General features: G+C 70.2%; 98 protein-coding genes and 9 pseudogenes (1 of these 107 cut by a window edge). 45 read left to right on the forward strand and 62 right to left on the reverse strand.

What is annotated here, in order from left to right:
- The first annotated feature begins 104 nt into the window (after positions 1 to 104).
- The 3 genes from J7E91_RS13690 (at position 105) to J7E91_RS13700 (ending at position 1,654) form a co-directional block, all read left to right on the forward strand.
- A complete protein-coding gene (locus J7E91_RS13690) occupies positions 105 to 521 on the forward strand; it encodes an SRPBCC family protein (RefSeq protein WP_214902926.1) in 417 nt (138 codons plus the stop codon).
- A gap of 510 nt (positions 522 to 1,031) precedes the next feature.
- The gene (locus tag J7E91_RS13695) at positions 1,032 to 1,358 is read left to right on the forward strand and encodes a MerR family transcriptional regulator (RefSeq protein WP_214902931.1); all 327 of its coding nucleotides are present in this window, start codon (positions 1,032 to 1,034) and stop codon (positions 1,356 to 1,358) included.
- 152 nt (positions 1,359 to 1,510) lie between these two features.
- Positions 1,511 to 1,654, forward strand: coding sequence for a hypothetical protein (locus tag J7E91_RS13700; RefSeq protein WP_214902934.1), 144 nt, complete (start codon positions 1,511 to 1,513; stop codon positions 1,652 to 1,654).
- Between the two features lie 141 nt (positions 1,655 to 1,795).
- Here J7E91_RS13700 and J7E91_RS13705 read toward each other — a convergent pair whose 3' ends face one another.
- Positions 1,796 to 2,200 carry a YidB family protein gene (locus tag J7E91_RS13705; RefSeq protein WP_214902937.1) on the reverse strand — a complete coding sequence of 135 codons (405 nt, stop codon included), beginning with the start codon at positions 2,198 to 2,200 and terminating at the stop codon, positions 1,796 to 1,798.
- A 186-nt stretch (positions 2,201 to 2,386) separates the two neighbouring features.
- Here J7E91_RS13705 and J7E91_RS13710 point away from each other — a divergent pair, with 186 nt between their 5' ends.
- A complete protein-coding gene (locus J7E91_RS13710) occupies positions 2,387 to 3,289 on the forward strand; it encodes a hypothetical protein (protein WP_251015610.1) in 903 nt (300 codons plus the stop codon).
- Between the two features lie 26 nt (positions 3,290 to 3,315).
- Here J7E91_RS13710 and J7E91_RS13715 read toward each other — a convergent pair whose 3' ends face one another.
- From J7E91_RS13715 to J7E91_RS13770, 12 genes and pseudogenes are all read right to left on the reverse strand, one after another.
- Complete coding sequence (locus J7E91_RS13715; RefSeq protein WP_028812684.1) at positions 3,316 to 3,711, reverse strand: hypothetical protein; 396 nt, start codon at positions 3,709 to 3,711, stop codon at positions 3,316 to 3,318.
- Positions 3,708 to 3,980 (reverse strand): ribbon-helix-helix protein, CopG family, encoded by a 273-nt coding sequence (locus tag J7E91_RS13720; RefSeq protein ID WP_214902940.1) that lies wholly within the window; start codon positions 3,978 to 3,980, stop codon positions 3,708 to 3,710. Before J7E91_RS13720 ends, J7E91_RS13715 begins: the two co-directional genes overlap by 4 nt.
- 72 nt (positions 3,981 to 4,052) lie before the next feature.
- On the reverse strand, positions 4,053 to 4,454 hold the full coding sequence (locus J7E91_RS13725) for a DUF2267 domain-containing protein (protein WP_214902943.1): 402 nt from the start codon (positions 4,452 to 4,454) through the stop codon (positions 4,053 to 4,055).
- Between the two features lie 229 nt (positions 4,455 to 4,683).
- A pseudogene (locus tag J7E91_RS13730) lies at positions 4,684 to 5,069 on the reverse strand (DUF2267 domain-containing protein).
- 123 nt (positions 5,070 to 5,192) lie between these two features.
- Positions 5,193 to 5,618 carry an Hsp20/alpha crystallin family protein gene (locus J7E91_RS13735; protein WP_285439082.1) on the reverse strand — a complete coding sequence of 142 codons (426 nt, stop codon included), beginning with the start codon at positions 5,616 to 5,618 and terminating at the stop codon, positions 5,193 to 5,195.
- A gap of 183 nt (positions 5,619 to 5,801) precedes the next feature.
- A complete protein-coding gene (locus J7E91_RS13740) occupies positions 5,802 to 6,260 on the reverse strand; it encodes an SRPBCC family protein (protein WP_214903443.1) in 459 nt (152 codons plus the stop codon).
- 85 nt (positions 6,261 to 6,345) lie between these two features.
- A complete protein-coding gene (locus J7E91_RS13745; RefSeq protein WP_214902946.1) occupies positions 6,346 to 7,578 on the reverse strand; it encodes an aromatic acid exporter family protein in 1,233 nt (410 codons plus the stop codon).
- A 96-nt stretch (positions 7,579 to 7,674) separates the two neighbouring features.
- Positions 7,675 to 8,178, reverse strand: coding sequence for a hypothetical protein (locus J7E91_RS13750; protein WP_214902949.1), 504 nt, complete (start codon positions 8,176 to 8,178; stop codon positions 7,675 to 7,677).
- A 167-nt stretch (positions 8,179 to 8,345) separates the two neighbouring features.
- Positions 8,346 to 9,188, reverse strand: a complete 843-nt coding sequence (locus tag J7E91_RS13755; RefSeq protein ID WP_214902952.1) for a sugar phosphate isomerase/epimerase — start codon at positions 9,186 to 9,188, stop codon at positions 8,346 to 8,348.
- A gap of 33 nt (positions 9,189 to 9,221) precedes the next feature.
- Positions 9,222 to 10,058 carry a carbohydrate ABC transporter permease gene (locus tag J7E91_RS13760; protein ID WP_214902957.1) on the reverse strand — a complete coding sequence of 279 codons (837 nt, stop codon included), beginning with the start codon at positions 10,056 to 10,058 and terminating at the stop codon, positions 9,222 to 9,224.
- A complete protein-coding gene (locus J7E91_RS13765) occupies positions 10,052 to 10,945 on the reverse strand; it encodes a carbohydrate ABC transporter permease (RefSeq protein WP_251015611.1) in 894 nt (297 codons plus the stop codon). The genes J7E91_RS13760 and J7E91_RS13765 overlap by 7 nt, the downstream gene beginning before the upstream one ends.
- Positions 10,946 to 10,966: 21 nt before the next feature.
- A complete protein-coding gene (locus J7E91_RS13770) occupies positions 10,967 to 12,298 on the reverse strand; it encodes an ABC transporter substrate-binding protein (protein ID WP_214902960.1) in 1,332 nt (443 codons plus the stop codon).
- A gap of 303 nt (positions 12,299 to 12,601) precedes the next feature.
- On the opposite strand from J7E91_RS13770, the gene J7E91_RS13775 reads away from it, so the two are divergent.
- The 5 genes from J7E91_RS13775 (at position 12,602) to J7E91_RS13795 (ending at position 17,031) form a co-directional block, all read left to right on the forward strand.
- Positions 12,602 to 13,603, forward strand: coding sequence for an SIS domain-containing protein (locus J7E91_RS13775; RefSeq protein ID WP_214902962.1), 1,002 nt, complete (start codon positions 12,602 to 12,604; stop codon positions 13,601 to 13,603).
- An 89-nt stretch (positions 13,604 to 13,692) separates the two neighbouring features.
- Positions 13,693 to 14,604: a PfkB family carbohydrate kinase gene (locus J7E91_RS13780; protein WP_214902965.1), complete on the forward strand. Its 912-nt coding sequence runs from the start codon at positions 13,693 to 13,695 to the stop codon at positions 14,602 to 14,604.
- 11 nt (positions 14,605 to 14,615) lie between these two features.
- Positions 14,616 to 15,713 (forward strand): LacI family DNA-binding transcriptional regulator, encoded by a 1,098-nt coding sequence (locus J7E91_RS13785; protein ID WP_214902968.1) that lies wholly within the window; start codon positions 14,616 to 14,618, stop codon positions 15,711 to 15,713.
- A gap of 113 nt (positions 15,714 to 15,826) precedes the next feature.
- A complete protein-coding gene (locus tag J7E91_RS13790) occupies positions 15,827 to 16,537 on the forward strand; it encodes a VOC family protein (protein WP_308376497.1) in 711 nt (236 codons plus the stop codon).
- 53 nt (positions 16,538 to 16,590) lie between these two features.
- Positions 16,591 to 17,031, forward strand: coding sequence for a protein-tyrosine phosphatase family protein (locus J7E91_RS13795; RefSeq protein WP_214902974.1), 441 nt, complete (start codon positions 16,591 to 16,593; stop codon positions 17,029 to 17,031).
- A 42-nt stretch (positions 17,032 to 17,073) separates the two neighbouring features.
- Here the strand turns inward: J7E91_RS13795 and J7E91_RS13800 are convergent, their stop codons facing one another.
- Positions 17,074 to 18,849, reverse strand: a complete 1,776-nt coding sequence (locus tag J7E91_RS13800; RefSeq protein ID WP_308376498.1) for a PP2C family protein-serine/threonine phosphatase — start codon at positions 18,847 to 18,849, stop codon at positions 17,074 to 17,076.
- A gap of 292 nt (positions 18,850 to 19,141) precedes the next feature.
- On the opposite strand from J7E91_RS13800, the gene J7E91_RS13805 reads away from it, so the two are divergent.
- The 5 genes from J7E91_RS13805 to J7E91_RS13825 all read left to right on the forward strand — a co-directional run bounded on the left by J7E91_RS13805 (position 19,142) and on the right by J7E91_RS13825 (position 23,303).
- Complete coding sequence (locus J7E91_RS13805; RefSeq protein ID WP_214902977.1) at positions 19,142 to 19,561, forward strand: hypothetical protein; 420 nt, start codon at positions 19,142 to 19,144, stop codon at positions 19,559 to 19,561.
- A gap of 13 nt (positions 19,562 to 19,574) precedes the next feature.
- The gene (locus J7E91_RS13810) at positions 19,575 to 20,267 is read left to right on the forward strand and encodes a pyridoxamine 5'-phosphate oxidase family protein (RefSeq protein ID WP_251015612.1); all 693 of its coding nucleotides are present in this window, start codon (positions 19,575 to 19,577) and stop codon (positions 20,265 to 20,267) included.
- Positions 20,264 to 20,596, forward strand: coding sequence for an ANTAR domain-containing protein (locus tag J7E91_RS13815; RefSeq protein ID WP_308376499.1), 333 nt, complete (start codon positions 20,264 to 20,266; stop codon positions 20,594 to 20,596). The genes J7E91_RS13810 and J7E91_RS13815 overlap by 4 nt, the downstream gene beginning before the upstream one ends.
- Before the next feature lie 587 nt (positions 20,597 to 21,183).
- Positions 21,184 to 22,245 carry a tetratricopeptide repeat protein gene (locus J7E91_RS13820; RefSeq protein WP_214902979.1) on the forward strand — a complete coding sequence of 354 codons (1,062 nt, stop codon included), beginning with the start codon at positions 21,184 to 21,186 and terminating at the stop codon, positions 22,243 to 22,245.
- Complete coding sequence (locus tag J7E91_RS13825) at positions 22,242 to 23,303, forward strand: polyprenyl synthetase family protein (RefSeq protein ID WP_214902981.1); 1,062 nt, start codon at positions 22,242 to 22,244, stop codon at positions 23,301 to 23,303. Before J7E91_RS13820 ends, J7E91_RS13825 begins: the two co-directional genes overlap by 4 nt.
- 69 nt (positions 23,304 to 23,372) lie before the next feature.
- Here the strand turns inward: J7E91_RS13825 and J7E91_RS13830 are convergent, their stop codons facing one another.
- A complete protein-coding gene (locus J7E91_RS13830) occupies positions 23,373 to 23,960 on the reverse strand; it encodes a TetR/AcrR family transcriptional regulator (protein WP_214902983.1) in 588 nt (195 codons plus the stop codon).
- A 91-nt stretch (positions 23,961 to 24,051) separates the two neighbouring features.
- Between J7E91_RS13830 and J7E91_RS13835 the strand changes: the two are divergent.
- Positions 24,052 to 24,471 (forward strand): annotated as a pseudogene (locus tag J7E91_RS13835) (DUF1348 family protein).
- A gap of 46 nt (positions 24,472 to 24,517) precedes the next feature.
- Here J7E91_RS13835 and J7E91_RS13840 read toward each other — a convergent pair.
- The 13 genes and pseudogenes from J7E91_RS13840 to J7E91_RS13900 form a co-directional block, all read right to left on the reverse strand.
- A complete protein-coding gene (locus J7E91_RS13840; protein ID WP_214902985.1) occupies positions 24,518 to 24,784 on the reverse strand; it encodes a DUF4235 domain-containing protein in 267 nt (88 codons plus the stop codon).
- Positions 24,784 to 25,221: a DUF3618 domain-containing protein gene (locus tag J7E91_RS13845; protein ID WP_214902987.1), complete on the reverse strand. Its 438-nt coding sequence runs from the start codon at positions 25,219 to 25,221 to the stop codon at positions 24,784 to 24,786. Before J7E91_RS13845 ends, J7E91_RS13840 begins: the two co-directional genes overlap by 1 nt.
- The gene (locus J7E91_RS13850; RefSeq protein ID WP_214902989.1) at positions 25,218 to 25,637 is read right to left on the reverse strand and encodes a phage holin family protein; all 420 of its coding nucleotides are present in this window, start codon (positions 25,635 to 25,637) and stop codon (positions 25,218 to 25,220) included. The genes J7E91_RS13845 and J7E91_RS13850 overlap by 4 nt, the downstream gene beginning before the upstream one ends.
- A 194-nt stretch (positions 25,638 to 25,831) precedes the next feature.
- The gene (locus tag J7E91_RS13855; protein WP_308376500.1) at positions 25,832 to 26,449 is read right to left on the reverse strand and encodes a phosphatase PAP2 family protein; all 618 of its coding nucleotides are present in this window, start codon (positions 26,447 to 26,449) and stop codon (positions 25,832 to 25,834) included.
- Entirely contained in the window at positions 26,446 to 27,525 is a 1,080-nt protein-coding gene (locus tag J7E91_RS13860; protein WP_214902992.1) for a YihY/virulence factor BrkB family protein, read from the reverse strand. Before J7E91_RS13860 ends, J7E91_RS13855 begins: the two co-directional genes overlap by 4 nt.
- Before the next feature lie 424 nt (positions 27,526 to 27,949).
- Positions 27,950 to 28,327: pseudogene (locus J7E91_RS37025) on the reverse strand (GNAT family N-acetyltransferase); the annotation flags it as partial.
- A 47-nt stretch (positions 28,328 to 28,374) separates the two neighbouring features.
- The gene (locus J7E91_RS13870; protein ID WP_251015613.1) at positions 28,375 to 28,890 is read right to left on the reverse strand and encodes a GNAT family N-acetyltransferase; all 516 of its coding nucleotides are present in this window, start codon (positions 28,888 to 28,890) and stop codon (positions 28,375 to 28,377) included.
- Between the two features lie 37 nt (positions 28,891 to 28,927).
- A complete protein-coding gene (locus J7E91_RS13875) occupies positions 28,928 to 29,404 on the reverse strand; it encodes a hypothetical protein (RefSeq protein ID WP_214902998.1) in 477 nt (158 codons plus the stop codon).
- Between the two features lie 89 nt (positions 29,405 to 29,493).
- Positions 29,494 to 30,054 carry an XRE family transcriptional regulator gene (locus tag J7E91_RS13880; protein WP_214903001.1) on the reverse strand — a complete coding sequence of 187 codons (561 nt, stop codon included), beginning with the start codon at positions 30,052 to 30,054 and terminating at the stop codon, positions 29,494 to 29,496.
- 9 nt (positions 30,055 to 30,063) lie between these two features.
- On the reverse strand, positions 30,064 to 32,223 hold the full coding sequence (locus J7E91_RS13885) for a helix-turn-helix transcriptional regulator (protein ID WP_214903004.1): 2,160 nt from the start codon (positions 32,221 to 32,223) through the stop codon (positions 30,064 to 30,066).
- Between the two features lie 21 nt (positions 32,224 to 32,244).
- Positions 32,245 to 32,586 (reverse strand): hypothetical protein, encoded by a 342-nt coding sequence (locus tag J7E91_RS13890; protein ID WP_308376501.1) that lies wholly within the window; start codon positions 32,584 to 32,586, stop codon positions 32,245 to 32,247.
- 142 nt (positions 32,587 to 32,728) lie between these two features.
- Positions 32,729 to 33,619 (reverse strand): DUF6397 family protein, encoded by an 891-nt coding sequence (locus J7E91_RS13895; RefSeq protein WP_251015614.1) that lies wholly within the window; start codon positions 33,617 to 33,619, stop codon positions 32,729 to 32,731.
- Between the two features lie 108 nt (positions 33,620 to 33,727).
- A complete protein-coding gene (locus J7E91_RS13900; RefSeq protein WP_214903010.1) occupies positions 33,728 to 34,141 on the reverse strand; it encodes a roadblock/LC7 domain-containing protein in 414 nt (137 codons plus the stop codon).
- 160 nt (positions 34,142 to 34,301) lie between these two features.
- On the opposite strand from J7E91_RS13900, the gene J7E91_RS13905 reads away from it, so the two are divergent.
- Positions 34,302 to 34,916, forward strand: a complete 615-nt coding sequence (locus J7E91_RS13905) for a class I SAM-dependent methyltransferase (protein WP_214903013.1) — start codon at positions 34,302 to 34,304, stop codon at positions 34,914 to 34,916.
- Positions 34,917 to 34,959: 43 nt separating this feature from the next.
- Here J7E91_RS13905 and J7E91_RS13910 read toward each other — a convergent pair whose 3' ends face one another.
- The gene (locus tag J7E91_RS13910) at positions 34,960 to 35,859 is read right to left on the reverse strand and encodes an oxygenase MpaB family protein (RefSeq protein WP_214903016.1); all 900 of its coding nucleotides are present in this window, start codon (positions 35,857 to 35,859) and stop codon (positions 34,960 to 34,962) included.
- Between the two features lie 97 nt (positions 35,860 to 35,956).
- Between J7E91_RS13910 and J7E91_RS13915 the strand changes: the two genes are divergently transcribed.
- Positions 35,957 to 36,268, forward strand: coding sequence for a hypothetical protein (locus J7E91_RS13915; RefSeq protein ID WP_214903019.1), 312 nt, complete (start codon positions 35,957 to 35,959; stop codon positions 36,266 to 36,268).
- A gap of 83 nt (positions 36,269 to 36,351) precedes the next feature.
- Positions 36,352 to 37,185 carry a hypothetical protein gene (locus tag J7E91_RS13920; protein WP_214903022.1) on the forward strand — a complete coding sequence of 278 codons (834 nt, stop codon included), beginning with the start codon at positions 36,352 to 36,354 and terminating at the stop codon, positions 37,183 to 37,185.
- A 19-nt stretch (positions 37,186 to 37,204) separates the two neighbouring features.
- On the opposite strand, the gene J7E91_RS13925 is transcribed toward J7E91_RS13920, so the two are convergent.
- Complete coding sequence (locus J7E91_RS13925; protein ID WP_214903039.1) at positions 37,205 to 38,530, reverse strand: hypothetical protein; 1,326 nt, start codon at positions 38,528 to 38,530, stop codon at positions 37,205 to 37,207.
- A 946-nt stretch (positions 38,531 to 39,476) separates the two neighbouring features.
- Positions 39,477 to 40,403 (reverse strand): hypothetical protein, encoded by a 927-nt coding sequence (locus J7E91_RS13930; RefSeq protein ID WP_214903042.1) that lies wholly within the window; start codon positions 40,401 to 40,403, stop codon positions 39,477 to 39,479.
- Positions 40,404 to 40,612: 209 nt separating this feature from the next.
- Between J7E91_RS13930 and J7E91_RS13935 the strand changes: the two genes are divergently transcribed.
- Positions 40,613 to 41,986 (forward strand): tannase/feruloyl esterase family alpha/beta hydrolase, encoded by a 1,374-nt coding sequence (locus J7E91_RS13935; RefSeq protein WP_214903045.1) that lies wholly within the window; start codon positions 40,613 to 40,615, stop codon positions 41,984 to 41,986.
- 6 nt (positions 41,987 to 41,992) lie between these two features.
- On the opposite strand, the gene J7E91_RS13940 is transcribed toward J7E91_RS13935, so the two are convergent.
- From J7E91_RS13940 to J7E91_RS13950, 3 genes and pseudogenes are all read right to left on the reverse strand, one after another.
- Positions 41,993 to 42,535 (reverse strand): MOSC domain-containing protein, encoded by a 543-nt coding sequence (locus J7E91_RS13940; protein WP_214903048.1) that lies wholly within the window; start codon positions 42,533 to 42,535, stop codon positions 41,993 to 41,995.
- A gap of 73 nt (positions 42,536 to 42,608) precedes the next feature.
- A complete protein-coding gene (locus J7E91_RS13945) occupies positions 42,609 to 42,827 on the reverse strand; it encodes a hypothetical protein (protein ID WP_251015615.1) in 219 nt (72 codons plus the stop codon).
- Between the two features lie 46 nt (positions 42,828 to 42,873).
- Positions 42,874 to 43,643 (reverse strand): annotated as a pseudogene (locus J7E91_RS13950) (acyl-CoA desaturase).
- A gap of 238 nt (positions 43,644 to 43,881) precedes the next feature.
- Between J7E91_RS13950 and J7E91_RS13955 the strand changes: the two are divergent.
- From J7E91_RS13955 to J7E91_RS13965, 3 genes are read left to right on the forward strand one after another with little or no spacing between them, the layout of a single operon-like run.
- Positions 43,882 to 45,351 (forward strand): aldehyde dehydrogenase family protein, encoded by a 1,470-nt coding sequence (locus J7E91_RS13955; RefSeq protein ID WP_214903051.1) that lies wholly within the window; start codon positions 43,882 to 43,884, stop codon positions 45,349 to 45,351.
- Positions 45,348 to 46,943 carry an APC family permease gene (locus J7E91_RS13960; RefSeq protein WP_374224694.1) on the forward strand — a complete coding sequence of 532 codons (1,596 nt, stop codon included), beginning with the start codon at positions 45,348 to 45,350 and terminating at the stop codon, positions 46,941 to 46,943. Before J7E91_RS13955 ends, J7E91_RS13960 begins: the two co-directional genes overlap by 4 nt.
- A 44-nt stretch (positions 46,944 to 46,987) precedes the next feature.
- Positions 46,988 to 48,586, forward strand: coding sequence for a GMC family oxidoreductase (locus J7E91_RS13965; RefSeq protein WP_214903057.1), 1,599 nt, complete (start codon positions 46,988 to 46,990; stop codon positions 48,584 to 48,586).
- A 12-nt stretch (positions 48,587 to 48,598) separates the two neighbouring features.
- Here J7E91_RS13965 and J7E91_RS13970 read toward each other — a convergent pair whose 3' ends face one another.
- Both J7E91_RS13970 and J7E91_RS13975 read right to left on the reverse strand, forming a co-directional pair.
- Positions 48,599 to 49,309, reverse strand: coding sequence for a hypothetical protein (locus J7E91_RS13970; RefSeq protein WP_214903060.1), 711 nt, complete (start codon positions 49,307 to 49,309; stop codon positions 48,599 to 48,601).
- Positions 49,309 to 49,839 carry a SigE family RNA polymerase sigma factor gene (locus J7E91_RS13975; protein WP_214903063.1) on the reverse strand — a complete coding sequence of 177 codons (531 nt, stop codon included), beginning with the start codon at positions 49,837 to 49,839 and terminating at the stop codon, positions 49,309 to 49,311. Before J7E91_RS13975 ends, J7E91_RS13970 begins: the two co-directional genes overlap by 1 nt.
- A 187-nt stretch (positions 49,840 to 50,026) precedes the next feature.
- Here J7E91_RS13975 and yicI point away from each other — a divergent pair.
- Positions 50,027 to 52,293, forward strand: a pseudogene (gene yicI / locus J7E91_RS13980) (alpha-xylosidase).
- Positions 52,294 to 52,433: 140 nt separating this feature from the next.
- Here yicI and J7E91_RS13985 read toward each other — a convergent pair.
- Positions 52,434 to 55,240: pseudogene (locus tag J7E91_RS13985) on the reverse strand (glycoside hydrolase family 3 C-terminal domain-containing protein).
- A 96-nt stretch (positions 55,241 to 55,336) separates the two neighbouring features.
- Between J7E91_RS13985 and J7E91_RS13990 the strand changes: the two are divergent.
- The 4 genes and pseudogenes from J7E91_RS13990 to J7E91_RS14005 all read left to right on the forward strand — a co-directional run.
- Positions 55,337 to 57,001, forward strand: coding sequence for an extracellular solute-binding protein (locus tag J7E91_RS13990; protein ID WP_214903069.1), 1,665 nt, complete (start codon positions 55,337 to 55,339; stop codon positions 56,999 to 57,001).
- Complete coding sequence (locus J7E91_RS13995) at positions 56,998 to 57,936, forward strand: ABC transporter permease subunit (protein ID WP_308376505.1); 939 nt, start codon at positions 56,998 to 57,000, stop codon at positions 57,934 to 57,936. The genes J7E91_RS13990 and J7E91_RS13995 overlap by 4 nt, the downstream gene beginning before the upstream one ends.
- Positions 57,933 to 58,902, forward strand: a pseudogene (locus J7E91_RS14000) (carbohydrate ABC transporter permease). Before J7E91_RS13995 ends, J7E91_RS14000 begins: the two are co-directional and overlap by 4 nt.
- Before the next feature lie 34 nt (positions 58,903 to 58,936).
- A pseudogene (locus J7E91_RS14005) lies at positions 58,937 to 59,248 on the forward strand (hypothetical protein); the annotation flags it as partial.
- Positions 59,249 to 59,276: 28 nt separating this feature from the next.
- Here the strand turns inward: J7E91_RS14005 and J7E91_RS14010 are convergent.
- Positions 59,277 to 60,281, reverse strand: coding sequence for a LacI family DNA-binding transcriptional regulator (locus J7E91_RS14010; protein WP_214903074.1), 1,005 nt, complete (start codon positions 60,279 to 60,281; stop codon positions 59,277 to 59,279).
- 362 nt (positions 60,282 to 60,643) lie between these two features.
- On the opposite strand from J7E91_RS14010, the gene J7E91_RS14015 reads away from it, so the two are divergent.
- The 3 genes from J7E91_RS14015 (at position 60,644) to J7E91_RS14025 (ending at position 64,477) form a co-directional block, all read left to right on the forward strand.
- Positions 60,644 to 61,600: a polysaccharide lyase family 1 protein gene (locus tag J7E91_RS14015; RefSeq protein WP_214903077.1), complete on the forward strand. Its 957-nt coding sequence runs from the start codon at positions 60,644 to 60,646 to the stop codon at positions 61,598 to 61,600.
- A gap of 151 nt (positions 61,601 to 61,751) precedes the next feature.
- On the forward strand, positions 61,752 to 63,650 hold the full coding sequence (locus J7E91_RS14020; RefSeq protein WP_214903080.1) for a rhamnogalacturonan lyase: 1,899 nt from the start codon (positions 61,752 to 61,754) through the stop codon (positions 63,648 to 63,650).
- A 38-nt stretch (positions 63,651 to 63,688) separates the two neighbouring features.
- Positions 63,689 to 64,477 (forward strand): pectate lyase, encoded by a 789-nt coding sequence (locus J7E91_RS14025; RefSeq protein WP_214903083.1) that lies wholly within the window; start codon positions 63,689 to 63,691, stop codon positions 64,475 to 64,477.
- A gap of 61 nt (positions 64,478 to 64,538) precedes the next feature.
- On the opposite strand, the gene J7E91_RS14030 is transcribed toward J7E91_RS14025, so the two are convergent.
- From J7E91_RS14030 to J7E91_RS14060, 7 genes are all read right to left on the reverse strand, one after another.
- Positions 64,539 to 67,283, reverse strand: coding sequence for a Tat pathway signal sequence domain protein (locus J7E91_RS14030; protein WP_214903085.1), 2,745 nt, complete (start codon positions 67,281 to 67,283; stop codon positions 64,539 to 64,541).
- Positions 67,284 to 67,345: 62 nt separating this feature from the next.
- The gene (locus tag J7E91_RS14035; protein ID WP_214903101.1) at positions 67,346 to 67,912 is read right to left on the reverse strand and encodes a hypothetical protein; all 567 of its coding nucleotides are present in this window, start codon (positions 67,910 to 67,912) and stop codon (positions 67,346 to 67,348) included.
- 3 nt (positions 67,913 to 67,915) lie between these two features.
- Entirely contained in the window at positions 67,916 to 68,797 is an 882-nt protein-coding gene (locus tag J7E91_RS14040; protein ID WP_308376506.1) for a carbohydrate ABC transporter permease, read from the reverse strand.
- Positions 68,794 to 69,786, reverse strand: coding sequence for a sugar ABC transporter permease (locus J7E91_RS14045; protein ID WP_308376507.1), 993 nt, complete (start codon positions 69,784 to 69,786; stop codon positions 68,794 to 68,796). The genes J7E91_RS14040 and J7E91_RS14045 overlap by 4 nt, the downstream gene beginning before the upstream one ends.
- An 11-nt stretch (positions 69,787 to 69,797) precedes the next feature.
- Positions 69,798 to 71,090 (reverse strand): ABC transporter substrate-binding protein, encoded by a 1,293-nt coding sequence (locus J7E91_RS14050; protein ID WP_214903105.1) that lies wholly within the window; start codon positions 71,088 to 71,090, stop codon positions 69,798 to 69,800.
- Positions 71,091 to 71,229: 139 nt separating this feature from the next.
- On the reverse strand, positions 71,230 to 72,246 hold the full coding sequence (locus J7E91_RS14055) for a rhamnogalacturonan acetylesterase (RefSeq protein WP_214903108.1): 1,017 nt from the start codon (positions 72,244 to 72,246) through the stop codon (positions 71,230 to 71,232).
- On the reverse strand, positions 72,246 to 73,283 hold the full coding sequence (locus tag J7E91_RS14060) for a family 43 glycosylhydrolase (RefSeq protein ID WP_214903470.1): 1,038 nt from the start codon (positions 73,281 to 73,283) through the stop codon (positions 72,246 to 72,248). The genes J7E91_RS14055 and J7E91_RS14060 overlap by 1 nt, the downstream gene beginning before the upstream one ends.
- Before the next feature lie 859 nt (positions 73,284 to 74,142).
- Here J7E91_RS14060 and J7E91_RS14065 point away from each other — a divergent pair.
- From J7E91_RS14065 to J7E91_RS14125, 13 genes and pseudogenes are all read left to right on the forward strand, one after another.
- Positions 74,143 to 75,381: pseudogene (locus tag J7E91_RS14065) on the forward strand (immunoglobulin-like domain-containing protein); the annotation flags it as partial.
- Between the two features lie 137 nt (positions 75,382 to 75,518).
- The gene (locus J7E91_RS14070; RefSeq protein ID WP_214903111.1) at positions 75,519 to 76,163 is read left to right on the forward strand and encodes a GntR family transcriptional regulator; all 645 of its coding nucleotides are present in this window, start codon (positions 75,519 to 75,521) and stop codon (positions 76,161 to 76,163) included.
- On the forward strand, positions 76,160 to 77,071 hold the full coding sequence (locus tag J7E91_RS14075) for a dihydrodipicolinate synthase family protein (RefSeq protein ID WP_214903114.1): 912 nt from the start codon (positions 76,160 to 76,162) through the stop codon (positions 77,069 to 77,071). Before J7E91_RS14070 ends, J7E91_RS14075 begins: the two co-directional genes overlap by 4 nt.
- Positions 77,072 to 77,091: 20 nt before the next feature.
- A complete protein-coding gene (gene araD, locus J7E91_RS14080) occupies positions 77,092 to 78,810 on the forward strand; it encodes an L-arabinonate dehydratase (protein WP_214903117.1) in 1,719 nt (572 codons plus the stop codon).
- Positions 78,811 to 78,895: 85 nt separating this feature from the next.
- Positions 78,896 to 79,822 carry a carbohydrate ABC transporter permease gene (locus J7E91_RS14085; protein WP_214903120.1) on the forward strand — a complete coding sequence of 309 codons (927 nt, stop codon included), beginning with the start codon at positions 78,896 to 78,898 and terminating at the stop codon, positions 79,820 to 79,822.
- The gene (locus J7E91_RS14090) at positions 79,819 to 80,745 is read left to right on the forward strand and encodes a carbohydrate ABC transporter permease (protein ID WP_214903123.1); all 927 of its coding nucleotides are present in this window, start codon (positions 79,819 to 79,821) and stop codon (positions 80,743 to 80,745) included. The genes J7E91_RS14085 and J7E91_RS14090 overlap by 4 nt, the downstream gene beginning before the upstream one ends.
- Positions 80,742 to 81,893 (forward strand): Gfo/Idh/MocA family protein, encoded by a 1,152-nt coding sequence (locus tag J7E91_RS14095; protein WP_214903125.1) that lies wholly within the window; start codon positions 80,742 to 80,744, stop codon positions 81,891 to 81,893. The genes J7E91_RS14090 and J7E91_RS14095 overlap by 4 nt, the downstream gene beginning before the upstream one ends.
- On the forward strand, positions 81,890 to 82,738 hold the full coding sequence (locus tag J7E91_RS14100; protein ID WP_214903128.1) for a PmoA family protein: 849 nt from the start codon (positions 81,890 to 81,892) through the stop codon (positions 82,736 to 82,738). Before J7E91_RS14095 ends, J7E91_RS14100 begins: the two co-directional genes overlap by 4 nt.
- Positions 82,735 to 84,267: a glycoside hydrolase 43 family protein gene (locus J7E91_RS14105; RefSeq protein ID WP_214903131.1), complete on the forward strand. Its 1,533-nt coding sequence runs from the start codon at positions 82,735 to 82,737 to the stop codon at positions 84,265 to 84,267. The genes J7E91_RS14100 and J7E91_RS14105 overlap by 4 nt, the downstream gene beginning before the upstream one ends.
- 82 nt (positions 84,268 to 84,349) lie before the next feature.
- The gene (locus tag J7E91_RS14110; protein WP_214903134.1) at positions 84,350 to 85,687 is read left to right on the forward strand and encodes a sugar ABC transporter substrate-binding protein; all 1,338 of its coding nucleotides are present in this window, start codon (positions 84,350 to 84,352) and stop codon (positions 85,685 to 85,687) included.
- Between the two features lie 116 nt (positions 85,688 to 85,803).
- Complete coding sequence (locus J7E91_RS14115) at positions 85,804 to 86,529, forward strand: rhamnogalacturonan acetylesterase (protein WP_374224695.1); 726 nt, start codon at positions 85,804 to 85,806, stop codon at positions 86,527 to 86,529.
- Positions 86,530 to 87,828: a pectate lyase gene (locus J7E91_RS14120; protein WP_214903137.1), complete on the forward strand. Its 1,299-nt coding sequence runs from the start codon at positions 86,530 to 86,532 to the stop codon at positions 87,826 to 87,828.
- Positions 87,829 to 87,874: 46 nt separating this feature from the next.
- Complete coding sequence (locus J7E91_RS14125) at positions 87,875 to 88,993, forward strand: pectinesterase family protein (RefSeq protein ID WP_214903140.1); 1,119 nt, start codon at positions 87,875 to 87,877, stop codon at positions 88,991 to 88,993.
- Positions 88,994 to 89,091: 98 nt separating this feature from the next.
- Here J7E91_RS14125 and J7E91_RS14130 read toward each other — a convergent pair whose 3' ends face one another.
- Together J7E91_RS14130 and J7E91_RS14135 are read right to left on the reverse strand one after the other, a co-directional pair.
- Complete coding sequence (locus J7E91_RS14130) at positions 89,092 to 90,819, reverse strand: glycoside hydrolase family 6 protein (RefSeq protein ID WP_214903143.1); 1,728 nt, start codon at positions 90,817 to 90,819, stop codon at positions 89,092 to 89,094.
- A gap of 572 nt (positions 90,820 to 91,391) precedes the next feature.
- The gene (locus J7E91_RS14135) at positions 91,392 to 93,257 is read right to left on the reverse strand and encodes an RICIN domain-containing protein (RefSeq protein ID WP_308376512.1); all 1,866 of its coding nucleotides are present in this window, start codon (positions 93,255 to 93,257) and stop codon (positions 91,392 to 91,394) included.
- Between the two features lie 560 nt (positions 93,258 to 93,817).
- Here J7E91_RS14135 and J7E91_RS14140 point away from each other — a divergent pair.
- Positions 93,818 to 96,523, forward strand: a complete 2,706-nt coding sequence (locus J7E91_RS14140) for a SpoIIE family protein phosphatase/ATP-binding protein (protein WP_214903149.1) — start codon at positions 93,818 to 93,820, stop codon at positions 96,521 to 96,523.
- Between the two features lie 33 nt (positions 96,524 to 96,556).
- On the opposite strand, the gene J7E91_RS14145 is transcribed toward J7E91_RS14140, so the two are convergent.
- The 3 genes from J7E91_RS14145 to J7E91_RS14155 form a co-directional block, all read right to left on the reverse strand.
- On the reverse strand, positions 96,557 to 96,751 hold the full coding sequence (locus J7E91_RS14145) for a hypothetical protein (protein WP_028812621.1): 195 nt from the start codon (positions 96,749 to 96,751) through the stop codon (positions 96,557 to 96,559).
- A gap of 120 nt (positions 96,752 to 96,871) precedes the next feature.
- On the reverse strand, positions 96,872 to 97,753 hold the full coding sequence (locus J7E91_RS14150; RefSeq protein WP_214903163.1) for a phosphatidylinositol-specific phospholipase C/glycerophosphodiester phosphodiesterase family protein: 882 nt from the start codon (positions 97,751 to 97,753) through the stop codon (positions 96,872 to 96,874).
- Between the two features lie 127 nt (positions 97,754 to 97,880).
- The gene (locus tag J7E91_RS14155; protein ID WP_214903166.1) at positions 97,881 to 98,822 is read right to left on the reverse strand and encodes a LysR family transcriptional regulator; all 942 of its coding nucleotides are present in this window, start codon (positions 98,820 to 98,822) and stop codon (positions 97,881 to 97,883) included.
- 61 nt (positions 98,823 to 98,883) lie between these two features.
- Here J7E91_RS14155 and J7E91_RS14160 point away from each other — a divergent pair, with 61 nt between their 5' ends.
- Positions 98,884 to 99,234: a DoxX family protein gene (locus J7E91_RS14160; protein ID WP_214903174.1), complete on the forward strand. Its 351-nt coding sequence runs from the start codon at positions 98,884 to 98,886 to the stop codon at positions 99,232 to 99,234.
- 12 nt (positions 99,235 to 99,246) lie between these two features.
- On the opposite strand, the gene J7E91_RS14165 is transcribed toward J7E91_RS14160, so the two are convergent.
- From J7E91_RS14165 to J7E91_RS14220, 12 genes are all read right to left on the reverse strand, one after another.
- Positions 99,247 to 99,906 carry an ABC transporter ATP-binding protein gene (locus tag J7E91_RS14165; protein ID WP_214903177.1) on the reverse strand — a complete coding sequence of 220 codons (660 nt, stop codon included), beginning with the start codon at positions 99,904 to 99,906 and terminating at the stop codon, positions 99,247 to 99,249.
- Entirely contained in the window at positions 99,899 to 100,804 is a 906-nt protein-coding gene (locus J7E91_RS14170; RefSeq protein WP_214903480.1) for an ABC transporter ATP-binding protein, read from the reverse strand. Before J7E91_RS14170 ends, J7E91_RS14165 begins: the two co-directional genes overlap by 8 nt.
- Before the next feature lie 236 nt (positions 100,805 to 101,040).
- Positions 101,041 to 101,946, reverse strand: coding sequence for an ABC transporter permease (locus J7E91_RS14175; protein ID WP_214903180.1), 906 nt, complete (start codon positions 101,944 to 101,946; stop codon positions 101,041 to 101,043).
- Positions 101,939 to 102,904, reverse strand: coding sequence for an ABC transporter permease (locus J7E91_RS14180; protein WP_214903183.1), 966 nt, complete (start codon positions 102,902 to 102,904; stop codon positions 101,939 to 101,941). The genes J7E91_RS14175 and J7E91_RS14180 overlap by 8 nt, the downstream gene beginning before the upstream one ends.
- Before the next feature lie 32 nt (positions 102,905 to 102,936).
- A complete protein-coding gene (locus J7E91_RS14185; RefSeq protein WP_214903186.1) occupies positions 102,937 to 104,535 on the reverse strand; it encodes an ABC transporter substrate-binding protein in 1,599 nt (532 codons plus the stop codon).
- Between the two features lie 89 nt (positions 104,536 to 104,624).
- A complete protein-coding gene (locus J7E91_RS14190) occupies positions 104,625 to 105,737 on the reverse strand; it encodes an acyl-CoA dehydrogenase family protein (RefSeq protein ID WP_214903189.1) in 1,113 nt (370 codons plus the stop codon).
- On the reverse strand, positions 105,734 to 106,915 hold the full coding sequence (locus J7E91_RS14195; RefSeq protein WP_214903192.1) for an acyl-CoA dehydrogenase family protein: 1,182 nt from the start codon (positions 106,913 to 106,915) through the stop codon (positions 105,734 to 105,736). Before J7E91_RS14195 ends, J7E91_RS14190 begins: the two co-directional genes overlap by 4 nt.
- Positions 106,912 to 107,880 (reverse strand): NADPH:quinone oxidoreductase family protein, encoded by a 969-nt coding sequence (locus J7E91_RS14200; protein WP_214903195.1) that lies wholly within the window; start codon positions 107,878 to 107,880, stop codon positions 106,912 to 106,914. Before J7E91_RS14200 ends, J7E91_RS14195 begins: the two co-directional genes overlap by 4 nt.
- A gap of 87 nt (positions 107,881 to 107,967) precedes the next feature.
- On the reverse strand, positions 107,968 to 108,552 hold the full coding sequence (locus J7E91_RS14205) for a helix-turn-helix domain-containing protein (RefSeq protein WP_214903198.1): 585 nt from the start codon (positions 108,550 to 108,552) through the stop codon (positions 107,968 to 107,970).
- A gap of 48 nt (positions 108,553 to 108,600) precedes the next feature.
- Positions 108,601 to 109,632 carry a hemolysin family protein gene (locus tag J7E91_RS14210; RefSeq protein ID WP_214903200.1) on the reverse strand — a complete coding sequence of 344 codons (1,032 nt, stop codon included), beginning with the start codon at positions 109,630 to 109,632 and terminating at the stop codon, positions 108,601 to 108,603.
- A complete protein-coding gene (locus J7E91_RS14215) occupies positions 109,629 to 110,987 on the reverse strand; it encodes a hemolysin family protein (RefSeq protein ID WP_214903202.1) in 1,359 nt (452 codons plus the stop codon). The genes J7E91_RS14210 and J7E91_RS14215 overlap by 4 nt, the downstream gene beginning before the upstream one ends.
- Positions 110,988 to 111,231: 244 nt before the next feature.
- Positions 111,232 to 113,573, reverse strand: the 3' portion of a protein-coding gene (locus J7E91_RS14220; RefSeq protein WP_214903498.1) for a beta-N-acetylglucosaminidase domain-containing protein. 310 nt of this gene lie beyond the right edge of the window; the window shows 2,342 of its 2,652 coding nt (coding positions 311-2,652); its start codon lies beyond the right edge, outside the window — the gene reads right to left on this strand; it ends in the stop codon at positions 111,232 to 111,234.

Consider the following 113,573-nt stretch of genomic DNA (forward strand, 5'->3'; position numbering starts at 1 on the left):
CGGCTACCTCCGGCGAACGGGTGGTTGTACGGCCGCACGGCTTCACGTCCGGCAGGCCGGGCATGCGTTCGTCGAACGGTTTCGAGCCGAGGAATGGTGTGGTGATGACCGAATACGAGCGTTCACGCACAATGCCCGCACTGCCGGAGCATGTCTTCGACCAGGCGGCCAATGTCGACCAACTGGACCAGTGGCTGCCGGAAGCGCTCCATGTGCGCCCCGGGGAACTGCCCGCCGTCACCGTCCACGAGGACCGCACCGACGAGGACACCTCGGCTCTCCTGCGCACACAGAAGGACCAGATGCGGCTGGAGTGGGGCACCAGGGACTCGGGAAGTTACACCGGGTGGCTCCAGGTGGCCGGCATGGGCAGCGGGGCCACGGAGGTGACGGTGCATCTCTCCTTCTTCGACGAGGACCACGACCCGGGCGAGGAGGCAGCGAACGCCGCCCTCGACCACAGTCTCCAGCGCCTGGAGGAACAGGTGCGGCTGCGCGTCGACGGCGGCGGCGCCGGCTGAGCCCTTCCGCGACGCACCTGAATATCTGTCCTGGCGGCGATAGACATACGAGCCCCGTGTGAGTAGGGTTCCTGACGTAGCCGAAGAAGTCAGCGATACGCGGCAGAGACGAACTGGCGCGAGCAGTACACGGCACGGCGACGGAGCGGTGAGGCCAGGAAGTGCAGGAAGGTCTCACGGCTGGTTGCCGGGCCGGGCGGCCCCCAGGGGCGCCGCAGAACCGCATGACCGCATGAACAAGCAGTACCCGTACCAAGAAGAAGCGAGAGAGGAGCAGACGCCATCAGGATCGCCCGAGCGAGGATCCAGTTCGCTCGGGTACCGCAGGCCCCGGATTGGAAGGTGGTCCCCGGTCACGCATTCACGATCCCCGCATTTCCGGCCATCCAGGCGGATACGCGGAAACAGAAAGCCGGCGCAGCCCAGAGCCGGTAGATGGTGTTGAAACCCCTCGGGGCCCCGGTGCCGTAAGGCATCGGGGCCCCTCGACGCGTCCCAGAAGAGGTGCAAATGACGCCAGAAACCCATCCGCACACCACCACCGACCGGCTCGACGACGACGACTACCCCGCCTACACCATGGGCCGCGCCGCAGAGATGATCGGCGCCACGCCCGGTTTCCTGCGGGCCATCGGCGATGCCCGGCTCATCACGCCCCTGCGGTCCGACGGCGGCCACCGCCGCTACTCGCGCTACCAGTTGCGCATCGCGGCGCGCGCACGCGAGCTCGTGGACGCCGGAACGCCGATCGAAGCCGCCTGCCGCATCGTCATCCTGGAAGACCAGCTCGAAGAAGCTCTGCGTCTCAACGAGGAACTGCGCAAGCCCACTGGGTGAGACCGTCCCGGTAGACCGATTGCCGCCGCCTCAACCACCGGGAGGGGCCTGCCGGATCGCAGGAAAGGTGCCGAGCGCCGAAAATGGCGTGTGAACGGCCGCGCGCTTCGACGGCTACCAGGCAGAGACTCCCAGCAGTGAGGACCACACCGATGAGCGAGCAGTCCCCTTCCCAGGCAGAGGGCGAGCGCGAAGGCGAGACGCACGAGGACCTGCGGCAGACGACCCCTTCCCAGGCGGAGGGGGAACGGGACGACAACGACGAGCAGAAGTCGGAGGAGCCCGGTCCGCAGTAGTCACCTCGGGCCGCCTCGCTGCCGCGGCCAAGGAGGCCGGGAATGTTCGACGGTCGCCCGGCGTGGGCGCACGAGGTCCGGCGAGACCGGACCTCGTGAGCAGGACAGCAGGCACTGCTACGACACTTCCTGGGCCACCCGTCAGGGGGTGTGCGACCTGATCAGGTCTTCCATTGACGTGTCCTGCGGGAGCTGGCCTCCCGGTGTCAGTTTGTCCACCGCCTGTGGCAGAACCTGAGCGAGCTGGTCGGCAGCCTCGTCCGGTGACAGCCCCGCTTGCTGGGCCACTTCCTGGAGTGTGTCCGGCGGCAGCGCCTCCGCGAGTTGTGCTCCGTCGATCGGCTCGTTGGCGCCGGCTCCGACCCATGAGTGGGCCTGATGGCCGAGGCCTCCCTCACCGAGCGCCGCCAGCAGTCCGTCCAGCGGGTTGCCGCTCCCTGCCGTACTGCCGCCCAGTGAGTCCAGCAGCGAGCCGAGGAGGTTCGCCTTTCCCTCGTCTCCTCCCAGCATCCCTCCGAGCAGACGTCCCAGATCCTCTCCCGCCACGGTCAACCCCTTTCTCGTCGGTAAGCCGGTAAGTCAGTAAGCCGGTGGACGCGTGCGACGGCCCCGGCCGATCGTGCCACCCGTGTACCCACGCGGCCTGCTGCTACCCGGAAAGTCACCCGTATACCGGCGTGCGCTACGCCGATCGCTGACCGCCGTAGCGCCGCATCCCGCCTGGCGGGACGGATGATGGAGGCTGCTGAGAAGCTGCCGGACTGGAGAGCCGTGGACCTGGAGAGCATCACCGATGAGCTGTACGGGCTGGCCCCGGCCGACTTCACCGCGGCCAGGAATGAGCGCGCGGCGGCGGCCCGTACAGCGGGCGACCGCGAGTTGGCCGGGCGGATTCAGGCGCTGCGGCGCCCGACACTGTCGGCCTGGGCGAGCAATCTGCTCGTACGTCGGCAGCCCGAGCAGGTCCAGCCGCTGATCAGCCTCGGCGAAGGCATGCGCCGGGCCCACCGTGATCTCGACGGCGAGCAGCTGCGCGAACTCGGCCGGCGGCAGCACGACCTGGTCGGCGCGCTGGCCCGGCAGGCGAAGCAACTGGCCGCCGACGCCGGCCATCCGGTCAGCGAGGACGTACAGCACGAGGTCGAGAGCACGCTGCACGCCGTCCTGGCCGACCCCGACGCCGCTCGGGAGTGGGCCGCGGGCCGCCTCACCAAACCGCTCAGCCCGCCGGTCGGGTTCACCGCTGCCACCACGCCGACCGCCGTGCCGCACAAGGCTTCCCGCCCCGCTACCTCTGCTGCCGGGGCCAAGGAGAAGGAACGGGAGGAGGAGAAGGAGAGGGCGCGCGAGGAACAGCGTGCTGCTCGGCTCGCCCGGGCCGAGAAGGACGCCACGACAGCCGAGCAGCAGGCACGGGACTCCGAGGAGGAACTCGCGCGGGCCGAGAACCGGTTGCGGGAAGCGGAGAACGAGGTCACGGCGCTGGCCGAGCAGTTGAAGGAGGCCAAGGAGCGGCAGAAAGCCGCCCGGGGAGCGGTCGCGACGGCGCGGGACCGTGCCCGGGAAGCCGGCGCCGCGGCCCGCAAAGCCCGCAGGCGTGCCGAGGACGCGGCCGCGCAAGCCGACGGCCGGTGACCGACGGGTGGCAGGCGGCCGTTCGGCTACGGCAGTTCGACGGTCTCGATGCCGGGGTTCATCTTGTGCAGCTCGCCCGGCCGGTCGGTGATGACCGGCCAGCCCGGGCGCCGCAGCGCCAAGTGGCCCACATGGGCGGTGGCGAGGTCGACCTGGGCCATGGTGGCGAGTTCGGCGACCGCCAGGGCGGCCGGGCGGTCGAGGCCGTGGAACTCGAAAACCGGTGCGGCCAGCGCCAGGTCGACCTGCTCGCGGCGCCGGGGCGAGATGTCGTGGCCGATCAGGCCGGCGGCGAGGGCCGTGGTGGGGACGTAGAGGACCTGGATCTGTTCGACCGACACGACTACCCGCGCCACCATGAAAGGGCGGCCGAGGGCGAGTTGCCGTATCGCGCCGGCATCGAGGATGTACCCGCCGATCACGCGGCCGCGCCCCCCGCGTCGTCTCCCCGCCGGTCGGAGGCCCGCGCCCACTCCACGGCCTGGGCCCACTCTTCGGTACTGGTCCGCTCGACCTCCGCGGCCCAGCCTTCGATGATGCGCTGGGCGCGCTCTTCGCGACCGAGGCGCTCCTCGACCGCCTCGGTCACGTACGCCGACACGGACTCGATGCGCTTCTCCTTGGCCAGCCGCTTCAGCGCGGCGGCGCTCTCCGCCGGGATCGTGATCGTCACGCGTTCCTTGTCCGTCATACGGCCAGCGTACGACCGTATGCGTCGGCGCGGCAGGGGGACCGCTCACCCCGCCCTACGGCCGGTCCCGGCTCAGGCGGCCGCCGGTGCCAGTTCCGCGCGGCCGAAGAGCAGGGCGTACCCCCTCGGCAGGACCGCGGTGATGCGCCGCGTGAGGTCTTCGCCCGCACAGTCCGCCAGGACGCCGAGCACCGAACTCACTCCCCAGCGCGCGGCGGGGGGCGTGAGTCCCCCGAGTCTCGCGGCGACGGTCTCGACGAACTCCGGCGCGGTCAGGGGCCTGGTGGCCGGCTTCTGGCGGGCGAGGATGACGGCCGCTTCCACAGGCAGCAGGCGCACCAGTTCGCGGCGCTCGTCACCAGTGGTATGCGTGCCCAGCACAGTCAGTACGGTGCGCAGGACGCGCTCCGCCTCGGCGTCGGTGGCGTACTGCCCTGAGGCGCGTACCTGCTGTACGAGTTCGTTCCACCGCATCACTGTGGCTACCTGCCTCTCTGCTGTTCTCTGCCTAGTGCCCACGGAGTTCGAGTGGTGTCCGAAGGCTGCCCGGAGGGTGTCCGGAGGGTGTCCGGAGGGTAATCGCGTGGTGACTGAGTGGTGACTGAGTAGTGTCCGAATTCAGCATGCCCCCTCTGCAGGGCGGCAGCACCTTATGCGGGAGCCCGCCCCGCCGCCGCCCCGACTCGGCCGAACGCCCCACAGCTCAGGTCGCCTGGGGGCGGCCGAAGAGGAGGTCGTAAGCGGCAGCTGGAGCAGGACGCGGCGCATCAATGCGTCGTCGGCCGCATCGGCGACCACGCTGAGGACGGCACTGACGTCCCACTTCGCGGTCTCTTCCGTGGCGCCCTCGATCCACGCCGCTGTCGCCCGTACGAATCGCTGCGGCCCGAGCGGCTCAGCGGCCGGCAGCGGGTTGAGCAGCAGGAGCGCGCACGTTTCCGGCAGCCGGGCGGCCAGCTCGGACCGCTCGGAGCCCACGACATGCGCGCCCAGGAGGGCGATCACCACGCGAGTCGCCCGCTCGGCTTCCTGCCGTGAGGAGTACTGACCCCGTTCCTGGACGGTAGTCAGGAACGCGTCCCACTTCATCACCATGCCGCCAGGCCCTTTCCTCGTACGTGCTCGCATCTGTTCCGCTCGCGCCCCGCCCGTGGCGGGGCGCAGGGGGCGGCGGGACCCGGAGCGCGGCCCGCGGTCCGGGTCCCGCCGGAGTCAGCCGCTGATCTCCTTCTGCGCGGTTCCACCGGTGATGGAGATCTTGCGTGGCTTGGCCTGCTCCGCGACCGGGATCATCAGGCGGAGCACTCCGGCGTCGTACGACGCGTCGATGCGCTCGGTGTCCAGGGTCTCCCCCAAGAACATCTGACGGCTGAAGGAACCCGTCGGCCGTTCAACGATCAGGACTTCCGCGCCTTCGCCGGCGTCGGAGCGGCGCTCGGCCTTCACGGTCAGCACGTTCCGCTCGACGTCCAGGTCGATCGACTCGGGGTCCACACCGGGCAGATCCAGTTCGACGACGAACGTGTCGCCCTGCCGGAAGGCGTCCATCGGCATGGCCGCCGGCCTCGCGGTGGTGCCCATCAGCTGCTGGGTGAGCCGGTCGAGTTCACGGAAGGGGTCGGTACGCATGAGCATCATTGGTCACTCCTTTCCCGGATACGGGATGCACATGGCGACACCACCTATATAGCTCGCAGCAGCAAACTTGACAAGCTCCCGCTCAATCTCGAACGCCGTGATTTCCGGTGGCTCCGCGGGCAGCGGCGACGGCCCTGACGCCGGGGGCGGGCGTCAGGGCCGTCCAGGCGCGGACTGCCGCGGTCATCCAGGCTTGATGCGACCGCGCCACGATCCGGATTCGCCGCCGCGATGCTCGATGAACTCCTTGAATCGCCGCATGTCACCCTTCACGCGCCGGTCGATCATGCCGGTCATGTCGGCGGTCTTCTCCGCCGCGCCGCTCGTTTCGATGTCCATCACGAGCTCAACCCGTGTGTGCGTGTCGTCGAGCGGCTGGAACCGGACCATGCCCTTCTGGTTCGTGTCACCACTGGTGGTACGCCAGGTGATCCGCTCGTCGGGGAGCTGGTCGACGATCTCGGTGTCGAACTCGCGCTTCACTCCCCCGATCTTCGTGGTCCAGTGGTTGTGGCGGTCGTCGATCTGCCTGACTTCCTCCACCCCCTCCATGAAGTTCGGGAACTCCTCGAACTGTGTCCACTGGTTGTAGGCGGTACGGACGGGGACCTCGACCTCTACCGTCTCCTTCACCGTGCTCATCTGCGCCTCCTCCTGGGTGACGCACGGCAGCGTGCCTGCCGTGCGGATCTTGGCACGTGGCATCGGGTACCCGATCATCGCGCCCCTAGTCGGGGGTTTCGTGGGGCAGCTCCCGCGACCGGCCGACGCGCAGCCGGCCCCTGAGTTTGGCCACCAGCGGGTACTTCTCCCGCTGCTCGCGGGACTGCCGGTCCAGCTCCTCCACCAGCCGCATGGAACGTTTCTCCACGTCCAGCTCGTCCAGGATCCGGTCGACCTCGGCCAGCAGCGCTCCGTGCAGCTGCCACTGGCGCGGGTGCTCCTGTACGCCGTCGAGGAGCAGGTGCGCCAGGATCTCGCGGCTGTCGCGGCTGGCGGCGAGCTCCCTGACCAGCCGTTCCTCCGCCTCCTCCGCGTTGACGCTGACCTGCGTGGTGATCAGCACGGCGAAGCTCTCGACCGCACGGGCCATATGGATGAACAGCTCCCGCAGGGCGGTGGCGATCTCCGTGGAGAAGAGCGGTTCGTCCGTCCGTGCCTTGGCGAGGTCGGTAAGGGTCCGGCATGCCGTACGGAGCACCACGGCGCAGATCTCCAGGGTGTCCAGGCCGGTGCGCAGTACGACCCGGAAGAGCAGTCCCTCCTTGACCCGGGGGTTCATCCGGAGGCTGTCCTCCGCCTGCCGCAGGGACGCGTCCACCTCCACGATGTCGTGGTCGAGGCGACGCGCCTCGTGCAGCGCCTCGGCGGCCTCCGCCACCGAGGTGTGACCGCGCACTTCGTCGCCGAGACTCAGCAGCAGATCCCGCATACGGCGCGCGAGCCCCTCGATGGCCGCACTCGCGGGCTGCACCCAGACCGGTGGCGCGAACAGCACGTTGAACAGCAGTCCGACGACCGCCCCGATCAGTGTCTCCAGCACCCGGTCCCAGGCCGTCGCGGCCACCCGGGTCACCCCGAGCACGAGCATGGCGCTGATCGCGACCTCGGGTACGAACTCACCGGCCCGTACGAAGCGTCCGAGCACCAGCGAGGCGAGGATGATCAGTCCCAGGCTCCACCAGGTCAGGCCCACCAGGGAACTGAAGCCGATGGCGATGACCACCCCCGCCACCACCGCGTTCACCCGGCGCATGCTGGTGGTGAGAGTCGCGTACAGGGTGACCTGAACGACGAGCAGCGCGGTCAGCGGCGCGGTCAGCGGCGCCGGTTCACTGCTCAGCATGAGGGCGACGACGTAGGAGATCACTGCGGCAACGGTGGACCTGACGGTCTGTACGACCACGGGTTCCTTGTGCCGCCGGACGAGGTTCAGCAGAGGGTCGGTAACTTCAGGCACCCTTAGCTTGTTCCCCCTCTTCCCTCACACAGGCACCATCCGCTGTCAATCACCCGTGCGCTCGTCCCAGGTGAGGGGCTGTCGGGCGACGTGTGCTCAGTCGTCGAGCTTGACGCGCAGCTTGGCGTAGTCGCCGTGGAAGACGGCCTCGACCTGTCCCTCCGCGTCCTCGTACTTGCCGGTGCCGCCAGTGATCGCCGCGTCGCCGCCGTACGTGTCGGAGCGGCGGTGGTCGATGGTGCCGCTCAGGGTGATGCTGCCGTCGTCGGTGCGCAGCACGCTCTGGCACTGCGCGACGACACTGTGAGGCGTCACCTCGACAGCGCTGCAGTGGGCCGTGGCGTCACCGATCTTCTTGCCGGGCTTGCCCTTCTTGAGGTCGTACAGGTATGCGTACGAGGTCCAGTCGCTGCCCTTGCGCAGCACACGCGGCATGGTGTCCGAGTGCTTGTGCGCCAGCCAGTTGAGCACCTTGGCCTTGGACTCGGCCTTGGGCACGGGGGCGGCCTGAGCGGTGAACGCGAGGGCGCCCGTGACGGTCATCGCCATGGCGGCGGTGGTCACAGCGGCGGACAGCTGTCGGGCACGGATGCGGAGCATGGAACCTCCAGTAGATGAGAGTGGGATCGCCCGGCTCCGTGGAGACGTCGGGCGAAAGCGCGAGCCCATTCCAACGCCCGCAGGCGGCTTCGGGTGACTGCCACGAGCGCGGATCACCCGCCTGGTTGCGCGCTGTCACCTCTTCAGCCCTCAGGAGAGGTTCGGCCTCAGGGGCGCGGCGGTGCGGCCGCCTCGGCCGCGGCCAGGCACCGCTCGACCGCCGACCGCGGATCACGGGCGTAACTGCCGTCCCCGAAGAGCTCGAAGGTCAGGTGGCCGTCGTACTGCCGGCGGTCGAGGGCGGCCAGGTACGCGGCCAGCGGCAGTTCCCCGTCGCCCCACGCCAGGTGTCCCGCGGGGCGGCCGTCGATGAGGTGCACGTGACGGATCCGGGCGCCGAGCGCGTCGAAGGCGTCGTCGACGGTCTCTCCGGCGACGGCCATGGCCACCGTGTCGAGTACGGCGCCGAGATTCGCCGCACCGATCTCGTCGGTCATGGTCGCGAGGGTGCGGTAGTCGTTGACGAGGTTCGACTCCACTCGCTGGAGCGGTTCGAGCACGCACGTCACCCCGAGGGTGGCGGCGTACCCGGCGATGTCGCCGATCGCGTCGACGGACCGGCGCCACGCGGCCCGCACTGGTTCGTTCTCGTAACCGCGCCCGGGGGTGACGAGGAGCAGCTGTGCGCCGAGCTCGGCGCACAGCTCGGCCGCGCGGCGGAACATGGCGATGCTTTCGGTGCGCAGCCAGGTGACCGGTGAGGCCACGTTGACCGGGTACATCACCTGCTCGGGGGTGAGGCAGTGCGTCTGGAGGCCGCGCGCCGCGACGCTGCCTCGGATGCGGCGCGCGTCGGCGTTGCTCAGCCGCGGGATGTGGAGATGGGGCGCGACGCCCCACAGTTCGAGCTTCTGCCGGCCGAGGCCGGCCATGTCGTCGAGGAAGGTCTCGAACGGCAGGTGCTGGTAGGCGAAGTTGGATCCGGTGATCTGCCGGGCGGAGAGGGCCATCGGGGCTGGGCTCCTGTCGTGGGTGGCGCGCGGTCACTTTCCGATTCCGTCGGCGAGGCCCTTGACGATGTAGCGCTGTCCGAAGAAGAAGAGCAGCACCACCGGTACCGCCGCGATCACCATGCCGGCGAAGACGACGGGGAAGTCGGTGCCGTGCTTGCTCATCAGGCTCGTCAGGCCCACCGGGAGGGTCTGTACGTCGCTGCCGTTGGTGAACACCATGGCGAAGAGGTACTCGTTCCAGGCGAAGAGGACGTGCAGCAGCACCGTGGAGGTGATGATCGGCTTGCACATCGGCAGGATGATCCGCCAGAAGGCGGTCCAGCGACTGGCGCCGTCGATCTCGGCCGCCTCGTCGACCTCGCGGGGCAGGTCGATCATGTAGGCGCGGATGAGGAAGGTGGTGAAGGGGACGCGGAACGCCGTGTACAGGATGAGCAGGGCCCAGAAGCTGTTGTAGAGGCCCATCGTCTGGAACATCCGCACCAGCGGTACGAGCGCCACGGTCGGCGTGAGCATCAGCCCGCCGAGGATGACGGCGGTGAGCACCTTGTTGAGCGGGATGTTCACGCGCGTGAGTCCGTACGCGGCCCAGGCACTGATGAACACGGTCGCGATCGTCGACGTCACCGTGACCAGCACACTGGCCATCAGATAGTCGCTCACCCCGCGGTTCCACGCCTTCTGGTAGTTGGCGAAACTCCAGTCGACGGGAAGCGCGAAGGGGTTGTCGAAGAGTTCCGCGTTGGTCTTGAACCCGTTGAGCACCATCCACAGCAGCGGGTAAACGACGACCACCGCGAGGCCGAGCAGGAAGGCCCACATGAAGACGCGCGCGATCGCGCCGATGAAGCCGAGGCGGCTCACCATTCCACCCTTCTCCTACGGGTGATCCACAGCTGCGCCACGGCGATGGTGAGGGTGATCACGAAGATCACTGTGCCGATCGCCGCGGCATAGCCGAAGTCATTGCGTACGAAACCGTTGCGGTACAGCCAGGTGCCCAGCACCTGGGTCGAGTTGTTGGGGCCGCCGCTGGTCATCACCATGACCTCGTTGAACACCTGGAACGCGCCCGAGACGGTCACCATCATCATGAGACCGGTCATCTCACGCACCAGCGGCAGCGTGACGTGGAAGAAGCGGCGTACGGGCCCGACGCCGTCCAGGGACGCCGCCTCGTACAGCTCGGAGGGAATCCGCTGGATCGCGACGGCGAACAGCAGGGTGCAGTACCCGAAACCCTGCCATTGGCTCATCGCGATGACCGCGAACATCGCGGTGCTCTCCTGGCCGAGCCACGCCTGGCCGAACTGCCCGAGCCCCACCGCGTCGAGCGCGTGGTTGAGCAGGCCCAGGTTCGGCTCGTAGACGAAGTAGAAGAGCAGGCCCGCCACGGTCAGGGAGATCGCCGAGGGGATGAAGTAGACCGCGCGCAGAGCGCGCCCCCAGCGCTCGCTGCCGACGGATTCGACGAGTGCGGCGAGCAGCAGGGCGCCGAACACCTGGAATACGATGGAAATCACCGCGTACCAGAGGTTGTTGGCGAACGACGACCAGAAGACCGGGTCGTCGAACAGCTCGCGGTAGTTCTCCAGGCCGACGTACTCCTGGCTTCCGCTGTAGATGTCCCACGTGAGCGTGGAGAACCCGAAGTTCTGCACGAGCGGCAGGTAGACGAACACGGAGAGCAGGGCGAGGGCCGGAATGACCCAGGCCAGGCCGAGTGCTCTTCGGCACATGGTGCGCACCGGCATGTTTCCCTTCTGCCGTGCGGACTACTTGGCCGACTTCGAGGCCCGGCGCACGCTCTCAAGCACTTCCCCGGGAGACATGCCGCCGCTGATCAGCGCCTCACCGCCGGCCAGCCAGGCGTCGGCCACCTCGGGCGCTGTCACCATGTCCAGCCAGCCGGCCAGGCGGGGCGCCTTGTTGACGGTCTCGATGCCCTGGAAGACGGCCTTGCTGGAGGTTTCGGGCGTGACGGCGCCGACGACCGTGCTGGGCTGCCCGTAGGGAGGTGAGGAAAGCTTCTTCGCGCTCGCACGCTCCGTCACGAACTTCATGAAGTCGACGGCGAGCGCCGCGCGCGGCGACCTGGCGTTGACGAGGTATCCCTCCGGCGCTCCCTCGATCGCCTTCGGGTCACCCTTCGCGCCTTCGGGGACGGGCAGGGGCTGGATGACCAGATTCTCGGGCGTGAGGGCCCCGGCCGCGGACCGGGCCGCGGTGGTGGTGTCGAACTCCAGGATCTCCTGGTAGTACATGGCCGCCTTGCCTCGGGAGAACGCTTCCTGCGCCGACGTGTAGAGCACGCCGTTGGTGCCGCCGCGGGTGTCGGTACAGGTGCTGACCAGCATTTTGAACTGCTTGAGCGCGGCGAGGTAGCCGGGGTGGTCGAGGGTGGCCGACGCGGGGTGGTAGTCGGCTTCGCGGGTCTTGGCCGGCACGTGGTAGGCGAAGAGCTGCTGCAGGTAGTGCAGGGCGGGCCAGCCGTCCTTGTTGCCGAAGGCGATGGGCTCGTATCCGGCGTCGCGCAGTACCGGGCAGGCGGCGAGGAGTTCCTCGAAGCTGGTGGGCACGTCGACGCCCGCCTTGGCGAAGGCGGCCTTGTTGTAGCCCATGAACTTGCCGTTGTTGTAGAGGGGTATCCCGTAGTACCGGCCGTCGTAGGCGAAGGCGGACAGGGATGCCTTGCTGAACGTCCGGCCCCACGCGGTGTCCGGTCCGATCACCTCGGTGAGGTCCGACGCCCGGCCGCCGCGGACGAAGTTCTCGGCCCAGTTGCCCGTCCAGGTGAAGTAGATGTCGGGCAGGGCGTCGGAGGCGGTGAGGGTCTTGGTCTTGTCCTTGATGCTCTGGTCGGTCTCCTGGATGAGTTCGACCTTCACTCCGGGGTGCTTGCGCTCGTACGCCGCCGCGAGGTCCTCGAAGTAGGGACTGAGCGGATCACCCGCGAACTTGGTGAGGATGCTGAGGGTGCCGGAGTACTCCGGCTTCGCGGTGACGTCGGCCGCCGGCTTGTTCGCCGGCCCGGCGAAACAGCCGGTGAGGGCGAGCACCGAGGCCCCGAAGAGTGCCGCGTACGTCGTCAGTGCACGAGCGCGCATGGGCTTCCTTTCTGACACGGACCGCTGATGTGCGGCGACTGTACAGAGATTCTGATACCGGTACCAGGGTGCACCGAAGATCTTCTTTTCAGTCAGTCGGGGGCGATCCTCGGCTGGAGGCCGGACGGTGACAAATTTCCGAATCGACGCAGGCAGCAGGCGACTTGGCGCGTGCTCAGCGACACGAGCAGCGCCTCTCGGTATTGACGCCGCACGTCCACTGTGCCAGCGTGAGCCCCGCGTGATACCGGTATCAGGTCGCTCAGCGCCGCCGGCCGCACCCTTTCCTGAAAGGACGCGAAGATGCTCGGATTCAACGAGCCGGAATTCCTCTCCCAGCTGACGAGCACGGTGGCGTTGCGCCCCCGGATCGAGGAGCTCGCCGACCGCCTCGTGGACGAGGGGTTCGACAACCTCTTCCTCGTGGGCGCCGGCGGCACCTACGCCCAGATGTGGCCGTACGAGCACCTCGCCCGGCGCAGCTCGACGCTCCCCGTACGCGCCGTCATCGCCGCGGAGTTGGCCGCCTCGGGTGACGCCACCCTCGGCGAACGCTCGGCGGCCGTTTTCACGTCCGTATCGGGCACGACCGAGGACAGCCTCCGCGCCATCGAGTTCTGCAAGTCCAAGGGCGTCCACACGATCGGCTTCACCGGGTACGCCGATTCCCCCGTCGCCCGGAGCGTCGACACCGCACTCGTCTCGGAGCCCAAGGCCTGGCCGTTCGACCCGCAGATGCTGCTGTTCATGGGCCGGCTCCTGGACCGCCGGGGCGAGTTCGAGGGTTACGAAAAGCTCGCCGACGAGCTCGCGGACCTCCCGCGCGTTCTCGCCGGTGTGGCCAAGCAGGCGGAGGCTCCGGCAGCGGCCTTCGCCGAGGCCCACAAGGACACCGACTACCACTTCCTCGTCGGTGGCGGAAACCTGTGGGGATTCACGTACCTCTACTCCATGTGCATCCTCGAAGAGATGCAGTGGCTGCGCACCACCCGCGTGCACAGCGCCGAGTTCTTCCACGGCTCCCTCGAACTGCTGGAGCAGGACACCAGCGTCGTCATCTTCCAGGGCGAGGACGAGACGCGCGCCCTCACCGACCGCGTCGAGGCGTTCGCCAGGCGCGTCTCCCGTGACGTCACCGTCTTCGACACCCGTGACTACGCGCTGGAGGGAATCAGCCCGGAGTTCCGCGGCCTCCTCGCGCCGCTCGTGCTCGACACCGTGATGGGCCGTGTGAGCAAGCACCTGGAGCGCGTACGGGACCACTCGCTGGACCTGCGCCGCTACTACCGGGTCATGGAGTACTGAGCCGACGGTCCTGCCGCCCTCGCCCCCAGGACAACGGGCGGGGGCGGCGGCTCCGTACCCCCCCCTCGGACAGGAGAAACAGAGACCCTATGAGAGTCCTCGGCTTCGGCGACAACAGCGTCGACCGGTTCGTCGACCGCGGCATCGACTACCCGGGCGGCAACAGCGTGAACGTGGCCGTCTACGCCCGGCGCCTCGGCCTGGAGGCCGCCTACCTCGGGGTCTTCGGCGACGACGGCCTCGGCCGCTTCCTGCGCGACTCCATCACTGCGCAGGACGTGGTGGTGGACCACTGTGTCGTACGGACCGGCGAGACCGGCCTTTCCACCCTGCGCGTCGACGACGGCGACCGCGTCTTCCTCGGCTGGAACGGCGGCGGCGTAACCGTGCGGGAGCCGCTCACGCTCGACGGCGAACTGCTCGCGTACGTCGCGTCCTTCGACCTGGTGCACTCCAGCGTGTACTCCCGCAGCGAGAGCGAACTGCCCAAACTCGCCGGGCCCGGCCCGCTCGTGACCTTCGACCTGTCGAGCGACGACGAGTTCCGCACCCCCTCCTACCTCGACCGCGTCTGCCCGTACGCCGACCTGGTCCTTCTCTCCTGCTCACACCTCGACGAAGCCGCCACGTGCTCGCTCCTGGCCGAGGCCGTGGACCGGGGGGCCCGGCTCGCGCTCGCCACCCGCGGCGTGGACGGTGCGATCGCCTACGACGGCCGTACGGTCCACACGGCGCCGGCACGCCGCGTGGACGCGGCCAGGCCCCTCGTCGACACGATGGGCTGCGGCGACGCCTTCCTCACCGGCTTCGCCGTCTCCCTGCTGCGGGGCGGATGGTCCCGGGACACGCCGCCCCACCGGGACCTGACCGAGCGCGCCCTCCACGACGGAGCCGCGGCCGCCCACGAGCAGTGCTTCGTCGAAGGCGCCTTCGGCCACGGACGGCCCACCGGGCAACCGGCCGTGTCTAGCATGTGGCGAGCCTTCGACCAAGAGAATTGAGGTACGGATCCATGCCAGCAGACCGGGGCCGCACGTCGGGGCCACCGACGATCTCCGAGGTGGCCGCCGAGGCCGGTGTCGGCAGGGCGACCGCGGCCCGGACGCTCGGCGGGTACGGATACGTCAGCCCCGAGTTGAAGGAACGCGTCCTCGCGGCGGCCGAGAAGCTCGGGTACCGCGCGAACGCGCTGGCGCGCAGCATGTCGACCGGTGTCAGCCACACCCTCGGAGTCATCGTCGCGGACATCGGCAACCCGTTCTTCGCCGGTGTGGTGCGCGGCATCTGCGACACCTCCCGGGCCCGGGGCTTCGACACCATCGTGCTGAGTACGTACGAGAACCTCGACGAGGAGGTCGCGGCGACCAACGTGCTCATCGACAAGCGGGTCGACGGCGTCGTCATCGCTTCCGCCGCTGTCGGTCGCGGTGAAGTGGCCCATATCCGGACGGCGTTGGACCGGGGCATCCCCGTCGTGCTCGTCGACCGGGCGATCGGGGCGCTCGATCTCGACGCCGTCGTCATCAACAACCGGGACGCGGCGCGCGAGGCGGTGGAAGTGCTCATCGCGGCCGGGCACCGCCGCATCGGATTCGTATGGGGGCCGCCCGTGACGAAGGTGCCCCGGACCCGGCGTGATCTGCTCGCCGCGGCGTCGCGCAATCTGTGGACCGACGGGGAGCGGTTGCGCGGATACCTCGACGCGCTCGACGACGCGCACATCCCCTTCGATCCGGAGCTGGTGATGGTCGGGCCCAAGACCGAGGAACGGGCGACCGAGGAGGTCGTACGCATGCTGCGACTCCCCCGGCGCATCACCGCGCTGTTCTGTACGGAGACCGACGCGGTGACGGGAGCCCTGCGCGCCGTCCGGCAGGAGAAGCTGTCCTACCCGCGCGACCTGTCCCTGATCGGCTTCGACGACAGCGCATGGGCGGCGGTCATGGACCCGCCGCTGACGATGATCGAGCAGCCCGTGCACCAACTCGGCGCGAAGGCGGCCGAGGTGCTCCTCGATCCCCTGGAAGGCGCTGAACCCCGCCGCGAGATGCACACGCTGCGCACCCGCCTCATCCTGCGCTCTTCGGTCGCACCGCCACAGCCTTCCTGAGGACAGCGGCGTCGCGACGCGCGGGGCGGCGGATGACTGGATGCCGTAACAAACCGGACCAATCATCGAGCAGGAGAGAGCGAAACGATGGCCGCACAACCAGAGGGCGTTCCGTGCTGGGCTGGACCTTCGGCGAGGGCTCGTCGGAGTACGGCAACTACACGCAGGCCTACTCCGACGGCAAGGCGGTGGCCGCCGTCGTCCCGCCGATGCCCGGCCAGGAGACCCCGTCGGCCTGGTGTCTGTACTTCGCGTCGCCGGATGTCGCCGCCACCGCCCGGAAGATCACCGACAACGGCGGTGAGGTGCTGATGGAGCCGATGCAGGTCGGCGACTTCGGTTCCATGCTGATCGCGAAGGACCCCAGCGGTGCCACGTTCGGCGTCTGGCAGGCGGGCAAGCACGAGGGCTTCGAGAAGCGCGGCGAGCCGGGCGCGTACGCCTGGGCCGAGGTCTTCACGCGCGCCCCCGAGAAGTCGGACGCCTTCTTCCCCGCCGTCTTCCCGTACACCGTGCAGCGGATGGAGGACGACGCGATCAACTTCAAGGTCTTCAACGTCGGGGACGACACCGTCCTGGGGCGGATGACGATGACGGACGAGTTCCCGCCGGGGATCCCGCCGTACATCCAGGTGTACTTCACCGTCGAGGACTGCGACGCTGCGGTGTCGAGGGCGACCGAGCGCGGCGGCGAGCTGCAGTTCGGGCCGATGGACAGCCCGTTCGGCCGGTTCGCGGCGCTGACCGACCCGCAGGGCGCGGCGTTCGCGGTGATCGACATGCGGACGACGAAGGGCGAGATGCCGAAGATGACGGCTGCCTGACGCATCGCACTCGGGGCCCGCCTGCTGCGTACCGCCGCCCATAGGGTGGGCGCATGAGCGATAAGTGGTCCTCGGCCGGCGCCGGAGTCATGAGGTTGCCCTCCGGCCTGCTGGTGCGCGGCCGGGGTCTGCGTCATCCGCTGCCCGCAGGGCTGACGCCGTCCTTCGCCGTCTACCTGCTGGGCAAGGAACCGCCGCCGGTGGCGTGGGAGGCCCGATGGCTGCGCTGGCCGGATTTCCGGCTTCCGCAGGATCGCCGTCAGGCCCGGAACGTACTCCGGGAAGCGCTGGAGCGGGCGGCCGACGCGCGCGTGGAGATCGCCTGTGGTGGCGGTCGCGGGCGTACGGGGACGGCGCTGGCGTGCATGGCCGTCCTGGACGGGGTCCCGGCGGGCGAGGCCGTGGCGTACACCCGTCGGCACTACCACCCGCGCGCCGTGGAGACTCCCTGGCAGAAACGCTTCGTGCTGCGATTCGGCGACGACGGCACGTAACCCTGTGTGCCGCGTCACGAGCGCGAGGTGGGCTCCGCGTGCTCAGTCCACCTGGATGGCGAGGAGACAGGCGTCGTCGTCGTGGGCCGTGCGCGTGTAATCGGCGGTGATGCGGTCGAGCGTCGCCCGGGCCGAAAGCCCCGCGTTTCCCGACAGGCTCCGGCTGAGGTTGTTGATGCCCACGGTGATGTCCTCGCCCCGGCGCTCGACCACACCGTCGGTGTAGAGGAGCAGCAGGTCACCGCTGCGCAGCGGGACCGGCGCGGTCTCGTACGCGTACCCGGGCATCAGGCCCAGGAGCGGGCCGAGATGGTCCGAGGGGAGAGGGGACACTTCCTTGCCACGCCGCAGCAGCGGAGGCGGATGGCCCGCGCACGCCCAGCGCAGGACACGGTCGTGGTCGATACGCCCGGTGATCATGGTCGCGGTCAGCGCAGAGGGATCACTGCACACCAGCTCGTTCAGCCATGTCGTCATCTCGCCGGCCGTCGCGCCCGTCTGGGCGAGGCCGGCGAGGGCGTGGCGCTGCTGGGCCATCCGGGCCACGGCGTCCAGCCCGTGGCCGACGGCGTCTCCGATGGCGACCAGGACCCGCCCGTCCGGCAGGCGCCTGCACTTGTACCAGTCGCCGCCCACGGCTGCGTCGGGCTCGGCCGGCAGGTAGGCGGCGGCCACCGTCAGCCCCAGCTCGGCGAGTTCCGCGGAGTGGGTCGGCAGGAGCGCCTCGCGCAGGACGGAGGCGATGCGCCGTTCCGCCTCGGCCTGCTGGCGCAGTCCCTCCGTCTCGCGCTGGGTCTCCGCGAGACGGCGGCGGCTGCGCATCTGGGGCGTCAGGTCGCGTGCGGCCAGGTGCACGGCCCACGGACGTCCGTCGGTTCCTGCGACGGGTCTGCCGAGCAGGTCGAGGGTGCGTACCTCACCGAAGACACGGAAGCGGATGCGTGTCCAGGAGGGCTCCTCACCGGCGAGGACGGCGGTGATCAGCTCGGCGAGCGCCGGCACCTCGCCGGGCAGGACCGCGTCGCAGAGCTCCGTGAGGGACCACGGCATGCCCGGGTCGGTACGGAAGATGCGGTGCAGCCCCTCCGACCAGTTGACGGCGCCGGAGAGAAGGTCCCAGTGGCCCCATCCCAGCGAGGCGATGTGCTGAGCGTCGAGGGTCAGGCTCTCGGCCTGGCTGCGGGCGGGGAGCCAGGTGGTCAGCAGGTGGTCGCCGCAGGCGGCGGCGTAGTACAGGAGCGGGGCGCGATGCAGTCGGCCGTACCGCTCCTCCGTGTAGTCCACGGTCAGCCCGTTGAGGGCGCGCCCGGATTTGAACACCGAGGTCAGCGCCGCCAGCAGTCCGCTCGTCGCGGCTCCGGGGCGGGCCTCCAGGAACCGCTGCCCCACCTGGGTGTCCGGCGGTTCGAGCCATTCGGACGAGCGGACGTGGTTGCCGGCCCGGATGACGAAGTCCGTGATCTCACCGGTCTCGTCCTCGACAGGGGTCAGGAGCGCCGCCGAGACGGGGATGGCCGCCATGCTGGAGCACAGGCAGGCCCACGGGTCGTGACCGGCCGCGCCGTCCGGGCCGCCACCGCCGGTTTCTCGCTGCCCGGCCGGGAGGTCGTCCGCCGGTTCGGCTCTTCCGGAGGTGAAGGTCTCCAGGGACTGGCTGCTCATGGGCGAGGCGTGGCTGATGGCGGTCGCGAGCGGCAGGCGCGTTTCCGCCTTGCGGCGTGCATCCGCGCGCAATGCGGCGACCTCACGCTCGATGAGCGACTTCAGGCCCTCCACGTCGTGGGGCAGGTCCGGCAGGCCCGGCAGTGAGAAGCTCACCAGATCGTCACAGCCCTGCCGTAGAGGACATTCACGGTGATGGCCTCCCGGCGTCGCGCGTCAAGATCCGTCCACCTCGATCGTAGGTTCCGCCCCGGAGGCACGCGAGCGCTCACCGCCGGGCTGCCGTAACCGGGCGGTGGTGGCGAAGGTCCCTGCCGGACGGGACTTTAGTCCCGTGTTGGGCGCTTTGTGGGCGGAAACACCCAAATCAGGAAGACGAGGACCCGCACCCGCGCCGGGCGGTCCGCCACAGCCGCCACCGCCGCGGGAGCGACACGGAAGGAAGAGAATGCGCTGGATCGCGCTGGCCAAAGCTCAACTGAAGCGAGCGACCGACGGGTTGTTCCCACCCCGGACCGCCTCCCCCGAACCGGTCCCGGACGCGTTGCTCGTACGGGCGCCCACCGGAGGGGAGTGCTGGACCTGCGTCGAGCGACGGCAGATCAGCTGGCGGATCACGGGGTGCCTGGGATACCCGTGCAGCGTCCTGCTGGAGCGCAGGACGGAACAGGGGAAGTGGTCCGAGGCCGCGGTACTGGCCTCACAGGTGGATCCGCGCGCGCTCCGGGCGTCCGTCGTGGTGCCGGAGCTGCCTGAGGGGCCGTACCGCATACGCATCACCTCCCCCGAGCTGCCGCACGGCGCCTGCAGTCCGCCTCTGACCATCAGCCGCAACGGCACCGTCCGCCTCCCCGCGACCACAGGGTGAAGGAAACACATTCATGATCTCTGCCACCGCTGCCGGGCAGCACACCGACCCGCACAGCGCTGTCAGCGCTGTGGGCCGCCGCATCGCCCACTGCCGTACGGAGGCCGGTCTGAGCGTCGTACAGCTCGCTCACGCGGTGGGCGCCGACCCCGCGTATCTGCGCGACGTGGAGCAGCGGGACCTCTCGCCCGGCAGCGCGCTGCTGACGCGGATCGCTTCCGCCCTCGGCATGTCGCTGAGTGACCTGCGCGGCCGGCACACACACCTGCCCGAAGGCCGGAGCGCGGCGGCCCCGTTCCCCCGGATGGAAACGGTCGGCCAGGACGAGTGCTGGACCATGCTGGCGGGGCACGGCGTCGGGCGCGTCGCCGTACCCGGGCCACCCCTCGGGCCGCCCGCGGGCCCGCTGATCCTGCCGGTGAACTACTCCGTGGTGGAGGGCCGGATCGCGTACCGCACGAGTCCGGGCACCGTGACCGCTTCGGTCGCGGGCGGGGAGGTGGCCTTCGAGGCGGACCGCATCGACGAAGTCACGAGTGCGGGATGGAACGTGGTCGCCGTGGGGCCGGCCCGTCTGGTGACGGACGCGGGAGAGGCGGCCGTACTGGACGAGCACGCCTTCTCCCTGCCGTGGCCCGATCCGACACGCGGTACGTGGATCGTCATACGGCCGACCCGGCTGAGCGGGCGGCGGATCCGGACGTGACGGCGGAACTGCGCGGGGCGCCGCCGCACGCACACCGCCTGAAGGTGGAGACGGAGGCGGAGACGCAGATGCGGGCGGAGATCGCCCAGCTGCGTCAGGCATTGTCCAGCCGTACGGTCATCGGCCAGGCACAGGGCATGCTGATGGCGTTCGGCGCCTGCTCCGCCGATGAGGCCTGGCACGTACTGGTGGAGGTGTCCCAGCGCACCAACATCAAACTGCGGGAGGTGGCGACGGCTCTGGTCGCCGCCGCCCGGGGCATCGAACGGCCCGCGTCCGTCCGGGTACCACTGCGGCAGGCGGTCAGACGGGTACGCAACACCGGCTGATCCCGGCCGGCCTCGGGCGGACCGGCTTCGGCGGCCGGTCCGCCCGCGTCGCCGGCCGAGCGCGCGGAAGCGGTTCTATGCGCAGTACGGACTCAACTCGCCGGTCCACACTGAGGCATGGACGGTTCTGTCTCCGGGCCCTCAGCCGCCGCGCGCACGCTCCTGTCGAGTGAACTGCCCGGCCGCGGATCGGGTTCGGCATCCACCTCACGCTGGTCTGCTACACGACCGGCTACCGGTGGGGGCCGCTGTCCGCGAAGGACGCGGTGCCCTCACTGAGGGCATCGTGGTGACCGACTGCCGGGCTGTCGAGCGGCTCTGGGCCGGGGGACAACAGCTCCAGCCTGCCGCCGTCGCCGCCCCAGCCTCGGTCACCGGATGTCGCGCCGGATAAAACACATCGGGCGCGAGCAACCCCGGGCGGGCGGCAGTCGTCTTGATCCACAGCAGGACGGCCGGCCCCCGGTGGCTGGCACCCTCCCGGTCCCCCAAGCGCCCGGGTTCGGAACCAGGTGACTATACGCCGCGCGTATACACGCAGTGCATAGTCGTCGCACCGCTGCCCCGGCCACGCACGAAAGGCACCCATGCACAGCAAGGCATTCGCGCCGGAGTACCAAGGCGCCCTCACCGCGCTGTCGGTGAACTCCTCCCTGACGGACGTACTGGAAAAGGGCACCCAGAACCTGAGAGCGGCCGAAGCCTCCGGTTCGCAGCAGGAGGTGGCACGGTCCGGGCTCGCCGTCGCCGAGGCGCACCGCAGGCTGGGCAACGTCGAGGAAGCCGACCGGGCGTGGAAGGCCAGTTACCGCGCCGCCCGTGCGGCCGGTGACCTCGGGGCCATGGCGTGGGCGTTGTGGAGCGGCGGGACGCTCGCCCGGCAGCGGGGCGCGCTGGCGCTGGCGTTCCGGTTGCTGGGCCTCGCCGCCGACATGGCAAAACGGGGCGGGGACGTCGTAGCCCGTGGCTACTCTCTCGCCGGTCTGGCGGAGACCGGACGCATACAGGGGGACTACGAGGCGGTCGCCGTACTGCACGAGCAACTGCTGGCCGAGGCACGCAAACGCGGCGAGGCCCGCCACACCGTATGGGCGCTGGAGGGCATCGCTCAGATTCACCGCAACACCGGCTCGTACGACACGGCGCTGGCGATGTTCGAGGAGGCGGCCCAGATCGCCGGGAACGCGGAGGACCGGCGCGGCAGGGCATGGGCCCTGCGGGGCATGGCCGACATCGTTTCCCTGCGGGACGACCCGGACCGCGCTCTGGCCCTGCTCGCCGAGGCGGAAGTGACCTGCCGCGAGATGAAGTTGTCCAGCGCCCTCGCCTACAACCACAAGATGCGCGCCAACGTGTTCTACCGAGCCCGTCGTTACGACGAAGCCCGTCAGGTGTACGAGCAGGCTCTCGCGGAGTTCCGTGCCATGAGTGAGCCGCGCGGCGAGGCGCTGGCACGGCTCGGGCTGGTCAAGGCACGCGCCCGGCTCGGCCGGGACCAGGCCGAGACCGCCGCCGAGTTGAGCGAGTTGCGCCGCACGCTCGACCGGATCGGCCTGCGCCACGCCCGGGACATGGTCGACAAGGCCCATGCCGAACTCGGCGTACTCCCCCTTGCCACCGTGGCGGACGAGGAAGACGACCGACGATGACGCTGCCGGTAACAGCCCAGGCCACCGCCCCGCAGATCCTCGGCCGCTGCCGCGACCTCGTACGGCCGGCGCTCACGCAGGCGGTGCGGCGCCTTCATCCGTGGCCGGCCGAGATGGCCGCCTTCTCGCTCGGCTGGAGCGAGGTGGGCGGCAGGCCCGTGCCCGGCCCCCGCGCCGGTTCGCACGGCAAGGGAGTACGCCAGGCTCTCACCGTGCTGTCCGCCGAGGCCGCGGGCGGGTCCGCCGAGGACGCGGTCGTCGGTGCGGTCGCCGTGGAACTGATCCACACGTTCTCGCTCCTGCACGACGACATCATGGACGGCGACGAGACCCGCCGGCAGCGCCCGAGCGTGTGGAAGGCGTACGGCACGGGCCCCGCGGTGCTGACGGGAGACGCGCTCTTCGCCCTGGCCGTGGAGACGCTGGCCGACTCCGGCAACGTACACAGCGGGGCGGCGGTGCGGCACTTGGCGGGGACGCTGAACGACCTGGTGCGCGGTCAGGCCGAAGACCTGCTCTTCGAGGCCCGGCCCTGGACGGGGCCCGAGGCCGTGTCCCCGCAGGAGTACCGGTCCATGGCCGACCACAAGACCGGCGCGCTGCTGGGCTGCGCCGCGGGGCTGGGCGCCGTACTGGCCGGGGCACCGCCCGCCACGGTCGACGCCCTCGCACGGGCGGGCCGGCAGCTCGGGGTGGCCTTCCAGGCGGTGGACGACCTGCTGGGGATCTGGGGCGATCCGCAGGTCACGGGGAAGCCGGTTCACAGCGATCTGCGCCGGCTGAAGAAGACGTACCCCGTCCTAGCGGCCGTGTCTGCGGACGGCCCGGCCGCCCGGCGCCTGGTCGCGCTCCTCACCTCGGGCGATCCCCTCGACGACACCGCCGCCCGCCGGGCCGCCGAGCTCATCGAGGAAGCCGGCGGGCGCTCCGCCACGCTGGCCGAAGCGCGTCACCATCTGGAGAGCGCCCGCGACAGCCTGGGGAGTGTCCCGTTGGCCCCGGCGGCGGTCGGCGACATCCTCACGCTTCTGCCGTTCCTCGTCGACCGCAGCACGTGACGGGTTGGGGGTGACGGGTCAAGGGCACGCGGGCGCGAGCCACGCCGGTGGGTCAGCCGCGGCCGTGGGTCAACCGCGGCCGGGAGCGCTGCTGCTGGAGTTTGCCGAGTCCAGTTCCAGCAGCTTGCGCGCCGTCTCCCGGGCGTGGTCCGCTGCGGCACTGTCGCCGCTGACGGCGGCTGTGGTGATCGCGCCCTCCACCAGCAGAAGGAGCGACTGCGCCAGCCAGGCGGAGTGGCCCGCCTCGCTCACCAGGCCCGCCAGGTAGTCCTTCAGGGCGTTGACGTGGTCGCGGGCGGCGCTCGCGACCGGATCGGATGTGGCGCCCAGTTCCCCGAAGGAGTTGACGAAGGCGCAGCCACGGAATCCCGGTTCCCGGAACCACGACCCCAGCCACTCGAAGACGGCCAGGATCCGGTCCTCGCCCGGAGGCTGATCCTCGACGTGGCCGGCCAGTGACGCGCGCCATCGCACGTCGCGCCGGCGCAGATAGGCCTCCACCAGGTGGTCCTTGGAGGGGAAGAGCTGATAGAGGCGCTTGAGGGACGCCCCGGACGCGTCGCGGATCTCCGCCATGCCGACCGCCTGCAGGCCGCGCCCGTAGAAGAGCGTCTCGGCGGCGTCGAGGATGCGGGTCTCTTGTGCCGCGGCTTCCATGCCGACCTTCCCTTGCGTGAGAATCACCGTTCTCTTAGGCTACCGCGAGCAGGGGAGAATGCTGGTTCTCCCCTGGGGGAAGGGGAGAACCATGACCGACAAGAGGCCGCCGTTCCCGCCGTTCACCGCCGGGACCGCCCGGGAGAAAGTCCAGGCTGCCGAGGACGCGTGGAACAGCCGGGACCCCGAGCGGGTGGTCCTCGCCTATACCGAGGACTCCGAGTGGCGCAACCGCGACACGTTCCTGCGCGGTCGCGCGCAGATCGTGGAGTTCCTGCGCGACAAGTGGCGGCGCGAGCTGGACTAACGCCTGCGCAAGGAGTTGTGGGCCTTTACGGACAACCGGATAGCCGTCCGCTTCGAGTACGAGTGGCACGACGAAGCGGACCAGTGGTTCCGCAGTTACGGCAACGAGAACTGGGAGTTCGACGAGAACGGCCTGATGCGACGCCGTTACGCGAGCATCAACGACCTCACCATTTCGGTGGACGAGCGGCGCATAGCGCTCTGACGGCCTAGCGGGTCTGGCGGCCTGCGAACGCGCAGTCAACGCCCAGTCAGCCGGGCCAGGTTCCGGTCAGGCGGTGTACGGCGGTGGCGCCGCCGCGGTCGACCGCCGCCTTGACCGCCGCGAAGATGGCGCCCTGCACGGCCGCGGCGATCACGATCTCCCGCCATCCGCGCTCCTGGTCGGTGGCGTCCGGGGCGTCTTCGTCGTGACCGATGACCTTCCACACCTGCTTGAACAGCGCGCCGGCCAGGGCGCCGCTCACGGCGCCCAGCACCAGACCGACCGGCTTGTAGGCAACCTTGGACGCTTTCATCAGCACCTCCCGCTGCGTCGTGTGGCGACGACGACGACGGCGATCGCCGCCGCCAGACCGGCGAACACGAGCAGATTGCGGTTGGTGTGTGCGCCCCCGCCGCCGGGCCGGACTTCGCCCATGCCGGACGCCGCGTCCTTGTTGTGCCTCTTTCGTCCCAGGCCGTGAGCGGTCTCCGTCAGTTGGTCGCCGGCCGATGCGACCTTTTCCCGTACCGGCGCAGGTGTCTTGTCGTGCGCGGTGTGGAGGGCGCGTGCCGCCTTGTCCTGCACCATGCCCTTGACCTTCGCCGCCTTCTGCTGTGCCTGCGCTTTTACGTCGGCCTTGGCGGCCAGCGCTTCGACCGTCCGGCCGAGCTCCTCACGGGTCCTGGCCACCTGGGCCCGCAGCTCCTCGGGGGTGGGCGAGGAACCGTCGTCCTTTGCCTTGTCCGTCATCGCCGTGCCCTCTCCTTGATCTCGGCCACGTCGGCCTTGACGCTGTGGATGGCCTGCTGGGGGGCGGCCGGCGTGGCGCGGCTGACCTGCTTCTTGCCCACGAGGGCGAGCACCGCCGCCACAACGAGCAGCGCGCCTGTGACGACCAGCGCGGAGAGCCACAACGGCCAGACCAGGTCCAGGGCCACGATCGCGGTGGCCACAGCGGCCTGCAGAGCGACGATGCCCACCACGCCGGCTCCGCCCAGCAGACCGCCGCCGAGCCCGAACCGTTTGCCCTTCTGCTGCATCTCGGCCTGCGCCAGGCGCAGCTCCTGCCGCATCAGCTGGGAAATCTGTTCCGAGGCGTGCTTGACAAGGTCGCCCACCGACTCCTCGGCGTCCCTGCCGGGCGGTTGGCCCACTGACGTGCTCATCGTCGTGACCTTCCTTTCCTTGCTGCATCTCGCGGCATCTCGATCTCGCTGCATCTCGGTCTGCGCCAGGCGCGACGGTGTGGCGGCCTGCCCGCTGGTGGCTGTCATCTCAAGTCGTAGCCCCTACTGCGGATGCCCGCCAGCGGACAGCCCACGCGTCGCGGACGAACAGATCCGCCCCCGTCCTCGACTCCCTACGTCAGGAGGCGCAACAGCAGGCGCGGTGCGTGATGCACCAGCAGGGCACTGCCCACACCAATGGCGGCGCCGGCCACGACATCACTGGGGTAATGCGCTCCGGCATGGACACGCTCCACGGCCACCAGCACGGTGGGAACCGCGGCTGCCGCCCCCACCCACGGTGAGGTGAGGGACACCGCGACAGTGAAGCCCACGGCGGCAGCGGTGTGCCCGGAGGGGAAGGACGAGGTGTCCGGCCGGTCCTCGACATCGTCGTGCGGGATCATGTCCGCGGGGGGTCTGCGCCGCTCGTACAGCTGCTTGCACAGCGCGTTCGCGATCAGCTGTGCGCAGAGCATGCCCGCCACTCCCCCTGCGGCGGCCTTGCGTTGCGTGGCACCTCCCACGGCGGCCATCGTGATGGCGGCGCCCCACCAGAGTTTGGTTCTCTCGGCCGCCGACTCCACGGCCGGCAGCATCTTCCGGGCCCACGGCGAGTCCCAGGAGGCGGCCCGGCGGGTGAGCCGCCGGTCGAGGCGGCGTACGTCATCGAGGAGGCGCGTCACGGCCTCCTTCGGCCGCGCGGTGTCGAACCCGTCGACACCCCGGCCCAGGTGCTCCAGCACAGTCACTCGTTGCCCATCTGCTTGCGGTCCTGGTCACTCCACTTGCGTGTGTCACGCGGTTCGACGTACGGCTCCTCGTCGCTGGGATGGCCGCCGACGATGGCGCGTTCACGGGTCATCTCCGCGTCGAACTCCAGCCCCAGGAGGATCGCCAGGTTCGTGATCCACAGCCACACCAGGAAAATGATCACTCCGGCCAGGGTTCCGTACGTCTTGTTGTACGAGCCGAAGTTCGCCACGTACAGCGCGAAGCCCGCCGAGGCGATCAACCAGATCACCAGGGCCAGGAAGCTGCCGGGGGTGACCCACTTGAAGCCGCGGCCCCTGGCGTTCGGCGACGCCCAGTACAGAAGCGCGATCATGATGGTGACCAGCACCACCAGAACCGGCCACTTCACGATCGACCAGACGTTCAGGGCGCTGTCTCCGATCCCCAGCGTCGTACCCAACTGCTTGGCGAGGCCGCCGGAGAACACCACGATCAGCGCGCTGACGCACGCCAGGATCATCAGCACCAGCGTCAGGACCAGCCGCAACGGCGTGAGCTTCCAGACCGGCCGGCCCTCGGGGACGTCATAGACGGCGTTGGAGGTGCGGATGAACGCGGCCACGTAGCCGGACCCCGACCACAGGGCACCCAGAAGGCCGACGATCGCCAGGACCGATCCCGTACCGCTGCCACTGGCCTGCAGCTGCTCGACCGCACCGGTGATGATGTTGCGGGCGGAGCCGGGCGTCAGCTTCGCGATGTTGTCCAGGATGCTCTTGGTCGCCGACGCACCCGCGATGCCCAGGATCGACACGAGCACCAGCAGTGCGGGGAACAGCGCCAGGATCCCGTAGTACGTCAGCGCCGCGGCCCGGTCGGTCAGCTCGTCGTCCTTGAACTCCGCCGCCGTGCGCTTCAGCACCGCCCCCCAGGACTTCTTGCCCAGCTGGGTGGGCGAGCCGGGAGCGTCCCGTTCCACCTGGGGGTCCGGCCCCGCACGGCTGCCGGACTCCGCGTCCGCTCCGGCAGCCGCCGGGCGGTGCTCGCGCCCGTGCTCGTCGTCTCCGTGTTCCTGCTGCCACTTCGATGCCATGACCTACGAGTAACCGCAAAGCGCGGGTTATGCACGTGGAGCCGGACTTTGAATCATGGCGATGTCGCCGGAACTCTGCGCCATTGGAGTGCATTCTCGCTCTTCCGCCGATGGCCAGGGCGCCGAAGCTGCCAGCGAACACCCGCGTGTACGCCCCTGAGGCACCGCCCCTCGTGCGAGATCCCCCGCGAGCGCTCACCCGGCCGGGGCGGTCAACCCGCTGGTCTGACGTGCAGGTGCCCCTCGGCCGGGAAGGCCGGCGGACGGGCGGGCAGCACCCTGACGAACTCGTATCCCGTCTTGGCCGCGACGCGGCATGAAGCGGGGTTGTCGACCTGGTGGAGCAGTTCCAGACGCTGGAGACCGTGGCGGCGAAGGTCTCGAAGGCCCAGGTCGTGAGGACCCCCAGGGCCCGGGGGGCTGCTCCGCGGCCGCGGGCACGGGTTGCGGTCCAGTAACCGACTTCGGCGGTGGGACCGGTAGGTGCGGCTGTCTTGAGCACGACATGCGCCACCAGCCGACCGCCGGTACCGAAGCCTCCCTCTTCGTCCGGCTCAAGAACAGCGAAGCTGAAGCGGTCACCGGCCTCCCAGCCCCGCTGTTGGGCCTTCAGCCACCGTACGGCGTCATCGTTGTCGCGTAAGGCCAGTCCCGTCCCGCGGCGGAAAGCGGCGTCGCGGCATTCCGCCGTCAGCGCGGGAATGTCCTGTTCGGCCCAAGGCCGCAGATACATGGCCGGCATGGAGTCCGTGGCTTCGACTCGAAGAGCAAAGGTCATGACGTCCCCGTGAAGCAGTCGCATACGGTTGTTCACCAGGCTGCCGTGACGGCGCCTCAGTGGAAGGCGCCTCAGTGGAAGGCGTACAGCACCTGCGGTTCCTGCCACTCGACGAAACTGTCGACCAAGGTAGCGCCAAGCGCTTCAAGCAGATGCCGGGAACGGCCGTTGGCCTCCTGGGTCACCGCAACCACGCCCGGAAATTGTGAAGGCACCTCCGCCGAGGCCCAGTCGACGGCGGCGGCCACCGCTTCACGGGCATAGCCGCAGCCCCAGTACTCCGGCAGGAACTGGTACGACACCTCCGTACGCCCGTCCCGGCCACCTCGCTCCACGGTCACCAGCCCGACGACCACGCCGTCCTCCTGCCGTACGACGCTGAGCGCTCCGGGAGCGCCCACACATGCGTTTCTGCGCTCGCGCACTGTCTGCTGGGCCACCGGCCCGCCGAGGTAGCGACGTACCTCTGGGTCCGTCCACAGGCGTGCGATCTCCGGTACGTCCGAAGACTCAATGGGCCGCAAGGCGAGTCGCGATGTGGTGAGCGAGGCCGGCCACCAGTAGGCGGCAGCGGAGTCGTGGGGCATGCCGGCAATCATGGCAAGCCAGCCCGAACCGTGTCGTCTACCTGCCGAATACTCCCGCGCTGTAGAGGTAGAGAGCGACAACACCTGCCACGCAGACCAGGACGACCCAGGAGCTGAAGCTCGTGTGTCTCCCCCGGCGTCTCAACCGCCCTGCGCGGCTGGGCCGGTTGGAGCCTCTGGAGCGGCCGGTGCCTGACGACGGGCCGGGAAATCGCGGGGTCGCGTCGACCGCTGCCTCGGCGAGCAGGCGGCGGCAGGTCGCGGCGAGCTCGCCCGTACCGGCGGCGAGCGGGACTATCGCCTCCGAACGCGCCGGGGCCGTAGTACCGCCGTCGAGGATGCGGCCGGCGCGGACGAGGATCTCGCCCCGGCCACCCGCGGGAGCGAGACTGATCCAGCGCTGCACATGCTCACCCCGGATGACGACACCTCCGGCCCGGTCCCGGTACACGGTGTGCTCCCGCCACAGCACTTCGGCCAACTCGCTAGCCGTGTCCCTCAGTTGCCCACTCATGCGTCCCCCTCTGCCGTAAGGCGCGTCGATCAAGCAACGCACTCTAGCGGCAGGTACACACCAACTCGCCACGGGGGCTGGTGGAGCGTTCAGCGGTAGTCGAGTTCGACGTAGTCGATGTCGGTCAGCTCCACGTGGAGGCCGGGCGCCCGGCGCCCGCGGTCCTTGAAGTACTCCTCCTGGAGGCCTTCGGCGGCGATGCGCTGCAGTTGCTGTTCGGTCGCGCCCTCGGCCTGTGCGTCGAAGAGGCGGCTCGCGTAGGCGGGCGGCAAGTGCTGCGTGATGAGCCGCAGCCGACTGTCGTCCGTCGTCCCCGGCGCCGCGGTAAAGCCGAACCGCGCGCGGGTCTCGATCACGATGCCCGTGGTACTGGCCGCCTGCTGCTTGGCGCGCTCGCGGACCTTCGGCTGCCAGCTCTTGCCCACCTCGGCGACCAGGCGGGCGGCGAGATCCTTGCGCGGCCGCTTGAACTGCCCCTTGAGGTAGCGCTCGACCGTGCGCTGGGTGGTGCCCAGCCGCTCGGCCACGGCCTTGGTGGAGCCCTTTTCGCTCTTCACCAGGAACCGCATCTGCGCCTGCGCGGACTTCGGAAGGGGCCGGGTGAACGTGTTCGCCTCGGCCTTTTCGAGGCTGTCGCCCAGGATGCCCATCGTTGACCCCTATTCTCCGTCGGCCGACGCGTCGCCGCCCTTGATGTGCCGGGCGGGGTTGTGGCCTTGATCGAGCATGTGCACGGCCCACATCATCGGTTGACTGCCCTCGCACTTGACCATCCCCGGTGAGACACCGAGGCGGAACCCGCCGGGAAGCGGCTTGTCGTCGGGCGTGCGGGGCAGGAAGTCCAGCGGCGAGGGGCCGTCGGACAGATACACGGCGCAGTCGGAGAGGACCGCGATCGGGAACAGTCCGACGCCTGCGAGCTTGAGCATCTTGCGGTGCATGTTGATGCGGGCGGCGGAGATCACGGCGGCGCGGATGTCCGGGCGCCAGGTCGGACGTTCCAGGGCCGGCCAGCGTTCGCCGGGGCGGTATCCGGCGCCCTGCGGGCGCTCGCGGAGCTTGCCGATGCCGCCCTTGACCGTGGCCTTGATGGCGGACAGGACGGCGGCCTGGCCGGCGTCGGCCTTCTTGTGCTGATCCATCGCCTCGAGGAAGTCCGCCTCGCGCATCCCGGAGACGACGCCGAGCTGCTCCATGGTGGCCATGTACGCGTCGCGCAGCCGCGTGTACCAGGCGTCCAGGTACGCGGCGTGCTCCCGGCGGACGTACGCCTCGGCCGGCTGCACCTGGTGCCCGAGCTCCACGGCGTAGGCGACGGTCGGTGTCGCGTACCAGGCCGGGCCGGCCGGCCGTACGCCGTGCGGGGTGAACGGGTTCGGAAGGCGCGGGTCGATCTCGATGTGGGACAGGTCGACGAGCCAGCTGCCGGGCAGCTTCGGGTCGAACGCCGGGTGGTGAAGGTGCGCCGCGGGGCCGAGGCCGACGTTCAGCCGGTTCGCGGCGGCGGCGAACGCCATGTTGACGTCGATGCCGACGGCGTAGGGCTTCGCGCACTCCTCATCGGTGAGCAGCTCGGGATCGCGAATCCACTCGTACGCCTCTTCGTCGAGGACCTCGGCGGGGGTGCGCCGGTGACCGCGCGGGTACAGGGCGGCGACGACGGGGTGTTCGTCCGGGGCTTCCGGGGGCGCGGGGTCCACCGGGGCGGTGAGGGAACCGGGGTTCGGGCCGGACGACCATGCGCCGGTCGTCTCGTCCTTGACCGCCCGGGTGGGCGGGCGCAGCGCGGTCATCAGCTCCAGGCCGGAGACGGCACAGGAACCGCGCGGGGTGATGACCTTCGTGGCGTACGCGCCCAGCACCTGTGCGAGTTCCGCCGCCGGAAGGTCCACCGCGTCGCCCCAGGCGCGGGCATCGAGCGCGCCCCAGGGCACGATCGCGAACTGGACGCACTGGCGCCGGCCTGCATGTGCGGGGCGGTAGACCCTGGCCCACGGGCCGAAGCCGCGCTTTGTGGTCTTCCAGTTCGCCCTCGCGATCTGCTTGTTGACCTTGTGGTCCTCGGGGAGGCGCAGGCCTCGCCGGTCCTCCAGGACTGCCGGGAGGCCGAGCCGCTCGGCGGCCGCGGCCATGATGACGACCAGCGGGTCGGCGTCCTTGCCGTTGCGGTTCAGCCGGGGCGCCCCCAGGTGCGCCTCGGTGAGGGCCCAGTCGACCAGGGCGGGGACGGTCGTGGCCGGGCAGTCGAGCACCAGGCCGCCGACGCAGTACGCCGATCCGTCACCGTCAAGCACCGCGAGCGGGCCGTTGGCGAAGCGCGGATCGACCGCTGCCCCGGCGGGAGCGGGCTCTCTCGTCGCGGGAGGCCTCTTCGCGGGTGGGCGGCGCGACAACGACGAGCTGCGGGCCGGCGGCGCGGCGCGCGGCTCCGGCGGGGCGGGAGCGGTCTGTGGTTCCGGCGGGGCGGGAGCGGTCTGTGGTTCCGGCGGGGCGGGAGCGGTCTGTGGTTCCCGCGGGGCGGGAGCGGTCTGTGGTTCCCGCCCCGCGTAAGGGGTTTGCGGTTCGGGTGCGGCTGCCAGCTGGGTGGCGATGCCTTCCAGCAGCTTGGCGTAGGCGGCTCGGGTGGCGCCCTGTGGTTCGCTGCGGCCCGCTTCCCATCCGGCCACGGTGGTCCGGGTGACGTCCAGTGCGGCGGCGATCTCGCTCTGGGTCAGGCCGTAATCCGTGCGCAGGCGGGCGCGCTCGGCGGGCTCGGGCAGGTGAGTGCGGCGCGGCCCGGCCTTCAGGAGGGCGTCGACGGGGTCGGGCTTGCTCGCCATGCGGCGCTCGCTCCTTCGGTGTCAGTCGTTGTCTGTCGCGGATGTGCCGTGCGGGGCGGCGTCCAGGAACTCGCGCAAGTGCCGGCCGGTGAGAATGCGGGCGGGATTGCGGCCCGGGGGCAGCGGAAGCCGGTGGCCCAGGGCCCACTGGAAGCGGGAGGCGGGGGCGAGGTCGAAGGCGTACTTACCGCCTGCGGTGAGGTCCGGCTCAGAGCCGACGATCCGGAAGGCACCGACGCAGACCCCGCCGTCGACGAAGGCCAGCAGGAAGTCGCCGTGCTTCCCGATGGTCTGCGTGGAAAAGCGCCACCCTCGGGCCGCTCCTTCCGCGACGGTCTGGCCATTGCGAAGCGACTGCCTCACGTCCACCGCGAGCATCCGTCCCCGTCCCCATCCAATGCTTCGTTCCCCACAACGATTCGATCTTAGCTCAGAGCAATGCCTTTTATCGGCCGATAAAAAACGGTGTCGATGTTGAGCTGTCGACTCCAGAATCCCGTGGGTGTCACGACGGTGCCGGATCGCCGGGAGCCTTCCTGCGGCGCAGCCAGGCGCGCAGCCCGCGGGGCGTTTCGGGGAGAGGGGGCGGCAGAGACCGGCTGGTCTCCGGGCGTGGTGCGGTGCGGTGCTCGCGCGCCTCGTCCAGGAGCAGCGCAAGGCTCACCCGCTGCCAGAGGATCTCGTCCGGGTCGTCGGCCAGCAGCAGCCGGTCCATGGCCTCGCGCGTGGGGGGCGATTCGCCGTGGCGCCCCACGAGTGCCGGCCGGAGCTTGCTGAGGTACGCGCGCTCGTAGGGGTCGTCGACGACCTCCGCGAGCTGGACGGGGTCGAGGACGGAGCTGGTGATTGCCGCCTGCTCCCAGGGGTCTTCGGTCTGCCGCGTCAGCAGAGCCAGGCGTCGGCTCCGCCAGTTGCGGGCGCGGCGGTCCTCCCCCGCGTCGAGTACGGCGCGCATCTTCTGCGGGGACCTGCCGGTGAGCAGACCGGGCTCGCGGGTGGCCAACTCCGCCAGTTCTTCGGCGAGATACAGCCAGACCACGGCCCGGTAGCGGTTCAAATAAAATTTGACGGGCGTGATGTATCCGGCGCGGGCGAGCTTGCCGAACCGGACGGGGCTGATGTCCATCAGCTGCGCGCCCTCGGTGGTGCCTACCGTCCGTACCCGCTCACTCAGCGTCTCCTGTTTCCGGTCCGCCGCCTGGAGCCGGTCGAGCTCCTCGCGGGCGACCCGGCGGTGGCTGCCATCGCCGTCGACTGTGGTGCGGATGTGGCCCAGCAGGACGGCGAGGTCGAACTCGCTTCGTTTCAGGCCGAGTTCGTGGGCAGCCCTGGCTGCGGACAGCGGCTTGCCGGCCTGTGCCGCGACGGCGGTGAGGTGTGCTTCTTGTACGGCCATGGTCTTCTCCCCGTGAGATCCGAATACTCTCGGTGACGACCGTAGCCTGGATGGCGCGATGCCCGCCCGGCCTGTGGACAACTTTCGGGCCGGGCGAGTACGCGCAGGTCAGATGTCGGTTCCCGCGGCGGTCCCCGGCTGCCTCGCCGCCACGCCGAGGTGCTCGCCGACACGGTTGACGAGCAGTGTCATCTCGTAGGCGATCTGCCCGATGTCGGCCTCGGCGGCGCTCAGCACGCACAGACAGCTGCCGTCGCCGGCCGCGGTGACGAAGAGAACCCCTTCGTCGAACTCGACCATCGTCTGGCGGACCTTTCCGAGCCGGAAATGCCGGCCCGATCCCTTGGCGAGGCTGTGCAGTCCCGACGACACGGCCGCCAGATGCTCGGCGTCCTCCCTTGCGAGCCCCGTACTCGCCCCGGTCACCAGGCCGTCGTTGGACAGCACCAGTGCGTGCCGCACGTGCTCGACCCGGTCGGTCAGGTCGTCCAGAAGCCAGTCGAGCCCTTTGTCCAGCGCCATGTTGCGGCCTCCCCGTTGATTTGTTCCCCGTTGCCCTGATCGATGACAAGCCTTCCCCACTGACGCCGTCGCGGCAACCACGTGTTTCCGCCGGTGCTTGAGGGACCCCCGGTACTCCGCCGGCGAGTTCGGTTCCGGGAACCTGGGGGACGATATGCGTATGGCCGATGACCACACGCACGATGACCCCACGCACGTTCAGGCGTTCTTCACGGCCCGCGCCGCGGACTGGGACACCCGTTTCCCGGACGACGGACCGGCCTACGCCGCCGCGGTGGCCGACCTCGGGCTGCGGGCCGGTGACGCCGTCCTCGACGCGGGCTGCGGCACAGGGCGCGCGCTGCCGTTCCTCCGTGACGCCGTGGGCCCCGGCGGCTCGGTGCTGGGAGCCGACATCACGCCGGCGATGCTGGAGGCCGCCGTACAGGCGGGACGTCACCGCGCCGCGCAGCTGCTGATCGCCGATGTCGCCCGGCTGCCGGTACGGACGGGCGCCCTGGACGCCGTCTTCGCGGCCGGCCTGATCTCGCATCTCCCCCGGCCCGCGGAAAATCTGCGCGAGCTGGCCAGGACCGTGCGGCCCGGTGGCCTGCTGGCGTTGTTCCATCCCATCGGCCGTGCGGCCCTCGCGGCTCGCCAGGGCCGGCAGATCACCCCGGACGACCTGCGGGCCGAGCCCAGGCTCCGGCCGCTGCTGGCCGGTTCCGGGTGGCGGATGACGTCGTACACCGACGAGAACGACCGGTTCCTGGCGCTCGCAGTTCGCGAGGACTGAGCCAGGAACCGGGCCAGCGGGGCTCGGCCGGGCCGCCGGGGAGTCACTCGGCGGCGGCCGAGCGCTCGGTGTGCGGAACCGGGCAGCCTCCCGTCCCCGGAGTCGGGAACGTCCCCAGGTTCGCGACCGTGTAGCCGCCGGGGTAACCCTTGATCTCGCGGTTCTGCCGGGCGTAGTGCGGCGCGCCGCGCGGCGGCAGCAGTCGCACGGCGCGGGCACGCAACCGGAGGGCGCCCCTGACCACCGCTCGGGCAGCGGGCGCCGGAGGGTCGTAGCGGAAGGCGCGCAGGAGCGCGTCGTCGAGGAGAGCGAGGCTGGCGCCGCGCACCAGCGGAGCGAGGGGGCGCGGATACCAGGACGCCATGAGCGCGAGCGTCGCGTCCGAGACCTCGCGCGCCCCCTCGTCCCAGCCGAAGTGCTCCGTCTCGTACGTGTCGAGGCAGCGCTCGAACTCCTCGAAGGACTGCGGAATGTCCTTGATGCCCATGTGCTTGCCGAGCGTGCGGTAGTAGGCGGCGGAGGCCCGCAGTTCGTGGTCGGACAGCCGTCGCCAGCCGTACGAGTCGATCCAGCGCTTCGGCATGACGACGAACGTGCACAGCACATAGCGCATGTCGTCGTTGCTGATGGCGTAGCTGCGGTGCATCTGGTTGATACGGCGGATGGCGGTGCGGCCGTCCTCCGTGTCGAAGCCGTGCTCCACGACGGTGTCCAGGAGCAGCGCGGTGTCGTCGTAGCGCTTCTGGGAACGGTCGGTCAGCTCTGCCGTCACAGCGAGGAGGCGGCCGATGCTGGGCACCGCGTACGTGCGGTAGAGGGCCAGCTCCAGAGCACGCGTGTAGTCCCAGGGGAACTCGTACGTCGCGGTGAGCCGGTAGATCGTCAGGAAGTCCTTCTCCGGATCGAGCCGCTGGATCTCCTTCAGCCGGTCGTAACGCTTCAACGCACCGCCTCCTTCTGTCGCCCGGGGTCCAACTCTACGTTGGAGGAGCACACTTGAAGTGCCGGTGATCCAGCCACTCAGGAGGAAGGCGGTCCGCGTGTTCGACAACGTACGGAACAGACTCGGGAAGCTCTTCGGGCCGCGTCCGGGCGGCGCGACGCGGGCGCAGGCTGCGGCGCATCCGGGAACGCGTCAGCACAACATCTTCGAGGCGGCCGCAGCCTACGTGTCCGCCTGCGCGGAGGACGACGAGCCGCGTATCGAGGAGGCGTCCGGCTGGGTCTCTCCGGAGGCGCTCTCCTTCGGCGTCAACGAACTGGCCTGCCGGGCGGTCATCGCGCTCGCGCGGGAGCGCGGCGAGTCACCGCACAGCGTGGCCCGTACGCTCCTCGGGCTCCCGGCTGCCTGACCCGGTTCTTTCGCCGGTGGACCTCGACGGCGGGGTTACTCACTGGTTAGGGTTCGCCGACGACCGATCCGAAGGAGCGTGCCGTGACCGGACCGGACACCGACACCGCCGGGAGTGCCGAGGACGCCGAGGACGCGCTGTTCGTGCTGACCGCGGTGCTGCTGACCCCCGCGCAGTTCCCGAGCGTGCTCGGCGACGACTATCCGCAGGCCTGTGCGGCGCTCGGTCTCGAGCCGTACGCCGACGGGTACGGCCTGGTCCTGGGCCAGGACGGCACGGGTGCGCGGTGGACCGTAGTGATCGACGACGTGTCGCTGGTGGCGGTCGCCATCGCCTCCTGGGACTGCGGTATGGAGTACGACCTGTCGCCGGACGAGCGTACGGTCGTCGCCGGCCTGCCCGGCTGGCCGCTGCCGCTCGCGGTGGCCGCTCCCGGCCTGCCGGGCCCGCACGACCCCGTTCCCGGGAACGGACCTGACGGGCAGCGTGAGCCGTCCCCTCTCGCACCGCCCGACACGGACGAATGGGGTCCCGCCCAGCGGCGGCTCGGCGCCGACGAGATCGCGCTCCAGTGGGCGGCCTGGCGCGAGCAGATCGACGACGAGGAGACGTTCGTCGCCCCCGGTGGCCATCCGCACGCCGGCAATCCGCACGCCGGTGTGCGGCGTGTGATCGAGGAGCTGCACGGCTACGTGAACGCCCCGCCACCGCCGGGGCGGGTGCGTTCGACGTTCGCGTCCGGCGAGGCCCGCACGCTGCGGGCCGACGGTCCTGGCTGGTCCGTGGTCGCCAGGACCGACGACATCGCTTTTGTGCTGCTGGACGACGAGCCGGGTGAGGTTCTGCCGGTCGGCCGGGGGCCCGAATTGCCCGGTCTGCTGGAGGCGCTCGACAAGATCGCTGTACGGCCCGCCTGACAGCCGCTGCCCCCGCCGGTCAGCCGGCGTCCCCCGGATCGACGAGGAGCGCTTCCACCGACGTGTCGGGGTCCGGGTGCTCGCACAGGGCCGCCAGTTCGTCCGGCCACGGATCCTTCCAGGCCGTCGTGCGCCCCGCTGTGCGCACCAGGGCGAGGGCGAGCCGTCCGGCGGCTCCCGAGCCGTGTCCGCGCAGGAGACGCACGGCTTCGAGGGCGGCTGTCGCGATGCCGCGATCGTCTGCGTCGAAGTGGAGGGAGCCCGTCGGCGACAGCCGTTCGGGGCGTTCCCCGATCAGCTCCAGCAGCCTCTCCCAGGGCGCGGGCGCCGGGTCTCCTCGCCGTACCGCACGCAGAGCAGCCTCCTGGGCAAGGCGGACCGCCTGCGGGAACAGCCCCGCCCCTTCGAGGGCGTCGATCGCCGCCGTGACGGCCTGGTGGCCGTCGACGGACTGCCGGTTGCCGATCGCGGTGACGCAGGCGTCCAGGCGGCGCAGTGCGCCGGCCCTGATGTGCGGATCGTCCGAACGCGCCCTGAGCAGCAGCGTGCGCAACGCGCTCGCCATCACGGACGGTGCGCTCGCCTCGGGAGACATGGACGCGAGCTGTTGGACCGCCGTCTGCCACACGTCCCGGCTCCTGGTGGGGTCGACGGAGAGCTCCGCGAGGAGGCGGACAGCGTCGGTGGAGCCGTCGGCGCCGAGGTGGGTGGGGAGGGCGCGGCAGGTGGCCACCACCGTGTCGTCGTCGCCGTCGCGGAGGAGGCCGATGAGGAAGGCGGTGTACGAGGTGCGGTGCCCGCGTGGCACCGACGGGGTTCGCGGCTGGAGCACGGCTTCCCTGACTGCCTGTTCCCGCATCCCTGCGGACAGCCGGTCCGCGATGTCCGCGCGGTCGACGGCGCGCAGCAGATACGGCGCGATGACGGCCCGTACGTCCCGGTGCTGGGCCGGTTCGTCCCAGGCCGCGAGGAACGCTTCGACAACAGCCGGCCCGGTGAGCGCTCCGAGCGCTCTGGCGGCCTCCTTCCTGGTGCCGACCGGGTTGGCCGGGTTCCGCAGGAGGGACGCCGGCAGGGCGACGGCCTCAGTGTCCGGTACGGCGTCCAGCAGGCGGCGTACGGCGGACATGGCGGCGCGCCCACGGACACCGCCGGCGCCCGCGTGCCGGAGCACGGTGTTCAGCAGCTCGGCCGTGACGGGCCCCGTCGTGCCGAGCGCGCCGAGTGCGGCCGCCGCCACTGGCTGGGGCGCGTTCGCGGCCAGGGCCGTGAGCTCTTCCCGGGAGCCCACGAGCGCTGCGGCGTCGGCTCGCTCGCGCGACGGCGCCCGCTCGTCGGACGCCACCGCCGCAAGGTACGCCGCCCACTTGCCGCGTTGGTACGGCAGCCAGCGGCCGGTGTCGGCGGGGGGCGCAGCCGCGGTGCCCAGGGCGTGGCCCTGGGCCGGACGCGGCCGCGCAGCCCGTCGCGCACGGCGGCTTCCAGTACGTCGTCGAGCAGGTCGGTGCGGCGGGTGGCGAGCGTACGCAGCACTTCCGGGACTGCGGCGAAGGACGGATCGAGGCGCACGAGTTCCGCGCAGCGCCGTTCTCTGGTCGCGGGTGGTCGTATCCAGAGCGCCGCCGCGCGGGCGGCGACTTCGGGGTCGTCGTGCTGTTCGGCGGTACGTCGCATCAGGTCTTCCAGGGCGGGGAGTTCCGCCAAGTGGGATGCGAGGAGTCCGGCGAGGGTGGCGAGCGTGTCCGGGTGCGCGCCCGGGGGCGTGTCCGGGGGCGCACCCTGACCGGCTGCCACCGTGGACCAGACGGAGCGTGCCGTACGCGCGTCCAGGCGCAACGGTTCGCGCGGTCCTGCCCGGCGTGGGTCGTCGATGACGTGGCACAGCAACCGGGCGGCGAACGCGGCCCGTCGGGTGTCCCCGCGCGCTGCGGCACTTTCCGCGGTGCGGCGCAGCCACCTTTCGGCGGCCGGGAGGGTGGCGGCGGTGGAGTCCCGTGACTGGACGGCGGTCATGACCGCGTCGCGCAGCACGCGTTCCCCGACCGCCATGAGCAGGTGTGGTGGTGCGTCGGCCAGTTGGGCGAGAGCGAGGTGGCGTACGTCGTTCCGGTCGTGCCAGGCACGTTCGCAGGACGCCGCGATCCGGGCGTACTCCTGTGGGTCGCCGTCGAGTTCGGCGCAGGCGAGCAGAGCCGGCCAGGCGAACAGCCGGCGGTGCGTCCGGTGGTCCGAGGCCTGCTCGCGCAGGGCCGGTTCGGCGAGGGCGAGCGGGATGCCGCCCGCACCCCGCCTCATCGCTCTGCCGCTGTGCATCGGCGATCCATCCAGGGGACGAGAAGGGCAGCCCTGTCGTCGGGTTCGAGCGCGGCGACGGCAGCGAGGTCGGACAGGAACGTGCGCTCCCCGACGGCGCCTCCCGTGCGCTCCTGGACGGCCCGTAGCCGGTCGGCGGGTGGCAGAAGCCTGAGCAGTGCGTCGGGGGTCACCTGGCCCTGCCACCATCCGCGCTTCCTGACGGGTGCGGCCCGGCAGAAGCGCACGAGTTCCGCCAGTTCCTGGCGCGGCAGCGCCAGGACTGCACGCCTCACCGAGGGAGGGAGCGGGCCCGGCGCGAACCTCAGCACGGGCGCTCTGCCGCCGGGTTCCGGAGGCACGGCCCGGACGATCTTCAGAACCGCGGCGGGGTGGCGCAGGAGGGCCACCGCTGCCCGTTCCCCGACCAGGGCGGGAGCTCTGCGGAGCAGCAGCAGGCCGGCTTCCGCGTCACGTTCGGCGACCGTGGTGGCGACGATCCGGTGGCCGCGTACGTAGCGTTGCTGCTCCTGGCCGGTGCGGGCGGCGTACTCGTCGGCGAGCCGGGCGGCGACGGCGGCGGGGGCTGTGCGTGCCAGGGAGCTGAGTACGCCCGCGGGCGGTTCGAGACGCGGGAGCCAGGTGGCGGCGGTCCGGGCGGAGCAGGCGGTCAGCAGGGAGACGGTGTCGATGTCGCGGCGCGTGACGGCGAGGAAGAGGGCCGTATGGCGTTCCCCTGGGTCTCCCGCGTCGAGGGTGGTGTGCAGTGCGGCGTAGGCGTCCGGGGCCAGTGCCCGGCCGTACCGGGCGAGAGCGGCACTGCGGGCGGGGAAGGGCAGGGAGTCGAAGTGGGACTTCAGCCATGCGCGAGTCAGCGGCTGGGGCTGGGGCTCGGGCGGGCCGTGCGGGGCGTCGAATGTGGCCATCAGCGATCACCGAAGGATCGTGAGGCCTCCTTTCCGGTCTTCATGCGGTCATGGTCACAGCGAACTGATCTGCGGGCAAACGATTTTCGTGGACGACCCCCATGTCCATGTCCCGCGCCGTGTGGGCCGGGCCCATGGCCGGACGGGGTGACGGGACAGGACGATGTGGCGCTGCGCCCGTCTTCCCGCAGTGAACCCGGAGGCTTCCCATGCGCCCGTCCAGAGGCGTCCCGCTCGTCGCCGCACTTCTCATGGCGCTGACCACCGTCGGCTCCGCGGGCGCCGAGGCCCGTGCCCCTGAGGCCGGTCCTTGCGCTCGGCAGGACCGGCCCGCCGTACCGGGGCCGGTACATCAACGCGTGGCCTGCCTGCCCGACTTGACCACCGCGGGGCTGGCCGGCACCGCGTACACCGACATGGCCGACCAGGTGGGACTGTCCGCGAAGGGGACGAAGAACCCCTCCGGGGTGCCGGGCACGCAGATCGACGGCTACTTCCCCGACGATTCGCGCTTCAACACCACTCACGGGTGGCGGCACGACGCGCAGTTCGTCATCCGGATGCCCGATCGCTGGAACGGCGGTCTGGTCGTCACGGGTGCGCCCGGCACCCGCAAGCAGTACGCGACCGATGCCCTCATCTCCGACCACGTGCTGGCTCAGGGGTACGCGTACGCGGCGACCGACAAGGGGAACAGCGGCCCCGACTTCTACAGGGACGGCAAAAGGCCCGGCGACGCGGTGGCGGAGTGGAACCGGCGTACCACGGAACTGACACGCGCGGCACGCAGGACCGTCGCGCAGTGGTACGGGCAAGCGCCCCGGCGTACCTACATGACGGGCATCTCCAACGGCGGCTATCTGACGCGCTGGCAGCTGGAGAACCATCCCGCGCTCTACGACGGCGGGGTGGACTGGGAGGGCGCCCTGTGGACCGCCGAGGGCGGTGGTCTCCTCGGCTCCCTGCCGGTCACGGTGGCCCGCAGCCTGGGCCGGGCCAAGGACGAGGATCTTCTGAAGGCCGGTTTCGCGCCGGGTTCGCAGTTCCTGTGGCCGTACCACGAGAAGGCGTACTGGGGCCTGACCCAGAAGATCTACCGCGCGGAGTTCGACCCGTCGTACGACCCGGCCTGTCCGGGGCCCTCGGCCGGTGCGACGCTGCCGGAGATCCTCGCGCCCTGTGCGTCGGACGCGGAGTACGACTACGCCGCGCGCCCGGACTCCGTACACCGCGCGGTCGGGCGGGTCGCGCTGACGGGACGGATCGGCAAGCCGCTGATCACGCTGCACGGTGACCTGGACACGCTGCTGCCGATCGCCACGGACTCCGACGTGTACGAGCGGATGGTGACCGAGCGCGGCCGCTCCCGGCTGCACCGCTACTACACCGTCGAGGGCGGCACGCATGTCGACTCGCTCTACGACACGTATCCGGAGCGGTTGCGGCCGGTCCTGCCCTGCTACCGCTCCGCGTTCACGGCGCTCGTGGCGTGGGTGGAGGACGGCAGCGCTCCGCCCGCGGACCGGACGGTCGGCAGGCCCGCGGGCGGTGGTGATGTGGTCAACTCCTGCGCGCTGAGCTGAGCGGGCTCAGACGCGGTCCAGGGGGCGGTGCGGTTCCGCCGGCAGGACGGCCTCGATCCGGTCGCCGGGCCGTACGGCACCGCCCACCTTGACGACGCTCATGATCCCGGCCTTGCGCACGATGTTGCCCTCCGCGTCGCGGCCGACGACCTGCTTCAGGAGACCGTCCTGGAAGGCATCGATCTGCAGGCACGGGTTGCGCAGGCCGGTGACCTCGACGACCGCTTCCGCACCGATGTGCAGCAGGGTGCCTTCGGGGAGTCCGAGCAGGTCGATTCCGCTGGTGGTGATGTTCTCGCCGAGCTGGCCGGGCTCGACCGTGAAGCCCTCCTGGAGCAGCTCGCCGAACAGCTCCTCGTGTATGAGGTGGACCTGGCGCAGGTTCGGCTGGGTGGGGTCCTGCGCGACGCGGGAACGGTGCTTGACCGTCGTCCCCGCGTGCACGTCGCCTTCCACGCCGAGCCCGGCCAGCAGCGTGATGCTGTCGCGGTTGGGCTTGGTGAATGAGTACTCGCCGTTGCTGCTGACCGCCGTTACGGTGCCGCCCATGTACGGAACTCCCCTCGACCGTGCTGGTACTTGATCCTTCCAGGACCCTATCCCGGCACGGTTCCGGGCCGGGTCAGCGGCCGATCTCCTTGCGCGTGACCCGGCGCAGCCTGCGGCGCTGCGAGTTGTCCAGCAGCAGGTACGCCGCGACGGGCACACCGATCATGACGAGCAGGGCGGGCCAGAACCCGACCAGCCAGATCAGGGCGATCCCCACCACCACGCCACCGGCGGCGACCTTCGCGCTCTTCGACATCTTCGACGCCTCCTTCGCGGCTGTTGCCGCTTTCATGCTCCGGTAACGTGCGCGCCCGCGCCACAGTTCCGCCGCACGAACGCTAGACGGCCGCGTCCTGCTCGCTCCCTCCGGCCCTGTCGGTCCTGCTGGTCCTGTCGGCCCTGAGCGGTGCGCCGACGTCGTGCATGTGCGTCAGTGCCTGCCGGTAGGAGTCGATCAGTCCGGTCTCCGCGTACGGCACACCCAGAGCCGCGCAGTGCGCACGCACCAGCGGCTGGACGACCCGCAGGTTGGGGCGCGCCATGCTCGGGAAGAGGTGGTGCTCTATCTGGTAGTTCAGGCCGCCGAGGAACCAGTCGGTGAGCATCCCGCCGCGCACGTTGCGTGAGGTCACGACCTGCCGGCGCAGGTGCCCCCAGCGCTCGCCGTCGGGGTCGGGCATTTCCATCCCCTTGTGGTTGGGCGCGAACGCCATCCCCAGGTGGAGGCCGAACAGCGCGTGGTGCACCAGCGCGAACACAGCGGCCTTGCCCGGCCGAGCAGCAGATTGCTGTGGACGAGGCTGATCACCAGGCTCACCCTGCGGTCGCCGGTTATCTGCGCGTGTCCCGCGTCGTGGCCGACGAAGGCGGTACGGGCCCACAGTACGGTCAGGGGCAGGGCGAGCGGCAGCGTCCACCAGGAGTCGCCGATGAGCACCAGGCCGGTGACGACGGCGGCCATGGCGAGCAGATTGGCCGCGATTCCCCGCGCGTACCAGCCGGTGCGTCGCTCCAGGAGTCCTTGCTCTCTGGCGCTGCGCAGGAGCGGGGCGAAGTCGCTCCCCGTGGTGCCTGTCGTGGGTTGCGCGACTGTGGCGGCCTGGGGCATAGGGGTCTCCGTTGAAACGCCGGACGTGAGGAGTCCCCGTCGATCCGGTGGTCGCTTTCCGCCGGATGACGGCTCCCGCACTGCGAACACCGCCGGGCGTCCTTAGTCTTTGTTCACGGAAGTGTGTGTTCGCCGCAGTGTCTGTTCACGGAGCGCTGTCTGTCGGTGAAGCACCGCGAGGCGTGACCCGACGGGGCGCCACACGGGTGCCCGACCGTCCGAACCCGGAGGAGCCCCCATGCCCGAGCTGTTCATCGGTGGCACATGGACCGCCGCCGTCGACGGGCAGGTCCGCGAGATCCGTTGCCCCGCCGACGGCACCCTGGTGGCGACCGTCGACGAAGCGGGCCCGAAGGACGTCTCGGCGGCGATCGCCGCGGCCCGTGACGCCTTCGACCGCGGCCCCTGGCCGACGGCCCCGGCCGACGAGCGCGGGCAGCTCCTGCTGCGCGTCGCCGACCTGCTGGAACGCGACAAGGACGCGTTCGCGCGAGCCGAATCCCTGGACACCGGGAAGCGGCTCGTCGAGAGCGAGTACGACATGGACGACATCGCCCACTGTTTCCGCTACTTCGGCAACCTGACGGCCTCCGGCGGCTCCGACCGGATCGTCGACACCGGCAACACGGACGTGGACAGCAGAGTCGTGCACGAACCGGTCGGCGTCTGCGCGCTGATCACCCCATGGAACTATCCGCTGCTGCAGACCGCCTGGAAAGTCGCTCCGGCGATCGGGGCGGGCAACACGTTCGTACTCAAGCCCAGCGAGCTGACCCCCCACACCGCCATCATGCTGATGAAGCTGCTGGCCGAGGCCGGGCTGCCCGACGGAGTCGCCAACCTCGTCCTGGGCGCCGGGCCGACCGCGGGTGCGCCCCTGAGCGAGGACCCGCGCGTCGACATGGTGTCGTTCACCGGCGGGCTCGTCACCGGACGCCGCATCATGGCCGCCGCCGCCCCGACGGTGAAGAAGGTCGCCCTGGAGCTGGGCGGCAAGAACCCGAACATCGTCTTCGCCGACGCGGACTTCGAGGCCGCCGTCGACTACGCCCTGATGGCCATCTTCCTGCACTCCGGACAGGTCTGTTCGGCCGGGGCGCGGCTGCTGGTCCAGGACGACCTGCACGAGGCGTTCGTCGACGAATTGGTGCGGCGCGCGCGGGCGATCCCGCTCGGTGGCCCCTTCGACGAGAACGCCCGCAGCGGACCGCTGATCTCCGCGGCGCACCGCGACAAGGTCGAGGCGTACGTGGCGGCCGGGCTGGCCGAGGGCGCGGTACTGCGCTGCGGCGGCGCCCGGCCCGACGACCCGGCCCTTCAGGACGGCTTCTACTACCTGCCGACCGTGCTGGACGACTGCACTCCCGGGATGTCGGTGGTACGGGACGAGTCGTTCGGCCCGGTACTCACCGTCGAACGGTTCCGCGACGAGGCCGAGGCCGTCGCGCTCGCCAACGACACCTTCTACGGGCTGACCGGCGCGGTCTGGACCCAGGATGTGGCGCGGGGCCAGCGGGTGGCGTCCCGGGTGCGGGCCGGGACCGTATGGATCAATGACTTCCACCCGTACGTGCCCCAGGCCGAATGGGGCGGAATGAAACAGTCCGGCTTCGGCCGCGAGCTCGGCCCCGCCGGTCTGGCCGAGTACCAGGAGGCCAAGCACATCTGGCGGAATCTCGCACCGAGCCCGCTGAGGTGGTTCGAGTGAGTACGGACACCGGCGGAAGGGGACCGGAGGACTCCGAGCCGGAAGCCCCTGCCCGGACCCAGACCCAGCACGACGACGACGCCCTGGGCGAGCTCGGCTACCGCCCGGAACTCAAGCGCACCCTCGGCAACTTCCACACCTTCGCCGCCGGGGTCAGTTACATCTCGATCCTCACCGGCACCTTCCAGCTCTTCTACTTCGGCGTGACCTTCGGCGGTCCCGCCTACTGGTGGTCCTGGCCGATGGTCTTCGCCGGGCAGCTGATGGTGGCCCTGTGCTTCTGCGAGCTGGCCGCCCGCTATCCGGTCGCGGGTTCGGTCTACAACTGGGCCAAGACCATGGGCGGCCCGCACATCGGGTGGCTCGGCGGCTGGATGATGATGACGGCCACCATGGTGACGCTCTCCGCCGTGGCACTCGCGTACCAGATCACGCTGCCGCAGATCGACGACTGGTTCCAGTTCGTCGGTGACGGCAGCGGCAGGACCGACGCGGCGGCCAACGCCGTACTCCTCGGCTCGGTGCTCGTCCTCTTCTCCACCCTGGTCAACGCGTTCGGCGTCAAGCTCATGGCACGGATCAACTCAGCCGGGGTGTTCATCGAGCTGATCGCCGCCGTCGCCCTGATCATCTTCCTCGCGGCGCACCTCACCCGCGGGCCCGGCAGCGTCCTGACCCAGACGTACGGACTCGGCAGCGGCCAGACCCTGGGCTATTTCGGCGTCTTCCTGACCGCCTCGCTGGCCTCCGCGTATGTCATGTACGGCTTCGACACGGCGTCGTCACTCGGCGAGGAGTCCCACAACCCGGGCCGCAACGCACCCCACGCCATCCTGCGGGCCCTCGTCGCGTCCTTCCTCATCGGCGGGTTCATCCTGCTCTTCGCCCTGATGGCCGTACCCGACCTGGCGGCGAAGGAGCTGTCCACGGGCGGTTTGCAGTACGTCGTACTGGAGACCCTCGGCTCGACCATCGGCGAGATCTTCCTCTGGGCGGTGGTCGTCGCGATCACGGTCTGCGTGCTGGCCGTGCATGCCGCCGGTATCCGGCTGATGTTCGCCATGGCACGGGACAACAACCTGCCGGCGGGTTCACGGCTCGCCAGGGTCAGTCCCCGGTTCCAGACGCCCGTGGTGCCCGCGGTCCTGATCGGCTTCGTGGCGGTCGTCATCCTGGTGATCAACATCAACCAGCCGCAGATCTTCTCGGTGATCACCAGCATCGCGATCATCATGATCTACGTGGCCTACCTCCTGGTCACCGTACCCATGCTGCTCAAGCGGCTGCGCGGCGAATGGCGGCCCGTGGAAGGCAACTTCTCCCTCGGCCGGTTCGGCCTGCCGGTCAACGTCCTCGCCGTGCTGTGGGGCACCGCCATGTCGGTCAACCTCGCCTGGCCGCGCGCGGAGGTGTACAACGCGACGGGGCCGCAGCACTGGTACCTGCGGTGGGGCGCGTTCCTCTTCATCGGCATCGTCGCGCTCGGCGGTTTCGCCTACTACTGGTTCGTACAGCGGCACAAGACGGGCGTGCTCGACGAGCACCGCTTCCAGGCCGCGGACACCACTGCGCCACCGTCGGCCGCCCCCTGACCGCCCATCCGCCGATCCGCCGATCCACTGATCCTGGAGACGCAATGCCCTCAGCAAGCCCCCTGCCCGAGTACGACTATGTCGTCGTCGGAGGCGGTACCGCAGGCGCCGTCGTCGCCGCGCGGCTGACCGAGGACCCGGACGTGACCGTCTGCGTCGTGGAGGCCGGGCCTTCGGACGTCGGCGACGACAACATCCTGCGGCTCGACCGGTGGATGGCCCTGCTGGAGTCCGGTTACGACTGGGACTACCCGGTGGAACCTCAGGAGAACGGCAACAGCTTCATGCGGCACGCCCGCGCCAAGGTGCTCGGCGGCTGTTCCTCGCACAACTCCTGCATCGCTTTCTGGCCACCGGCCGAGGACCTCGACGAGTGGGGCGCGCTCGGCTGTACGGGCTGGAGTGCCGCGGACTGCTTCCCCCTCTACCAGCGCCTGGAGACCAACGAGGCGCCCGGTGACCACCACGGCCGCTCGGGCCCGGTGACGATCCGTACCGTTCCGCCGAAGGACCCGTGTGGCGCGGCTCTGCTCGAAGCCTGTGTGGCAGCCGGCATTCCGATCACGCCGTTCAACACCGGTAGGACGGTGGTGCGCGGCGCCCACTGGTTCCAGATCAACTCCCGGCCCGACGGGACCCGTTCGTCCGCCTCGGTCTCGTACCTCCACCCGGTCCTCGGGAAGCGGCCGAACCTGGAGGTACGTACGGGACTGCAGGCCAGGCGCCTGCTGTTCGACGACGGCGACGGTCGCACCGGCCGACGCTGCACGGGCGTGGAGTACCTGCAGCCCGACACCATTCACACCGGGGCGGTCGCGGCCCGCCGTGAGGTCATCGTGGCCTGCGGCGCCATCGACTCGCCGAAACTGCTGATGCTGTCCGGTATCGGGCCCGCCGAGCACCTGCGGGACTGCGGCGTCGACGTACGGGTGGACTCCCCCGGCGTCGGCTCCCATCTCCAGGACCACCCGGAAGGCGTGATCATGTGGGAGGCCAAGCAGCCCATGGTCACCTCCTCCACCCAGTGGTGGGAGATCGGCATCTTCGTGGACACCGAACCGGGCCTGGACCGCCCCGACCTGATGTTCCATTACGGCTCGGTGCCGTTCGACCTGAACACGTACCGGCGCGGCTATCCGACGACGGACAACGCCTTCTGTCTGACGCCGAACGTCACCCGGGCGCGCTCGCTGGGGACGGTCCGGCTGCGTAGCCGCGACTCCCGGGACAAGCCGAAGGTCGACCCGCGCTACTTCACCCACGAACACGACATCCGCGTGATGACGCACGGGCTGCGGCTCGCCCGCGAGATCACCGCCCAGGCGCCGATGGCGGACTGGACGGGTGCCGAGCTCGCGCCAGGCCCGGACGCCGCGACCGACGAGGAGCTGTTCGCGTACATCCGCGAGACGCACAACACCGTCTACCACCCGGCGGGCACCGTCCGGATGGGCGCGGCGGACGACGCCGGCTCGCCGCTCGACCCGCAGTTGCGGGTCAAGGGCGTCACGGGGCTGCGGGTGGCGGACGCGTCAGTGATGCCGTTCCTGACGACGGCCAACCCGTGCATCACCACGATGATGATCGGCGAGAAGTGCGCCGACATGCTCAAGGCGACCAAGGGGCCCTCCGTCGCGGGCTGATTCCCCCACGGGTCACCCGCCCGCGACCGGCCCGGTGAAATCGCCGTGCAGCGTGGCCCTTTCGCCGTTTGTCCGCGCTGTCGCGGACGCGCTGAACGTATCGTCTCCCGCGTCCCGGGCGCCCTCCGCGTGGTTGTACTGGCCGGCGAAGACGTGCTGTCCGGCGGGGACCATACGGCCGGCCTTGAGGGACCAGCGGAAGACAAGGGCGCCGTTCTCCTCGCGTACGGAGACGGTGAAGTCGCCGGCCGGCAGAGAGCGCCAACTACCGGTGTCCGCGACACCGCCTGTCTGGGTGACGCTCAGTTCAACCGTGAGCGCGGTGAGGGGCTGCTGCGTCTTCAGCCTTACGTTGCTCTGTGCCCAGTAGCGATTGCTGTGCGGGTCCACCAAGCCGTCGGCCCGCAGGTAGTCGTGCTCGGCCCGGTCCGCACCGGTCGCCGGCGGGGCCGGGGTCAGGGCCGGAGGCGGCGGCGCGATGGAGTGCGTGGGCCTCTCGTCCCGCGTCGCGGAAGCCACCGCGTAGCCGCCGGCCACCAGCAGCCCTGCCACGGCGGCCGTCGCGCCCGTGATGCGGAGCCAGGACGCCGAGGCCCCGGCGTGACGGTCCGACGGGCCGGGCCGGCCCGGTGTCATGGCGCGCTCCACCCTGGCGAGCATGCGCGCGCGGTCGGGCCGGTGCGCCTCGGCCGCTTCGCGCAGCTGCCGGCGGAGCTCGTCCATCAGTACCTCTCTCCCACGAGTTCCGCGGCGGTATCGCTGCCCAGCAGCTTCTCCAGTTGCGCCACGCCCTTCGACGTCTGGCTCTTCACCGTACCGACCGAGACGCCGAGAGCCAGCGCCGTGTCCCGCTCGGAGAGGTCGAAGGCGTGGCGGAGCACCACGCAGGCGCGTTTGCGGAACGGCAGGGTGCGCAGCGCCTGCTGGACGTCGACGACCGCCGGTACGTCCGGGCCGTCCGCGTACTCGGCGCGCTGCGGCCAGCAGAGCGCGACCCGGCGACGCTCCCGTACGGCGCTGCGGATACGGCTGCGCGCGAGGTTGGCGACGACACCCCGTGCGTACGCCGCGGGGTGATCGGCGGCACGTACCCGGTCCCAGCGGTGCCAGAGCGCGACCAGCGCGTCGGCCGCCAGGTCGTCGGCCGCGTCGGCGTCCCCCGTCAGGAGGTGAGCGAGGCGGGCGAGTCCGGCGTGGTGTCGCTCGAAGAAGTCATGGAACTCCACGGCGGCATCCGGCGCACCTGCGTCCACGGGTGTCCTCCCCCTGCCCTGCGTAAAGGTTCGCTCGCGAGTACGTATTTGTTTGGTGCCCTGCTTAATTGTGCGCCGGTTTCTCTGGTCCGGAGACGCGGCGTCACGTAATTTGTTCGTCGCACGACCAAAATGGTGCCGGAGAACGGCAGCCGCCCTGCCTCGCCTGATCCCACGAGGAAACACTGTGAAGTTCACCGACGGCTTCTGGCTCATGCGCGAAGGCGTGCACGCCTCATACGCCACCGAAGTCCGCGATCTGCATGTCAGTTCCGACCACGTCACCGCGTACGCCGCCGTCAGACGCGTCGAGCACCGCGGCGCCACGCTCAACACCCCGCTCATCACGGTCGAGTGCTTCTCGCCGGCCGAGGGTGTCATCGGTGTACGCGCCACCCATCACGCGGGGAAGGCCCATCACGGGCCCGACTTCGAGCTGCCCGGCGCGGACGCGGGCTCGGCTGCCACCACCCGGCGGGACGGCACGGTCACCGAGCTGACGAGCGGGCCGCTGACCTTGCGGCTCGACACGGCTCGGCCATGGGGGCCGGTTTTCCTCGACGGGCAGGGGCGCAGGCTCACCGGCGTCGAGACCAAAGGCACCGCGTTCGCGACGACCCCGGACGGCGGGCACCACATGGTCGCCCAACTCGCCCTCGGGGTCGGCGAGAACATCTACGGGCTCGGCGAGCGTTTCACCCCGTATCTGAGGAACGGCCAGAGCCTCGATCTCTGGCAGGCCGACGGCGGAACGAGCAGTGAACAGGCGTACAAGAACGTGCCGTTCTATCTGTCCTCGCGCGGCTACGGCGTCTTCGTCAACCATCCCGGCAAGGTCTCCTTCGAGGTCGGCTCGGAGTCGGTCGGGCAGGTGCAGTTCAGCGTCGAGGACCAGTCGCTGGAGTACTACGTCGTCGCGGGGCCCACACCCAAGGACGTTCTCTCCCGCTACACCGCCCTGACCGGCCGGCCCGCGCTGCCGCCCGCCTGGTCGTTCGGGCTGTGGCTGACCACGTCCTTCTGCACGGCGTACGACGAGGAGACGGTCACGTCGTTCGTGGACGGCATGGCGGAGCGGGAGATCCCGCTGTCCGTCTTCCACTTCGACTGCTTCTGGATGCGCGAATACCAGTGGTCGGACTTCCAGTGGGACCCCGAGGTCTTCCCGGATCCGGACGGCATGCTGGCCCGGCTCAAGGAGCGGGGACTGCGGATCAGCATGTGGATCAACCCGTACATCGCACAGAAGTCCACGCTGTTCGCGGAGGGGGCCGAGGCCGGCTATCTGGTGCGGCGGGCCAACGGCGACATCTGGCAGTGGGACCTGTGGCAGCCCGGCATGGCGCTGGTGGACTTCACCAATCCGGCCGCCCGCGAGTGGTACGCGGGCAAGTTGCGGGCGCTGCTCGACCAGGGCGTGGACTGCTTCAAGACGGACTTCGGCGAGCGCGTGCCGACGGATGCGGTGTGGCACGACGGCTCCGACCCCGAGCGGATGCACAACTACTACACGCACCTCTACAACCGGACGGTCTTCGAGCTCCTGGAGAAGGAGCGCGGCGGCGGCGAAGCGGTGCTCTTCGCGCGCTCGGCGACCGCGGGCGGGCAGCAGTTCCCGGTGCACTGGGGCGGCGACTGCTTCGCCTCCTTCAACGCGATGCCGAGTCGCTGCGCGGCGGTCTGTCGCTCAGTCTGTCCGGCTTCGGCTTCTGGAGCCATGACATCGGCGGCTTCGAGGGGACGCCCGACCCGGACGTCTTCAAGCGGTGGCTCGCTTTCGGGCTGCTGTCCTCGCACAGCAGGCTGCACGGGAATGTGTCGTACCGGGTGCCGTGGGCGTTCGGCGAGGAAGCGGTGGATGTGGCGCGCCGGTTCACGCTGCTCAAGCACCGGCTGATGCCGTATCTGTACGGGGCGGCCGTCGAGGCACACCGGACGGGCGTGCCCGTGATGCGGCCGATGCTGCTGGAGTTCCCGGACGACCCGGCGTGCCGGCCGCTGGACCGGCAGTACATGCTCGGTCCGGATCTGCTGGTCGCGCCCGTCTTCAGCGCGGACGGATCGGTCGAGTACTACGTTCCGTCCGGTACGTGGACGCATCTGCTGACCGGTGAGACGGTGACCGGTCCGGTGTGGCGGCAGGAGACGTACGGCTTCGACAGCCTGCCGCTGTTCGTGCGGCCGGGGGCGGTGCTGCCGCTGGGCGCGGACGACCAGCGGCCGGACGGGGACTGGCTGGAGGGGCTGACCCTGCGGCTGTACGCGCCGCCGGCCTCGCTCGCGTGCGTGGTGACGGTGCCGGACCAGGCGGGTGCGGATGCGGCGGTGTTCCGGATCGTGCGCGAGGGTGACCGCGTGCGGGTCGCGGCGCAGGGGTCGGCGCGGCCGTTCCGGGTGGAGTGGGGTGACTCGGCCGCGGAGGGCTCGGGCGAGGTGACGCTTCCGGTGGCGTGAGGCGGCCGCGGGGGTGACGGTGGCGTGACTGCGGCGCTTTCCCCACCCGCCCGTTTCCCGAGACCGGGGCTCCGCCCCGGACCCCGCTCCTCGAACGCCGGAGGGGCTGGATGGTGCCGCACCATCCAGCCCGTCAGACGTCAGGCCGTGAAGTTGATCTCGGCCAGGCGGATCGGGCCGCGCAGTTCCGCCCGGATCTCCTGGATCCCGGACACCTCGATCGCGGCGCGCAGTACCTCGTAGGCGTACGGGCCGCCGGTCACCGGGACCTCCAGGGACGCCAGGGGGGATCCGTCCGCCAGGGTGAGGGTCACGGCGCCGGGCGCCGCCGCCGATACCGTGACCGAGACCTCCGCCGCGCCGGCGCCGAAGCGGCAGTCCCGGAAGACGAGTTCGCCCGTACGGCCCCCGGCCACCGGGGCCACCGCGTCGCCCGACACCTTCGACCGGTCCACGATCCGCGTGCCGCGCTGCTCGTCGTAGTCCGCCGCCGCGAGGCCCGCCGCCATGACCGGGCGCGGGACGGGCGCCTCGGCGTCGATGCGTACGGTGGCCGTACCGCGGATGTCCGTACTGGAAGCGCCGGCCAGGAACGCGTAACGACCGGCATCGACCGTCCAGCGGCCGTGCGCCACGTCCCAGAAGCCGAGCGCGGAGACGGGGACCTCGAACTCCAACCGCCGTACGGCGCCGGGCGTGAGATGGATGCGGCGGTGGCCGGCCAGTTCACGGGACGGGCGCGGTACGCGCGCGTCGAGTGCTCGTACGTACAGCTGCGTGACCTCGTCCGCGGCGACGGAGCCCGTGTTGGTGACGGTCAGGGCGACCCGCACCGCATCTCCTCGACAGCGGCGGACACGTCCGCGTAGGTGAAGGAGGAGTACGACAGGCCGTGGCCGAAGGGGAAGAGGGGGGTTCCGTCGTAGTAGAGGTACGTCTGGCGGCTGCCGATGATGTCGTAGTCGAGCAGCCCCGGCAGGTCGGAATCGGCGGCGTACCAGGTCTGCGGCAGCCGCCCGGCCGGGGACACGTCACCGGCGAGCACACGCGCGAGGGCCGTGCCCGACGCCTGGCCGCCGTGTGCCGTCCACACCAGCGCCGGCAGTTCGGTGGCGGCTTCGGGGACGGCGTACGGGTACGACGAGACGAGCACGAGCGCGGTGCACGGGTTGGCGGCGCGGGCGGCGCGCCACAGCCGTTCCTGGTGGTCCGGCAGGGCGAGTGTGACGCGGTCCTCGGTCTCGCGGCCGTTGATGTGCGGGTCGTTGCCGCCGACCACGATCACCACATCGGCGGCCGCCGCGACACGGGCGACGGCCTCCTGCCCGTGCTCCACGACGTCGACCGAAAAGATCTCACCCTCGTCGGCAACCTTGACGCCGTCGGCGGCGACAGAGACGTAACCACCCGTCGCGATGTGCTTGAGGACATGCCCGCTGCCATGAGGTTCGAGCCGGAAGGTCTCCTGGACGACCCAGCCGCCGGGCTGGTCCGCGGAGGCCCGTACGAACCCGTCGTCGGCCACCGAGAGGTAGCGGGCGTCCGGAGCACGCAGGGTCAGCACTCCGCCGCCCCAGTCGGTCAGTGCGAACTCGGTGCCCTCGGCGGCGGCGTCGACGGTGAGCGGCGGGAGGTCGGTGCGGCCGGTGAGCAGCGCCGGGTCCAGCGCGCCCTCGGCTCCGCGTACCTCGGCCGGCGCGTCGCCGGCCGGAACGTACAGCGCGCCGGCGGCGCAGCGCAGCCGTACCCGGTCCGCGCCTTGCGCGTACGTCACCCGCTGCGGGCCGAATCGTTCCCGCAGGCCGTCGAGCGGCGTCGAGCTGCGGATCAGGGTGCCGCTGTACCAGTCGAGTTTGCACTCGTCGGCGAGTGGTCCGACGACGGCGATACGCGGCTCGGCGGCGGGGTCGAGAGGCAGCAGGCCGTCGTTCTTCAGGAGGACCGCCGCCTGTTCGGCGGCCTCCTGCGCGAGCCGGCGGTGGGCGGGCGTGTCGAAGTCCGTCACGTGCGCGTGCGGGTCGAGGTCCGGGTCGAACTCGCCGAGGGCGAGGCGTACGTGGAGCTGGCGGCGGACGGCCGCGTCGATGACGGGCTCACCGATCAGGCCCTGGTCCAGGGCGGCACGTACCCGGGCGACGATCGTCGACGCGTCCGTGCCGTGGTCGGTGAAGCTGTCGACGCCCGCCAGCAGCGCCGCGGCCGTGGCTTCCTCGTGGGTGTCGAAATAGTGCTCCGCGTCAACGAGGTTGCTGGGCGCGCCGGCGTCGGAGCACACCAGCAGCTCCTGCTGCGTCCACGTGCGCAACTCCTCGCGCAGATACGGCGAAAGGTGGTTCGGGCGCCCGTTGACCAGGTTGTACGCGGGCATCACACCGGCCACGGCGCCGGCCTCGACGGCCGCGCGGAAGGCGCGCAGATCGTACTCGTGCAGCACACGGGGCCTGACGGAGGCGGACGAGGTGGCCCGGTCGGTCTCGTTGTTGTGCGCGAGCCAGTGCTTGAGCACCGGCGCGGTGCGCCAGTAGTGGGGGTGGTCGCCGCGCAGGCCGCGGGTGTACGCGACGGCGATCGCGGAGGTCAGACCGGGGTCCTCGGAGTAGCCCTCCTCGCCCCGGCCCCACAGCGGGTTGCGGAGCAGATTGACGGTGGGGGCCCACACGTTGAGGCCGATGCGGTCGTCGTGCGCGCGCATGGCGCGCGCTTCGCGGGAGACGGCTTCGCCGACCCGGCGCACCAGGTCCTCGTTCCAGCTCGCGCCGAGCCCGACGGCCTGCGGGAAGACGGTCGCGGGGCCGGTCCAGGCCACGCCGTGCAGAGCCTCCTGGCCGGTGCGGAAGGCCGGCAGGCCGAGCCGGTCAACGGCTGGTCCGAACTGGTGCAGCATGGCGATCCGTTCGTCGAGCGTCAGCCGGCCGAGCAGATCGTCCGCACGCTTGGCGAAGGACAGCTGAGGGTCGCGGAAGGGCGGCTGGTGTGTTCAGACTCCGCAGCCGACCGGCGGCCTTCCGCCGGGTGTCCAGGCGCGCCATGAAGGGTTGACGCAATGACGCCGAACTCCCCCTCCACCCCGAGCCGGAGAAGCTTCCTCGCCTCCACGGCGGTCGCCGCGGCAGCGGTGGCAGGCGGCTTGCCGCCGCTCGCCGCCTGCGGCGGGCCCGCGCGGGGCGGCAAGGAAGGTGCGAGCGGGGGCAAGGCGCTCAAAGCCATCCTCCCGAAGTACGTACCGATGAACCTGGCCGACCCGGACATCCCGGGTGTCAACGGCTCCAGCGCCGGCTACACCAAGCTGCCCGACCCCTTGGCGACTTCGGTCAAGGGGAAACCCGGCAAGGGCGGCACCTTGAAGGCCATGACCCCCATCTGGGGAACGGTGCCCAAGAAGGACAACGCCTACTACACGGCCGTGAACAACGCTCTTGGCGCCACTGTCCGGTTCGACCCGCAGGACGGCAACACATACCAGGAGAAAATCGGCGCCGTACTCGCGGGGTCCGACATCGCGGACATCGTCACGATCCCCGGCTGGAACATGCAGGGCCAGATCCGCAACGCGATCGTCAGCAAGTTCGCCGACCTGGGTCCGTATCTCCCCGGCGACAAGGTCGAGAAGTACCCGAACCTGGCCAACATCCCCACCGGGGCGTGGCAGATGTCCGTCTTCGGCGGCAAGCTGCGCGGACTGCCGATGCCCTCGCCGGTCATCGGCAACGCGATCTTCTACCGGAAGGACCTCCTCGACGAGCTCGGCGCGACGCTGCCCACCAGCGCCGGTGAACTGCTCGCCTTCGGCAAGGAGTACACCGACGCCAAGAGGAAGCGGTGGGCCTTCGACGATCTGTGGACCTGCATCCAGAAGATATTCGGCCTCCTGCCCGACGCCCCCCACTACTGGCAGCTCGACGGCGACAAGCTCGTGCACAAGATCGAGACCGCCGAGTACCGGGAAGCCCTCGCCTTCGCCCGCAAGCTGCATGACGCGAGGGTGGTCCACCCCGACGCCGAGGCCAACAAGGACGCCGACGCCAAGATCCGGTCCACCAGCGGCGGCACGCTGATGTACAACGACGGCAGCGGCGTCTGGCACGGCCTGGCCTCGGAACAGGCCAAGGCCAACCCGAAGTTCGACATGCGCGCACTGGACCTCTTCAGCGCCGACGGCGGCAAGCCGGTCCTCTACCAGGACCCGCCGGCCGGGATTTTCTCCTTCATCAACAAGAACCTGCCGAAGGAGCGGATCGAGGAGCTGCTGGCCCTGGTCGACTACACCGCGGCCCCGTACGGCACCAAGGAGTTCCAGCTCATCAACTTCGGCGTCGAAGGCACCCACTACACCAAGAAGGACGGGGTCCCGGTCCGCACCGACCGTGGCATCCAGGAGGCCCAGCCCGCCACGTACCTGTTCTTCGCCTCCCCGCCCAGCGTCATCGCGTACCCCGACTTCCCCGAGGTGGTGAAGGAGTACGCGGGCTGGATGGCCCGGCAGGCTCCCCACGTCAGGAAGCCCCTCTTCTTCGGCATGCAGATCGTCGAGCCGCAGCGCTACGCCTCCCTCTACACGCCCTTCGACGACCTGCAGAAGGACATCCGGCGCGGCCGGAAGAAGGTCAGCGACATCGAGGAGGCCGTGAACACGTGGAAGAAGAGCGGCGGCGACGAACTGCGCAAGTGGTACGCCGACATCCTGGAGAAGCAGGGCTCCGGCAGGTGAAGGATCTGGAACTCGCCCGTGGCATCACCCGCCGCCAAAGGTTCCTGCGGGACCGGACGCTGCTCCTGATGACCTTGCCGGCCATCGTGCTGCTGCTTGTCTTCAACTACGTGCCGCTGCTGGGCAACGTGGTCGCGTTCCAGGAGTACGACGCCTACGGCGCGGGCATCACCGGCAGCCCGTTCGTGGGGACGTACAACTTCGAACGGCTCTTCCTGGACAACCGGTTCTGGGAAGTACTGGTGAACACCCTGGTGATCTTCTTCACCCAGCTGGTGCTCTTCTTCCCGATTCCCATCGCGCTCGCCCTGCTGCTCAACAGCGTCCTCAACGACCGGGTCAGAGCCTGGGTGCAGGGCATCATCTACCTCCCCCACTTCTTCTCCTGGGTGCTGGTCGTCACCGTCTTCCAGCAGATGCTGGGCGGCGCCGGACTCATCGCGCAGCAGTTGCGCGAGCGCGGCATCGGGGGTTTCGACCTGATGACCGACCCGGGGTTCTTCAAGTTCCTGCTCACCGCGCAGTCGGTGTGGAAGGACGCCGGGTGGGGAGTGATCGTATTCCTGGCGGCGCTCGCCGCCGTCAACAGTGAGCTGTACGAGGCGGCGGCCGTGGACGGGGCCGGGCGCTGGCGCCGCATGTGGCACGTGACGCTGCCCGCGCTGCGGCCGGTGATCGCCCTGCTGCTGGTGCTGCGCGTCGGCAGCGCCCTCAACCTCGACTTCGAGCAGATCCTGCTCCAGTGCGATCAGGTCGGGCCCGGCGCGGCGGAGGTGCTGGACACGTACATCTGGTGGACGGGCGTCAGGACCGGTGACTTCGGCTACGCGACCGCCGCCGGAATCTTCAAGGGTGTGTTCAGTGTGCTCATAGTGTTGCTGGCCAACAAGGTCGCCCACATGCTGGGTGAGCAGGGGGTGTATTCGAAACGATGACCGCCGTACTCGTGGATCCGCAGGGCGTGCGGGAAACCCCGCTGCAGCGAATAGACCGCACCGGCCGACGCCCGGTGTGGGAGGAGGAGCCGACCAGGATCGGGCAGGGCCTGAAGGGTGTGTCGCTCGTCGCGATCTGCCTGGTCGTGCTCGGGCCGCTGTGGGTCGTCCTCGTCACCAGCCTCTCGGACAAGAAGACCATCACGGAGGCCGGCGGTCTCGTCGTCTGGCCCGGCACCCTCACCTTCGAGGCGTACGAGGCCCTGCTGAGCGGTGGCGCGGTGACCCGCGCGGCGCTGGTCAGCGTCGGGCTCACCGTGGTCGGCACCCTCTTCAGCATGGCCGTGTCCGTACTGTGCGCGTACGGCCTGTCCAGAGCGGGTTCCTTCGGTCACCGGCCGCTGCTGATGCTGCTGATGGTCACCATGTTCTTCGGCGCGGGGCTCATCCCGACGTATCTGCTGGTCACCGGAATCGGGCTCCAGGACAGCTACTGGTCGATGATCCTGCCGAGCGCGATCAGCGTCTTCAACATCCTGGTGCTGCGCGCCTTCTTCATGGGCACCGCTCCCGAGCTGATCGAGAGCGCCCGCATCGACGGCGCCGGGGAGTGGCGCATCCTGTTCACGATCGTCATGCCGCTGTCCCGCGCGGTCGTCGCGGTGATCTCCCTCTTCTACGCCGTCGGCTACTGGAGCCAGTGGTTCAACGCCATGCTCTACATCCAGGACAGCGACAAGTACCCGCTCCAGATGATCCTGCGTCAGCTCGTGCTCCAGCACCAGGTACCGCCGGGCGCCATGGGTCAGGCGGTCAGGCGGTCAGGCGGTCAGCAACGGTGCGCACAGCAGTCTCGCCGTACAGATGGCCGTGATGATCCTGGCGCTGATCCCCGTCGCCGTGATGTCGCCGTTCGTCCAGAAACACTTCCAGAAGGGCATGCTGATCGGCGCCGTCAAGGGCTGATTTCCTCCCTTCCTCCCTCCCCCACCAGGAAGCGATGATGCTCTGGATGAACTACAACGGCGGTGTCGGCGCGCTCGGCACATCGCAGGGCAACGTCACCCTGGGCGGCCACACGTGGAGCGTCTACAAGGGCAACAACGGCGCCAACGAGGTCTTCTCGTTCCTGCGTACGTCGGACTCCTCGGCCGGCACGGTCAACATCCTGCCCGTCCTGCGCTGGATCAAGGACGTCAAGGGCTGGTGGGGCAACGAGACCATCGGTGACGTGCAGTTCGGTTACGAGATCACCTCGTCCTCCGGCGGCCTCGACTTCAGGACGAATTCGTTCTCCGTCAAGAGCAGCTGACCCGCGGTGACCTGAGCCGGGTCCCCGGTCACGGCCGGGGGCCCGTGCTTTCGCGCACGGTGAGCTCGGGCGCCAGCAGGACGACCTCGTCGGAGCCGCGCCCCTCGATCTTGGCGACGACCTGCTCGACCGCGTACCGTCCCAGCTCCTGAGCCGGGACGGCGACCGCGGTGAGCGGCACCGAGGCGTGCGCGGCCACCTGGTCGGGACAGATGGCCATCACCGACACGTCCTCGGGCACCGCCCGGCGCTGCTGGCGCAGCAGCGCCAGCAGCGGATCGGTGGCCGCCTCGTTCTGTACGACGAAGGCCGTGGTGCCGGGGCGCTCCTCCTGGACGCGGGCGAGGGTCGCGGCGACAGCGGCGTAACTGCCCTCGCAGGGGCGGTGGAGCAGCCGCACACCGAGTTCCCGGCCGCGCTCGCGCAGGCCGGCGAGCGTGCGCTCGGCGAAGCCGGTGTGCCGTTCGTAGACCGCCGGCGCCTCGCCGATGACGGCGATGTCGCGGTGGCCCAGACCGGCCAGATGTTCCACGCACAGGGCGCCCGCAGCGGCGAAGTCGAGGTCCACACAGCTGACGCGGGAGGGGTCGGCGGGCAGCCCGATGAGCACGGCGGGGCGGCCGGTCTCGCGCAGCAGCGGCAGCCGGTCGTCGTGCAGTTCGACGTCCATCAGGATCATCGCGTCGGCCAGTGCGCTGCCCTCGATCCTGCGCACAGCGGCCGGGCCTTCCTCGCCGGTGAGCAGCAGTACGTCGTATCCATGGGCGCGTGCGGTGGTCGCGACCGAGATGGCGATCTCCATCATCACCGGCACGTACATGTCGGTGCTCAGTGGCACCATGAGCGCGATGATGTCGGACTTGCTGCTGGCGAGCGCGCGGGCGCCCGCGTTGGGGTGGTAGCCGAGCTGGTCGATGCTGCGCTCGACCCGTTCCCTGGTGGAGGTGGAGATGGACCGCTTGCCGCTGAGGACGTAACTCACCGTGCTGGCGGAGACTCCGGCATGCTGAGCGACATCGGCAAGGGTGACCATTCGGCTCTCCAAGGCTGACCAGGTGAAGCGCTTCGACAGTGTGGGACTTCCAGCGTAATCCCAGGGCTGTCACATTTCCATAGGTGCGTCGAAGCGCTTCGACGACGCAGAACTCGATCACGGGAGGGCGGCGTGGGCCCGATCTGGCCGGATGTGGTCGGTGCCGGGCGTTGACGCGCAAGCGCTTCAACTCTACGTTCCGTTCAGTGATGTGACCGCAATCCATTGTGCCGCACAAAAGCGGCTCATTGGCCCCCTTATGTCCAAGACCGAGAACATCAGCCAGGTCGCAGAACCGAGTTCGACGCGAGTTCAATCGCTCCCCCCCACCACTCCAAGGCACCTGGAAGGGACGCATCCGCATGCGTACTCATCGACTCGCACTCATGGCCGCCGCAGCCGTACTCGCGGCCACGGCCGCTCTCCCCCAGCCCGCCGCGGCCGCCGAGACCGCCCCCGTCGGCTTCGGCGCCGGAACCACCGGCGGTGGCAGCGCCGCCCCCGTAACCGTCTCCACCCTCGCCGCTCTGCGAACGGCCGTCAGCGGCGACAGCCCCAAGACCGTCCGTGTCAGTGGACTGATATCCCTCTCCGGCCAGGTCGACATCGGATCCAACACCACGGTCGTGGGCGCCGGCGCGGGCTCGGGACTCACCGGCGGCGGGCTGCGGATCAAGGAGGAGACCAACGTCGTCGTCCGCAACCTGAACATCAGCAAACCCGTCGCGCCCGCCGGCGGCATCACCGTCCAGAAGTCCACGAAGGTGTGGATCGACCACAACTCCTTCTCCGCGGACCGCAACCAGGGCGACAAGGACTACTACGACGGCCTGCTCGACATCACGCACGCCTCGGACCACGTCACGGTCTCCTGGAACACGTTCAAGGACCACTTCAAGGGTTCCCTGGTGGGTCACAGCGACAACAACGCCGCGGAGGACACCGGGCATCTGCGCGTGACGTACCACCACAACCACTTCCGTAACGTCTACTCGCGCATCCCCAGCCTGCGCTTCGGCACCGGCCACTTCTACGACAACTACGTCGAGGGCGCCGAAACCGCCGTGCACTCCCGCATGGGCGCCCAGATGCTCGTCGAGAACAACGTCTTCCGTACGACGAAGGTCGCCGTGACCACCAGCCGCAGCAGCGACATCGACGGGTACGCCGTCCTGCGCGGCAACGATCTCGGCGGCGCGGCCACCGAGATCTCCCGCCCCGGATCGTTCACCACACCGCCCTACAGCTACACCGCGGAGCCCGCGTCATCCGTCGTCGCCTCGGTGACGAACGGGGCGGGAGCCGGGAAGATCCAGTAGTTCGGCCGGTGCGGAGCCCGGCGGCCACCGCGTGGACATTGGTTCCTGAATGGTTTCAGCAGAGCGCACGACGCGGCTGGAGGCGGCAACCTTTCCGTAACCCTGCGGCAACTGGAGTGCGGCGGTACCCCCCATCCCGCAGGAGTAGTCCATGACACCACCAGCAGGACACCAGCGCAGCCCCCGGCGCAGACCCACCACCCGCACCCGCGTTTCCGTCAGCGCGCTCCTGGCCGCAGTGCTCGCGGCGGGCGGTCTGGTCTCGCTGTCCTCGACGGAGGCCGGCGCCGCCGGGCCCGCCCGCCAGGTCGAGGCACTCGACCGGGGAGTGGTCAGCGTTCACAACGGCAGTGGCAATCTGGTCAGCTGGCGCTGGCTGGGCACTGACCCGGACAACGTCTCGTTCAACGTCTACCGCGCCGGTACGAAGGTCAACTCCACGCCGGTGACAGGCTCGACGAACTACTTCCACTCCGGAGCCCCCAACTCCGCGGACTACACGGTGCGCGCGGTCGTGAACGGCGTGGAGCAGGGTGACTCCGTACACGCCGTGCAGTTCCGCGCCGGCTACAAGGACGTGCCGATCTCCCCGCCGCCCGGAGGCCGGACGCCGGACGGGGTGGCGTACACCTACGAGGCCAACGACACGAGCGTCGGCGACCTCGACGGGGACGGCGCGCTCGACTTCGTGCTCACGTGGCAGCCGACCAACGCCAAGGACAACTCGCAGTCCGGCTACACCGGCAACACCATCATCGACGGCGTCAAGCTGGACGGCACCCGGCTGTGGCGGATCGACCTCGGCCGCAACATCCGCTCGGGCGCGCACTACACACAGTTCCAGGTGTACGACTACGACGGTGACGGCAAGGCCGAAGTGGCCATGAAGACCGCCGACGGGACCGTCGACGGCCGCGGAACGACGATCGGCTCCGCGAGCGCCGATCATCGCAACAGCGGCGGCTACATCCTCTCCGGGCCCGAGTACCTGACCATGTTCAACGGGCAGACCGGCGCGGCGATGGGCACCGTCGGCTACGTCCCGGCCCGTGGGACGGTCTCGTCCTGGGGCGACTCGTACGGGAACCGGGTGGACCGCTTCCTCGCGGGGACGGCGTACCTGGACGCCACCCGGCCCTCGCTGATCATGGCGCGCGGGTACTACACGCGGTCCGTGATCGCCGCCTGGGACTGGCGGGGCGGGCAGTTCACGCGGCGCTGGACCTTCGACTCCAGCGCGTCGACCAACGCGGGCAAGGGCTACGACGGGCAGGGCAACCACAGCCTGTCCATCGCGGACGTGGACGCCGACGGCAAGGACGAGGTCGTCTACGGGGCGATGACCGTCGACGACAACGGGTCCGGGCTGTGGACGACGAAGTTCGGCCACGGCGACGCCGGGCATGTCGGAGACCTGAACCCGTCCCGCGCCGGGCTGGAGTACTTCAAGGTGTCCGAGGACAGCTCCAAGCCCAGCTCCTGGATGGCCGACGCCCGTACCGGACAGGTCCTGTGGCAGACCGCGACGGGCGGCGACAACGGCCGTGGTGTCTCCGCCGACATCTACGCGGGGTCGGCCGGCGCCGAGTCGTGGTCGGCGTCGGACACCACACTGCGGTCCGCCACCGGCGGCTCGCTCGACCGCGAGCCGTCCAGCATCAACTTCGTGAGCTGGTGGGACGGCGACACCACTCGCGAGCTCCTCGACGGCACCCGTATCGACAAGTACGGCACGGGCGGCGAGACGCGGCTGCTGACGGGCTCTTCGGTCTCGTCCAACAACGGCAGCAAGGCCACCCCCGCACTCTCCGGCGACATCATCGGCGACTGGCGCGAGGAGGTGGTCTGGCGTACGTCGGACAACACGGCGCTGCGGATCTACTCCACCCCGCATCAGACCAGCACGCGGATCACCACGCTGCTGCACGACCCGATGTACCGCACCGGCCTGGCCTGGCAGAACACGGCGTACAACCAGCCCCCGCACACCAGCTTCTTCATCGGCGGCGGCATGCCCACAGCGCCGCGGCCGTCCGTGTACACCCCGTGATGTTCCATCAGGTTCCATTCCGAGAGGAAACACCCCCCATGCGTACCCAGCACAAGAAGAGGTCCATAGGACGTGTGAGCGCCGTGGCGCTGACCGTCGGCGTCCTGGGCATCACCACCCTGGCGCCCACCGCCTCCGCCGCGACCTGGCCGACACCCAACGGCAGCCAGGCGGTGCCCAAGACCATCCCCGTCTCCGGCGTCACGGACGGCGGCCTCAAGAAGTACTACGGCTCCGGTGAGCTGGCCGGCGACGGCCAGGAGGAGGGCCAGGACCCGATCTTCGAGCTCGCCGACGGCGCGACGCTGAAGAACGTCATCATCGGCGCGCCCGGCGCGGACGGCATCCACTGCAAGGGCAGCTGCACGCTGCAGAACGTCTGGTGGGAGGACGTCGGCGAGGACGCCGCCACCTTCAGGGGCGGGAACTCCGCCGTCTACACGGTGACCGGCGGCGGTGCGAAGAAGGCCGCGGACAAGGTCTTCCAGCACAACGGCGGCGGCAAGCTGAACGTCTCGAACTTCGCGGTCCAGGACTTCAAGACGCTCTACCGCTCCTGCGGCAACTGCTCGACCCAGTACAAGCGCACCTCGGCCTTCACCAACATCGAGGTGACCTACCCGGGCTCGCGGCTCGTCGGCATCAACACCAACTACGGCGACAGCACCACACTGCGCAACATCACGATCATCGGCGACAGCGGCAGGAAGATCGTGCCGTGCCAGAAGTACATCGGGAACAACACGGGCGCCGAGCCGACCACGAACGGATCGGGTCCGGACAGCACCCACTGCAAGTACGCGTCCTCGGACATCATCTACAAGTGACGGACGAGAACTGAGGAGGCGGCGGAACCGGCCGGCAGCCGGTTCCGCCGCCTCCACGCCTTTACGGCATCCGGTCCCCCACGAGCGCCAGGTTCTCGATCGCGGCGAGTCCGTACAGGGCGGTGTCGTTGGTGTAGACCCAGTTCGCCTCACTGCCGGGCACCAGCGTGACGGGCCCGCTCACCTTCTCCGTCCTCCACGGCGACGACTCCTTGTAGCCGTCGCTGTTGTAGAACTTCTCCCACGCCCGCTCGGCCAGCTCCGCATCGCCCGTCTGGACAGCCGCGTACGCGTCGAGGCGCGAATGTCCCTGGAAGAGGATCAGCGAGCCGAAGTTGGTGCCGTAGCGGGCTGCCTGTTCGGCCTTGGTGGCGTTGAAGTAACGGCAGTAGTCCAGATACGCCGCCTTGAACTGCGGCATGTCGATCAGATCGATCAGCTCGGCGCACAGTTCGTTCAGCCCGAAGACCGCCGACAGATGCGACACGCCGACCTTGGCCTCCTTCTCGACGGCGAACCGGCCCGTGTCCAGGTCGTACAGGCCGCTTCCCTGTACGAAGCCGTTGGGCTGGGCGGCGATCGTCTCCATGGTGGACAGCACCCGCGCCTTGGCCTTCGCCGCCTTGGGGCCGCCGCGCTCCCACTCGGTCAGCCAGGCCGACACCAGGCCGCTCCAGTCGGTGCCGAAGCCGATGGACAGGGCGTGCCGGTCGGGCGTGTACGGCTCGGTGCGGATCTTGCGGATCGGGTCGAGGGCGAGGAACGTCTCGTCGGAGTCGACGTTGGCGTGCATGAGATCGCCGGTGCGTTCGTCGGCGGTGAGGAAGTAGTAGAAGCGCCGGTAGGTGGTGTTGGCGATCCGCTGCTGCTTGGCGCTGTCGGCGTAGTGCTGGATCCCGTGCCGGGTCCCGAGGCCCGCCCAGGTGCCGAGGTGGTAGACGTCGACCTCGCCGGTGTGGCGGGTCATGGCCTCGGCGAAGCGGAAGATGTCGGCGCGGCCGGAGCGCAGGTAGGCGTACCAGAGCCAGAGGTCGGGCGAGAGCTCGGAGTTGTCCCAGGCGTAGCCGCCGACGTCGTAGCGCCACTGGTGGCGGGCCGGGTCGTAGCTGTGCATGATGTCGCCGTAGTCCCAGAAGCCGTACCAGCGCCGCATCTCCACCTGGTCCTGGTAGTAGGTGAAGAGGAAGTCCAGGTGGTCCTCGATCTTCGCCTTGGCGGGCACGGAGCGGTCGGGCTCGGAGAAAAGGCCGCCGAAGACCTTGGCCTTGATCAGCTGCTTGGGCGGGGCGGCGAGCTGGGGCGGGGTGCGGACGGCCGTCACTTCCTCCGCCAGGGTCCCGGCGTCCGGTGTGGAGTCGTGGGCCCAGAAGAGGAGTTCGCTCGTACGGGCGATTCCGTACGGGGTGCCGAAGCCGGGCTCGTAGTCCTCGTAGGTGATGTTGAGGCCTTCGAGCTGTTCGGCGTACGTGTCCTGCCCCAGGCCGTCGTGGTAGAAGCGCAGGTCCATGGGCGGGGCCTCCGGCGACCAGAGCCAGAGCGTGACCTCGGCCTCGTCGGTGTGCGCGCCGCGGACGTCGAGTCCGGCGGGGTGCTTCTCCCAGAAGTCGCGCAGCCCGAAGGAGAGTCCGCCGCTCGCCCCGCCGACGTATCCGAAGCCTGATGCCCGGCGCCCGCCGCCGGCCGGGATCCAGCCGTGGCCCTTCTTGGTGCGCTTGCGCAGGGTGAAGCCGTCGGCGGAGAGCTGGCTGAGGGTGTAGTCGCCCCAGGTGGGGATCAGATGCAGACGACTCGTGACGCGCTGGTCCCAGGTGGCCGGGTCGGGCAGCTTCCTGCCCTCGAACTGCGCGGCCTGCACGGCGGCCCCCGGATCGCGGCGCAGTCCCGTGACGCCCTTGACGGCTTCGCGCAGCAGGCCCGTGCCGTCGCCGCCGATGCGGATGTGCCGGTCGTACGCCTCGTCGCGCATCGGCACGGTGAAGCGGACCCCGAGACCGCGGATGAAGTCGCCACTGGCCCTGCCGGGCTCCTGGGTGCCGTCGTACGTGATGGTGTGCACCATGCGGAACGACTCGGCGCCCGCGTAGAAGTAGAGCCGGACGGAGAAGGGGAGCCAGGCGCGGTTGCCGCGGCGGTGTCTGCCGTCGATGCGGACGACGGCGCGGACCGGCCCGTCCTGTTCCACCTCTGCCTCGGCTATCGCGCTCTCGAAGCGTTCGTACTTCGCGTTTCCCTGGTCGCCGTCCTCGATCTCGCCCTGGCGCAGGAGGACGAGCCGGCCGTTCTTCGCGATCTCGGTGGCGCCCCGGGTGACGGACTTGACGAGAGCGGAACCGCTCTTGCCGATCTTCGCCGTGATCACACCCGTGGAGACGTCGATGGTCCCGCCGCCGCTGGACACGGTGACTTCACGGGCGGGCGCGGCCGGGGCCCCGGCGCTGAGGGTGAAGGAGGCGGCGGTCGTCTCGGAGCCGATGGCGTGCGCGGTCCACTTCAGCGAGCCGTCGGGCCAGTGGGCGAGGGGCCAGGACTGGACGGGTACGGCCTTGCCGTCGGCGGTGGTCAGAGCGAAGGTCTGGTCCTTGTCGTACGCGCCCTTCGGCCAGGGCACGCCGAGAGTGGAACCGGGCGCGGCTCCGAGACCCGCTTCCTCCAGCCAGCTCAGGGTCACCGGGTCCGCGGCTGCGTCAGCGGGATCGGCTCTCGGCGCGGCGTGGGCGTTCGTCGCGCCGAGAGCCCAGCTGAACTGGGCGGCGGCGCCGGCCGCCGCTGCCGCCTTGAGGAGGGACCTGCGGGGGATCGGAGACATCGTTGTGCCCTTCCGGTTGCGTAAGGCGATGTGTGTGTACGAGAAAGAGAAGAGGGCGGGGCTCAGCGGGAGGCGTACCGCTGCTCCACGGCGACCGCCGCTGCCGTGACCGCGCCAATCACGGGAACCGCCAGCGGCGCCGCGAACCAGGCGGAGGCGGCGACGACCGCGAAGCCGCAGACGATCAGCAGCGATCCGGCGGGGTCAAGGACCGTACGCCGTCCTGCCGCCCCCAGCAGGACGCGCCAGGACGCGCCGGGCTCCCAGCCGGCGGCCGCCCGCAGCCCCGCGACCGCGCAGCCGATGAACGCGAGGATGCCCACCGCGGCGACGAGGCCGCCGCCGGGCAGGCCGGCCCGTACAGCCGCGAGGTCCAGCCACAGCAGCCAGGCGGCCGCCCATCCGGCCAGGCCGACGGCCCAGCCCCGGCGGCCGGCAGCGCGGAAGTCGGCGGCGAACTCCCGCCACCCGGCCGTCTCCTGGCCGGACAGGTGGCGCCGCAGGTGCCGGGAGCCGGCGGCGAGCGCCGCGGGCCCGGTCACCAGCGGAAGCGAGCAGAGCGCGATCCACACGCCGGTGAGCAGGCACTCGGCGAAGACCCCGAAACGCTCGTGGAAGCGGGTCGCCATCGCTCAGCCCTTCAGCCCGGACGTGGCCATGCCGTCGATGAGGTAGCGCTGGAAGGCGAGGAAAAACGCCAGGACGGGGAGCAGCGCCACCAGCGACATGGCGATCATGCCGCCGTAGTCGGCGACGGCGTCCTGGTCGACGAACATCTTCAGCCCCAGCGAAACGGTGTATTTCTCCGGCTCGTTGAGGTAGAGCAACGGGCCCATGAAGTCGTTCCAGGCGTTGATGAAGGTGAAGATCGCGCTGGTGATCAGGGCCGGCCGGCACAGCGGCAGCACGATCGACCAGTAGATCCGGAAGTGTCCGCAGCCGTCCAGCCGCGCCGCCTCGTCCAGTACCTTCGGCAGGTTCCGCATGAACTGAACCATCAGGAAGACGAAGAAGGCGTCGACGGCGAGGTACTTGCCGAGCAGCAGCGGAACCATCGTGTTGATGAGTTCCAGCTTCTGGAACAGCACGTACTGCGGAATCATGAGTACGTGGTACGGCAGCAGCAGCGTGCCGATCATCAGGGCGAAGAGAAGGTTCCGCCCCGCGAATCTGATCCTGGAGAAGGCGTAGGCCGCCAGCGAGCAGGAGATCAGCACTCCGCCGACCGAACCCACAGCGAGCACCGTGGAGTTGATGAAGAAGGTGGAGACGGGGATGCCCGCGATGCCTTCGGTGAGCCGCGTGTAGTTGGCCACGATCGGGTCGGTCGGCAGTAGCTGGAGACTGCCGATGATCTCGTTGCCGGGCTTGAACGAGCCGCCGAGCACCCAGATCACCGGGTAGAGCACGACGGCGAGCACCGCCAGCGCCCCCAGATGCCAGCCGAGCGATCCGGCTCGTCCGCGCGGGCTTTGCGCAGTGGGGGTGGAGCCTGGGTCGAGAGTCAGAGTCACCGGGCGTTCTCCTCGTAGTGCACCCAGCGCTTCTGCGACCAGAACAGCACCGCCGTCACCAGGCCGACCGCTATCAGCAGCATCCAGGCCATGGCGGAGGCGAAGCCCATCCGGCTGTTCTCGAAGCCCTGCTGGTAGAGGTAACAGGTGTAGACGAGCGTGGCGTCGGCGGGTCCGCAGGGGTTGCCCTGGCCGCCGAGGATGTACGCCGAGCCGAAGATCTGGAAGGAGTGGATGGTTTCCAGCAGGACGTTGAAGAAGAGCACCGGCGAGATCATCGGCAGTGTGATGTTCCAGAAGCGGCGCCAGGGCCCGGCACCGTCCATCTCGGCGGCTTCGTACAGCTCGCGCGGTACCTGCTTCAGCCCGGCCAGGAAGATGACCACGGGTGCGCCGAACTGCCAGACGGTGAGCGCGACCAGGGCGTACAGGATCATGTCGGGGTCGCCGACCCAGCCGCCGGCGTTCATGCCGAAGAGCTGCTGCGTACGGTCGACCACGGCGTCGTCGGTGAAGATCGCCCGCCACACGACGGCGATGGAGACGCTGGCGCCGATCAGCGACGGGGCGTAGAACGCCGCCCGGTAGAAGGCCTGGCCCCGGCGGCTCTGGGCGAGCAGCAGGGCGACGCCGAGTGCGGCGACGAGTTTCAGCGGCGTGCCGATGACGACGTATTTGAGCGTGACTTCGACCGACTTCTGCCAGCGGGGGTCGGCGAACATGTCGCTGAAGTTCTTGAGGCCGACCCACTGGGGTGTGTCGAAGAGGTTGTAGTCGGTGAAGGCGAAGTAGAGCGATGCCGCCATGGGACCTGCCGTGAGCAGCAGGAAGCCGGCGATCCAGGGCGACATGAAGAGGTAGCCCGCCAGGTTCTCCCGGCGGCCGGTGCGCCGCTGTTCGGCGGCGGGCGGTGCGCGGCGCCCGCGACCGGGCGGGGGTGGCTCGGCGCGGGCGGCCGGCGGGGGCGGGGGGTGAACGGTGTGCGTCACTGCCGGTCCCCTCAGGCGTTCGAGGTGAAGGCCGTCTTCGCCTCCGAGAAGAGCTTGTCGACCGCCTCGCCCGGTGACGCCTTGTCCAGGCTCATTTCGGTGGCGAGGCGCAGGAAGGCCGCCTCGACGACATCGGCACCGGCGGGGTGCGGGGTGATGGGCTCAAGGACGCCCGACTCGGCGATCTTCGTCTCGTACGCCGAGATCTGCTTGCTCACCTTGTCGGTGGGCTCGAAGGCTTCGAACTGCTCGGTGGTGGAGAGGACGCCGCGGTCGTAGCCCATGATCCGGCCGACCTCCGGGTCGTGGACCATGAAGTTGATGAAGGTGGCGACCTCCTTGGGGTGCTTGGTCCTGGCGGTGCCGCTGAGCATCAGCGAGCCGAGGTACTGGCCGGTCTTCTTGCCGTCGGTCGTCGGTATGGGCGCGATGCCGTACGAGCTCTTGCCTTCGGCGGCGTAGCGGACGGTGAAGTTGTCCCAGGTGAACTCGCCTGCCGAAAGGGCTCCGGCGGTCGCGGCCTTGGGCTTGATCTGCTCGGCCTTCTTGGGGTCGGTGTAGATGCCGGACCGGATCCGCTTCATCGCCTCGGTCCACTCGGCCTCGAGGTCGCTCTCCTGGAAGCCGAGGCCGTTCTCGGTGAAGAACGCCTTGCCCTGCTGCCGCAGCTTCAGGTCGTAGTAGTACATGATCGAGTGCGGGCCCGAGTCGCCGGCGACGCCGGTCCTGCTCTTGATCTTCCGCAGACCGGCGTACCAGTCGTCCCAGGTCCAGCCGAACGCCGGTGTGACACCGGCCTTCTCGTAGACCTTCTCGTCGATGATGTAACCCATCGAGTTCGAGCCGACCGGCAGGCCGAGCAGCTTGCCGTCGATCTCGGCGAACTTCTCCAGGCCGGCGCGGAAGTTGTCGGTGCTGAGGTTGCCCGCCTGCACCTGGGGCTTCAGGTCGAGCAGCACATTGCGAGCTTCGTACTTGCGCAGGAAGGTCACCGCGTTCTGGATGACGTCCGGCGGGTTGCCGCCCGCCGCCTGGGTGTTGAACTTCTTCCAGAAGTCGACGTAGGGCTGGAAGTCCGTCTTGACCTTGATCTTCGGGTGCTTCTTCTCGAAGAGCGCGACGGCCTGGTTCATCCTGTTGGCGCGGTCATCGGCGCCCCACCAGGCATACCTGATGGTGACGGGCCCACCGCCGGCCGAACCGCTTCCGCCCCCGCAGCCTGCCGCTGTCAGCCCGACGGTCGCCAGTGAGGCTCCGGCCGCCTTGAGGAACGTACGCCTCTCAACATGCCTGGACGTGCGCATGGTTCACCTCTTCGCTCTGACGATTGAATCGTTTTAGGAAAGCGCTTGCTGGGGCAATGTACGAGTGCCCACAGGGCCCGTCAACGGTTTGGGCAGCTGGAGCAGCGGAAGCGATTCGGCGCGGCGGCGGCCCGCGTGGTCAGCGGATCAGGCCCTGAGCACGCAGTTCACCGTCCACGAGCGCGGCGTACTCGGTGGCACCGCGCACGGACGTATGGGTGTTGTCGCGCTTCTCGTCGTACAGATACAGGGCTTTGGAGGACTGGGGTCCGAGTTCCTCGACGCGCCGCTTGGTGAGGGCCGTCAGGTCGATCAGCGGTACGTCCGCATCGGCCGCGAGGGCGCGGATCTCGGCGGGCAGGTCGACGCCGAGGCCGTTGACGAGGAGCGCGGTGCCGTTGTTCAGGGTGTCGTCGGCGTTGAACCAGCGGCGCACGACCGGGGTGACGAGAACGGGCCGGCCACCCTTGGCCCGTACCGCGTCGACCATGCGGGCGAGGTTGGCACGGTAGGTGGCGGCGGGGGTCTGCTTGTCGTTGTGGGCGAGCTGGACCAGGACGAGGTCGCCTTGGCGCACGCGCGCCAGGGCGGCCGGGAAAAGCGCGGGGTTGTCGAGCACGGACTGCGTACTCTCCCCGGAGTCCGCGTAGTTGGCGACGGCGAGGCCACGCCCGAGGTACTGGGGCAGGTGCTGCCCCCAGCCCGCGTACGGCGCGCCCGGCTGGTCGCAGACCGTCGAGTCGCCGACCAGGACGATCTTGCGGGCGCCCGGCGCGGGGGTGACGCGCAGCCCGGCGAGCTTCGGCGACGTACCACCGACGACGAGATCGAGACCGGAGCTGCCGGCCGGTCCCGTGGGCTCGCCCTCGGGTTCACGTACGTCGACGGTGAAGGTACGGCGTATCCGCTGCCCGGGGGCGGTGGGCGTCTCGGGGAGCAGGGCGCGGCGCGTCTCGGCCGTGACGGAGGTACTGCCCGCCTCCGCGCCGCCGAGCGTGACGGTGACGTGGTACGTGCCGGGGGCGACGTCGACATGACAGGCGGCGGGGGTGCACAGCTCCCCGCCGGGGACGGGTGCGGCGGCGTGGGCGGGTACGGCGGCGAGCGCCGCGACGGTGGCCAGGGCGAGCACGCCCGCGGTGCCCGTTCGGCGCATCAGGAACGCCCCCCGCCGAGGAGCCGGACCGGGCCGTCCGGAACGGGCACGCCGAAGTCCGGGGTGCCGTCGGCCTTCCAGCGCAGGCGCTGGATGCGGGTGTGGCGGTTGGGGTCGTGCAGCGGGTCGCCGGTGATCTCCTTGTACTGGCGGGCGTGGTAGACGATGACGTCTGTGCGCCCGTCCTCGGCGACGGTGAAGGAGTTGTGGCCGGGGCCGTACTGGGCGGTGGTGTCGTTGCTGGTGAAGACCGGCACCGGGGACTTCTTCCAGGTTCCGGGGGCGAGCAGGTCGGCGTTCTCGTCGGCGGTGAGCAGGCCGAGGCAGTAGTTGGCGTCGGTCGCGCTCGCGGAGTACGTCATGAAGAGGCGGCCGTTGCGCCGGATGACCGAAGGCCCCTCGTTGACCTTGAACCCGATGCGCTCCCAGGCGTACTCCGGTGTGGTGAGGCGGACTTGGGGGCCGTTGAGGGTCCAGGGGTTCGCCATCCGGGACAGGAAGACGCCGGTGTTGTTGTCCATTCCGGGTTCGTGCTGCGCCCAGGCGAGATAGCGGTGGGACTGGTGGGTGAAGGTCGTGGCGTCGAGGGAGAAGGTGTCCCAGGCGGTGGTGAGACGGCCCTTCTCGGTCCAGGTGCCGCGGAAGGGGTCGGGGTTTTTGTTCTCCAGCACCCAGATGCGTATTTTCCAGACGTCGTCGGCGGGCGCGGAGGCGAAGTAGATGTACCAGGCGCCGTCGATGTGGTGGATCTCGGGCGCCCAGATGTGTGCGGCCATGTCACCGGATGTGTGCCTGCGCCAGATGACGGCCTCTTGGGCCGTCGCCAGGCCGGCGAGGGTACGGGAACGGCGCAGGATGATCCGGTCGTACTCGGGTGCGGTGGCGGTGAAGTAGTACTGCCGGTCGGTGTGGCGGTGGATGTGGGGGTCGGCACGCTGCCGGACGAGGGGGTTGGCGGGGGCGGCGGTTCCGGCGGCGTGGGCGGGGGTGGTCGTGGCGGCGGCGGCCGCGCCCAGGGCGAGAGCGCCTCTCAGCATGGTCCTGCGGGTAGGTGTGTGACGGTCACTCACTGTGGCCTCCTAGCGGGGTGGTTCGATACTTCGAACGTCGTACGAGACTCTGTGCAGCCGAGACGGTAATGGCGGTCCGGCGCGGGCACCAGTCCCTGGGGCGGGTGGGGCTGGAGAATCTGGCGTCCGATATCCCGAACACCGCTCTTCATTCCGAACGGGTTTCGTCCGGGGCCTTGCCGGGGCGTTGGGGGCGGGGTTAGCGTCCGGCACAGTCCGGGGGCGGCGGCGTCTCCCTGCGGGGTATTTCCCCTACCCGCCCCTTCCCGAACTGGGGCTCCGCCCCAGACCCCGGTCGTCAAGCGCCGGACGGGCTGGGGTGGACCGGGGGTTGCTGGGGCTCCGCCCCAGGCCCCGGTCCTCAAACGCCGGACGGGCTGTGGGGGTGGGTTACGGGTGCCAGATCCGGCACCTGGCGCCGAGGCGCGGTCCGGCAACCAGGGCGCGGCCCTCCGGCGGCGGGCTGCCTCGGGCCGGTTTCCCGCCGGCTCCTCGATGAACGCTGCCCGGCTGCCCGGCCCGTCCGGCGTTTGAGGACACGCCCGGAGGGCGTCCGGGGTCTGGGGCCTGCCCCAGGTCGGGAAGAGGCGGGGAGGGGAAAAGCCCCGCAGGGGACCGCCCGCCGCAGACGCAGCCACCACCGCAGCCGCAGCTACCGCCACCGCCACCCGACGACGCCCCCACGCCCGCCCGCCCCCACCCAACCGTCACCCACCCGAGAGGACTCCCCTTGCTACGCCCCCGAATCCGCCCCCTGTTGCCCCTGCTGGCCCTGATCCTCGGCCTGGCCGCCGCACCCGCCGGCTCCGCTCACGCCGCCGGGCCGCCCGCCGATGACGACACCACGGCCACCGTCACCGCCGCCCGCGACCTCACCGTCCACAACCTCGACGACGTACGCGGAAACCTCACCCTCCCCACCACCGGCACCCACCGCACCGCCGTCCGCTGGGCATCCGCCGATCCCGCCGTCGTCGACGCGACCGGTCTCGTGCACCGGCCGAAGCACGGCAAGGGAACCCGTTACGTGCGGCTGACCGCGACCGTCACCCGTGGCGAGGCCCATACCCGCCGCGCGTTCACGGCGACCGTTCCTGAGCTGCCGAAGAAGCGGAAGTACACCGGTTACGCCTTCAGTTACTTCACCGGCGAGGGAACCGCCGACGGCGAGCAGGTCCGCATGGCCCTCAGCCGCGGCAACGACCCGCTCCACTGGCAGGACCTGAACGGCGGCAAGCCGGTGCTCACCTCCACCCTCGGCACCAAGGGGCTGCGCGACCCCTTCATCATCCGCTCCCCCGAGGGCGACAAGTTCTACCAACTGGCCACCGACCTGCGGATGTACGGCGGCAGCGGCGGCAGCTGGGACCAGGTGCAGCGCACCGGAAGCAAGTCCGTGATGGTGTGGGAGTCCACCGACCTCGTCCACTGGACCAAGCAGCGCCTGGTGAAGGTCGCGCCCGACACGGCGGGCAACACATGGGCCCCGGAGGCGTACTACGACGACAAGCTGGGCGCGTACGTCGTCTTCTGGGCGTCCAAGGTCTACGCCGCCGACGACCCCGCGCACACCGGCACCACGTACAACAAGATGCTGTACGCCACCACGCGCGACTTCCACACCTTCAGCGAGCCCCAGGTCTGGAACGACCCCGGCTACTCGGTCATCGACTCGACCGTGATCCGGCACGACGGCGGTTACTACCGCTTCACGAAGGACGAGCGGAACAACTCCTCGACGACACCGTGCTCCAAGTTCATCACCGCCGAGAAGTCGGACGACCTGCGCTCCACGGAGTACGACTTCGTCGCCGACTGCATCGGCAAGGGTTCGATCGCACGCGGGGAGGGGCCGACCGTCTTCAAGTCCAACACCGAGGAGAAGTGGTACCTGTTCATCGACGAGTTCGGCGGCCGGGGCTACATCCCCTTCGAGACCACCGACCTCGACTCGGGCCGGTGGACGATGTCGGAGAACTTCGCGCTCCCGGCGAGCCCCAGGCACGGCACCGCGCTGCCGGTGACCAGGGCCGAGTACGACCGGCTGCTGGGCGCCTACACGCCCTGACGCCAACTCGGCTCGCCTGAGCGGAAGTTCTTCTGCTCGAAGCATTGACGAAACATCGGAGCGGACCTAGCTTTCATCGCGTCGTACTTCGTACGTCATATATGAGACGCGATACGCGAGATATGTGAGTCCCCATGGTTTTCGCTCCGAGTCCGATCCCCTCCCGCACGCAGTACGTGCTGGAGGGGATCAAACACGCCATCCTCACCGGCGGTCTCAGCCCCGGCCAGGCCCTGGTCGAGACCGAACTGGCCGCCCAGTTCGGCGTGTCCAAGACTCCGGTGCGCGAGGCGCTCAAGACTCTGGCGGGGACCGGGCTCGTCGTGATGAACCAGTACAAGGGCGTCACGGTGCGGACGGTCGACGCCACCATGGCCCGTGAGGTGTACGACGTACGGCTGCTGCTCGAACCCGAGGCGCTGCGCCGCACCATCACTTCCCGGGCGTCCCTGGAAGCCGCCCGCGAGGCCCTCGCGCGGGCCGAGGAAGCGACCGACCAGGCCGAACGCTCCCTGGCGAACCGGGAGTTCCACCGCGCGCTGTACCTGCCCTGCGGCAATCCGCTGCTCGCCAGAATGCTGGACGAGGTGCGGGACCAGGCGGCCCTGGTCTCCACCGTGGCCTGGGCCGCCGTGCCGTCCTGGCAGCGCGAGGCCGGTGAGCACCTGGAGATTCTGCGGCTCGCGCTCGACGGCGACGCGGAGGGCGCCGCCCGCGCCCTGCACGCCCACATCGCCGACTTCGTACAGCGCGCCTTCCCGGAGGGGGAACCCGCATGACCAGCACCGACTTCTCCGGCCTGCGGAGCGCGCTCGCCGATGTCGTGGCCATCCCGGTGACGCCGTTCGCCGCCGACGGCTCCATCGACATCACCGCCCACCGCCGCCTGCTCCGCAGGCTGCTGGACGGCGGCGTACGGACACTGACGCCGAACGGAAACACCGGGGAGTTCTACGCCCTCACCCCTGATGAGCGCAACGCGGTCACCGAGCTGACCATCGACGAGGCGGCAGGCCGCGCCACCGTCGTCGTCGGCGTCGGGCACGACGTGCCGACCGCCGTCGCCGCCGCCGAGCACGCCCGTGACGCCGGCGCCCACATGCTGATGGTGCATCAGCCGGTCCATCCGTACGTCTCGCAGGACGGCTGGGCCGACTACCACCGCGCCATCGCCGAGGCCGTCCCCGGCCTCGGGATCGTCCCGTACGTCCGCAACCCGCTGCTGAGCGGGGAGAGCCTGGCGGCGCTGGGCGAGGCCTGCCCCAACGTCGTCGGGGTGAAGTACGCCGTGCCGGACGCGGCGCGTTTCGCCGCTTTCGCACGGGACGCGGGTCTGGACCGGTTCGTCTGGGTCGCCGGGCTCGCGGAGCTGTACGCCCCCGCGTACTTCGCGGGCGGGGCGACCGGCTTCACCTCGGGTCTGGTCAACGTCGCACCGTCCGTGTCCCTGGGGATGCTCGACGCGCTGCGCGCCGGGGACTATCCCGCCGCGATGAAGACCTGGGAGCAGATCCGCACCTTCGAGGAGCTGCGGGCGGCACGCCAGTCCGCCGGCAACGTCACGGTCGTGAAGGAGGCCCTTGCCTCCCTCGGCCTGTGCCGGCGGGACGTACGCGCACCGAGCCGGGTCCTGCCCGAGGACCGGCGCGGCGGGATCGCGGAGCTGATAGCCGGGTGGTCCGCGTGAGTGACCCCAGGAGTGACGGCGTGAGGGATCCGGAAAGTCTGCGCAGCCATCAGTGGTACGGGACCGAGGGCCTGCGGTCGTTCAGTCACCGCGCCAGGACCCGCCAGCTCGGCTACCTCCCCGAGGAGCACCTGGGCAAGCCGGTCATCGCGGTCCTCAACACGTGGTCGGACATCAACCCCTGCCACGTTCACCTCAGGGACCGCGCGCAGGCGGTGAAGCGCGGGGTGTGGCAGGCCGGGGGTTTCCCGCTCGAATTCCCGGTCTCCACCCTCTCCGAGACCTTTCAGAAGCCGACCCCCATGCTCTACCGGAACATGCTGGCCATGGAGACGGAGGAGCTGCTGCGCTCCTACCCCGTCGACGGCGCGGTGCTGCTCGGCGGCTGCGACAAGTCGACGCCCGCGCTGCTGATGGGCGCCGCGTCCGTCGATCTGCCCGCCGTGTTCGTGCCGGCCGGGCCGATGCTGCCGGGACACTGGCGCAATGAGGTGCTCGGCTCCGGTACGGACATGTGGAAGTACTGGGACGACCGGCGGGCGGGGCTGATCGGCGACGCCGAGCTCGCCGAGCTGGAGAACGGACTCGCCCGCTCCCCCGGCACCTGCATGACCATGGGGACGGCTTCGACCCTGACCGCCGCGGCCGAGGCGCTCGGTGTCACGATGCCGGGCGCCTCTTCCGTCCCGGCCGTGGATTCCGGGCACGACCGGATGGCCGCAGCCTCGGGCCGGCAGATCGTCGGACTTGTACACCGCGATCTGAGGCTTTCGCGGATCCTGACGCGGGCCGCGTACGAGGACGCGGTCGCCACCGTGCTGGCGCTGGGCGGCTCGACGAACGCCGTGATTCATCTGATCGCGATGGCCGGGCGCTCCCAGGTGCGGCTCACGCTCGACGACTTCGACCGGATCGCCCGTACGGTGCCGGTCCTGGCCAACCTGCGACCGGGCGGCCAGTACCTGATGGAGGACTTCCACTTCGCGGGCGGGCTTCCGGCGTTCCTGGCGCAGTTGTCCGACGTACTGCATCTGGACCGGCCCACCGTGGCGCACGACTCGCTGCGCGAGCAGCTCGCCGGTGCCCAGGTGCACAACCGCGAAGTGATCAGGCCGCGTTCCAACCCGCTCGCGGACGAGGGCGGGGTCGCGGTCCTGCGGGGCAACCTCTGCCCGGACGGTGCGGTCATCAAGCACATCGCCGCCGAGCCGCACCTGCTCCGGCACGCCGGTCCCGCGGTCGTCTTCGACGACTACCGGACCATGCAGCGCACCATCAACGACCCCTCCCTCGGCATCACCGCCGACACGGTGCTCGTCCTGCGCAACGCGGGTCCCAAGGGCGGCCCCGGTATGCCCGAGTACGGGATGCTGCCGATCCCCGACCACCTGCTCAAGGAGGGGGTCCGCGACATGGTGCGGATCTCCGACGCCCGGATGAGCGGCACGAGTTACGGCACCTGTGTGCTGCATGTCGCGCCGGAGTCGTACGTCGGCGGGCCGCTCGCCCTCGTACGGACGGGAGACACGATCACCCTCGATGTCGCCGCCCGGTCGCTGCGCCTGGAGGTGAGCGACGAGGAGCTGGAGCGCCGCCGGAGCGAGTGGTCACCGCCGCCCGCGAAGTACCAGCGGGGCTACGGCGCGCTGTACAGCGAGCAGATCACGCAGGCGGACACCGGGTGCGACTTCGCGTTCCTGTCGCGGCCGGGCGAAGTGCCCGACCCCTACGCGGGCTGACCCGCCACCGCCATCTCTTTTTGTCCGACATCTCGAACGCCATTCGCGAAGCGCTTTCCCCCCGCACGAGAACGGAGAAGCAGTCATGGCCTCAGCCGTGGCCAGAGTGCCCAGGGCGCCGGGTCGCCGCGCGGGAGCACCACCCCGCCGTCTTCCCTATCTGCTCATCGCCCCCGCCGGCCTGCTGATGCTGGGTTTCATCGCCTATCCGGTCATCAGCGTCTTCTACTACAGCCTGCAGGACTACAACGTCACCAAGCCGTGGCGCAACGGCTTCGCGGGCTTCGACAACTTCATCCGGATCTTCACCGACGATCCGCAGTTCTGGACGACGCTCGGCTTCAGCGCCCGCTGGGTCGTCGTGCAGGTGAGCCTGCAGCTCGCTCTCGGCCTCGTCCTCGCGCTGCTGGTCAACCAGACGTTCATCGGCCGGGGCATCGCCCGCGCGATGGTCTTCTCCCCCTGGGCCGTTTCGGGGGTGCTGACCACGACCATCTGGATGCTGCTCTACAACCCGTCCACCGGCGTCAGCCGCTATCTGGCGGACGCGGGGATCGGCTCGTACGGCACCTCGGTGCTCTCCGACACCGGCACCGTGTTCTGGGCGGCGGTCGTCGCCGAGCTCTGGCGCGGTGTCCCCTTCTTCGCGATCCTCATCCTCGCCGACCTCCAGTCCATTCCGAAGGAGCTGTACGAGGCGGCCTCGGTCGACGGGGCGGGCCGGGCACGGCAGTTCTTCCACATCACCCTGCCGCACCTCAGGGACGCGATCGTCCTGGCCACGCTGCTGCGCGGCGTCTGGGAGTTCAACAACGTCGACCTGCTCTACACCCTCACCGGCGGCGGACCGGCCGGCGTCACCACCACGCTGCCGCTCTACGTCGCCAACACCGGCATCGAGGGCCACGACTTCGGTTACGCGTCGGCGCTGACCACGATCGCCTTCGTGATTCTCCTCTTCTGCTCGATCCTCTACCTGCGTCTGAGCAAGTTCGGAGGCGACTCCAAGTGACCGCAGCACTCGCGGAAATGGGCTCCTCCCCCGCGTCACCGTCCGCCGTCGCCCACGCCCCCGCGCCGCCGGGCCGGCGCGTGCGCGGGCGCGGGTCGCGGCGCGAGCGGGCCTTCGACGACGTACCGCGCTGGCAGATCTACCTGCCGCTCGCCCTCTACCTGCTCTTCACGCTCGTCCCGTTCTACTGGATGCTGCTCTTCGCGCTGCGGCCCGCCGGATCCACGGCGCTGATTCCCTGGCCGCTGACCTTCGAGCACTTCGAGAAGGTCTGGAACGAGCGCAGCTTCGGGATGTTCTTCCAGAACAGCATGATCGTCGGAGTCGCCACGCTGGTGATGACGACCGGGATCGCGCTGGCGGGCGGCTACGCCCTGGCGCGGTTCGAGTTCCGGATCAAGAACGGCTTCATGCTGGTGCTGCTGTGCTCGCAGTTCATCCCGGGCGCGCTGATGCTCGTACCGCTCTTCGAGATCTTCAAGAACCTCCAGATGATCAATTCGCTGGGGAGCGTGATCATCGCGGAGACGGTCTTCCAGCTGCCGCTGTCCATCATCCTCATCAGCGGTTTCATCAAGAATGTGCCGGTCTCCCTGGAGGAGGCCGCCTGGGTGGACGGCTGTTCGCGCTTCCGGGCCTTCTGCGCCGTGGTGCTGCCGCTGCTGCGGCCCGGTCTGATCGCTGTCGGCTCCTTCGCCTTCGTGCACAGCTGGAACCACTTCCTGTTCGCCCTGATGTTCCTCAGCGAGCAGGACAAGCAGACGATCCCGGTCGGCCTCAACACCCTGATCGGCGCGGACAGTGTGGACCTGGGAGCGCTGGCCGCGGGCGGTGTCATCGCCGCCGTACCGGTCGTGATCGTGTTCGCCTTCATCCAGAAGTGGCTGATCACCGGTTTCAGCGCGGGGGCGGTGAAGGGATGAGCCTGCCCGTCGTACTGGCCGGTGCGCGCGGTCACGGCCGCTCCCATCTGGTCAACGTCCGCCGTCTCGAACAGCTGGGTCTCGCCCGGCTCGCGGGGATATGCGAGCTCAAGCCGCTGACCGCCGACGAGCTGGAAGGTTTCGGCGCACCTGAGCAGTCCGCGGACTTCGGGGCGCTGCTGGATTCCACCGGCGCCCGGATAGCGATCGTCTGTACGCCCATCCACACCCACACCGACCTGGCGCTCGCGGCGGCGGAGCGCGGTGTGCACCTGCTGCTGGAGAAGCCCCCCGCGCCGTCGTACGCCGAGTTCGAGCGAATGACGGAAGGCGTACGGTCGGCCGACACCGTGTGCCAGGTCGGCTTCCAGTCCCTGGGCTCGCACGCCGTCCCCGCGATCCGCGAACTGATCTCCGACGGGGCGATCGGCCGGCTGCTGGGCGTGGGCGCCGCCGGGGCCTGGGTGCGGGACACCGCGTACTTCACCCGCGCCCCGTGGTCGGGCCGCCGCCGTATCGGCGCCGTGGACGTGGTGGACGGGGCGCTGACCAATCCGCTGGCGCACGCGGTCGCCACAGCCCTTGCCGTGAGCGGGAGTTCGCGCGCGGAGGACGTCGCGGGCATCGAGTCGGAGCTGCTGCGCGCCCATGACATCGAGTCCGACGACACGTCCTGTGTACGGATCACGACGACGAGCGGGCTTCCGGTCACCGCCGCCGCGACGCTGTGCGCCGAGCGGTCCGGCGAACCGTATGTCGTCGCCCACGGCGAGCTCGGCCGGATCACCTTCTGGTACAGGCAGGACCGGGTGCTGTTGCAGCGCGCCGGGCACGGCCCCGAGGAGGTCCTGTACGGCAGGACGGATCTGCTGGAGAACCTGATCCGCCATCTCGCCGGGGAGGTCCCGCTGCTGGTGCCTCCGGAGCTCACCGGCGCTTTCATGCGGGTCGTCGAAGCGATTCGGCTCGCTCCCGATCCGGCCCCGCTGCCGGCGTCCGCCTGGCGCACCGCGCCCGGTGAGTCGTCGGCGCCGCGCCGGATCGTGACCGGTGTGGACGAGGTGGTCGCCGCGAGCGCCGAGACCCTGACCCTCTTCTCCGAACTGGGCGTCCCCTGGATGCCCGTCACCGAGGTGAGCACACCGTGAACTCCACGCTGATCCTGCGCTGTTCGGGACGTGCTGTCGGCCGCTACGTCTTCGGTCCCGTGCTGGACGCCCGGCTCTCGGAGCGCCCGTACCTGCATCCCGTCTCGACGCTCGGCGGAGTGCCGGTCACCGAGGAGATGCCCGACGACCACGTCCATCATCTGGGGGCGGGGGTCGCCGTGCCCGATGTGGCGGGCGCCAACTTCTGGGGCGGGCGGACCTACGTACGCGGCCAGGGGTCCGTGGAGCTCGACAACCACGGTGCCCAGGTGCACCAGGGGTGGAAGCTGCGCGACCCGGACGGCTTCGTGGAGGAGCTGAGCTGGCGGGCCGGCCCGGACTATACGGACGAGCTGCTGCGCGAGCACCGCACGGTGGCCGCCACCGAGCTGGACGACGTGGCGTGGGCGCTGGACTTCACGTTCTCGCTCACCAACACCTCGGGCGGCGACCTGTCCATCGGCAGCCCGGCCACCAACGGCCGGGCGGGCGCCGGGTACGGCGGCTTCTTCTGGCGGGCGCCCAAGCAGGCAGCGGCGCCGCTGGCGTTCACCGCGACCGGGGAGGGCGAGGACGCCGTGCACGGGCGGACCGCCGACTGGCTGGGCCTGGCGGGCGACGGCTGGACGCTGGTCTTCGCCGGGGCGACCGCGCGGACCCGGCGCGACCCGTGGTTCGTACGGACCGGTGAGTATCCGGGAGTGGGTTCGGCGCTCGCCTGGGCGGACCGGCTGCCCGTCCCGGCCGGGGAGACGGTCGTACGCCGCCTGGTCACGGTCGTGGCCGACGGCGTCCTGGACCGCGCGGCCGCGGCGGCGTACGTCCGTAAGGCGGTGGGCGCGTGAGCCGGGCGTGGACCGCCGACCGGGGGGACGGCACGTACCGCAATCCGGTGCTCGCCGGTGACTGGTCCGATCCGGACGTGGTGCGGGTCGGCGAGGACTACTACCTCACCGCTTCCAGCTTCGGCCGGGTGCCGGGTCTGCCGCTGCTGCACTCGCGTGATCTCGTGAACTGGTCGTTGATCGGGCACGCCCTGGAACGGTTGGACCCCGCCGGCGAGCCCGACGGGCCACGCCACGACTGCGGGGTGTGGGCGCCGTCCCTGCGGTACAGCGGCGGCCGGTTCTGGATCTTCTACGGGGATCCGGACCGGGGCATCCACCAGATCAGCGCGCGAGACATCCGCGGGCCGTGGACCGAGCCGCATCTGCTGAAGGCGGGAAAGGGACTGATCGACCCGTGCCCGCTGTGGGACGAGGAGAGCGGCGAGGCGTACCTGGTGCACGCGTGGGCGAAGTCCCGCTCGGGGGTGAAGAACCGGCTGACCGGCCACCGGATGAGCCCCGACGGGCGCACTCTGCTCGACGAGGGGAAGGTGATCGTCGACGGAGATCTGATCCCCGGCTGGTTCACCCTCGAAGGCCCGAAGCTGTACCGCCACGACGGCTGGTTCTGGATCTTCGCACCGGCCGGAGGGGTCAAAACCGGCTGGCAGGGGGCGCTGCGGTCGCGGGAGTTCTTCGGCCCGTACGAGGAGAGAGTCGTCCTGCGGCAGGGGCACACCGAGGTCAACGGTCCGCACCAGGGCGGCTGGGTGCGCACGCAGACCGGGCAGGACTGGTTCCTGCACTTCCAGGCGCGCGGGGCGTACGGGCGCGTGGTGCACCTCCAGCCGATGCGCTGGGACGAGGCGGGGTGGCCGGAGATCGGCGACGCGGGCGAACCCGTGTCCGTACACCGGAAGCCGGATCTGCCGCCGCAGCCCGTCACGGCCCCGGTCTGCGACGACCGCTTTCCCGGCGGGCGCTACGGGCGGCAGTGGCAGTGGACGGCCGAACCCCGTGCCGGATGGACCGTGCCGCACTCCGGCGACGGGCTGCTGACGACATGTGTACGGACGGCCGACGCGCACGACCTGCGCAGGGTGGCGAACGTGCTGGTGCAGCGGTTCCCGGCACCGGAGTTCACCGCGACGGTCGACCTGACGCCCGGCAGCCGGGCGGTGGGGGCGAAGGCCGGGTTCGCGGTGCTGGGTGACGCCTTCTCCTGGATCGGCCTGGAGCGGGACGCCGACGGCGGCCTGCGGCTCGTGCACCGGTACGCCGAGACGGTGGCCGACAGCGAACGGGACGCGGAGTACAGCCGGCCCGTGCCCGACGGAGGGCGGGCACGGCTGCGGATCGAGGTCTCGGCCGGGGCGCGCTGCCGGTTCTCGGCCGACACGGGGGACGGGCCGCGTCCCTCGGGGGAGGTCTTCGCCGCCGTGCCGTGGCGCTGGGTCGGGGCGCAGCTCGCTCTGTTCGCCACGGCGCCGCCCGGAGCCGGGCCGGCCGGCACAGCGCTCTTCAGCGACTTCCGTATCAACGCCTGACCGACACCGACGCCCGACACGACACGCGACACCCCACGAGGAGCGAGACGCGATGACGCACACCGAGAGAGAAGAGCAGCCCATGAGAACGTCCACCAGGCACCGCAGGGGGCGGACTGCCGCCGCGGTCGCCATGGCGACCGTGCTGGCTCTGACGGCCGCGGCCTGTGGCGACGACGGCAGCGGCAGCACGGGGGACGAGGGGTCGGGCAAGGGCGAGATCACCTTCTGGGACAACAACGGCGGGCCCCGCACCGCCGTCTGGAAGGAGATCATCGAGGACTTCGAGGCGGCGAACAAGGACATCAAGGTCAAGTACGTCCCGATCCCGATCACCGATGTGCAGTCGAAGTACGACACGGCGATCGCCGGCGGCGGCCTGTCGGACGTGGGGGGCGTGGGCACCGCGTATCTCTCCGGCATCGTCGCGCAGGAGGCGCTGGAGCCGGTGGGGGCCCGGATCAAGGACTCCGCGCTGAACGGCAAGCTGGTCGATTCGATGGTGGAGGGCGTCAGGACCGCCGGCGGGCGCGGCGACGAGATGTACTCCGTACCGACGTCCGCGAACAACGGCACGCTCTGGTACCGGACCGATCTGTTCAAGGCCGCGGGGCTGGGCGCGCCGACCACCTGGGACGCGTTCTACACGGCGGCCGAGAAGCTGACCGACGCGGACAAGAACGCCTTCGGGTACACGATTCGCGGCGGGGCCGGTTCGGTCGCCCAGGCGCTGGACGCGATGTACGGGCAGTCGGGCATCACCACGTTCTGGAACGGCGACAAGACCACGGTCGACGACCCGAAGAACGTCGCGGCGCTGGAGAAGTACGTCGCGCTGTACAAGAAGACGACGCCCGAGGCCGACGTCAACAACGACTTCGCCAAGATGGTCGCCCAGTGGGACTCCGGCACGATCGGGATGCTGAGCCACAATCTCGGCTCCTACCAGGACCACGTGAAGGCGCTGGGTGAGGAGAAGTTCACCGGCATCCCGAATCCGACCGGGCCCGGCGGCGTGCGCGTCCAGGTGTCCAACCCGGTGGACGGTCTCGGCCTGTTCAAGGCGAGCAAGAACAAGGCCGCGGCGTGGAAGTTCATCGAGTTCGCGGCGTCGCACGAGTCGAACAGCAAGTGGAACGAGGCGGCCGGCGCGATCCCGGCGAACACCGACGCGGCGAAGGACGTCTGGATCAGCGAGTCGGAGCCGACGAAGCTCGCCGCCCGGTCCCTCACCGACGGCAGCACGAAGATCGTGCAGCTTCCGTACTACCTGCCCGACTGGAACGGGATCACCAAGGCCGGCAACGAGCCCGAGTTCCAGAAGGTCCTGCTCGGGAAGTCGACGCCGAAGGCATTCCTGGACAAGCTCGCCGGTGAGCTGAACGAGGCGCAGGCCGAGTGGAAGCAGCAGAACAAGTGATCAGCCGTCGGCGCGTCCTGGCGGCGACCGCCGCCGCGCTGCCGCTCGCCGCAGCCGGCACCCCGTCGGCCCCGGCGGGCGCTCAGGAATCCCGAAGGAGCCGAGGACCTCACCGTATGCGCACTGTCTTTGTTGCCGGAGACTCCACCGCCGCCGACAAGTCCGTCTCGGCCGCACCCGAGACGGGGTGGGGCATGGCGCTCCCCTTCTTCCTCCACGAGCACCTCAAAGTCGCCAATCACGCGGTGAACGGCCGCAGTTCGAAGAGCTTCATCGACGAGGGGCGGCTTACGCCGATTCTGGAGACGATCCGTCCCGGCGACTTCCTGCTCATCCAGTTCGGTCACAACGACCAGAAGCGTGAAGACCCCACCCGGTACACCGAACCGTGGACGAGCTATCAGGAGCATCTGCTCCAGTACGTCGCCGGGGCGCGGGTCCGCGGCGCGCTCCCGGTGCTGCTGACATCCGTGGAGCGCCGGCGGTTCGACGCGGCCGGTACGGCTCTGGCCACGCACGGCGCGTACCCGCAGGCCGTACGGGCGCTCGCGGCGGAGCATGACGTACCGCTGCTGGACATCGCCGCGCTCTCGCTCGCCCTGTGGCAGAAGCTGGGGCCCGAGCCGAGCAAAAAGTACTTCCACTGGCTGAAGCCGGGCGAGTCACCCAACTACCCCGACGGCGTGGCGGACAACACCCACTTCCATCCGCCCGGCGCCATCGAGGTGGCCCGGATGACGGCGCGAGCACTGCGGAGCGAGCAGGTACTCGGCGCGCACGAGTTGCGTCGCCTGAGTGCGGACATTCCCGAGTCCTGGCTGACCTGGCACGAGGAGCCGTAAATGCGCAGACTCACATCCCCTGCCCGCCTCATGGCTTTGGCCGTCGCGGCGCTGACACCCGGCCTGCTCGCCGCCGCCCCGGCGGCGCCCGCTCATCCCTCTCCGGCGCGCGGGGCTCACGTCCTTCCGGCGAACGACGGGTGGGCGTCGGCCGACGGCGGCACCACGGGCGGTGCCGGGGCCGACGCGGCACACACGTACACCGTCACCACCTGGGACGAGTTCAAGCAGGCCCTCAAGGACGGCGGCGAAGCGCCCAAGGTCGTCAAGGTGCGCGGCACGCTCGACGGCATGGGCGGCCGGAGCTGCGAGGACTTCGCCGCCGGCGGTTACACCCTGGAGGCGTATCTGGCGGCGTACGACCCGGAAACCTGGGGCACCGCCCCGCCCTCCGGCCCGCAGGAGGAGGCCCGAGCCGCCTCCGCCGCCGCGCAGGCGGAACAGATCAAGGCGTACGTCCCGGCCAATACGACGATCATCGGCCTCGGGCGCGGCGCGCGCCTGCTCGGCGCGTCCCTCCAGATCAAGGACACCGACAACGTCGTGGTCCGGGGCCTCACCTTCGAGGACGCCTTCGACTGCTTCCCGCAGTGGGACCCCACGGACGGGGACAGCGGCGCCTGGAACTCGGAGTACGACAACCTCGTCGTGTACGGCTCGACGCATGTCTGGATCGACCACAACACGTTCACCGACGGGCGCCGACCGGACAGCGAACAGCCCTTCTACTACGGCCAGTTGTTCCAGCAGCACGACGGCGAGCTGGATGTCGTCAGGGGCGCGGACCTGGTCACTGTCTCCTGGAACGCCTTCACCGACCACGACAAGACCCTGATGATCGGCAACAGCGACAGCGCGGGTGCGACCGACCGGGGCCGACTGCGGGTCACCCTCCACCACAACCTCTTCCGCGACGTCGTCGAGCGGGCGCCACGCGTGCGGTTCGGCCAGGTCGACGCGTACAACAACCACTTCGAGGTCGCGGCGCAGGGGTACGCGTACAGCTTCGGCATCGGTCTTGAGTCCCAACTGGTGGCGGAGAAGAACACCTTCGCCCTGCCGCGTGGCGTGAGTGCGGCGAAGACCCTGAAGAAGTGGAAGGACGCGCCGGTCACCGTGCAGGGCAACCACGTCAACGGCGCACCGGTGGATCTGCTGGCCGCGCACAATGCCGCGAACCCCGGCAACCCGCTGCGTGAGGGCGCGGGCTGGACTCCGGTGCTGCGCACCCGGGTCGACGCCCCGCGGGTCGTCCCGGCGCTGGTCACCGGAAAGGCGGGCGCGCCCCGCCGGCGCTGACCTCCCCGCCCACAGCCCCGCCCCCTCCGCGCCAAGGAAGCCCCGCATGCCCCGCCCCCACCCCACCCGCCGCACCGCACTCCTGACCGCCGCCGGCCTCGGCATGGGCGCCGCGGTCGCGCTCACCGACGCCCGGCCCGCTTCCGCCGCCCCCCGGCCGTTCGGCCCCTACGGATCCCCGGCCCGGCGCCTCGGACCCCGCACCCTCTACGTCGACCCGCACGGCCGCGGCGACCACACCACCGTGTCCGCCGCCGTCACCGCGGCCGCCGGCGGAGGCTGGACCCTGGTGCTCGCCCCGGCGACGTACCGCGAGACAGTGACCGTTCCCGCCGACCGCACCGGACTCACCCTGCTCGGGGCCGCGGCCGACCCCCGGAACACCGTCATCGTGTACGACAACGCGGCGGGCACGCTCAAGCCCGACGGCACGCCGTACGGGACCGGCGGGTCGGCCACCACCCTCGTGCAGGCCGACGGCTTCACCGCCCGCCGGGTCACGTTCGCCAACGACTGGCTGCGCGCCGAGCACCCCGACATCACCTCGGGCACCCAGGCGGTCGCGATCCGCGTGCTGGGCGACCGCAGCGCGTTCCACCACTGCCGCTTCCTCGGCCACCAGGACACGCTGTACGCCGATACGCGCTCGCTGGGCGTCACGGCCCGCCAGTACTACAGCCATTGCCACATCGAGGGCGACGTGGACTTCGTCTTCGGGCGGGCCACCGCCGTCTTCGAGGACTGCCGCTTCCACACGCTCGACCGGGACGTCGGCTTCACCCCGTACGGCTTCGTCTTCGCCCCCTCGACGGCGAGGGCCACGGCGCTCGGCTACCTCGCCACCCGCTGCCGCGTCACCAGCGCCGCACCCGACCGGGCGTACAAGCTCGCCCGCCCGTGGGTGCCGAGCTCCGATACCACCGCCTGGCCTTCCCTGGTCGTACGTGAGACCTGGCTGGGCCCCGGCATCGACGCCGCGGTTCCGTACGCCAACATGCGCGCCGCCCACCCGTGGCAGGACCAGCGCTTCGCCGAGTACCGCAACAACGGGCCGGGTGCCCGCGTCATCACCCCCGCCGAGCGGCCGCAACTGACGGCGGCAGGGGCCCGCGCGCACACGCGCGAGACCTACTTGGGCGACTGGGCTCCCGCGCACACCGGCTGACACCGGCCGGTGCGCCGGCCGTACGCCGGGGAGTGACGGCGCCCCCGCACCACCGGTCCACGGCCGGTGGTGCGGGGGCGCCTTCCGCGCCGGTGGCGCTACAGCGCCGGGTGGGCGTTCTTCATGAGCTCCTGGAACTGGGCGGAGAACCAGTGCCCGGAGAGCGGGGCGTTCGGCAGCGCCCCCGACATGTTGTTGTTGTTCCGGGGATTACCGGTGTACGTCGGGTCGCACATCCGGTCGAAGCCCTTGCCCTCGTTGTTCGGGATGGCCTTGCTGGAGCCGTCCGACTCGCCCGGCGGCTTGATCCAGACGTACGCGTCGATGCCTGCGGCCGGGGCTGTCCGGGGCCGCTCACCGAGGCCCGCGCCCGACTGGTTGCACCAGTTACCGAGGTGGATGCGCCGGTCGTAACGGCCGCCGTCGACATAGGTGTCGACGCTGGTCCGTGCTCCCGGCGCGGTGGGCCTGGCGGTGCCGCCCCAGCCGTTGCGGGAGGTGTCGATCAGCATGCCGAGGCCGGAGTCGAAACCGAGCGAGACCAGCTTGGCCCGCATGGCCTGGGCGTACGACAGCTCGTCGGTGTACCGGTTCCAGTCCACCCACTTGGACTGCCGTACGGACACCCCGTTCACGCTGTCGTCGATGGTGAAGTGGTCCTCCTTCAGCGCGCTGTAGTTGGCCGTGTTGACGATGAAGCCGTGCACCTTGGCGAGGCTGGAGCCCTCTGCGGTCGCCGCCTGCTTGAAGAGTTCGGCCGAGGCGCCGAAGTTGTCGTCCCAGCCGAGCCAGCCGTGGTGGCCGGCGTCCACGTAGTTGTAGACACCTGGGAGCGCTCCCAGTTTGTTCAGCGCGTACCCGACGCCCTTGACGTAGTTGCCGTTGGCTTTCATGGTGTCGCAGTTGGGGGTGGCGGTGGGGCGCGGTGTGGTGTTGGTGACGAGGTTCGGCAGCGAGTCGATCTCGACCGTGTTCACGATCCGCAGCCCGGCGTACTTCGGGTCGGCGAGTATCGCCGCGATCGGGTCGATGTACTGCGTCTTGTACTTGTCGATCTCGGCCGGGCCCAGTTCGCCGTTGGAGGCGAGCGCCGCGCAGTCGCGGCCCGGCAGGTTGTAGATGACCAGCTGGACGACGAGTTCGCCGGTGCCCTTCTGCCTCAGGGCCTCGTCGAGATGGGCGCGCAGCCCCATGGAACCGTTCGCGCCCGCGATGGCGGCGGTCCGGTCGAGCCAGACGCCGGTCGGCTGGCCGGCGATTCTGCTGCCACCGGGCTCGGCCGCGGCCTTGGCGGACCACTCGGGGTTCACATACACCTTGGCACCGGCGTACGGGTTGTCGACGCGGCCGCCGGGCGGATCGGTCGGGCCCGGCGGGTCGGTCGGGCCGCCCGGACCCCCGTTACACGTGACGCCGTTCAGCTTGAACACCGTCGGCACGGCGTTGCTTCCGCTGTACGAGGCGTTGAAGCCGAACCCGGTGGAGGCTCCGGTGGCCAGAGTCCCGTTGTGCGAAACGTTCTTGGCGGTGACCGCCGCCCCGGCCTGGGTGATGTCGGCGTTCCATCCCTGGGTGACCTTCTGGTCCCCGGCGTAGGACCACTCCAGCTTCCAACTGCTCACCGAGTCACCGGTGTTGGTGACAGTGACGGCGGCGCCGAAGCCGGTGTTCCACTGGTTGGTGACCTTGTAGTCGACGGTGCAGCCGGGAACGGCGGCACCGGCGGGGGTGGTCAGGGCGGCGGCGGTCCCGCCGGCTGCCGCGATCACGGCGCAGGCCGTGATCAGGGCGGCGCGCCGTCGGGAAGGCGCGTTGATGCGGCTCATGATGGTGTGTGCCTCTCAGTCGAGGGCGCGCGAGCGTCGCGCGGCCCGGATACCGAATGCGGGGGCAGGCGAAGCGGTGCGGGGTGCCTGGCCGGACACACCGGCGAACGGTGCGGGCCTGCCCGGCCCAACAGGCTTTTCGCGAAGGTGCGTTGGATGAGCGGACGTGCCGGGCCTCGGCGGATTCCGGCGATCGCGGCGCGGCGTCACGGCCCGCGGCGTCGGCGGTCCCCGTCACCGGGGGCAGTCGTGGGGGGTTGCCTGAGCGACTCCTTGTCTGTCGAGATCAACTGACAGAATCGCTCCCACTGGTGAGCTGGAAGCTAGCACCGAGTCGCCGCGGGGAACAGAAAAGGTTGCCAGGTTTCTCAAAATTGGCTGTCGAATTATTTCGACGACCCGATACGCACGAAAGGTCTTGACACCTCCTGCCACCGAAGCCATTTTGGGAGCGCTCCCACTGGTTCCCGCTCTCTTCGCCGATCTCCCCCTCACTCACCAGGAGATGACGCACATGCGCGCCCCCACCTCGCGCCAACCACCACAACCGCCCTGACGCCGCAGCTCAGGACCTATGGCCGGTTCGACAGCGGAATCGGCCTCGTACCCGCGTCGACGAGACGGTGGGTACGGCCGGCCGTCAAGTCCTCGACTCGCGCGGCAGCGGAACGGAGGTCTTCACCGCGACGCTGTGGCACGACGGCCGCCCGCCGGTAGGGCTCGGCCTCGGCGTCACGCGGTTTCTCATGCCCCGGGCGGACCGTGCCGCTCGTAGGTTCTGAACGCCGCTCCTTCCCGCCGGGCGGGGAAGGCGCGCAACCCGGCGCGCCGCAGCCTTCGGCAGGAGGCACATCGGGGACGGCCTTCGCGGTCTGAACGCCGCCCCTTCCGGCCTTCGGCCGGGAACGGGGGGCGGCTGTCGAGGAGTCGAGCACCCACCTCTGCTCCACAGAGCTGTCGCGGATCTTGACCACCACATCGGCGCCATTGTCCGCAGACGTGGGAACGACCGCCAGGCCTTCGGCCCAGCGAGGCAGCAGCTGGCCCTGCACCGTCAGGTCGTAGCGCAGGTCGTCGACGTTCGCGGCGGAGGAAGGGCCCGCGCACCTGCGGAGGGTGGTCACACCGTCGTCCGCACGGGAGTCGAGACAGAGTTCCAGATCCGCGAGACTGCGCAGCAGGCCGTCACTTCCGTACGACCACTGCTGGTTCTTCGCGGCGGAGCACTCCGCCATTCTCGTCCCGGCGCCGGGCTTCGCCGCGCCGCGGACGTCCAGGCACAGGTCCGTCGCGGCATTACGGAGTCTGGCTTGGCCTGAGACGCCGGGAAATCCGGCGGACTCGGCCGGTGGCGGCCCGGCCGACGTAAGCGAGGGACGTGGGCTCGGTGAGTCCAGGTGACTGCCGGCCGCCCCCACAGACGCCGCGGACCCCGGGTGGCGGCCGTCGTCCGACCAGAGGCTGGTGACGAGAACGGCCGAGAGAACGGTGGCTGATACGAGGCCGAGGCCGCTGAGCAACGGCTTCGAGTGCTTCCACGACGGTGCGAACCGGTGGATCAGCGGGATGGTCCCGGGGAGCAACCGGTGGCGTCCGCCTTCCGCGCGCCGGTCGACCCGGCCGGGGGAGGCCCCGGGGGCCGTCTTGTCGGTACCGCGCCCCGGCCGCGACTCAAGATAGCGCCGGGCGCCCCAGCCGAGCACGGCATCGGTGAGCAGTACGCCCACATCGCCTGCGCAAAGGGCGAGTTGTTCGGCGGCGTCCCGGCAGTAGCGGCACGCCAGCAGATGCTGCTGGACGTCGGGCAGCAAGGCGCCGCCGCGTCGAATCGGGATGTCCAGAAGGCGGTTGTAGAAGCGGCATTCCGTGGTCGGCGCGAGTTCCCTGTGGGCCCGGACGCAGCCCTCCCGCAATTGTTCGCGCGCCTGTTCCAGCACGGCCGCCGCGGTGTCGGCGTCCAGGGCCAGCAGACCGGCGGGTACAGCTATGGGCTCCCCCTCGACCTGGGTGTGCCACAGCAGACACCGGGCGGGTCCCGGGAGGGCCTGGAAAGAGCGCTCGGCCAGCTCACGCTTGGCGGACGCCATGGACTTCGCGGCCCGCATACCGCGCCCCCCGGCCGATTTCATCAGTTCCGGCAGGGCACTGGATATGCCGTCGTCGCCGGACCACGCCTTTACGGTGTCCCGTACGGTCACCAGGAGTCGTGGACGCAGGGCCTCGGCCGACTGTCCTCGCCCGACGGTCTCGAACACCTGACGGAAGGCCGCAGCGGTCGCCATCGAAGCGACGTTCCCCGAGGACGCGAGGCAGATGACCGCGTAGTCGTACACCGGCTGCCAGTGCCGCGCCAGCAGCAGCGCGACAGGACGGCCGGTCGCGCCCTCCGCCCGCCCCCGAAGCCGGGCGGCGAGGCTTTCGTCGGATTCCCCGGACACGACACCGGGACGAGGAGAGTAAGAGGGGCGAGGGGGGTGGGGGGAGTACACGGAACCGATTCCTTCCAAGGCGCCGGACGGAAAAAGGTGCGTACCTTTCTGGTCTGCGTGAGAGAAAAGCGGTCCGCGCCCGGAAGAATGGCATGGACCAATGCCTGTATGTGAGGGGGTTCACCCTCGCACAAGTGACTGACGGGGAACAAGCAACTTGAGTGACATCCATTCAGCAAGGAAAGGCGGCCGCCGGGTTACCCGGGCGCCGGGACCGGCGCAATTCCACCGATGGCCGACTTCCATTCCGCCCGCCGCACATGTCCCTGCGTCTCTCACGGATAAGAAACGGGCCGGGTTCACTCACCCGCGGGATTTCTTCCCGGCCACCGCTTTCCGGGGCGCCCCACCCCTCACTGGGCGGCGTCCGCCGGATCGCGGTCGCGCGGGCATCTGTCCCTCAGGGGCTCTGCGGGCTTAAATGTGATCCCTGAGCCGCTCATCCGGTGGCCACCGCGTCCGCAGTGCGCGGGCTCGCCCGGCGTATGCGGGAGGTGTAGAAAGAGGTCATGACCGGACGCAACGGCCGCCCGCGCTCGGTTTTGCGGATGCGAACTGTCGCAGGTCAGGTCTTCCTCCTGCAGGTGGCGATCGTCGTCCTGCTCGTCGCCAGCGCCATGGCGGTGCTGGTACTGCAGTCAAGGACCGACAGTGAACGCGAGGCCCGCAACCGGTCGGTCGCCGTGGCCGAGACCTTCGCCCAGGCGCCGGGCATCGAAGAGGCCCTGAGGAGTCCCGACCCGACCGCCGTGCTGCAACCGCCGGCCGAGGAGGCCCGTAAGCGCTCCGGAGTCGACTTCATCGTCGTACTGAACCCGGACGGGACCCGTTACACCCATCCCCTGCCCGACCGGATCGGGAAGAAGTTCGTCGGCAATCTGGCGCCCGCGCTGGCCGGTCACGTCGTCACCGAGAAGATCACCGGGACAATCGGCCCTCTCGTGCAGGCCCAGGTGCCTGTCACCGACCGTGACGGCAAGGTCATCGGTGTGGTCTCCGCCGGGATCACCATCGAGAAAGTCAGCGGCGTCGTCGAAGAGCAGATTCCGCTGCTGTTCGGGGCCGCCGCAGCGGTGCTGCTCCTCGCCACGGGCGGGACGGCACTGGTGAGCAGACGGCTGCGCCGCCAGACGCGCGGTCTCGGCCCGGCCGAGATGACCCGGATGTACGAACATCACGACGCCGTCCTGCACGCCGTACGGGAGGGGGTGCTGATCGTCGGCGGTGACGGCCGGCTGATGCTCGCCAACGACGAGGCGCGCCGGCTGCTGGGGCTGCCGAACGAGGTGGAGGGACTGCACGTCGCCGACCTGGGCCTCGACCCGCAGACCGCCCAGCTGCTCGCGTCCGGCCGGGTCGTCACGGACGAGGTCCATCCGGTCGGAGACCGTCTGCTCGCCGTCAACCAGCGCACCACGGACCAGCACGGCGGGCCGCCCGGCAGCGTCACGACGCTGCGGGACACCACCGAGCTCCAGGCGCTCAGCGGCAAGGCGGATGTGGCTCGCGAGCGCCTGAAACTGCTCTACGACGCCGGTACGGAGATCGGCACCACCCTCGACGTGGTGCGGACGTGCGAGGAGCTGACGGAGTTCGCCACGGCCCGCTTCGCCGACTACGCCACCGTGGATCTGGTGGAGGCCGTGCTGCGCAGCGAGGAGCCGACCGCCACGGCCGCGGCCACGGGCGTGGACCTGCGCCGGGTGGCGTTCAGCGGCCTCAGCGAGGACACGTCGCTCTACCCGCTCGGCAAGACGATCCGCTTCGTGCCGTCCACGCCGGTCGGGTTCAGCCTCGGCAAGGGCGAGGCGGTCCTCCAGTCGCATCTGGCCGGCTTCTCCGGCTGGCAGGAGCAGGATCCGGAGCGGGCCCGGCAGCTCGTGGAGCACGGAATCCACTCGATGATCGCGGTTCCGCTGCGCGCTCGCGGCGTCATTCTCGGTCTGGCCATCTTCTGGCGCTCCGAGAAGCCGGAGCCCTTCGAGGAGGAGGACCTGTCCGTCGCCGAGGAGCTGGTGGCGCGCGCCGCCGTGAGCGTCGACAACGCCCGTCGCTACACGCGTGAGCACACCATGGCGGTGACACTGCAGCGCAGTCTGCTGCCCCGCGGCCTGCCCGAGCAGAACGCCGTCGAGGTCGCCTACCGGTATCTGCCCGCACAGGCGGGGCTCGGCGGGCTCGGGGGCGTCGGCGGTGACTGGTTCGACATCATCCCGCTGCCCGGTGCCCGCGTGGCGCTCGTCGTGGGCGACGTCGTGGGCCACGGGCTCCATGCCGCCGCCACCATGGGGCGGCTGCGGACCGCGGTCCACAACTTCTCGACCCTGGACCTGCCGCCCGACGAGCTCCTGTGGCACCTCGACCAACTGGTCGTCCGCATCGACCAGGACGAGATCGGTGATGACGCGGACGCGGGCGTCACCGGGGCCACCTGTCTGTACGCGATCTACGATCCCGTGACCGGGCACTGCGCCATGGCGCGGGCCGGCCACCTCCAGCCGGCGATCGTCCATCCGGACGGCACGACGGTCTTCGCCGATGTGCCCGGCGGCCCGCCGCTCGGGCTCGGCGGACTGCCCTTCGAGACGCTGGACGTGCGACTGCCGGAGAACAGCCGCCTGGTCCTGTACACGGACGGGCTCGTCGAGGACCGGGACCGGGACATCGACGAGGGTCTCGCGCTCCTGCGCCGTACGCTCGGCGACCATGCCGGCCGGACACCCGAGGAGACCTGCGAGGAGGTGCTTGCCGCGCTGCTGCCCGCGCACCAGCGCGACGACATCGCGCTGCTGGTCAGCCGTACGCGGGTACTGGACTCCAGCCGGGTGGCCGACTGGGACGTGCCGCCCGATCCGTCGGCCGTGGCGGAGGTACGGGCCGCGGTGACCCGCAAGCTGGCCGAGTGGGACATGGCGGAGGAGGCGTTCACCACCGAGCTGATTCTCAGCGAGCTGGTCACCAACGCCATTCGCTACGCCTCGGGACCGATCCGTGTACGGCTGATCCGTGACCGCAGCCTGATCTGCGAGGTTTCGGACCACAGCAGCACCTCTCCGCATCTGCGGCAGGCGGCGAACACGGACGAGGGCGGGCGGGGGCTGTTCCTCGTCGCGCAGTTCGCTGATCGCTGGGGCACCCGGTACACCGGGCACGGCAAGGTCATCTGGACGGAGCAGCCGCTGCCGGACGGCCAGTCGCCGCCGGACTTCCCGTGAGGCCGGACGCGGACACGGTGACGGTGACGGTGGTCAGGGTCTGAGATCTCCGACCACGTCCGCGGTGGCGGCGATCCCGTTCTGGATGGTCGGCGCCATGCTCGTACCGGCCAGGAAGAAGCCGAGCAGGGCGCAGACGAGCGCGTGCGAGACCTTCAGGCCTCCGTTGCGCAGGAAGATCACCGCGAGAAGCAGCAGGAGCAGCACCAACGAGATCGAAATGGCCATGGTCAACCTCCTCCGCCGCGCCTGAATTGCGGCATTCGGCCGTCAGTCTGGCGTAGCGGAGGGCCCATCCGGGCGGAAGACACGTCCGCCGTACGGGTGTTGACTGGTTGTGATGAGCGGCTACGCGTCGTGTGTACGGAGGAAACGCTCCAGGCCGGCGAGGTCGTCGGTGTTGATGTGGTCCACGTCCGCGGCGAGGAGCTCGGTCCAGACGGCGTCCCGCGCCGGGCCCGGCAGATCGGGTGTGGCCCAGAAGCGGACGCGCTGCCCGCGCGTGTGGGCGGTGGAGACGAGGGCGTGCAGCTTCGCCCGTTCGGCCGCGGGGAACGGTCCGGCGCCCTGCCAGGTGAAGCTGTGCGTCCAGTTGCTGCTGATCAGCGGGATGAAGGAGGCGGGGGCCGGGTTCACCGCGCCGAGGTCGTCGAGCCGCCCGTCGTAGAAGGCGTGGCGCACCCGCTGTGCCTCCATGGGGGCGCGCGCGGCCCGGTCGCCGGAGATGACGGGCGTCACCGCGCCGGGACGGATGTGGCCGTGCGCGTACGTGCTCAGCATCCGGCGGTGGCGGCGCAGTTGGCGGTGCACTTCGAGGTAGGCGGCGGCGCCGTCGTTCTTGATGTCGATGAGCAGCTGCACGGGACGGCGGTATCCGCGGTAGACGGAGCCGTGGTTGGCCCTGACTCTGGCGGCGAGCGGGGCCAGGTAGAGCGATTCGAGGGTGCGGGAGGGGTCGAGGTCTACCGGGTCGTGGGCGACGAGGAGCTGTCCCCCGACGAGGAAGATGTCCGCCTCGACACTCGTGAAGCCGTGGGAGAGCGCGTCGTGAAGGGGGCGCTCATGCTCGTAGTCGTTGTGCGCGTGGGCCCGGCGCAGCGGCCTCCGGCCGGGCTGCTGACCGGGCTTCCTCCCGGCGGCCTCGGCGTGCGCGGGAACGGCGAAGGTTCCGGCGACGGCGGCGGCGAGGGTGGTGACGACTCTGCGGCGGGTGGGCGCGGCGACGGCCATGGTGCCTCCGGAGGTGTACGGGGCGTTCGGGACTCCGGCGAGTATCCGCTCCGTACCACCCGAAAGGCAGGGCCCTGACAAGAGTTCGGCCACCCGTCGCCCGCGGTTCAGGCCGACTGGCGGTGCGTCAGGTCACGGACGGTCGGCCTGGACGCGCGGGGTCCGTGGGAGGTGCCGAAGGCGGTCTGCTGTCCAGGCAGCAGCGGACGAAGTCCTGGACGACGGGGCTGGTGTCGTCGGTGGCTGACCAGGCGACTGCGACGTGGGTGGGTGTGACGCCGCTGACGGGGCGGTAGATGACGCCGGGGCGCGCGTAGAAGCGCGCGGAGGATTCGGGGGCGAGGGCGATGCCGTAGCCGTTGGCGATCGCGCTGAGCCACTCGTCCGGCTGGTCGGTGACGGCGCCGACGCGGACCGGGTGGCCGTCGCGTTCGTCGGCGGCGAGCCAGTAGTCCCGCCACGGTCCGGTTTCGGGTGGAGCTGCCACGAACGGCTCGTCCCACAGGTCGCGGAAGGAGATCAGGTCGCGTCTGGCGAAGGGGTGTGCCGTCGGGAGCGCGACACAGCGTGGTTCGGTGAACAGCTTTTCCACCCGCAGGGCGTCCTGACCGGGGAAGGGCAGCCGCAGCAGGGCGGCGTCGACGTCTCCGGCTGCGAGCCCGGCGCTCGGATCCGACCATGGGGCCTGCCGCATCTCGACCCTCCAGCGCGGCCGGCGCCGGGTGAACGCCGCGATGATGCCCTGAGTGGCCTCGTTGGCGGCGCTGGCCAGGAAGCCGACCCGCAGTACGCGGGCGGCCCGGACGGCCGAGCTCCTCGTGTCCCGCAGCGCCCGGTCCCAGCCGGCCAGCAGGGCGGGCGCCCGCTCCGCCAGGGCCTGGCCCGGTTCGGTGAGGGCCATGCCGGCCTTCGACCGAGTGAACAGCCGCACGCCGAGCCGGTCCTCCAGCTGCTTGATCTGCTTGGTCAGGGCGGGCTGGGACACGAACAGCCGTTCCGCGGCCCGGGTCAGGCTGCCCTCCTCCGCGACGGCGATGAAGTAGCGCAGCAGCCGGGTGTCGACATCCATGCCGTCAGGTTATAGATGCCGGTATTGGACGCCACGCGGCGACCTGATGAGGCTTGACGCCATGTTCATCGCTTACGCAGTCGTCACCGGCGTCACGATCGCGGTCAACGCCGCGGAAGCCGTCGCGAACTTCCTGAGAGCCAAGGCCGTCCTCGCCAACTCCGCCGAAGTGGGTGTCCCCCCGTCCTGGCTGCCGGTGCTCGGCGCCCTGAAAGGCGCCGGAGCTGTCGGGCTTCTGCTGGGGCTCCTTGGCGTCCGGTTCATCGGCACAGCCGCCGCGGCCGGGCTCGTTCTGTTCTTCATCGGCGCCGTCGCGGCCCATGTCCGCGCCCGCGTCTTCCACAACATCGCGTTCCCCGCGAGCTTCTTGGTACTGGCCGCCGCCTCGCTCGTCCTCACCGTCGCACGCTGAAGCCGGAAGCTCTCAGGTCGCCGTGACGTCCTCCCAGCGGACTGTACGGTCGCACCAGCGCTCCAGCAGGACACGGTCGTGGCCGACGGTCAGCAGGCCCGCACCGCGTTCGCGCCGGTACTCCTCGACCACGGCGACCAGGGCTGCCGTCGTCGACGCGTCGAGCATCGCCGTCATCTCGTCGCACACCAGCCAGCGCGGGCGCAGCACCAGGGCGCGGGCCAGGCAGGCGCGTTGCAGCTGGCCGTCGCTCACCTCGTGCGGGCGCCGGCCGAGCAGGTCCTCGCCGAGCCCCACGGTCCTGGACAGCTCGCTCACTGTGGCGGCCGCTTCGCCGCGCCGTCCGGTGGCGCGCAGTGGTTCGGCGATCAGGTCGCGCAGGATCAGGCGGGGGTCGGCGGACAGCCGGGGCTGCTGGAAGACCACGCCGATCGCTGTGCGCTGCTCGCGCGGGGCGCGGTGGCGCCAGCCGGTGACGGGGCGGCCGTCGAGGGTGACGGTGCCCGCGTCGGGGCGGTGCAGCAGGGCGGCGACTCTGGCGAGCGTCGACTTGCCGCAGCCGCTGGGCCCGAGCAGGCCGACCGCTTCGCCGGGTGCGACGGTGAGGTGCGCGTCCCGGACGACCGGAGACCCGCGCTCGTAACCAGCGGTGATCGCGTCGAGTTCAAGCACGGGCACGCTCCTCGGCCGGCGGGTGGTGGCAGGCGACGCCGTCCGCGAAGTGCGGCTGTGCGGCGCAGGCGTCGGTGGCGTACGTACAGCGCGCGGCGAAGGCGCATCCCGGCGGCAGGTCGCCGAGCTCGGGCGGCATGCCGGGGATCGGGGTGAAAGCGCGCTCGGGAAGGGCGTTCAGCAGACCTCGGGCGTACGGGTGCCGGGGTCCCGGCGTTCCGAAGAAGCCGGCGGCGTCGGCGAGTTCGACGATCCGTCCGGCGTACATCACCGCGACGCGGTCGGCGATGCGCTCGGCGGCCGCGAGGTCATGGGTGATCATCAGCAGGGCGTGCCCCTCGTCGACGTGCCTGCGCAGCTCGTCGACCGTGCGGTCGACGAGGTCGCGGTCAAGGCCGGTGGTCGGCTCGTCCGCGAGCAACAGGGGCGCGTCGCCGACCAGAGCGAGGGCGGTCGCGGCGCGCTGTGCGAGTCCGCCGGACAGCTCGTGCGGGTAGCGGTCGAGGTGGTCCACGGGGAACGCCGCCCGCTCGGCCGCCGCGCGGGCTGCCCGGCGCACGTCCTGCTTTCGCGTACCGGTCAGCTCGCGCAGCGTCTCTTCGAGCTGCGCTCCGACGGTCCGTACTGGGGTGAGGTGCGCGGCGGGACTCTGCGGCACGAGTCCGATGCGGCGCCCCCGCACCGTACGCGCCAGGGTGCGTTCGCCGGCCGTGAGCAGATCGACGTCCCCGAGGAGCGCGGAACCCGCGGTCTGGGCGTTGCCGGGGAGCAGTCCGAGCAGCGCTGAGGCGAGCACGGACTTGCCGCACCCGCTCTCCCCGACGAGGGCGAGGCACTCCCCCTGTGCCAGGTCGAAGGCGGCGTCGGCGACGGCAGCGATGTGCCGCCCGCCCCGCATCCGGAACCGCACGGAGAGCCCCCGTACGGACAACAGGGGCGTACCGGGTGTGCCCTTGCGCGCGGAACGGTCAGCGCTGTGCGCCGCGTGGCGAACGTTCCCGGGAACAGTCGCGGACGGTACTCGGGAACGCTCCGAAGCCGCACCGGCGTCACGCGTCTCGCCAAAGCGCCCCGAGGTGCGCCCCTCTGCGTCGGGCGCGGAACCGGACGTCTTGCGAGCTTTCTGAGGCGTCGTCACAGCATCAGCTCCGATCGGCGGCGCGGGTTGATCCGTTCCCGCCAGGAGCCCGCGAGGCCCGCGATGGCGAGGGTCGGGATGATCAGGAGGAGGCCGGGGAAGAGAGTCGGCCACCAGTCGCCGGCCAGCAGCGAACTGCGCGCCGACTGGACCAGGTTGCCGAGACTCGCCTGGTGCGTCGGCAGGCCGAGACCCAGGAACGAGAGCGCCGACTCGTGCCACATCGCGTGCGGAACCATCAGCACGGCGGCGAGCCCGGCCTGCGGCAGCACCCCCGGCAGCAGGTGCCGTACGGCGATCCGCCACCGCGAAGCGCCGCCCGAGACCGCCGCGTCGATGTACGGGCGCGAACGCAGCGACAGCACCTCGGAACGCACGATGCGGGCCGTGGACAGCCAGTGGGTCAGCGCCACCGACACGATCACCGGCCACACGCCCGGCCGGAACATCGCGACGATGAAGATGCCGAGCAGCAGGTGCGGGATCGAGGAGAAGGTGTCGACGAGGCGCATCACCACGCGGTCCGTCCAGCCGCCGAACGCCGCTGCCGCCGCCCCCACCGCCGTACCGATGAACGTCGCGACGAGCGCCGCGACGAGCCCGACCAGGAGTGAGACGCGCAGCCCGTACACGCAGCGCAGCAGCAGATCGCGGCCGACGTCGTCCGTCCCGAAGGGGTGGGCCGGGGACGGCGGCCGGAGCTTCATCGACAGGTCGACGGCCTGCTGGTCGAGATTGGCCAGCGGCGGTACGACGAGGACCGCCAGTACCACCGCGGTCACGATCACCGCCGAGGTGCGGACGCGCAGCGTGCGCGTGGAACGGCGAGTACGCCCGTGCGAGCGCCACACAGCCGGTTCGACAGCGGGTTCACGAGCGAGTTCAGGAGTGAGTTCAGCCATCGAAGCCCACCCTCGGGTCCGCGAGTCCGTACAGCAGGTCGGAGAGGAGGTTTCCGGCGAGGACGGCCGCCGTGGCGAGGACCGTCAGCGCCGCCAGCAGGGGGAAGTCCACCGATGTCGCCGCCTGTACGGTCGCCGCCGCGATGCCCGGCCAGCTGAAGACGGTCTCGACGAGCAGGGCACCGGTGATGAGTTCGGGCACGCGCGAGCCGACGAGCGTGAGCGTCGGCAGCATCCCGGAGCGCAGGGCGTGTCCGAGCAGTACGGTGCGTTCGTTCAGCCCGCGCGCGCGGGCGCCGCGTACGGGGTCCTCGTCCAGCGCGTCGGCGACACCCTGGCGCACGTAGAGGAAGAACCAGGGAAGCTGCGAAACGCCGAGAACGGCCGCGGGCAGTACCAGGTGCGTGGCGACCTGCCCGAACGTCACCACATCGCTGGCCGTGTCGGTCAGGCCGCCCGCGGGCAGGACGCCCAGCCGCAGCGCGAAGAACCACATGACGAGCAGGCCGAGCCAGAAGGCGGGCGCCGCTTCCAGGGTGTACGCCGCCGAGCTGACCGCCCGGTCCAGCCACCCGCCCTGCCGGCGCGCGGCCAGTACGCCCAGCGACGTACCGAGCAGGATCGCGACGAGGAACGCGGTGACGGCGAGCAGCACCGACCAGCCGAGGCGTTCGGTGATGACGTCGGCGACGGGCTGGCGCATGACGCTGGAGTCGCCGAGGTCGCCGGTGACGGCCGAGGTCAGCCAGTGCCACCAGCGCTCGACGAGCGGCTGGTCGACGCCGAGGTTGGCGCGGAGCTGGTCGAGGTTCTCCTGCGAGGCGGTGAGCCCCGCGGTGCCCGCGTATGCCTTGACGGGGTCGAAGGGTGAGGCGGCGGCGACGGCGAATACGCCGAAGGTCACCACCAGCAGGACGGGGGCGGCGAACAGGGTCCGCCGCCCCGCCATCCTCGCCATCGGCCCCCAGGGGAGCTTCCGGTCCGGGTATATCACTTCTTGGGCGTCCAGTCCTCGACGTTCCACCACGGGCCGGAGGCCAGGCCGTGGTCGTGCGGCTCGGTCTGCGTCGTCAGCCCGGACCACTTGTCGTCGACGACGTAGAGGTGGTCGATGTGGGTGAGGAAGGTGTAGCCGGGGTTCTTCACGAGCTCGCGCTGCACGGTGTCGTAGGCGGCCCTGCGGTCGGCCGTCTCGCCGCTCTCGCGGCCCTTCTTGAGCGCCTTGTCGACGGCGGGGTTGTCGTACCAGGCCATGTTGTTGAAGGCGTCGCCCGCGAGGGAGGACTGGAGCAGCGTGTACTGGTCGAAGTCGGGGTCACCGGGCGCGCCGCCGCCCGCGAGCACGGCGTCGTGCTTCATGCGCGGCATGATGACCTCCCAGGTGCCCGCCTGGGTCTTGATGTCGATGCCGGCCTTCTTCGCGTCGGACGCGTAGGCGAGGGCGTGGTCCTGGCGGAGCTTGTCGCCGGAGAGGTACCAGAGGGGGAACTGGGCGCGTACGCCGTCCTTGACGCGGATGCCGTCGGCGCCCGGCTTCCAGCCCGCCTCGTCGAGGATCTTCTTCGCCCTGGCGAGGTCGTGCGTGCGCTCGGTGCCCTTGGCGAACCAGGGGCTGTCCGTCGGCACGGGACCGTAGGCCGGCTTGCCCGCGCCTTCGAGGATCTTGTCGACCATGGCACGGCGGTCGACGGCGACGTCGAGTGCCCGCCGTACGTCCGTGTCGCCCGCGACCTTGTTGTGCGTCGGCAGGGTCACGGTGCGGTAGTCGAAGGACCTGGCGGCGTACGTCGTCCTGCCGCCGTCGTCCCTGAAGGTCTTGGCAAGGTTGGGCGGCAGGATGGCGCCGTCGAGGTCACTGGTGCGCAGCCGGGTGGCGCGCACGTCGTCGTCCTTGATGATCGCCATGGTGAACTTCTTCACCTTGGGCTCGCCGCCCCAGTAACCGGGGTTGGCCTTGAAGCTGAGCTTCTCGCCCTTGGACCAGCCGGTGAGGATGTACGGTCCGGTGCCGACCGGCTTCGTCGTGAAGGAGCCGCTGTTGACGTCCTGCTTGCCCGCGACGTGCTCGGGAGCGATCGGCAGGACGGTGCGCTCGGCGAACGGCGCGTACGGGTACTTGAGTGTGAAGACGACCTTGTGGTCGCCGTCGGCCCTGACGTCCTTGACCGCGTCGAGTTCCGTCTTGGACGCGTTGTTGGTCTTCTTGTCGAGGATGGTCCTGTAGGTGAAGACCACGTCCTTCGACGTGAAGGGCTTGCCGTCGCTGAACTTCACCCCCTGGCGCAGGGTGTACGTGTACGTGCGGCCGTCGTCGGCGACTTCGGGCAGCTCGGCGGCGAGCGCCGGCCGGAGCTTCATCTCTTCGTCGAAGGTCAGCAGTCCGTCGAAGATCTTGGAGTTGCCGTCCTTGCCGTAGCCGAGGAGCGGGCTGAGCGTCTCCGGCTCGTACGCGATACCGACGACGGCGGAATCCCCGGCTCCGTGCCCGGCGGCGCCGCTCGTGCCCGGCTTCGAGCAGGCCGCCGCGGTGATGGCCAGGGTTCCGGCCAGCGTCGCGGCGGCCGCCCCACGTATCGATCGGGACAGCATGGCTCTCCACACCCCTAATAAAGATCAACAGTTATTGCGAACAGCTCGCAATTAAACCGTATGTAAAGGGGTGCTTGCGCCACCGCCCCTTACCGGGGCGCGGGCAGATCCACGAGCTCCGCCACCGCCTCCGTGTGCCTGCCGGGCGCGCCCAGCGCGATCGAGTCGGCCTTGGCCCGCTTGAGGTACAGATGCGCGGGGTGCTCCCAGGTCATCCCGATGCCGCCGTGCAGCTGTACGCACTCCTCGGCCGCGTGCACCGCGACGCGGGAGCAGTACGTCTGCGCGACGGCCACCGCGAGGGGCGCGTCCGCGCTGCCGGTCGCCAGGGCGTCGGCGGCGTTGCGGGCGGCCGCCCGCGCGGAGACGACTTCGAGCCACAGCTGCGCCATGCGGTGCTTGAGTGCCTGGAAGGAACCGACCGGGCGGTTGAACTGCTTGCGGTCGCGCGTGTAACGGACCACCTCCTCCAGACACCACTCGGCGAGGCCCAGCTGCTCCGAGGCGAGCAGCCCGGCCCCGGCGAGCAGTCCGCGCCGTACGGGGGCCGCCGCCGAGCCGGCGAGCCGGTGGCCGCGGGCCCCGTCGAGGGTGACGGTGGCGAGCGGCCTGGTCAGGTCGAGCGGCGTCAGCGATTCGACGGTGACGCCGGGAGCCCGCGTCTCCACCGCGTACAGCCCGTCCTCGGCCGGTACGAGCAGGACGTCGGCGGCGGCGGCGTCCGCGACGGCGGTGATACGTCCGCCGAGGGAGCCGTCGTCGGCCCGTACCGCACGTTGCACGTCGGCCCCCGGAGCGGCGGAGAGGGGAACGGCGAGCGCCACGACCGTACGGCCGCCCGCGAGCGCGCCCAGGAGCTCCGCGACCGCCGCCTCCTCGGTGTCGCACCCCAGCAGCGTCTCGGCGGCGACGACCGCTCCGGTGAGGTACGGGACCGGGGCGACGCTGCGGCCCAGCTCCTCCAGCACCACCGCGGCCTCGCGGTGCGTGGCGCCCTGGCCACCGAGCTTCTCGGGGACGAGGAGCCCCGCCAGGCCCATCTCGGTGGCCAGCGAGGCCCACAGCCGCGGGTCGTACGGGGTGTCCGACTCCGCGCGGGTGAGGACGGCCGCGGCGTCACAGCGGTCGGCGAGGAGGGAGCGTACGGCCGCGCGCAGGTCGTCCTCGGCCTCGGAGTAGAGCAGATCAGGCTGAGCAGTCATCGGGACAGGTCCTTCCAGGCGATGTCCTTGTCGCTGCGCGGCTCGGACGGCAGGCCGAGTACGCGTTCCGCGACGATGTTGAGCAGCACCTCGCTCGTACCGCCTTCGATGCTGTTGCCCTTGGAGCGCAGGTAGCGGTAGCCGGCGTCGCGGCCGGTGAAGTCGACGAGTTCGGGACGGCGCATGGTCCAGTCGTCGTACAACAGCCCTTCCTCGCCGCGCAGTTCCACCTCCAGGCCGCTGATCTCCTGGTTGAGGCGGGCGAAGGCCAGTTTCATGCCCGAGCCCTCGGGGCCCGGCTGGCCGGCCACGAGCTGCTGGCGCAGCCGCTCACCGGCGAGGCGGGCGACCTCGGCCTCCACCCACAGGTCCAGCAGGCGCTGGTGCAGGTCGTGGGTGCGCAGTTCGGGGCGTTCGCGCCAGGTCTTGGCCACGGGGCCGATCATGCCGCCCTCGCGCGGGATGCGGGAGCCGCCGATCGACACGCGCTCGTTCATGAGGGTGGTCTGCGCGACCTTCCAGCCCTCCCCCACGCCGCCGAGGCGCCGGCTGTCGGGGATGCGTACGCCGGTGAGGAAGACCTCGTTGAACTCGGCCTCGCCGGTGATCTGGCGCAGCGGCCTGACCTCGACGCCCGGGTCGGTCATGTCGCACACGAAGTACGTGATGCCCTGGTGCTTGGGCAGGCCGGGGTCCGTGCGGGCGATGAGGATCGCCCAGCGCGCCACATGGGCGCTGGAGGTCCACACCTTCTGCCCGTCGACCACCCAGGTGTCACCGTCGCGCACCGCGCGCGTGCCGAGCGCCGCGAGGTCGGAGCCCGCGCCCGGCTCGCTGAACAGCTGGCACCACACCTCCTCGCCGACCCACAGGGGCCGCAGCAGGCGCTGCTTCTGCTCGTCCGTACCGAAGCGCAGGATGGTGGGCGCGGCCATGCCGAGGCCGATGCCGATGCGCCGCGGGTCGTTGTCGGGCGCGCCGGCTGCCGCCAGCTCCGCGTCCACGACGGCCTGGAGGGAACGGGGCGCGCCGAGGCCGCCGAGGCCCACGGGGTAGTGCACCCAGGCGAGTCCGGCGTCGAAGCGCGCCTTGAGGAAGTCCGTACGGTCCGTGGTGGCCGGCGGGTGGGCCGCCAGCAGCTCTTTCGTCAGGCTTCGTACTCCGGCCGCGTCCGTCATCGGGCCGCCCCCTCGGGTACGACGACCACGCGTCCGGTGGTCGTGCCGTCCGCGACGCGCTGGACGGCGTCCGCCGCGTCCTTCATGGCCACGCGCTCGCTGATCAAAGGCTTGATGGCGCCCTCGGCGGCCAGCCTGGTCAGCTCCTCGTGGCAGGCGAGGACCGCGGCCGGGTCCATGGTGTTGTAGAGGCCCCAGTGGAGGCCGACGATCGAGTAGTTCTTCACCAGGGCGTGGTTGAGTCCCGGCGAGGGGATCGCGCCACTGGCGAAGCCGACGACGACGATGCGGCCCTCGAAAGCGACGCACTTGACCGACTTGGCGTACGCGTCACCGCCCACCGGATCGTAGACGACGTCGGCGCCCCGCCCGCCGGTGGCCTCCTTGACCTTGGCGACGATGTCCTCGGTGCGCCGGTCGATGACCATGTCGCAGCCCAGCTCCCGGGCGATACGGGCCTTCTCGGGCCCGCCGACGACGCCGATGACGGTGGCGCCCGCCGCCTTGCCGAGCTGTACGGCCGCGCTGCCGACGCCGCCCGCCGCCGCGTGCACCAGCAGCGTCTCCCCCGCCTGGATGCGCGCCCGGCGGTGCAGCCCGAACCAGCCCGTCTGGTAACCGATGTGCAGGGCCGCCGCTTCGGCGTCGTCCAGCGACTCCGGCGCGGCAAGCACCGTGGCCGCGTCCACGACGACGTACTCGGCGAAACCGCCGTGCGGCAGCGCCGGGTTGGCGATCACGCGGCGGCCGTCCTCGGTCTCGCCGCAGACCTCGACGCCCGGGGTGAAGGGCAGCGGCGGCCGCACCTGGTACTGGCCGCGGCAGAGCAGGGCGTCGGGGAAGTTGATGTTCGCGGCGCGCACCTTCAGCAGAAGCTGCCCTTCGGCCGGCGTGGGCCGCTCGACCTCGTCGAGCCGCATCACCTCGCCGGGCTCGCCGTTCTCGTGCACTCGCCATGCCTGCATCCGAGATCCTCCACAACACCGTAGGCAGTACCGCGCTCGGCGCATACTAAGCGGTCGCTTGCCCCGATGGGAACAGTCTCGGCCCGATCACCCGGACTTCGGCCGGGCCCGTACGTGCATGCGCTCCCCCTGGGGCCCGAAGAGACTCAGGAACTCCGCGGGCCCCTCCCCCACCGGGCCGAACCAGTGCGGCACGCGCGTGTCGAACTCCACCGCCTCGCCGGGGCCGACCTCCAGATCGTGCGGGCCCAGCACCACGCGCATCCTGCCCGACAGGACGTACAGCCACTCATAGCCCTCGTGCGTGCGCGGCTCGGGCTCCTCCCGCGTGGGCCGGCAGATCACCTTGAAGGCCTGGAGCCCACCGGGCTGACGGGTCAGCGGAAGGTACGTCCGCCCGCCCCGCTCGATCGGCTTCGCTCGCACCCGCGGGTCCCCGACCGGCGGCGCGCCCACCAGTTCGTCGAGCGGCACCTGGTGGGCGCGGGCGATGGGCAGCAGCAGCTCCAGGCTCGGCTTGCGGCCGCCGGACTCCAGCCGCGACAGGGTGCTCACCGAGATCCCGGTCGCTTCCGACAGGGCCGCGAGCGTGGCTCCGCGCTCCTTGCGGACCTTGCGCAGGCGCGGGCCCACGCCGTTCAGTACACCGTCGAGATCCTGATCCTCATCCATGAGGACATTGCAGAATCAGCAAGGCCGCTTGTCAAACCACCGGTCGCCTCAGGCCGGGATCGCGCCACCCGCCGCCGGCCCGACGAGCTCTTCCAGTACGTCCTCCATGGTGACGAAGCCGATGACGGTGCCCTTGTCGCCGGTGACGGCGGCCAGGTGCGTGCCCGCGGCCCGCATGGCGGTCATGGTGTCGTCGAGCGGCGTGTCGATCTCGACCCGGATCACCGGGTGCAGCGCGGCACGCGGGAACGGCCGGGTGCGCTCCACGACGCCGAGGGCGTCCTTGATGTGCAGATAGCCCAGCACCTCGTCGCCCGGACCGGTGACCGGCAGCCGGGAGAATCCCCAGGTCGCCGCGGCCCGCTCCAGCTGCTGCGGGGTGGTGGTGTGGTCGACGGTGACGATCCTGCTGAGCGGCACCATCACCTCACCCACCGGGCGGTTGCCCAGCTCCAGGGCGTCGCGCAGACGCTCGCCGTCGGCCGGGGCGAGCAGACCGGCCTCGCTGGAGTCCTTGACGAGACGAGCGAGTTCGTCATCGGTGAAGACGGACATCACCTCGTTCTTCGGCTCGACCCCGAGCATCCGCAGCAGCACGTTGGCGAACGCGTTGATGCCGAAGATGACCGGCCGCAGGGCGTGGGTCAGGGCCACCAGCGCCGGAGCCAGCGCCAGCGCGGTCGGCACCGGAGCGGCGAGCGCGATGTTCTTCGGAACCATCTCGCCGACGAGCATGTGCAGGTACGTCGCCAGCGTCAGCGCGATCACGAACGCGATCGGGTGGATCAGCGCTTCCGGTACGCCGACGGCCTGGAACGGCGGTTCCAGCAGGTGGGCGATGGCCGGTTCGGCGACCGCGCCCAGCACGAGCGAGGAGATGGTGATGCCGAGCTGGGCGGTGGCCATCGCGGCGGACAGGTGCTCAAGGCCCCACAGGGTGCTCCTGGCACGGCGGCTGCCGCTGACGGCCTGCGGCTCGATCTGGCTGCGCCGTACGGAGATCAGAGCGAACTCGGCGCCGACGAAGAACGCGTTGGTGAGGAGGGTGAGTGCGCCGATGGCGAGCTGGATGGCGGTCATCGGACTTCCTCCGCGATCCTCACTGCGGACGCTGATGCCCGCGCGGACACCGACGCGGGAGCGGTGATCCGCACCCGGTCCGCACGGTGGTGCTCGACATCCAGGACGGCGATCTTCCAGTCGTCGACGTCGAGCCGGTCGGCGGGCTCCGGAATGCGCTCCAGGCGCGTCGCGATGAGCCCGGCGAGTGTCTCGTACGGGCCGTCGGGGGCGCTGAAGCCGATCTCCTGGAGCTGGTCCAGACGGACACTGCCGTCCGCTTCCCACACCGCGTGGCCGTCCGCCGACGGGTCCCTGGCCTCAAGCCCGGGGCGCTCGTGCGGATCGTGCTCGTCGCGTACCTCGCCGACGACTTCTTCGACCACGTCCTCGACGGTGGCGACGCCTGCCGTGCCGCCGTACTCGTCGATGACCACAGCCATGGTGCGGCTCCGGCGCAACTGCTGGAGCATCCGGTCGACAGGCAGGGAAGTGGGTACGAGCAGTGGCTCGGTGGCCAGGTCGGTGACCGGAGTCCGGTCCCGCTTCGTCTCGTCCAGGGCGAGTACGTCGCGGATGTGGACGGTGCCGATCACCTCGTCCAGGGTGTCGCGGTAGACGGGGAACCGGGACAGGCCGGTGGCCAGGGTGAGGTTGGCGGCGTCGGCGGCGGTGGCGCGGGCCTCCAGGGCCTGGACGTCCACGCGCGGCGTCATGACGTTCTCCGCGGTCAGCTCGCCCAGGTGCAGCGTACGGACGAACAGTTCGGCGGAGTCCTGCTCGATCGCGCCCTCGCGGGCGGAGTGCTGCGCCAGTGCGACCAGTTCCTGCGGCGTACGGGCGGACGCCAGTTCCTCGGCCGGTTCCAGGCCGAAGCGGCGGACCGTGCGGTTCGCCGTGTTGTTGAGGTGGCGGATCAGCGGCCCGAAGGCGGCGGTGAACGCGCGCTGCGGGCCGGCGACGACCTTGGCGACCGCCAAGGGGCTGGAGATCGCCCAGTTCTTCGGGACGAGCTCGCCGACCACCATCAGGACCACGGTGGACACGGCGACTCCGAGGACCGTCGCGACGGTGGACACGGCCCCGGCGGGCAGGCCTGCGGCCTGGAGAGGACCGCGCAGCAGCACGGCCAGGGACGGCTCGGCGAGCATGCCGATGACCAGTGAGGTCACGGTGATGCCCAGCTGGGCGCCCGAGAGCTGGAAGGTGAGGCGCTTGGCGGCCTTCAGGGCGCTTACGGCGCCCCGTTCACCGGCCTGCGCGGCCCGTTCCAGCTCGCCACGCTCGATGGTGGTCAGCGAGAACTCGGCCGCGACGAACAACGCGCACGCCAGAGTGAGTGCGAGAGCGAGGAGCAGAAGGAGAACTTCGGTCACCGTGCCACCTCCGCCCCACGGTTCGACGGGGCAAAAACGGCACGGCTCGTACTGGGAGGCTCACCCATTGCGGGACTGCAGCTCCTTCTTTGATCAGGTGTCTGGGCGGGGCGGGTAACCCTGCCCCCCAATAGTAAAGGGGGCGCAAAAGCGGTGTCGGGTGACGGCGATCACAGCCGCGACGCGCCCGGACACGGCGCGGCCCCCGGACCAACGCCCGGGGACCGCACCCGTACCGCTTCCGCTACCGCACGATCACCTCCGCGATCTGCGGCGTACTGCCGCCCTCGTCGCTCCAGAGCAGGCGTACGGCCGAGACCGGTTCACCGTCCACCGTGAACTCGCCGTAGCCGCCATCGAGCTCGCCGACCGTGTCCCAGTCGCCGTCCGGAGTGCGTACCTGCACGGCGGCCTGCGCGGAGCCGCCCCCCGGCTGCAGGACGGTCACGGAGGACACCTCCCGCGTGCCTCCGAGATCGACCTGGAGCGCCTCGCGCGACTCGGGCGCGCGGGCGGCCCGGTAGACGCTCGTCACGTCTCCGTCGGCGGCCGCGCGCAGGCTGCTGCCCGCCGCCGGCGGCGGTCCGCCGGTCACGGACGCGTCCTTCGTCTCGACGGTGAACTCCCTCACGACGAGCCAGTTCATCTGCCCGGCGGTGGCCCGCGCCCGCACGTACCGGGCCTCGGTTCCCGGCGGGGCGGTCGCCGTCACGACCGCCTTTCCGGAGAACGCCGCGAGCTGTTCCCAGGAGGAGCCGTCCGACGAGTACTCCAGTACTCCCTGACGCATGTAGTCGTTCACGCTCCCCGGCTTGGCCATGGCGAGCGAGATGTCGCCGATCTCGCGTTCCTTGCGCAGGTCGACCGTCACATGGTCGCCGGTGCGGGTGGCGCGGCTGCTCCAGAAGAACGTGCTGTCGTCGCCGTCGAGCATCCGCTCTATGGCGTTGCCCTGGTACGCGGGCAGGTTGGTGAGGCCCTTGACGGCGCCGGTGACGCCGAGCAGCCGGTCGTGCTCGGCGGCCGCGTCCTCGGTGAACTTGTCGAGCACCCCCTCGCCCACGACGACCGGGATCTTGCGTCCGTCGAGGTCGGTGTACGTGAAGGACTTCGCCGCGGTGACGAGCGCGGGCAGCCGCTGCCGCTGTTCCCACGCCTGGGCGCCGTCTCCGTCGCGGGCCAGTTCGACCAGCCGCAGGGCCGCGCGCGCCGCGACTCCCCACGCCTCTGCGGCGTCGAGCCACGGCTCGCTGTCGTGGATGAACTCCTGCTCGGCGATACGGTCGCGCAGTACGTCCGGGGACCGCTGAAGGTCGTACAGCGCGCTGTCCAGCCCGGCCGCGTTCTTGGACTCCCAGAACTCCGCGATCTCGGCGGCCAGAGCGGGTGCCTGCTGTGCGTTGATGCGGGAGCTGTAGTTGACGTCGGAGAAGATCCGCAGGGCCTTCTCGGTCCTCGCGTCGCCCTCCGCGTACTCGGAGATCGCCGTCCGCCACGATTTGCCCGGATCGTAGGCCGCGTCGTTCCACGTGTAGTCGGCGACCGTCATGAGCGGGATCTTCGAGGCGTACGCCTGGTTCATCGGGTTGGCGGTGATGCCGGAGCCTAGCTCCGCGGGCATCCCCTTCTCCCGGCCGTTGTACGGACCGAGCAGCAGCCGGTTGGTGACGTAGTCGTTCACCGGATAGTTGTCCCAGAGCAGGATCGGGTGCGCGAAGACGTCACGCGCTGCCTTCGCCTGCGCCACCGTGATCACCGGAGCGATGACACCGACACCGGTCCACTCGACCACCACGTCCTCGTCGAGCTGCTCGGCGAGCGCCTTCTTGTACGGGGACGGGGTGACGTTGTAGTACTCCGTCGGCACCATCTGGAGCGGCGCGGCGCCCGGGTGGGTGGCGATGAAGTCCCGGTTGACCCGGTTGAGGAGGTACGCCTGGGCGGCGCCCGCGGCAGCCGCTCCGGTCCCCCACTTGTCCTGGTCGGCCTGGCAGTTCCATTTCGTGTAGCTGATGTCGTCGAGCGGTACGGCGTAGGTGCGCACGCCGAGGTCCCAGACCGTCCGGAACTTGTCGGTCAGCGCCTTGATGTCGGCCTCGGAGCTGTAGCAGACGCTCAGTCCGGGCGACAGCGCGTAGGTGAACTCCACGTGCCGGGCGCCGGCCCGGTCGACGAGCTCCTTCATCTTCGCGAGCTGGGCGGCGGGGTACGGCTCCCGCCACCTCTCGCGCAGGTACGGGTCGTCCTTGGGCGAGTAGACGAAGATGTTCATCTTGTGCTCGCCGTAGAAGTCGAGCTGGTCGAGGCGGGCCGCGTGGGTCCACGGGATGCCGTAGAAGCCCTCGATGACACCGCGGATCGCGGTAGTGGGCCAGTCCCGGATCTCGGCCCCCGCGACCTTCGCGCCGGGACCCTTGCGCTCGGGCAGCAGCTGGCGCAGCGACTGGGCGGCGTAGTACGTACCGGCCCTGTCCTTGCCGGAGAGCGCGATACGGCGCTCACCGATGCCCAGGACATACCCCTCGGGAGCGAGTTGGCCGGGGCCCTCCATGCCGAGGGCGGTGAGCGCTTCGGCGGTCTGCGGGG

This window comes from Streptomyces sp. ISL-99, from assembly GCF_018614005.1.
GTDB lineage: Bacteria > Actinomycetota > Actinomycetes > Streptomycetales > Streptomycetaceae > Streptomyces > Streptomyces flavidovirens.

Excerpts from the sequence above, each read along its gene's own strand:
- J7E91_RS13690 (WP_214902926.1), top strand. The coding sequence starts at position 105 with ATGACCGAATACGAGCGTTCACGCACAATGCCCGCACTGCCGGAGCAT.
- J7E91_RS13695 (WP_214902931.1), top strand. The coding sequence starts at position 1,032 with ATGACGCCAGAAACCCATCCGCACACCACCACCGACCGGCTCGACGAC.
- J7E91_RS13700 (WP_214902934.1), top strand. The coding sequence starts at position 1,511 with ATGAGCGAGCAGTCCCCTTCCCAGGCAGAGGGCGAGCGCGAAGGCGAG.
- J7E91_RS13710 (WP_251015610.1), top strand. The coding sequence starts at position 2,387 with ATGATGGAGGCTGCTGAGAAGCTGCCGGACTGGAGAGCCGTGGACCTG.
- J7E91_RS13720 (WP_214902940.1), bottom strand. The coding sequence starts at position 3,980 with ATGACGGACAAGGAACGCGTGACGATCACGATCCCGGCGGAGAGCGCC.
- J7E91_RS13725 (WP_214902943.1), bottom strand. The coding sequence starts at position 4,454 with ATGCGGTGGAACGAACTCGTACAGCAGGTACGCGCCTCAGGGCAGTAC.
- J7E91_RS13735 (WP_285439082.1), bottom strand. The coding sequence starts at position 5,618 with ATGATGCTCATGCGTACCGACCCCTTCCGTGAACTCGACCGGCTCACC.
- J7E91_RS13740 (WP_214903443.1), bottom strand. The coding sequence starts at position 6,260 with ATGAGCACGGTGAAGGAGACGGTAGAGGTCGAGGTCCCCGTCCGTACC.
- J7E91_RS13750 (WP_214902949.1), bottom strand. The coding sequence starts at position 8,178 with ATGCTCCGCATCCGTGCCCGACAGCTGTCCGCCGCTGTGACCACCGCC.
- J7E91_RS13755 (WP_214902952.1), bottom strand. The coding sequence starts at position 9,188 with ATGGCCCTCTCCGCCCGGCAGATCACCGGATCCAACTTCGCCTACCAG.
- J7E91_RS13760 (WP_214902957.1), bottom strand. The coding sequence starts at position 10,058 with ATGGTGAGCCGCCTCGGCTTCATCGGCGCGATCGCGCGCGTCTTCATG.
- J7E91_RS13765 (WP_251015611.1), bottom strand. The coding sequence starts at position 10,945 with ATGCCGGTGCGCACCATGTGCCGAAGAGCACTCGGCCTGGCCTGGGTC.
- J7E91_RS13770 (WP_214902960.1), bottom strand. The coding sequence starts at position 12,298 with ATGCGCGCTCGTGCACTGACGACGTACGCGGCACTCTTCGGGGCCTCG.
- J7E91_RS13775 (WP_214902962.1), top strand. The coding sequence starts at position 12,602 with ATGCTCGGATTCAACGAGCCGGAATTCCTCTCCCAGCTGACGAGCACG.
- J7E91_RS13780 (WP_214902965.1), top strand. The coding sequence starts at position 13,693 with ATGAGAGTCCTCGGCTTCGGCGACAACAGCGTCGACCGGTTCGTCGAC.
- J7E91_RS13785 (WP_214902968.1), top strand. The coding sequence starts at position 14,616 with ATGCCAGCAGACCGGGGCCGCACGTCGGGGCCACCGACGATCTCCGAG.
- J7E91_RS13795 (WP_214902974.1), top strand. The coding sequence starts at position 16,591 with ATGAGCGATAAGTGGTCCTCGGCCGGCGCCGGAGTCATGAGGTTGCCC.
- J7E91_RS13805 (WP_214902977.1), top strand. The coding sequence starts at position 19,142 with ATGCGCTGGATCGCGCTGGCCAAAGCTCAACTGAAGCGAGCGACCGAC.
- J7E91_RS13810 (WP_251015612.1), top strand. The coding sequence starts at position 19,575 with ATGATCTCTGCCACCGCTGCCGGGCAGCACACCGACCCGCACAGCGCT.
- J7E91_RS13820 (WP_214902979.1), top strand. The coding sequence starts at position 21,184 with ATGCACAGCAAGGCATTCGCGCCGGAGTACCAAGGCGCCCTCACCGCG.
- J7E91_RS13825 (WP_214902981.1), top strand. The coding sequence starts at position 22,242 with ATGACGCTGCCGGTAACAGCCCAGGCCACCGCCCCGCAGATCCTCGGC.
- J7E91_RS13830 (WP_214902983.1), bottom strand. The coding sequence starts at position 23,960 with ATGGAAGCCGCGGCACAAGAGACCCGCATCCTCGACGCCGCCGAGACG.
- J7E91_RS13840 (WP_214902985.1), bottom strand. The coding sequence starts at position 24,784 with ATGAAAGCGTCCAAGGTTGCCTACAAGCCGGTCGGTCTGGTGCTGGGC.
- J7E91_RS13845 (WP_214902987.1), bottom strand. The coding sequence starts at position 25,221 with ATGACGGACAAGGCAAAGGACGACGGTTCCTCGCCCACCCCCGAGGAG.
- J7E91_RS13850 (WP_214902989.1), bottom strand. The coding sequence starts at position 25,637 with ATGAGCACGTCAGTGGGCCAACCGCCCGGCAGGGACGCCGAGGAGTCG.
- J7E91_RS13860 (WP_214902992.1), bottom strand. The coding sequence starts at position 27,525 with ATGGCATCGAAGTGGCAGCAGGAACACGGAGACGACGAGCACGGGCGC.
- J7E91_RS13870 (WP_251015613.1), bottom strand. The coding sequence starts at position 28,890 with ATGCCCCACGACTCCGCTGCCGCCTACTGGTGGCCGGCCTCGCTCACC.
- J7E91_RS13875 (WP_214902998.1), bottom strand. The coding sequence starts at position 29,404 with ATGAGTGGGCAACTGAGGGACACGGCTAGCGAGTTGGCCGAAGTGCTG.
- J7E91_RS13880 (WP_214903001.1), bottom strand. The coding sequence starts at position 30,054 with ATGGGCATCCTGGGCGACAGCCTCGAAAAGGCCGAGGCGAACACGTTC.
- J7E91_RS13885 (WP_214903004.1), bottom strand. The coding sequence starts at position 32,223 with ATGGCGAGCAAGCCCGACCCCGTCGACGCCCTCCTGAAGGCCGGGCCG.
- J7E91_RS13895 (WP_251015614.1), bottom strand. The coding sequence starts at position 33,619 with ATGGCCGTACAAGAAGCACACCTCACCGCCGTCGCGGCACAGGCCGGC.
- J7E91_RS13900 (WP_214903010.1), bottom strand. The coding sequence starts at position 34,141 with ATGGCGCTGGACAAAGGGCTCGACTGGCTTCTGGACGACCTGACCGAC.
- J7E91_RS13905 (WP_214903013.1), top strand. The coding sequence starts at position 34,302 with ATGGCCGATGACCACACGCACGATGACCCCACGCACGTTCAGGCGTTC.
- J7E91_RS13930 (WP_214903042.1), bottom strand. The coding sequence starts at position 40,403 with ATGGCCACATTCGACGCCCCGCACGGCCCGCCCGAGCCCCAGCCCCAG.
- J7E91_RS13935 (WP_214903045.1), top strand. The coding sequence starts at position 40,613 with ATGCGCCCGTCCAGAGGCGTCCCGCTCGTCGCCGCACTTCTCATGGCG.
- J7E91_RS13940 (WP_214903048.1), bottom strand. The coding sequence starts at position 42,535 with ATGGGCGGCACCGTAACGGCGGTCAGCAGCAACGGCGAGTACTCATTC.
- J7E91_RS13945 (WP_251015615.1), bottom strand. The coding sequence starts at position 42,827 with ATGAAAGCGGCAACAGCCGCGAAGGAGGCGTCGAAGATGTCGAAGAGC.
- J7E91_RS13955 (WP_214903051.1), top strand. The coding sequence starts at position 43,882 with ATGCCCGAGCTGTTCATCGGTGGCACATGGACCGCCGCCGTCGACGGG.
- J7E91_RS13965 (WP_214903057.1), top strand. The coding sequence starts at position 46,988 with ATGCCCTCAGCAAGCCCCCTGCCCGAGTACGACTATGTCGTCGTCGGA.
- J7E91_RS13970 (WP_214903060.1), bottom strand. The coding sequence starts at position 49,309 with ATGGACGAGCTCCGCCGGCAGCTGCGCGAAGCGGCCGAGGCGCACCGG.
- J7E91_RS13990 (WP_214903069.1), top strand. The coding sequence starts at position 55,337 with ATGACGCCGAACTCCCCCTCCACCCCGAGCCGGAGAAGCTTCCTCGCC.
- J7E91_RS14010 (WP_214903074.1), bottom strand. The coding sequence starts at position 60,281 with ATGGTCACCCTTGCCGATGTCGCTCAGCATGCCGGAGTCTCCGCCAGC.
- J7E91_RS14015 (WP_214903077.1), top strand. The coding sequence starts at position 60,644 with ATGCGTACTCATCGACTCGCACTCATGGCCGCCGCAGCCGTACTCGCG.
- J7E91_RS14020 (WP_214903080.1), top strand. The coding sequence starts at position 61,752 with ATGACACCACCAGCAGGACACCAGCGCAGCCCCCGGCGCAGACCCACC.
- J7E91_RS14025 (WP_214903083.1), top strand. The coding sequence starts at position 63,689 with ATGCGTACCCAGCACAAGAAGAGGTCCATAGGACGTGTGAGCGCCGTG.
- J7E91_RS14030 (WP_214903085.1), bottom strand. The coding sequence starts at position 67,283 with ATGTCTCCGATCCCCCGCAGGTCCCTCCTCAAGGCGGCAGCGGCGGCC.
- J7E91_RS14035 (WP_214903101.1), bottom strand. The coding sequence starts at position 67,912 with ATGGCGACCCGCTTCCACGAGCGTTTCGGGGTCTTCGCCGAGTGCCTG.
- J7E91_RS14050 (WP_214903105.1), bottom strand. The coding sequence starts at position 71,090 with ATGCGCACGTCCAGGCATGTTGAGAGGCGTACGTTCCTCAAGGCGGCC.
- J7E91_RS14055 (WP_214903108.1), bottom strand. The coding sequence starts at position 72,246 with ATGCGCCGAACGGGCACCGCGGGCGTGCTCGCCCTGGCCACCGTCGCG.
- J7E91_RS14060 (WP_214903470.1), bottom strand. The coding sequence starts at position 73,283 with ATGCTGAGAGGCGCTCTCGCCCTGGGCGCGGCCGCCGCCGCCACGACC.
- J7E91_RS14070 (WP_214903111.1), top strand. The coding sequence starts at position 75,519 with ATGGTTTTCGCTCCGAGTCCGATCCCCTCCCGCACGCAGTACGTGCTG.
- J7E91_RS14075 (WP_214903114.1), top strand. The coding sequence starts at position 76,160 with ATGACCAGCACCGACTTCTCCGGCCTGCGGAGCGCGCTCGCCGATGTC.
- J7E91_RS14085 (WP_214903120.1), top strand. The coding sequence starts at position 78,896 with ATGGCCTCAGCCGTGGCCAGAGTGCCCAGGGCGCCGGGTCGCCGCGCG.
- J7E91_RS14095 (WP_214903125.1), top strand. The coding sequence starts at position 80,742 with ATGAGCCTGCCCGTCGTACTGGCCGGTGCGCGCGGTCACGGCCGCTCC.
- J7E91_RS14110 (WP_214903134.1), top strand. The coding sequence starts at position 84,350 with ATGAGAACGTCCACCAGGCACCGCAGGGGGCGGACTGCCGCCGCGGTC.
- J7E91_RS14115 (WP_374224695.1), top strand. The coding sequence starts at position 85,804 with ATGCGCACTGTCTTTGTTGCCGGAGACTCCACCGCCGCCGACAAGTCC.
- J7E91_RS14120 (WP_214903137.1), top strand. The coding sequence starts at position 86,530 with ATGCGCAGACTCACATCCCCTGCCCGCCTCATGGCTTTGGCCGTCGCG.
- J7E91_RS14125 (WP_214903140.1), top strand. The coding sequence starts at position 87,875 with ATGCCCCGCCCCCACCCCACCCGCCGCACCGCACTCCTGACCGCCGCC.
- J7E91_RS14130 (WP_214903143.1), bottom strand. The coding sequence starts at position 90,819 with ATGAGCCGCATCAACGCGCCTTCCCGACGGCGCGCCGCCCTGATCACG.
- J7E91_RS14140 (WP_214903149.1), top strand. The coding sequence starts at position 93,818 with ATGACCGGACGCAACGGCCGCCCGCGCTCGGTTTTGCGGATGCGAACT.
- J7E91_RS14145 (WP_028812621.1), bottom strand. The coding sequence starts at position 96,751 with ATGGCCATTTCGATCTCGTTGGTGCTGCTCCTGCTGCTTCTCGCGGTG.
- J7E91_RS14150 (WP_214903163.1), bottom strand. The coding sequence starts at position 97,753 with ATGGCCGTCGCCGCGCCCACCCGCCGCAGAGTCGTCACCACCCTCGCC.
- J7E91_RS14155 (WP_214903166.1), bottom strand. The coding sequence starts at position 98,822 with ATGGATGTCGACACCCGGCTGCTGCGCTACTTCATCGCCGTCGCGGAG.
- J7E91_RS14160 (WP_214903174.1), top strand. The coding sequence starts at position 98,884 with ATGTTCATCGCTTACGCAGTCGTCACCGGCGTCACGATCGCGGTCAAC.
- J7E91_RS14170 (WP_214903480.1), bottom strand. The coding sequence starts at position 100,804 with ATGCGGGGCGGGCGGCACATCGCTGCCGTCGCCGACGCCGCCTTCGAC.
- J7E91_RS14175 (WP_214903180.1), bottom strand. The coding sequence starts at position 101,946 with ATGGCTGAACTCACTCCTGAACTCGCTCGTGAACCCGCTGTCGAACCG.
- J7E91_RS14180 (WP_214903183.1), bottom strand. The coding sequence starts at position 102,904 with ATGGCGAGGATGGCGGGGCGGCGGACCCTGTTCGCCGCCCCCGTCCTG.
- J7E91_RS14185 (WP_214903186.1), bottom strand. The coding sequence starts at position 104,535 with ATGCTGTCCCGATCGATACGTGGGGCGGCCGCCGCGACGCTGGCCGGA.
- J7E91_RS14190 (WP_214903189.1), bottom strand. The coding sequence starts at position 105,737 with ATGACTGCTCAGCCTGATCTGCTCTACTCCGAGGCCGAGGACGACCTG.
- J7E91_RS14195 (WP_214903192.1), bottom strand. The coding sequence starts at position 106,915 with ATGACGGACGCGGCCGGAGTACGAAGCCTGACGAAAGAGCTGCTGGCG.
- J7E91_RS14200 (WP_214903195.1), bottom strand. The coding sequence starts at position 107,880 with ATGCAGGCATGGCGAGTGCACGAGAACGGCGAGCCCGGCGAGGTGATG.
- J7E91_RS14205 (WP_214903198.1), bottom strand. The coding sequence starts at position 108,552 with ATGGATGAGGATCAGGATCTCGACGGTGTACTGAACGGCGTGGGCCCG.
- J7E91_RS14210 (WP_214903200.1), bottom strand. The coding sequence starts at position 109,632 with ATGACCGCCATCCAGCTCGCCATCGGCGCACTCACCCTCCTCACCAAC.